A 113198-nucleotide genomic window follows, 5' to 3' on the forward strand; every position below is an offset into this window, starting at 1 on the left:
TCGGGCAGCGGTTCCAGAGCGGGGCGGCCTCCGCGGGCGGTGGCTCCGGTCTCGGCCTTCCCCCAGGGGCGGGCAGCGGTTTCAGTGACGGCCGGCATCTCCCCCGGCGGGCGGTGTCCTCGGTCGCGGCGGTCGGTCTTCCTGGGTGGGCGGGGTGTTCAGGACGGCGTACCCCCGTGGCGCTGTCCCGGCAGTCCCGGTTCGTATGCTCCTGTCATGACCGACAACAGTGCGCTTGACCCCGAGAACCGCAAGATCGTCACCCTGGCTCGTTCGGCGCGGGCTCGTAACGGGGTGCCCGAGGGGGCGGCCGTACGGGACGAGACCGGGCGGACGTATGTGGCCGGGACCGTCGAGCTGGCGTCCCTGAAGCTGAGTGCGTTGCAGACGGCGGTGGCCATGGCCGTGGCGTCCGGGGCGAAGTCCCTGGAGGCGGCGGCGGTGGTGACGGATGCCGATTCGGCCTCCGGCCAGGACCTGGCCGCCGTGCGGGATCTGGGCGGGCCGCAGACCCCGGTGCTGGTGGCAGGTGTCGACGGCACTGTGCGCAGTACCGTGACCGCCGGCTGATACTCCCGGTAACACTTGGCCGGAATTCCGGCTTGCCGTGCCTCGTCCCACGCGCATCAATGGAACCGGAGATTCCGACGGACCGTCAGATTCCAGCTCGCGGCGTCCCGCACCACGCCCCGTAGAGGCCGGCCGTCCGTCGGAACGCACCCCCCGTCCATCCCCACATGGCAGCCCCCACCACGGGAAGGGAACCGGATTCCATGAAAGGCAAGCGCATAGGCACTGGTGCGGCACTGGCGGTCGGCACGCTCGCGGCCACCGCTCTCGCGTTCGCGCCCGCCGCCCTGGCCGTCACCCCGGACACCGCGACCATCGACGCGGACTGCGGCATCTACGGCAGCGGTCAGGCCACCCTCACCGCCACCCAGGACGGCACCGCCGCCACCGTCACCGTCACCTCGGCGATCAACGCTCCGCTCGCGCTCTCCGAGGACTCGATCTCCTCGACCCTCACCTTCGTGAACGCGAACGGCGGCACCACCACCTTCACCGGCAACGAGAACCCGGCCATCGCGGCCGGCGATCCCGTCACCGTGGGTCCGCTGGACGGCACGGTGGCGCCCGGCGACAGTCTGGAGTCGTACGGCGGTTCACTCCAGATCGTCGTCTTCGGGATCACCGTGACCTGCACGGCGACCGGTCCGCAGGCCCCGGGTCCGTTCGTGTTCGACTGATCCTCCGGGCAAGTCCCTCGGTTGCCGCAGAAACTGACATCTCGTCAGGTTTCTGCGGCAACTCCATTGACTTCTCACGCGATCCACACATCAATGCCCCCTGTCGGCGCAGGACTTCAGGAGCTTCCGGAGGGGGCACATCCATGGGTTCGACGACTCGAAGACGCCGTCTGGCGTCCTTGCTCGGGGCGGCCGCGCTCGCGGTCACCGCGGGCGGCGCACTGGCCTGTCCGGCCGGTGCCGCCACCAACGTGGACTTCGCCACGCACTGCATCCCACCGGCGGTCGCGGGCATCCCGCCGATCGACGGCACCACCACGGCAAGCATCGCGGTGGACAACACCAGCCCCAAGGTGGGCGACACCGTCACCGTGACCTACACGGTGGTCAAACCGGCCGCCAGCAACCCCACGGCCATCGCACTGCCGGCCGACATCATGACGCCGACCGGCAAGGTCACCCTCGGCGGCGCCCAGAGCGGTGCCGTGACGGTCGCGGGCCCCAAGAAGAACGACCCGGTGCCGGGCAACGGCGCCTTCCCGTCGTTCTCGATGACCGGCACCTTCAAGGTCACCTCACCCGGCGCGATCACGCTCTCGCCCGGCGACTACAACATCCACACCAGCTACATCCTCGAACTGGACACGCCCTGCACGGTGATCACCCCGCCCGCCCCGGTCTCCGAGACGGTCACCGCGACGGACGCGAACCCCGTCAACGAGCGGGACATCGCGCTGGGTTCGGCCTCCGGGAAGCCCGGCGACAGCGTCACCGTCACCGGCAGCAAGTTCACCCCGGGCGCGACGGTCACCCTGGCCGGGCGGGCCGGTGCCGCCCAGACCGCGGACACCGCCACCGTCACCGTCAACTCCTCGGGCGCGTTCAGCGGCTCGCTCGTCGTCAACGACAAGACGACGACCGGTGTCGTGGCGTACGAGGGCGGCGCGTGGAGCGATGCCAAGGGGGCGGGGCCCAAGGCGTACGTCGTCATCGACGACACGCCCGTCCCGGCCGGCAGCCAGAAGCTCACCACCACCGTGAAGGCGGGCACCCTGTCCATGTCCCAGGCCGGGGACTCCGTCAGCCTCTCGGCGGTGGACTACGGCAAGGGCGGGGCCTCGACCGGCAACCTGAACCAGGTGACGGTCAAGGACTTCCGCGGTGGTCCGGCCGGCTGGTCCCTCACCGGCAAGGTCACCGACCTCACCGGGCCCGGCGCCAAGATCGACGCCGGTGCGCTGAGCTGGAGCCCTGCCTGCGCCACCAAGGCGGGCAGCCCGAGCACCTGCCAGGCCGGTTCCGCCGGCACGGTCGGATCCTCGGGAGCGACTCTCGCGTCCACGCCCAACTCCGCTCTCACCGGCGGTGAGTTCACCGTGGATGCCGGACTCTCCCTGAACGTCCCGGCGTTCACACCGGTGGGCACGTACTCCGGCGTTCTCACCCTCACGCTCAGCTGACCGTACGGGCGCCCGCACCCGCCCGTCCTTCTCGCACCCGTGGGGGTCCGCACCCATGCGCAAGCTGTACGTCCTTCTGCTGAGCCTGTTCGTGGTCACGACCGCCGCGCCCGCGTACGCCGCCGACAACGGCAGCTGGTCCGTGTATCCCGCCGCCTCTCAGGTCGCCGCGCGACCCTACTTCTATCTCTCCGCCGAGCCCGGGCAGAGCATCGACGACAAGGTGGTCGTCAGCAACAAGACCGGTGAGCCGCTGACCTTCCGCCTCTACGCCGCCGACGCCTACAACACCGCCCGCGACGGCGGTTTCGCCGTGCGCACGGTCGCGGAGAAGCAGCGCGGGGTGGGCGCCTGGGCGAAGCCCGCGAAGCCCCGGGTGACCGTCCCCGCGCACGGCAAGGTCACCGTGCCGTTCACGCTGTCGGTGCCCGAGGGTGCCGAACCGGGCGACCATCCCGGCGCGTTGGTGGCGCTGGACGAACGGGTCGACAAGGGCGACGGGACCGTGGCGCTCGGCGTGCAGCGGGCCGTCGCCGCGCGGATCTATCTGCGGGTGGGCGGACCGACCGTGCCGGCGATCGCCGTCGAGGACGTCCGCGTCAGCCATCACCAGCCGTTGGTACCGGGGTTGGGGGACAGCGGTGCGACGATCTCGTACACCCTGCGCAACACCGGCAACGTCACCCTGAACCCGAAGGTGGAGCTGCGGGCGACGGGGTTGTTCGGGCGGACGTTGCTGGCGCGGGACCTCGTGAAGATTCCCGGTGAGTTGCTGCCCGGGCAACGGGTACGGCTGAGCGAGCCGTGGCGCGGGTCGCCGCAACTCGACTGGGGGGACGTGAAGTTGACGGCGAGTGCGAAGGACACGCGCGAGTCGGCGAGCGCGAGCTTCTTTGCGCTGCCGTGGTTGGTTGCGGTGGTGCTGTTCTTGTCGGGTGCCGTGGGAGGGGGGCTGTGGGTTCGATTGCGGCTGCGGGCCGGTGGGGGCTTGTCGCGCCCGCGCGGCGGAGCCGCACATTGAACACAGCCCCGCGCCCCTGAAGGCGCGCGCCCCTCGGGCTGCCTCTTCTAAAGTGCGTCGGGACCTCGTTCGCCCGTTCTCACCCTCACCACCGTCTCGACCGGCAGCGCCCACACCTTGCCGTCGCCGATCTTGCCCGTGTGGGCGGCCTTGACGATGGCGTCGATGACCGCGTCCGAGTCGGCGTCGTCGACGACGACCTCGATGCGGACCTTGGGGACCAGGTCGACCTGGTACTCGGCGCCGCGGTACACCTCGGTGTGGCCGCGCTGACGGCCGTACCCGCTGGCCTCGGTCACGGTCAGACCGTGCACGCCGATCTCCTGGAGCGCGGTCTTGACCTCGTCGAGGCGGTACGGCTTGACGATCGCGGTGATGAGCTTCATGCCTGGGTCTTGACCTTCTGGGCGGAGGGGACGGAGGACGCGCTGACCGGGGCGCCGTGGCCCAGGACGCCGTGATCGTATGCCGTCTCGGCGTGCACCGTAAGGTCCAGGCCGGTGTGCTCGTGCTCCTCGTCGGCGCGGAAGCCCATCACCTTGTCGACCAGCTTCCCGATGCCGTACGTCACCAGGAAGGCGTACGACCCTACGGCGATCACGGCCACCAGCTGCTTGCCGAGCTGGGTCAGCCCGCCGCCGTACAGGAGGCCCTCGGTGCCCCCGGTCATCGCCTTCTCCGCGAAGACCCCGATCAGGAGCGTGCCGATGACTCCGCCGACCAGGTGGACGCCGACGACGTCCAGCGAGTCGTCGTAGTTCAGCTTGAACTTCCAGCCCACCGCGTACGAGCAGACGACACCGGCGGCGAGGCCGACGACGAGCGCGCCGAGGAGGGAGACCGAGCCGCAGGACGGGGTGATCGCCACCAGCCCCGCGACCGCGCCGGAGGCCGCGCCCAGGGTGGTCGGGTGGCCGTCGCGCTTCTGCTCGACGAAGAGCCAGCCGAGCAGGCCGGTGCAGCCGGCGGCGAGGGTGTTGAGGAAGGCGGCGGCCGCGAGGCCGTTGGCGCCGAGGGCGGAGCCCGCGTTGAAGCCGAACCAGCCGAACCAGAGCAGGCCCGCGCCCAGGACGACCATGGGGAGGTTGTGCGGGCGCATGGCGTCCTTCTTGAAGCCCAACCGCGGGCCGAGGACGAGCGCGAGGGCGAGACCGGAGGCCCCGGAGGTGATCTCGACGGGCAGACCGCCCGCGAAGTCGAGCGCGCCGAGCTTGTCCAGGACCCAGCCACCCGGGCCCCACACCCAGTGGGCGACGGGAACGTATACGAGGAGCGCCCAGACCGGGACGAACACCAGCCAGGCCCCGAACTTCGCCCGGTCCGCGATCGCGCCGCTGATCAGCGCGGCCGTGATGATCGCGAAGGTGAGCTGGAAGGTGGCGAAGAGGAGGGTGGGGACGGTGCCGTGGACGCTGTCCGGGCCGAGGCCGCTCATGCCGGCATGGTCCAGGCCGCCGATGAGCCCGGAGCCGATGTCGTCCCCGAAGGCCAGTGAGTATCCGGCGGTCAGCCAGACCACCGTGACCAGGGCGATCGACACGAAGCTCATCATCAGCATGTTGAGGACGCTCTTCGTGCGGACCATGCCGCCGTAGAACAGGGCGAGCCCCGGGGTCATCAGCAGGACGAGGGCGGTGGCGGCGAGCAGCCAGGCGGTGTCACCGGTGTCGATCTCTGCGGCTTGTGCGGCGGCGAGGGTCACGGTCGTCTCCAACGGTGTCGGGGCTCGTCAGAGGTTCACCGGCGTGCGTTTCCGGTTGAGTACGTCGGTGTTTCCGTGATGTTTCGTTGCGTGGAGGTTTCTGGAAGCTCACCGGAACGGGGGTACTCGGGCGCCTGTGCGGCGGGGCTCTGTGGATCAGGGAGAATGGGGCGCATGAGCGTTCGCAGTCAGTCATCCGAGCCGTCGGCATCGTCGGAGGCCCCCCACCGCGCCGGCTTCGCCTGCTTCGTGGGCCGCCCCAACGCGGGCAAGTCCACCCTCACGAACGCTCTGGTCGGCCAGAAGGTCGCCATCACGGCGGATCAGCCGCAGACGACGCGGCACACGGTACGGGGGATCGTGCACCGGCCCGACGCCCAGCTGATCCTGGTCGACACCCCCGGGCTGCACAAGCCGCGCACGCTGCTCGGCCAGCGGCTGAACGACGTCGTACGCACCACCTGGGCCGAGGTCGACGTGATCGGCTTCTGCCTGCCCGCGAACGAGAAGCTCGGCCCCGGTGACCGCTTCATCGCCAAGGAACTCGCGTCGATCAAGAAGACGCCGAAGATCGCGATCGTCACGAAGACCGACCTCGTGGACTCCAAGACCCTCGCCGAGCAGCTCATCGCGATCGACCAGCTGGGCAAGGAGCTGGGCTTCGAGTGGGCGGAGATCGTGCCCGTCTCGGCGGTCGGTGACAAGCAGGTGGGTCTGCTGGCCGACCTGATCGTCCCGCTCCTTCCGGAGGGGCCGGCGCTCTACCCCGAGGGCGACCTCACGGACGAGCCCGAGCAGGTCATGATCGCCGAGCTGATCCGCGAGGCCGCGCTGGAGGGCGTCCGCGACGAACTCCCGCACTCCATCGCGGTGGTCGTCGAGGAGATGCTGCCCCGCGAGGACCGCCCCGCCGACAAGCCCCTCCTCGACATCCACGCCTTCGTCTACATCGAGCGCCCCAGCCAGAAGGGCATCATCATCGGCCCCAAGGGCAAGCGCCTGAAGGAGGTCGGCATCAAGAGCCGCAAGCAGATCGAGGCGCTCCTGGGGACACCGGTCTTCCTGGACCTCCACGTGAAGGTGGCGAAGGACTGGCAGCGCGATCCCCGGCAGTTGCGGAAGCTGGGGTTCTAGCGGGGCCTGGGGGCCTGGGGGATCGCCCCCTGCGGGGACATGTCCTGCAAGCCCAGCACTCTCAGCAGTTGCAGTCGTTCGTACGCCTCCGTCCCCGGGCGGGCCGTGTGGACGACCAGGAGGTGGTGGTGCTCGTGGCTGACCATGACCTCGCAGTCGAGTTCCAGCAGGCCCACCACCGGGTGTACGAAGCGTTTCGTCGCCCTGTTGCGCTGGGACACCTCGTGCTCGTCCCACAGGCGCGCGAACTCCTCGCTGGCCGCCCGGAGTTCGGCGACCAGGGCGGTCGGTTCCGGATCGTCGGGGCGGGCCGCGGTCACCGCGCGCAGGGTGGCCACCTGGGTGCGCGCGTGGTCCGCTAGGTCCTCCTCGGGGAAGAGCGTGCGGGCGGTCGGGTCCAGGAAGAAGCGCCGGGTCAGGTTGCGTTCGCGGCGCGGGCGGGACATCGCGTCGCCGACCAGCGCCTTCGCCATCGCGTTCTGCGCCAGCACCTCGCCGTAGTCGTTGACCACCTGCGCCGGGGTGTCGTGCAGCCGGTCCAGGATCAGCAGCAGCCCCGGGCGGACATGCGCCGACGCCGTCTCGCGCCGCGGGGGCTCCTCGCCGACCAGGTGGAACAGGTGGTCCTGCTCCACGTCGGTCAGGCGCAGCGCGCGGGCCAGCGCGGTCAGCATCTGCCGGGAGGGACGGGGACCCCGGGACTGCTCCAGCCGCGTGTAGTAGTCCACCGACATCCCGGCCAACTGGGCCACCTCCTCGCGGCGCAGCCCGGGCGTACGGCGTCGGGCGCCCGGCGTCAGGCCCACGTCGGAGGGGTTCAGGCGGGCGCGGCCGCGGCGCAGGAAGTCGGCGAGTTCGGCTCGGTTCACCTCTCCAGCGTGCGGCACCCCGGCCGGCTTATCCAGGGACTGTCGATCCCCTGATCAAGAGGTCTCTCCCGGTGCGAGCGCGGCCGTCCCACGCTGGTCCGGACGAGAGGAGCAGAACATGCTGACATTGGTGACGGGTACGACGGGACAGGTCGGCCGGCGCTTCGTACCGAGGCTGCTGGCGCAGTCCCGGCCGGGGGAGAGGGTGCGGGTTCTCGTACGGGACGCCTCGCGCGGCGAACCCTTCGCGGAGCTCGGCGCCGAGGTCGTCGTAGGAGATCTGCGGGACAGCGAGGCGCTCGGCAAGGCCGTCGCCGGGGCGGACGCCGTCGTGAACGTCGCCGCGGCCTTCCGGGGAGTGCCGGACGAGGAGGCGTGGGCCGTGAACCGCGATGCGGCGGTGGAACTGGGCCGTGCCGCGGCGGCCTCCGGCGTTCGACGGTTCGTGCAGGTCAGCACCGGTCTTGTGTACGGCACCGGGCGCGGTCGGCCGCTCACCGAGGACGACGAGAGCCGGCCCGGCGGGGCGATGTGGGGTGCCTACCCCGAGTCCAAGGCGGAGGCCGAGCGGCGGCTGCTGGCCATGGAGGGGCTCGACGTGCGCGTCGGGCGGCTTCCCTTCGTCTACGGCGAGGGGGACCCGCATCTCGCGCAGTCCCTGATGTGGGCGAAGAGCTGGGCGGCGAACCAGCGGCTGCAGATGGGGCACCATGTGGATGTCGCCCAGGGGTTGCTGCGGATCCTGCACGCGCCGGGGATCGCGGGGCGGGTGTACAACATCGCCGACGACGCGCCCGTGACGGCGGTGGAGCTGCACCAGCTCAACGGGGTGGAGATTCCGGCGGAGCTGTACGAGCGGGTCGATCCTGATCCGTGGCTGGTGATCACGTCCACGGAGCGGATTCGGCGGGAGCTGGGGTACCGGCCGGTGTATCCGTCGGTTTATGCGGCTCGGGAGGCCGGAGCGCTCTGAAAAAAGGTCGGTCGTCGTCTGCGGGCCGGTGGGGGCTTGTCGCGCAGTTCGCCGCGCCCCTGGGTAGGTCTAGTCGACGTTTCTTATACGGCCGACCAGTATCGCCCCCGCCAAACCCAGCACCGCCGCCAGCCCGTACAGGACCCGGTACCCCCCTAGGTGCGTGACGATCGGGGCCGCCAACGCGGGGGCGGCCACCTGGGGCAGGGCGTTCGCGACATTGATGACGCCCAGGTCCTTGCCCCGGTCCACCGCCTTCGGCAGGACGTCCGTCATCAACGCGAAGTCGACCGACATGAAGACCCCGAGCCCGACCCCCAGCAGCGCCGCCACGACGATCGCGCTCGGCCAGGTCTGCCACACGGCGAGCAGGGCCGTGGCGATCGCCATCAGCACCCCGGACCAGCGCACGAACGGCTTGCGGCGGCCCACCCGGTCCGACCAGACGCCGCCCACCACGACCGTGGCCAGCAGCGCCACGCTGTCCACCGCGGTGAGGATCAGGACGCCCTGTTCGGGATCGTCGTGGTGCAGGCGGTCGCGCAGGTAGTAGAGGAGGTAGAGGATCACCAGCGCGTTGCTGAGGTTGATCAGGAAGCGGGTCAGCCAGGCCCAGGCGAAGTCCGGGTGGCGGCGGGGACTCAGCCAGAAGCCGCGCGCGAACGACCGCCAGGACCAGGCCGGGCGATCCGCGAGCGCCAGCCGGAGATCCCGGTGGCGGAGCACGTACGGCAGCACGCCCGCCAGCGTGAACACCGCGCACGCCGCATAGCCCGCCGCGATCCCGCCCGCCGCGGTCGCGAGGCCGGTGCCGACGACCGCGCCGAGGATCTGCGCCGCCCCGATCCAGCCCCCCACCGCGCCCCGCTGGAGCCGTGGCACCCGGTCCGGGACGGCCGCCGTGACCGCCGCGAAGGCCGCGTTCAGGGTGAGCTGGACCAGACACCAGCCGAGCGTCATGACCCACAGCCCGCTCGCCCCGGCGAGCACCAGCAGCGACAGCGCGCCGCCCGCCGCACCGGCCACGATCCACGGGCTGCGGCGGCCCCAGCGGGCCGCGGTGCGGTCCGACAGTGCGCCGAAGACCGGGTTCGTCGCCAGGGACACCACCGCGCCCACCCCGGTCACCCACGCCAGCAGCGTCTCCTTCGACATGCCGGTGCCGGGCGCGAAGTCCTCCGCCTGCCGGGCCAGCAGGATCTGCAGCGGGCCGTACCAGCCCACCCAGATCGCCACGTTGGCGAGCGACAGGGAGGCGGTCCAGCCCTTGCCGACCCGGTCGACCGGTTCCGCGAGGGCCGTGCTCACCTCTGGGCCCGGAGCAGGGCCCGGTACCAGTCGTACGACGCCTTCGGGGTCCTGGCCAGCGTCTCGAAGTCGACGTGCACCAGTCCGAACCTGCGCGCGTACCCCTCCGCCCACTCGAAGTTGTCCATCAGCGACCACACGAAGTACCCGCGCACGTCCACCCCGGCCGCGACCGCGTGGTGCAGGGCGCGGACGTGGCCGTCCAGATAGGCGATCCGGTTCTGGTCGTCGACGCCCTCGTAGGAGCAGCCGTTCTCGGTGATGACCACGGGCGGGAGCCGGTCGCCGTAGCGCTCGTGGAAGGCGGTGAGGAGTTCGGTGAGCCCCTCGGGGACCACCGGCCAGCCGAAGTCCGTCACCGGGACGTTCTCGATCTCCTGGACGGAGAAGGGGAGTTCGGCGGGGATCGTCAGTCCGCCGAACTCGATGTCCTGGCCCTGTGGGGCGCCGACGCGGGTGGGGGCGTAGTAGTTGACCCCGTAGAAGTCGAGCGGTTCGCTGATGACCTTGAGGTCGGCGGCGACGTCTCCCGGCATCAAGTCGCCCAGGCCTGAGGGGTATTCGCCCAGGAGGACCGGTTCGGCGAACAGGCGGTTCAGGAGCAGGTCGTAGAAGTCCGCCGCCTCCAGGTCCGGTTGTTCCTGGGAGGCGGGCCAGGTCGGGCCGTGCGAGTTGGCGATGCCGATGTCCGTGGCGCCGGCCGCGCGCAGTGCCTGTACGGCCAGACCGTGGCCGAGGAGCTGGTGGTGGGCGGCGGGCAGCGCGTCGAACATCAGCTGCTTGCCCGGGGCGTGGGCGCCGAGCGCGTGGCCGAACAGGGTGTGTTCGGCGGGCTCGTTGATGGTGATCCACTTCTTGACGCGGTCGCCGAGACGGTCGGCCACGAGGGACACGTACTCGGCGAACCGGGACGCGGTGTCCCGCTCCAGCCAGCCGCCCTCCTCCTGGAGGGACTCCGGCAGGTCCCAGTGGAACAGGGTCGGGACCGGACGGACGCCCGCCGCGACGAGTTCGTCCACGAGACGGTCGTAGAAGTCGAGGCCGCCCTCGGCGCGCACCCGTGGCCAGGAGATCGAGAAGCGGTACGCGTCCACGCCCAGGCCGGACAGGAGGGTGACGTCCTCGCGGTAGCGGTGGTAGTGGTCGCAGGCCACCGCAGCCGTCGAGCCGTCCTTCACCCGTCCCGGTTCGGCCGTGAAGGTGTCCCACACGGACCGCTCGCGCTCGTCCGCCGCGCCCTCGATCTGATGGGCCGAGGTCGAGACGCCCCACAGGAAGCCGGCCGGGAACTGGGGGATCGGATGCTCTTGAGTCGCCATGCGCCGGATCATCGGTACCGGCGGGTAGGGAAGTCAACGGGCAGGCGTGAACTACGAGTTACGCGCCCTCTTTGAGCACCTTCGAGATCAGCTTCCGCTGCTCCTCCGTCAGCCGGGGATCGGCCGCGTACACCGTCCTGCCGTCCACGGTGATCTCGTAGCTGAAACCGTCCGGAACCCCGATCGGCGGGGTGCTCCGGCCGGCCGTGACCGCCTTCTCGGCCAGGGCCTGCCATTCGTGGGCATCGGGCCACCCGGAGGTGTCGACCTCCTTGTGCCGCTCGATGCCCGCGAACCCGCCCGTGCGCCGCACCTGAATACGCATGGGTCCTTGTCTAGTACGGACTCACAGGATTCGCACCCCGACCTGCTCCCAGGCCTTCGACACGGCCTGGAACTCGTCGCCGCCGTCACCGAAGCGTTCGCGCGCGGCCTTGACGGTGAGCCCCGCGAAGTCGTTGAACAGGGCGCGGTCGGAGAGCTCGCCGCCGGTGAGGACGTCGTACCAGATCTGGCCCGCGCGTTCCCAGGCGTGGCCGCCGAGCGCGGTCGCGGCCAGGTAGAACGCGTGGTTGGGGATGCCGGAGTTGATGTGCACTCCGCCGTTGTCGCGGCCGGTGCGGACGTAGTCGTCCATGGTCGCGGGCTGCGGGTCCTTGCCGAGCACGTCGTCGTCGTACGCGCTGCCCGGCTCCTTCATCGAGCGCAGCGCCGTGCCGGAGACGCTGGGTGCGAGCAGGCCCGCGCCGATCAGCCAGTCGGCCTCGGCGGCGGTCTGGCCGAGCGTGTACTGCTTGATGAGCGAGCCGAAGACGTCGGACATCGACTCGTTGAGGGCGCCCGGCTGGCCGTAGTACGTGAGGTTCGCCGTGTACTGCGTGACGCCGTGGGTGAGTTCGTGGCCGATGACGTCGATCGGGATGGTGAAGTCGAGGAAGATCTCGCCGTCGCCGTCGCCGAACACCATCTGCTCGCCGTTCCAGAAGGCGTTGTTGTAGTTCTCGTCGAAGTGGACGGTGGCGTCGAGCGGGAGGCCGTCGCCGTCGATCGAGTGGCGGGTGTAGGCCTTCAGGTAGAGGTCGAAGGTGGCGCCGAGACCGGCGTAGGCGCGGTTGACGGTGGCGTCCCGGCCGGGCTCCGAGCCCTCGGCGCGGACCTTCCTGCCCGGCAGGTCGCTCTTGTGCCCGGCGTCGTAGACGGTCCGCAGCGGCTGGTCCGACGGTGCCTTGGTCTGCGGCGCCGCGGCGAGGGAGAACTCGGTGGTCACCCTTCGCCTGCCGCGCAGCTCGCTGTCGCGCATCAGCGTCTGCCGCGCGGGGCCGGAGACGGCGGGGTCCTCGTTGCGGGCGAGCTTGTCGAGGACGTGTGGTGGTACGACGGTGCAGAAGACGGGCTCGAAGCCCCCGTTTGTCGTCATGTCCGGCACCCTTGCACTGCGTTATGTGCTTGTCACTAGGTGCAACCATGATTGGTGAAATATACGGACAGGGAAGCCCACGCTCCGTGACGAAGTGGTATGGCGCACTTTTTGTCCCTTTCGCTCCCCTGATCCCGCATACTGATACGGCGCCCCGCACGGAGAGCGGCTCCGCTAGCATTCTGCGCATCATGCGTTTCGGGCTGCTTCTTCTTAGCTGCCGCGGCGAGGGCCTGTAGTCCAGGTCGACTCCCTCCCCGCGGAGCTTCGCGTTGCGTGTCGGCCGTCCTTCCCGGACATCCTGAGGAGCCCCGCAATCATGGCGAACCGCCAGCAGCCCAGCACCATGCCGATCCACAAGTACGGCCAGTACGAGCAGGTCGACATTCCGGACCGCACCTGGCCGAACAAGCGGATCACCGTCGCCCCCCGCTGGCTCTCCACCGACCTGCGTGACGGCAACCAGGCCCTGATCGACCCGATGTCGCCCGAGCGCAAGCGCCGGATGTTCGACCAGCTGGTCAAGATGGGCTACAAGGAGATCGAGGTCGGTTTCCCGGCGTCGGGCCAGACGGACTTCGATTTCGTACGGTCGATCGTCGAGGAGCCGGGGGCGATCCCGGACGACGTCACGATCTCCGTACTGACCCAGGCCCGCGAGGACCTGATCGAGCGGACCGTGGAGTCCCTGAAGGGCGCCAAGCGCGCGACCGTCCACCTGTACAACGCCACCGCGCCCGTCTTCCGCCGGGTCGTCTTCCGCGGCTCGAAGGACGACATCAAGCAGATCGCCGTCGACGGCACGCGCCTGGTGATGGAGTACGCCGAGAAGCTGCTGGGCCCGGAGACGGAGTTCGGCTACCAGTACTCGCCGGAGATCTTCACCGACACCGAGCTGGACTTCGCGCTGGAGGTCTGCGAAGCGGTGATGGACGTCTACCAGCCCGGTCCGGGCCGCGAGATCATCCTCAACCTGCCCGCCACGGTGGAGCGTTCGACCCCCTCGACGCACGCGGACCGCTTCGAGTGGATGCACCGCAACCTCTCCCGCCGCGAGCACGTGTGCATCTCGATCCACCCGCACAACGACCGCGGTACGGCCGTCGCCGCCGCCGAGCTGGCGCTGATGGCCGGCGCCGACCGCGTCGAGGGCTGTCTGTTCGGACAGGGCGAGCGCACCGGCAACGTCGACCTGGTCACCCTGGGCATGAACCTGTTCTCGCAGGGCGTCGACCCGCAGATCGACTTCTCCGACATCGACGAGATCCGTCGTACGTGGGAGTACTGCAACCAGATGGAGGTCCACCCGCGCCACCCGTACGTGGGCGACCTGGTCTACACGTCCTTCTCCGGCTCCCACCAGGACGCCATCAAGAAGGGCTTCGACGCCATGGAGGCCGACGCGGCCGCCAAGGGCGTCACCGTCGACGACATCGAGTGGGCGGTCCCGTACCTGCCGATCGACCCCAAGGACGTCGGCCGCTCCTACGAGGCCGTCATCCGGGTCAACTCGCAGTCCGGCAAGGGCGGTATCGCGTACGTCCTGAAGAACGACCACAAGCTGGACCTGCCCCGCCGGATGCAGATCGAGTTCTCCAAGCTCATCCAGGCCAAGACGGACGCCGAGGGCGGCGAGGTCACCGGCTCCGACATCTGGGCGACCTTCCAGGACGAGTACCTGCCCAACCCCGAGAACCCGTGGGGCCGTATCCAGGTCAGGAACGGCCAGTCGACGACGGACACCGACGGCGTGGACACGCTGCGGGTCGAGGCGACGGTCGACGGCGAGGACACGGTCCTCACCGGCAGCGGCAACGGACCGATCTCGGCCTTCTTCGACGCGCTGGCCAAGGTCGGCATCGACGCCCGGCTGCTGGACTACCAGGAGCACACGATGAGCGAGGGCGCCTCCGCACAGGCCGCCTCCTACATCGAATGCGCGATCGACGGCAAGGTTCTGTGGGGAATCGGGATCGACGCGAACACGACGCGTGCGTCGCTGAAGGCGGTCGTCTCGGCGGTCAACCGGGCCGCTCGATAATCCCTCTGACCGGTGGTTTCGGGGCCTTGGTCGCTGTATACGGCGATCAAGGCCCCGTCGTTTATCGGCCATCGGTGCGTGTAGGTCACGAGCAGGTCTCGTCAGGGGTGCTGACTCCGCCGCGCTGATGTGGCTAACATCACGCAAGCGCGGCGATGTTGCCGCGGCGTTACGGAGGTGCGACGTGCTCCCAGGACCGGGACGAAACGACCGTGCTGCCAGGCCTGCGCGCCTCCTGGGCACCCGTACCGCGTGGACGACCGTCGGCGACGGCGAGTTCTTCTGCCCCGGGTGCGGTGGTGACCGCAACTTCCAGCGTCTGACGGGCCGTCGCCGCTTCACGCTGCTCGGCGTCCCCGTCCTGCCGCGCGGCGACACCGGCCCGGTGGTGGAATGCGCGGCCTGCCGACGCCACTTCGGCACGGACGTCCTGGACCACCCGACCACGAACCGTTTCTCGGCGATGCTCCGCGACGCCGTCCACACGGTCGCGCTCGCGGTCCTGGCCGCGGGCGGCACCTGCTCGCGCACCGCCCTGGAGACCGCGGCCGCCACGGTTCGCGCGGCGGGCTTCGAGGACTGCACGGAGGATCAGCTGGAGGCCCTGGTCGAGGCCCTCGCCGAGGACACCGGCCGGGTCTACGACCGCCCCTGCGGAGCCGGCCTCGCCATAGAGCTCCACGAGGCCCTCGACCCGCTCGCCCCCCACCTCGCCCCGGCGGGCCGCGAGTCGATCCTCCTCCAGGCGGCCCGTATCGCCCTCGCGGACGGCCCGTACACCCCGGCGGAACAGGACGTCCTCAGCACCGTGGGCACGGCTTTGACGATCTGCGCGGACGACGTGACGCGGCTGCTCGTGGCGGCCCGGACACCGTCCTGATACTCCCCGGGGAGTAGTCCGCGTCCCGGGCCACCCCTGGCAGTAGTCCCCGACTCGCCCTCCCGCCCGACGAACCAAGGCCCCTGCGCCGGGAGTCTGGAACCGAACCAGACGTCCGACCGGAGGGAGGCCCGTCGATGGGGGCCGCAAAGATGAGCGCACGGCGACGGCGTGCCGTGCCCTGGCTGGTGCTGGGGTTGTGGATCGTCGTGCTGGCGGCTGTGTCGCCGTTCGCGGCGAAGCTCGCCGATGTGCAGCGGGACCGGGCCGTGGACTATCTGCCGGCCGGCGCCGACTCGACACAGGTCGCGAAGATGCAGGAGGAGCTGCCCGGGGGCGGGGCCACGCAGATGGTCGTCGTCTACCACCGGGAGGGTGGGCTGACCGCGGCCGACAAGGCGACCGCCGCCGAGCAGATCGGGCGGATCGCGGACACGCACACGCTCACCGCCGAGCCGCGGGGGATTCCGTCCAAGGACGGGACCACCGTGATGTATCCCGTTGCCAGCACCGAGCCGGGCACGGACGAGAAGGCCCGCGATCTGCTCGTCAACGACGTGCGGGACATCGCCAAGGGCGGGGACGGGCTCGGCGTCGAGGTCGGTGGGGAGGGGGCCCTGGCCACCGACGCCGGCGAGGTCTACGACTCGCTCGGCGGGCCGCTGCTCTACACCACCGCCGGGGTTGTCGCCCTGCTGCTGATCGTCATCTACCGCAGCCCGCTGCTGTGGCTGGTGCCGCTCGGGGTCGCCGGCATGTCGGAGTTCCTCGCACGAGCCGTCGCCTACGGGCTCAACCAGGGGTTCGGCACCTCCGTCACCGGTCAGAGCGGCGGCATCATGACGATCCTCGTGTTCGGCGCGGGCACCGACTACGCGCTGCTGCTCGTCTCCCGGTACCGGGAGGAGCTACGGCGCACCGAGCGGCCGTACGACGCCATGGCGGCCGCGCTGAAGGGCTGCGGGCCCGCCGTGCTCGCCTCCTCCGGGACCGTGGCCGCCGGGCTGCTGTGTCTGCTCGCCGCCGACCTCAACAGCAGCCGTGGAATGGGGCCGTTGGGGACGGTCGGGGTGCTCGTCGCGCTCGTCGCGATGATGACGCTGTTGCCCGCGGTCCTGGTGCTGCTGGGGCCCAGGGTCTTCTGGCCGCTCGTGCCGCGCTACGGCAGCACGCCCAAGGTCCGCCGGTCCCTGTTCGCCGCGATGGGCAGCTCCGCAGGGCGGCGGCCGCTCACCGTGCTGGCCGGCGGGGCCGTACTGCTCGGGGCGCTCGCCCTTGGCACGCTGAACCTGCCCGGCAGCATCAAGCAGGAGGACTCCTTCACCACCAGGCCCGACGCCGTCGCCGCCATGCGGACGCTCGCCGAGGCGTATCCGGAACGGGGGACACAGCCCATCAGCGTCATGACCCCGGCCGGCCGCGCCGACGCCACCCTCGCCGCGATCCGGGACACGGACGGGGTCGACAGCGCCCAGCGGGGGCGTACCGGGGGCGGCTGGACCGAGATCGCCGTCACGGCGAAGGGCGCCCCGCAGTCCGCGGGGGAGACCGCCACCATCGAGGCGCTGCGCGACAAGCTGGACGGGTCGTACGTCGGCGGGCCCAGCGCCCAACAGATCGACCTGGAGGACACCAACGCCCGGGACCGGTCCATCGTCGTGCCGATCGTCCTCGTCTCCGTGCTGCTGATCCTGATCGCGCTGCTCAGGTCGCTGGTCGCACCGCTGATCCTGGTGGTCGCCGTGGTCGCCGTGTGGGGCGCGGCCCTCGGTATCGGTGGGCTGGTCTTCGGGCCGGTGTTCGGGTTCGAGGGCACCGATCCCGGACTCGGACTGCTGTCCTTCGTGTTCCTGGTCGCCCTGGGAGTCGACTACGGCATCTTCCTGATGCACCGGATGCGCGAGGAGTCCATGGCCGGCGCCGAACCGGTCGACGCGGCCCTCACCGCGCTGCGAACCACGGGCGGGGTCATCGCCTCCGCCGGGCTCGTCCTCGCGGCGACCTTCGCGGTGCTCACCAACATGCCGCTGGTCCAACTCGTCGAGCTGGGCTTCGTGATCGCGGTCGGCGTGCTGCTCGACACCTTCCTGGTGCGGACCTACCTGGTCACCAGCGCGGCCGTCGCCCTGCGCCGGAAGGTGTGGTGGCCGGGGCCGCTGTCCCGGGCGCCCGAGCCGCCCGTACCGGCCGAGCCGCAGCGGGAACCCGTGTGACGAGGTCACTCCTGGGCGCCCTTCCCTCCCGGAAGGGCGCCCTCCGCCACGAAGATGAGACCGTGCAGCAGATCACCGGACCCCGACTCGGCGAGCGGATCATGGCGGCGGTCAACCGCGACCCGCGGACCGCCCCGCACGGCACCCGCAACGACGCGCTGCTCGCCGTCGTGCTGGCGGCGGCGGCCGTCTGCGCCGGCCTGTTCATCGACGACGGCCGCCGCCCGGACGCCCTCGGCTGGACGCTGCTGCTCGCCGCCCACGTGCCGATCGTGTGGCGCCGCCGCCGTCCGCTGCTCGTGCTGGCCGCGATGGTGGCGCTGATCGCGCCGTACCACGCCCTTGACAACAACCATGCGGCCCCCACCCTGGTCGCCTACGTCGCCCTCTACACGGTCGCCGTCACCGGCCGCCCCCTGCGGACGGTCCTGACGGGCGCCGTCGTGCTGAGTGTCTCGCTGACCGTGATGCTCACCGTCAACGCCCACCGGGCCCTCGAACTGCTGCAGACCTCCGGCTGGATCATCGCCGTCCTCTTCTGCGGCATCGACGTCCGCTACTACCGCCAGTACGTCGCCTCCATCGTCGAGCGCGCCGTCCGCGCCGAACGCACCCGCGAGGAGGAGGCCCGCCGCCGGGTCGCCGAGGAACGCCTGCGCATCGCCCGCGACCTGCACGACCTGCTCGCCCACAGCATCACCCTCATCGGCGTCCAGACCTCCGTCGCCGCACACGTCCTGGCCGCCGACCCCGAGCGCCTCGACCGGGAGGCGGTCGCCAAGTCCCTCGACGACATCGCCGACACCTGCCGCACCGCGCGCGGCGAACTCCGTACCACCCTGGAGGTACTGCGCGAACACGGCCCCTCGGACACCCGCGGCCCACTACCCGGCCTCGACGGCCTGCCCGACCTCGTCGCGGCGGCACGGCTCGCGGGTGCCCGCGTCGAGCAGGACCTGCGCGTCCGCAGGGACCCACCGCCCGCCGTCGGCGCCGCCGCCTACCGGATCGTCCAGGAGGCCCTCACCAACGCGGTCCGCCACGCGGGGCCCGAACCCGCCGTACTCCTCAGGCTGTACGACGAACCGGGCGCCCTCAGAGTGACGGTGACCGACGACGGCACCGGGCCCGTCCCCGGCGGCAGCCCCGGCTTCGGACTGGTCGGAATGCGGGAGCGGGCCCGCAGCGTCGGTGGCACACTCGACGCCGGACCACGTCCGGACGGCGGGTTCGAGGTGACGGCGGCGCTGCCGCTCACCGTGGGGGAGGGAACCGTATGACCATCCGCGTGCTGCTCGCCGACGACCAGACCCTGGTGCGGGCCGCGTTCGCCATGCTCGTCGAGTCGGCACGGGACATGGAGGTCGTGGGAGAGGCGGGCAGCGGACGGGAGGCCGTGGGAGCGGCCCGTGAAGTGCGGCCCGACCTGGTGGTGATGGACATCCGCATGCCCGACCTCGACGGCATCGAGGCGACCCGGCTCATCGCGGCCGACGAGGAACTCGCCGGGGTGCGGGTGCTGGTCCTGACCACCTACGACACCGACGAGAACATCGTCGAGGCGCTGCGCGCGGGCGCCTCCGGCTTCCTGGTGAAGGACACCCGGCCGGCCGAACTCCTCGACGCCATCCGCACGGTGGCGGCCGGCGAGGCCCTGCTGTCCCCGGGACCGACGGCACGGCTGATCGAGCGGTTCCTGCGCAGCCCCTCGGTACCGGTGGCGGGCGGCGGACCCGAGTGCCTCTCCGAGCGGGAGCGCGAGGTGCTGGCCCTGGTCGCGCGAGGCCTCAACAACACCGAGATCGCCAACGCGCTGGGCCTGAGCCCCCTCACCGCGAAGACCCACGTCAGCCGGATCATGGGGAAGCTGGGGGCCCGCGACCGGGCGCAACTGGTCATCGTGGCCTACGAGTCGGGGATGGTGACTCCGGGGAGCGTGTAGCGCTCAGAGCAGCCCCGCCCCGGACAGGAACGCGCCCACCCGCTCCACCTCCGCCGCCGACAACGGCACCTGCGGCTCCGCCGTCACCGGGCAGTCGATGACGCCCCGCAGGTGCAGGGCCGCCTTGAACGCGCCCAGGGCCGACGACGACCTGCCCATGCGGGCCGGGTCGCCCACGCTCACCATGCCGAACAGGGCGCACAGCCGCTCCTGTTCGGCGCGGGCCGCGTCCAGGTCGCCCGCGCGGCACAGCCGGTCGAGACGGACGTACCCCTCGGGGTCGACGTTGGCGAGACCGGGCACCGCCCCGTCCGCGCCGACCGCGAGGGCCGCGTCGACGATGAGTTCGGAGCCGGTCAGGGCGCTGAAGCCGGTGATGCCGGGGTGGGCGCGGGCGCCGGTGACGACCGTGCGGAAGCCGGCGAGGTCGCCGCTGGAGTCCTTGAGGCCGGCCAGGACGCCCTCGGCGGCCAGGTCCAGGACCACGTCCGCGGGAAGCTTGGTGTGGACACCGCTCGGCAGGTCGTACGCGATGACCGGGACCGGGCTGCCGGCCGCGACCAGCCGGTAGTGGCGGGCGATCTCCCGCGGATGGGTGCTCGTGTAGAAGGGCGCCGTGACGACGACCGCGTCGGCGCCCGCCGCCGTGACGGCCCGCACATGGTCCAGGACCCGGGCCGTCGTCATGTCGATCACCCCGGCCAGCACGGGCAGTCGGCCCCCGACGTGCCCGGTGACCGTCTCCACCACGAGCCTGCGCTGGGCGTCGGTCAGGAAGGCCGCCTCGGACGACGTACCGAGGACGAACAGGCCGTGCACCCCGCCCGCGACCAGATGGTCGACGAGCCTGAGCAGCGAGGGGACGTCCACCTCGCGGTCCGGTGTCAGCGGCGTGCAGACGGGCGGGACGACTCCGGTCAGCGGGGCGGGAAGGGTCATCGGGGCTCCTCGGGATCGGCCGTCCACTGATCCTCCCGCAAAGGGTGAGGGGGCGCCGACCCCTGTACGGCGCCCCCTTCCCGAGCCGGCTCGCTACTGCACCTGCTGGTACGTCTTGTCCTCGTCGGAGTCGTAGATCAGCTTGCCGCCCTTGTCGTAGCCCTTGACGTGCGGGTTCCTGGTGACCTGCTGGGTCAGGGTGCCCGCGGCGGCGAACCAGCCGTGGTCGAGGACGGCCTCGCTGGTGGAGCCGCCGTAGGAGACGGTCACCTTGGCCACCGTCGGATCGACCGTGCCGATGAAGCCCCAGCTGAACGGCAGCTTCCAGTTGCCCTTGTTCAGGAAGGACTGCTGGTAGAGCTTGTTGGCGTTGGTGTCGACCAGCACGGGCGGTGAGTCCGGCTGCCGGTCGCTGCCGCCGCTGTAGTTGAGCCCGGAGGCCACGCCGCCCTTGATGTTGCAGACCAGCCGGACCTCCGAGGGCTTCTCCTGCACGGCGACCACGAAGGTGCCGTCACCGGGTGAGTTGAGGTCCCCGGTGCTCTTCAGCGCCAGGATGATCCGGTAGTCGTCGGCCTTGCCCAGGTGCAGGTCGCGGGCGCCCATGGCGACGTTCTTCCGGTGTTCGGCGATGCAGTCGTCCAGCCCCTCCACGGCCTGCTCCCGCGTGATCCCGTCCCGGAGCTGCCCCGCCGTGGCCGGTCCCGCCGGCCCACTGGGCGTGGGGGAGGGGGAGGGGGTGGACAGGGTCGTGGGGCTGGCGGTCACCGAGGCGGGTGTGGCGGGCTCCGCCGTGCCCGCTCCCGAGCCGCTCACCGCGAACGCCCCCACCGGTACCGCGGCCAGGGTCACCAGGGCCGCCCCGGCCACCACCACCCGGCGGCGCCGCTCGACCACGCCCTGGCGGCGGATCCGCGGATACGGCGCCGGCGAGGGCCGGATCGTGTAGGCGTCCTCGGCGAGCAGCTCCCGCAGTTGCTCCTCGAAGTCCCGCTCCTCTTCCTGACTCATCTCGTGCCTCCCTGCGGGGCGCGGTCCATGACCTGCGCGAGTCCCGGATACGTACGCAACTTCGCCAGTCCCTTGGACGCCTGGCTCTTGACCGTGCCCTGTGAGCAGCCGAGCACCTCGGCGGCCTCCGCCTCCGACAGGTCCTCCCAGTAGCGCATGACGACCACGGCCCGCTGCCTGGGCGGCAGCCCGGCCAGGGCGGCCATGAGCACCCCGCGTTCGTCGACCCGGGCCACGGCCTCGTCCCGGCCCGCCCGCTCCGGCGGCGCGTCGGTCAGCGACTCCTTCACGCGCCGCTTGCGGAAGCGGTCGCTGTTGCAGGTGACCAGCATCCGCCGGACGTACGCCTCCGGGTTGTCGCTGCCCGACACGCGCCGCCAGGAGCGGTACGCCTTCGCCAGCGCCGTCTGCGTCAGGTCCTCGGCGTGATGGGCGTCGCCGGTGAGCAGATAGGCGGTCCGCACTAGGTGCGACCACCTGGCTCTGACGAATTCCTGGAACCGGTCCTCTTGTTCGGCCTGCATCTGGCACCCTCCCTCGCCCACCAGACCACGAGGGGGGCGGATTCGGTTGCCCGAGCGTCGATGACAGGTTCGAATGGGCCTCATGAAGGGGTGGGACGAACACGATCCGGGCGTGCTGCGGCTGCCGTCCGGACGCCTGGTGCGGGGCCGGGGCCTCAGGCATCCGCTGGATCCGGCCGCGCCGACACCGGCGTACGGCGTCTATCTGCTCGGGGGCGGTCCACCCGAGGTCCCCTGGGCCTCCCGGTGGGTCCGCTGGCCGGACTTCCGCCTGCCGGCGGACCACGAGGAGGCCCGCGGTGTCCTGATCGACGCCTGGGAACGGTCGGCCGCCGAACGGGTCGAGATCGCCTGCGGGGGCGGCCGCGGGCGCACCGGAACGGCCCTGGCCTGCCTGGCCGTTCTGGACGGCGTGCCCCCGCGGGAGGCGGTCGGGTACGTGCGCGAGCACTACGACCGACGCGCGGTGGAGACCCCCTGGCAGCGGCGGTACGTCCGGCGGTTCTGACCTCTCAGCCCAGGGCGCCGGCGACCACCGCGGCCGCGTCGGCGATCAGGGCGTCGTCCCGTACGGCGTCCTGCGTGGGCATGGTCGACAGCACCGACAGGACGATCGGGTCACCGTCCTCGGTCCAGACCACGCCGACGTCGTTGGCGGTGCCGTAGGAGCCGCTGCCCGTCTTGTCGGCGATCGCCCATGTCTTCGGCAGGCCCGCGTGGAAGCGGTTGACGCTGGTCGTGTTGTTCAGCAGCCAGTGCGTGAGCAGCTCCCGGTCCCGCCGGTTCAGCGCGTCGCCGAGGACCAGCCGGCCGTAGGTGCGACCGACGGCGTACGGGCTCGTCGTGTCCGTGAGCCGCCACGGCTCGGCGGTGTTGAGCTCGGGCTCCCAGCGGTCGAGGCGGGTGACCCGGTCCCCGAGGGAGCGGGCGAAGCGGGTGATCGCGGTGGGGCCGCCGAGTTCGCGCAGGAGGAGGTTGCCGGCCGTGTTGTCGCTGTAGGTGATGGCCACCTCGGCGAGCCCGGCGATCGTCATGCCCTCCGCCAGATGTGCCTTCGTCCGGTCCGAGCCCGGCATCACCAGGTCGTCCTCGGTGTAGTGGATGCGGCGGCCGAGGACCTCGCCGTGCCGGTCCAGGTCGCGCAGGACGGCGGCGGCCGCGAGGGCCTTGAACACGGAGCACATCGGGAAGCGCTCGTCGGCGCGGAAGCGGATGGACCGCCTGGTGGTGAGGTGGTGGGCGAAGACGCCGAGCCGGGCGTCGTAGCGCTCTTCGAGCGCGCGCAGCCGGGCGGTGACGTCGTCGTCGGCGGCGTGCGCGGTCGTGCTGGTCAGGAGGGTGGCGGTACCGGCGGCCAGGAGGGTGCGTCGGGACAGCTTTCCGGAGCCTAAGATCTTTCTCTCCTTCGCTCGGTGACGAGAACCGATCTCTTCAATGATCGACGCCGGGGCTCATCCCTTGGTTGCACCGCCGTAGACCATCGGCGGACGGACAGGCCCGCCGGCGGCCGACACAGTGGCGGCATGGAGAAGACAACGGGGATCAACCGGGCACAGTTCCTGGCCGGAGCCGCGGGGGCCGGGGCCGCTCTGCTGCTGCCGGCGGCCCGGGCGGAAGCGAACGCGCGGCACCACGGACTCAGGCGCCACGGCGTCGTCTACACCGTCGGCGAGGGCGAGACCCCCGCCACCGCCTGGAACGCCGCCCGGATGCGCGGCGACATCCGGGCCATCCGCGACGACCTGCACGCCGACACCGTCGACGTCACCGGCGACGGCGTCGAACGTCTCACCGCCACGGCCGCCGAGGTGGCCGAGCGCGGGCTGCACGTCTGGCTCCAGCCGACCCTCGGCGACGTCCCGCAGCGGGACATCCTCGACCACCTGGCGGAGTGCGGCCGGTTCGCGGAGCGCCTGCGCCGGCAGGGCGCGAGCGTCGAACTCAGCGTGGGCTGCGAGTTCTGGCTGTTCGTGCCGGGGATCCTGCCGGGGGACACGGTCCTGGAGCGGGTCGAGAACCGCATGAAGGGCAACTTCGACCCGGTGAGGATGCAGCGCGAACTGGACCGCTTCACCGCCAGGGCGGCCAAGGTGGGCCGCTCGGTCTTCGACGGCCGCCTCAGCTATGCCGCGGCCCAGGACGACGAGGTCGACTGGAACCTGTTCGACGTGGTCGGCATCGACTACTACTCGTACTTCCGTCAACCACACGACTACGTACGCGAGTTGAGGCAGTACCTGCGCTGGGGCAAGCCGGTCGCCGTCACCGAGTTCGGCACCTGCACGTTCGTCGGCGCCCCCGAGGCGGGCGGGATGGGCTGGGACATCGTCGACTACGACAAGGACCCGCCGGAGATCAAGGGGAACGTCGTCCGCAGCGAGCGCACCCAGGCCGTTTATCTCACCCGACTCCTCGACGTCTTCGAGTCGATGGGCCTCTACGCCGCGATGGCCTTCGAGTTCCTCACCGCGGACGCGCCTCACCGCCCCGGCGACCCGCGCCACGACCTCGACATGGCGAGCTACGGCATCGCCAAGGCGTTCAAGGACCGCCCCGACGACCCGCGTTCGGACTGGCACTGGGAACCGAAGGAGGCGTTCCACGCGCTGGCCCGCCGGTACGGAAGGTGCGCTCACTCGCAGTAGAGGTCCTCGGCGGGCCGCTTGCCGGTGGCCAGGAAGCGGGACACGGTCGCGTCGCCGCACGCGGTGCCGTTGTCGAGGTAGGCGTCATGGCCGGTGGAGTCGTTGGTGACCATGACGGCACGCCGGCCGAGCGCCTCGCGGAGCTTGAGCGCACCGCTGAGCGGGGTGGCCACGTCCCGTTCGTTCTGCACCATCAGGATGTTGGACGGGCCGCGGTCGCTGACGTGCACCGGCGCCTCCTTCGGCTGCCACGGCCAGGCGGCGCACGTCATGGCGTTCCGCGGCATGCCCCCGGTCAGCGGGAACTCGGCGCGGCTCCTGGCCACGCCCTCGCGGTACACCTCCGGGGCGCTCGGCCAGTCGGCGTCGTTGCAGATGGTGGCGGCGCCGACCGCGGTGACGTTCTGGAGGACGGCCTCGGGCGGGCCCGCCGGAGCGGGCGGCACCGTGCCCTTTTGGGCGGCGAGGATCAGCTTGGCGAGGGCCGGGTAGTCGTCCGGGTCGTAGAAGGAGTCGAGCATCGACTGGCGCAGGACGTTGCCGTTCAGCTCCTCGGGGTTGGCGCCCGGCCAGGGGATCGGCTCGCGGTCGAGGCGGGCCGCGAGACGCAGGAAGAGCGGGCGCACCTCGGCGGCCGTGTCGGCGAGGCGGTCAGGATTGCCGGGTGCGGAGGCCCACTTCGCGAACTCCGGGAAGTTGTCCTCGGCGCCGCGCTCGAACGCGGCGAGCCACGCGCGCTCCGCGTGGACGGGGTCCGCGTTGTCGTTGCTGTCCAGGACGACACGGTCGGTGCGCCGCGGGAACAACTGGAGGTAGGCGTCGGCGACATAGGTGCCGTACGACACGCCCCACGCGGACACCTTGCGCTCGCCGAGCGCGGCCCGCACGCGGTCGAGGTCGCGGGCCTCGTTGAGGGTGCTGATGTGCCGGATCAGCTCGCCGCCGTTGCGCGCGCAGGCCTCGGAGACACGCTTGCCCGCGGCCATCGTCGCGTCGACGGACCCGTCGGGGCCGGGCCAGGGCAGCAGGGTCGTGCGGGCCAGGTCCCGGTGTTCGAGCCCGCAGTCGACGGCCGTGGAGGGCGCCATCCCGCGCGGTGCGAAGCCGATCAGGTCGTAGGCGTCCCGCACCTTCTGCGGCAGCTTCTGCCCCTTCCCCGAGGGGTCGTTCATGCTGTCGCCGCCCGGCCCGCCGGGGATGAGCAGCAGGGCACCGCGCCGGGCGTCCGGATTCTCGCTGCGGATACGGGAGACGGCGATCTCGATCTTCGGGCCGTCCGGGTCGGCGTAGTCCATGGGTACGGAGACGGTCGCGCATCGCTGGCGCGGATCGAGGCCGCTGCCCGCGCACTTGGTCCACTTCAGCGCCGGGGCGCCGGAGTCGGCGGAGGCGGACAGCGGGGTCAGGACACCGACGACGGCACCGGAGGCGGCGGCGATCAGGGCGAGGCTCTTCGTCATCTGCTTCATGCCAGGAGCCTCGCGGATCGACCGGCGCGGCCCCATCCGGTCAACTGCCGGATCACCAGGGGGGTTTACCCCCTCGGACTCCTCGGGACCACCCCCTCACCCGTTCGGGGAATGGCCGAAGTGGCGGTGGGGGTGTGCGTGCCGGCCCGGTTAGTCTCGAAGGTCCCGACGACGGAGGCGAGGCCCTGGTGGCGTCCAGTGTGGTGGTGATCGGTGCCGGGGTCTCGGGCCTCACCACGGCGGTGTGTCTGGCGGAGGCCGGCCTGGACGTCCGGGTGGACACCGACCGGCTCCCCGCCGACACGACCTCGGCGGCAGCGGGCGCGATGTGGGATCCCTACCTGGTCGAGCCGCGCGACCTGGTCGACCGCTGGAGCCGCCGGACCCTGGCGGAGCTGACCGCGCTGAGCACGGCCGCGGACACCGGCGTCCGGCTGACGGAGGGCACGCACGAATCCACGATCCCCTGCGACATGCCGTCCTGGGGCACCGTGGTCGGCGCGCTCCCCTGCCCGCCCGACGACCTCCGGGACGGCTATGTCACCGGCTGGCGCTACCGGGCCCCCCTCGTCGACATGCCCCGCTACCTCGACCATCTCCTGCGACGGCTGGAGCGGGCCGGCGCAACCGTCCGCCGCCACCGCTACGACACCCTCGGCGAGGCCCTCCCGGAGGCCCCGGTGATCGTCAACTGCACGGGCGCGGAAGCCCGGTTCCTCGTCGACGACCCGGCGGTGGACGCGGTGCGCGGACAGCTCGTCGTGGTCGAGAACCCGGGGATCGAGGACTTCTTCTGCGACGACACCCCCGGCGCCGAGGACCTCACCTACATCTACCCGCACGCCGACACGGTGGTCCTGGGCGGCACGGCCGAGCCCGGGAGCTGGGACCTGCGGCCCGACGAGGACACGGCCCGGGAGATCGTACGGCGCTGTACGGCCGTGGAGCCGAAGCTCGCCGGTGCCCGGGTGATCGAGCAGCGGGTGGGCCTCAGGCCGGTCCGCACCGGCGTCCGGCTCATGGCCGAGCGGCACGGCGACACCCTGCTGGTGCACAACTACGGGCACGGCGGGGCGGGGGTGACCCTGTCCTGGGGCTGCGCCCGGGAGGTCGTGGACCGGGTCCGGGCTGCCGTGGGTCCTAGGCCCTGATCCGCCACTGCCGGCGCTCCGCGATGTCCGCCTCCGCGCCCCGGCGGAACAGATACAGCCAGGTCCGCGCCGTGAGCGCGGCCATCAGGGCGATGGTCCACGGCCAGCTCGTCGCGTCCGCCGCCACCAGCGCCGCCCCGACCGTCGGGGACGCGGCGGTGAACAGCTTGAGGCCCAGTTCGGTACGGCTGCGGCGGAACCGGTGGGCGATGGAGAACTCCGAGCGCTCGTACCAGCCGATCGCGGCGCTGAGGACGGCCGCCAGGACCATCGTGGTCCAGGGATCGCCACTGGCCTGCGCGTAGGTGACGGGCAGCGAGATCACGAACGGGAGGACACCGCCGTACTCGGAGAGGACGTTCCCCCACTTCATGATCCGGCCGAACGAGTTGGAGCGGATGCGGGCGAGCTCGCCGGACGCGCTCGCGTAGACGATCAGGGACAGCACGGTGGCGAAGGTCGCCCCGATGAGCAGCAGCCGTACGTCGTCGGGGAACCGGGTCGAGGTGAAGGCGAAGCCCAGCAGGAAGGTGATGGCGGCGAGGATCGAACCGGAGAAGGCGATACCGGCCGCGGCCTCCCCGGACTGGAGGGCGGCGGGGTCGTCCCTCTCGAACCGGGCGATCTCGAAGGCGGGTTCACCGCCGAGCGTCACCAGCGCCGTCACCGCGTGGTCGGGAGGCGAGAGCGACTCGGCGAGCTGCTCCCGCGCGGAGACCGGCACGAGATGCCGGGCCTCCGGATCGACGTACTCCACGCGGGACTTGTACTGGTAGTGGACGGGCAGACCGGGCAGGCGCATCACCCGTGTCCCTATGAACCCGCACCCCAACAGAAGTTGCGTGAGCGCCGGTTGGTCCGTCCTCGCCATCGCGGAGATCAGCGGCGGCTCGTCCGGCTCGTGGAGCAGCGCGTGCAGCGTCTCGTCGAGGAGCCGTGCGGCCACACCCTGCCGGCGCGACTCCGGGCGTACGGCGACGACGGTCAGCCGCGCATGCCCCGGGGACGGCATCTCCGCCGCCACGCATCCCACCAACTCCCCGTCGGAAACGGCCACGCGCACGAGGCCGCGGTCCACGGCCTCGGTGAGGAGTGCCGGTGCCGGGATGTCCTGCGGTTCACAGGCATCGGCCAGCAGGGAGCGCAGTGCGATCAGGTCGGCGGGACGGGCCGCCCGTACCGGCCGGTCGGGCACTACTTGAGGAGCCCGAGGAAGTGGGTCCAGATGTCGGTGGGGAAGGCGAGGACGGGGCTGTCCGTGCCGAGTTTGGAGTCCCGGACCGGCATGACACCGGGGACTCCGTCGGTGACCTCGACGCAGCTGCCGCCCTCGCCGTTGCTGTAGCTGCTCTTGCGCCAGCGGGCGTTGCTCAGGTCGTACTCACGCATCGTCTGAAGTCCTCCGCCGCCGAGGCGATCAGGGTCAGGGACGCCTCCGGCGACAGCGCGGCGACCCTGAGCAGATCGTATGTGCGCTGGGCCCGTTTCACCACGGCCGGATCATCGATGAGCGTTCCCGAAAACGCCGTCTCTGTATAGGCGAGGGGAGGCGCGTCGTCGAACTCCATGAGCTGTAGCATCCCGGCGATCGAGGCGTACGCCCCGGCCGCGAACGGCACCACCGTCAGCCACACCTTGCGGTGCCGCATCAGCCGCGCGATGCAGTCGAGTTGATCGGCCATGGCCTGCGGGCCGCCGACCGGGATGCGCAGCACGCTCTCATGCAGGACCACCCAGTACTCGGGCCTTGTAGCGTCCTTGAGGATCTGCGCCCGTTCCAGCCGGGCGGCGACCTTCTCCTCGACGTACTCGTCCGTGACGAACGGGTTCGCCGCGACCGTCACCGCCCCGGCATAAGCCGCGGTTTGCAGCAGGCCCGGCACGACCGTCGGCGCGAACTCGCAGATCCTCGTGGCCGTCCGCTCGAACTCCACGACCGGCGCGAAGTAATCCGCATACCGCTTGTCGTCGATGAGCTTCCTGCACAAGCGCTCGAAAATACCGTCGGTTTGTAGAACCGCGTCGATCCGCTGGGAGATATCCAGCTGCGGTTTTCGAAAGGCCTGCTCGAACTGCCCGATATACGCGCCGGAGACGAAGACCCGTGACCCCAGCTCAGCCTGGGTCATCCCGACCTCCTCCCGCTGTCGCCGCAGTTCCGTTCCGAAGAACTCCCACGCCGCCTGCCGTGAACCATTGGCCATGGCCAACCCCCTTGTTCAGCTTTGCACTTGTAGTGCACAGACTCCTGCCGAGTGTAGGGAAAGAACGCCACTGTGGAGAGAGGAAGAGTGAAACTCGGAAAGGTGGGGGATTTCGATGGAATCGAAGTCGGGAGGGAATCGGTGACGAAAATGCCCGTGGGTTCTTACGTCGTGGACACCCGTACCGGGAGGTCCGGCGTCGTGATGGGGCATGAGGGGCCGTACGTCCAACTCAGACCGTACGGCGGCGGCAGGGAGTGGGACGCGGTGCCGGACGCCCTGCGGGAAGCCACCCCGGCGGAGGGCGTAGTCGCGGACGCCGACGACCACGGTTCCGCGTAGGCGAGAATGGGCTCATGAGTCTGTTCCGCTACGACGGCACCGTGCCGCGCGCCCCGCGCGGGGGTGTGCGATGAGTCTCTTCCGGGACGACGGGGTCGTGCTGCGGACGCAGAAGCTGGGGGAAGCGGACCGGATCATCACGCTGCTCACACGCGGTCACGGGCGGGTACGCGCCGTGGCCCGTGGCGTGCGGCGGACGAAGTCCAAGTTCGGCGCCCGCCTCGAACCCTTCTCCCACGTCGACGTGCAGTTCTTCGCGCGGGGGAGTGAGCTCGTCGGGCGCGGGCTGCCGCTGTGCACGCAGAGCGAGACCATCGCGCCGTACGGTGGCGGGATCGTCTCCGACTACGCCCGGTACACCGCCGGGACGGCCATGCTGGAGACCGCCGAGCGGTTCACCGATCACGAGGGCGAGCCGGCGGTGCAGCAGTACCTGCTGCTGGTCGGCGCCCTGCGCACCCTCGCCCGGGGCGAGCACGCGCCCCACCTGGTCCTGGACGCCTTCCTGCTGCGCTCCCTGGCCGTCAACGGCTATGCCCCCAGCTTCAGCGACTGCGCGAGATGCGGCATGACCGGCCCGAACCGCTTCTTCTCGGTGGCCGCCGGAGGCTCGGTCTGCGTGGACTGCCGGGTGCCCGGCAGCGTCGTACCGTCGCCGGCGACCCTGGAACTTCTCGCCGCGCTGCTTACGGGAGACTGGGAGACCGCGGACGCCAGCGAGCCGCGGTACGTCAGGGAGGGCAGCGGGCTGGTCTCCGCCTACCTGCACTGGCATCTGGAACGCGGGCTCAGATCCCTGCGTTACGTAGAGAAGCAACCCTGAGAGGGAGACGAGAAGCACCATGGTCGTAAACGGGATCCTGGGGCGCCGGCGGCGCGAGTACAGGGCGCCGGAGCCGCACCCGTCCGGTGCGCGCGCGCCGAAGCTCCCCGGTGAGCTGATCCCCGAGCATGTGGCGATCGTCATGGACGGGAACGGCCGGTGGGCCAAGGAACGCGGGCTGCCCCGGACGGAAGGGCACAAGGTCGGCGCCGAGCGGGTCCTCGACGTGCTCCAGGGCGCGATCGAGGCCGGGGTGAAGAACATCTCGCTCTACGCCTTCTCCACCGAGAACTGGAAGCGTTCGCCCGACGAGGTCCGCTTCCTCATGAACTTCAACCGCGACTTCATCCGCAAGACCCGCGACCAGCTCGACGAGCTCGGTATCCGGGTGCGCTGGGTGGGCCGGATGCCCAAGCTGTGGAAGTCCGTCGCCAAGGAGCTCCAGGTCGCCCAGGAGCAGACCAAGGGCAACGACAAGCTGACCCTGTACTTCTGCATGAACTACGGCGGCCGGGCCGAGATCGCCGATGCCGCGCAGGCCCTCGCCGAGGACGTGAAGGCGGGCCGTCTCGACCCGTCCAAGGTCAACGAGAAGACCCTCGCGAAGTACCTGTACTACCCGGACATGCCCGACGTGGACCTCTTCCTGCGGCCCAGCGGCGAACAGCGCACCTCCAACTACCTGCTGTGGCAGAGCGCGTACGCCGAGATGGTCTTCCAGGACGTCCTGTGGCCCGACTTCGACCGCCGTGACCTGTGGCGGGCGTGCGTCGAGTTCGCCTCCCGGGACCGCCGCTTCGGCGGAGCCGTCCCGAACGAGGAGCTGCTCGCCATGGAGGAAGCGATGAAGGGCGAGCCGGAGGACTGACCTCCGACCCGCCCCGCGTCACTCGGAGGATCAGCTCGTCGTCACCGCGGTGTCGTCGATCACGAAGCTCGTCTGGAGCGAGGAGTCCTCGACACCGGTGAACTTCAGGGCGACCGTCTGACCGGCGAAGCCCGACAGACTGAAGGACTTCTGGACGTACCCACTGGCCGCGTTGAGGTTCGAGTACGTGGCCAGGGTCGTCGACCCGGCGGTCACCGTCAGCTTGTCGTACGCCGTGCCGGTGGTGGTTTCCGCCGTGTCGACGTGCAGGTAGAAGGTGAACTTCGTTCCCGTGCAGCCGCTCGGGATCGTCACCGACTGGGAGAGCGTGTCGGTGTGGGTGGAGCCGTAGCCGTCCAGCCAGGCCTTGTAGGAGCCGGTGCGGGCGGCCTGGTCGCTGTCGTTGGTGATCACACCGCTGCTCGCGGTCCAGGTCGTGCTGCCCGACTCGAAGCCCTGGTTGCCCAGCAGCTGCGTGGAGGTGCAGCTGCCGCCGCCCGACGCGTTCACCGTCCAGGTGAAGGACGCCGTACCGGTGGCTCCCGTGCTGTCGGTCACCGTCACCGTGGTGCTGTAGCTGCCGGCCGCGGTCGGGGTGCCGGAGATCGTGCCGGTGGAGCCGCTGATCGACAGGCCGGTGGGCAGACCGGTGGCCGCGTAGGTCAGTGAGCCGCTGTTGGTCGAACTGGCCGAGACCTGAAGGCTCACGGCCGTGCCGACCGTCGAGGTCTGGCTGCCCGGGTTGGTCACCGTCACGCCGGTCGACGGCACGGTGATGTGGCTGCCGACGTTGATGCCCGCGAAGGCGTTGCCCACCCCGGCGTACTGCGCGGAGCCCGTGCCGTAGAGGGCGGCTGCCGCGTTGAGGGCGGCGGTGCGGGCCCCGGCGTAGTTGGTGCTGGACGTCATGTACGTCGTCAGCGCCTTGTACCAGATCTGCAGGGCGGCGGCCCGGCCGATCCCGGCGACGGCGACCCCGTCGGAGGTCGTGCTGTTGTAGGTCACGCCGTTGATGGTCTTGGTGCCGCTGCCCTCGGAGAGCAGGTAGAACATGTGGTTCGCGGGCCCGGACGAGTAGTGCACGTCGAGGTTGCCGACGCCCGAGTACCAACTGTCCGCCGAGCCGCCGTCCTTGCTCGGCTTGTCCATGTAACGCAGCGGCGTGCCGTCGCCGTTGATGTCGATCTTCTCGCCGATGAGGTAGTCGCCGACGTCGGAGGAGTTGCCCGCGTAGAACTCCACGCCGGTGCCGAATATGTCGGAGGTGGCTTCGTTGAGGCCCCCCGACTCACCGGTGTAGTTCAGCCCCGCGGTGTTGGAGGTGACACCGTGGCTCATCTCGTGCCCGGCGACGTCCAGCGAGGTCAGCGCGTGGGTGCCGCCCGAGCCGTCGCCGTAGGTCATGCAGAAGCAGTCGTCGTCCCAGAAGGCGTTGACGTACGCCGAGCTGTAGTGGACGCGGCTGTAGGCGGCGACACCGTCGTTCTTGATGCCGCTGCGGCCGAAGGTGTTCTTGTAGAAGTCCCAGGTCTCCTGGGCCCCGTAGTGCGCGTCGACACCGGCGGTCTGGGTGTTGGAGCCGGAGCCGGTGCCCCAGACGTCGTCGGCGTCGGTCATCAGGGTGCCGGTGCCCGACGTGCCGTTGTTGAGGCTGTACGTCTTGTGGCCGCCGCGCGAGGTGTCGTACAGCTGGTACGTCGAACCGGACAGCGTGGTGCCCATGGTGACCGTGCCGCTGTACTGGCTGTTGCCGGTGCCGGTCTCGACGCCCTCGAAGCGGGAGAGCTCGGCGCCGGTCGTGGCGTCGGTGACGACGTGCAGCTTGCTGGGCGTGCCGTCGTCCTGGAAGCCGGAGACCACCGTCTCCCAGGCGAGCTTCGGCGTGCCCGAGCCCGCCCAGATCACCTTGCGGGCGCTCTGTGCGGCGGGGTTCTCGGCGTCGAGTGCCTTGGCGGTCCGCAGCGCCTTGGACTCGGCGGACGCCTTGCCGAACGTGGCGGTCGTGGACTTGACCGAGACGGTACGGCGGTTGTTGTTGAAGGTCGTGCTGAGCGTGCCCGTCGCCTGCGCGGCCGGGGGCGTGTGCACGACCAGGTCGCCGCCGAGGACGGGGAGGCCGTCGTAGGTGCGCTCGTAGCGGGTGTGCAGCGTGCCGTCGTTGTCCTTGACGACGTCCTTGACGACCAGTTTCTCCTTGGCGCCGAGGCCCAGGGAGTCGGCGGTCGCCGCGGCCCTGCCGGACGCGCTCTTGATCAGTGCGGTGTGCTGGGCCGGGGAGAGCTCGGCCTCCAGGCCCCCGGTGCGCAGGGGGCTGGGGTGGGGGGAGGCGGGCCCGGCGGCGGCGGGAACCGTCTGGACGCCTACGGCGAGGAGGGACGCGGCGGCCACCAGGGACGCGGCGACGGCTGATCTTCGTGGGGAGGGTCTCACTCGTACTCCTACTGCGACGACGGGGTGGAGGTGCCGTGCGGGAACTGCGTGAGAGCTGGAGGGAGCGTGGCACGGTTGTCCGGGTCATGTCATGCAGAGGAGGGGGAGACGAGGGTTATCCCTCGGCTCCCCTGTGCGTTCCTTGTGGGTCAGGCCTGGGCGGCCGCGCAGTCCGCGCAGGTCCCGAAGATCTCCACGGTGTGCGCCACGTTGACGTATCCGTGCTCGGCGGCGATCGCGTCGGCCCACTTCTCGACGGCCGGGCCCTCGACCTCCACGGCCTTGCCGCAGACCCGGCAGACCAGGTGGTGATGGTGGTCGCCGGTGGAGCAGCGGCGGTACACGGACTCGCCTTCGGAGGTGCGCAGGACGTCGACCTCGCCCGCGTCGGCGAGGTTCTGGAGCGTGCGGTAGACCGTGGTCAGACCGACGGCGTCGCCCTTGTGCTTGAGCATGTCGTGCAGTTCCTGCGCGCTGCGGAACTCGTCGACCTCGTCGAGGGCCGCCGCCACGGCGGCCCGCTGCCGGGTGGCGCGGCCCTTCACTGGCGGTCCTGCGGTCGTCACGGGTTCCTCCTTCGTTCGGCGCCTGCCGGGCCATTGTGCCAGCCCGGCCTGTGCCGGGTCAGACGCCGACCTGGCCGTCCGCCCCCCGACTGGCCGGAATCGCACACTCCGCGGGGTCCGGGGCGGGCTGCGCGGCGGCGGCCGTCCGGGCCCGTCGCCTGGCCAGCGGGGTGGCCAGACCCGTCAGCACGATGAACGCCCCGATGGTCAGCAGCACGATCGTCGCGCCGGGCGGCACATCCTGGTAGTACGAGGTGACGGTGCCGCCGATCGTCACCGTCACGCCGATCGCCACCGCGATGGCGAAGGTGGCCGCGAAGCTCCGGGTGAGCTGCTGCGCCGCCGCCACCGGTACCACCATCAGCGCGCTGACCAGCAACAGTCCGACCACGCGCATCGCGACGGTCACCGTCACCGCGGCCGTGACCGCCGTCAGCAGGTTGAGCGCGCGGACCGGCAGCCCGGTGACCCGCGCGAACTCCTCGTCCTGGCTGACCGCGAAGAGCTGCCGGCGCAGCCCGAGGGTGACGAGCACCACGAACGCGGCCAGCACGCAGATCGCCGTCACGTCCGACTCGGAGACCGTGGACAGCGAACCGAACAGGTACGACGTCAGGTTGGCGTTGGAGCCGCCGGGCGCGAGGTTGATGAACATCACGCCGCCGGCCATGCCGCCGTAGAAGAGCATCGCGAGGGCGATGTCACCGCGCGTCCTGCCGTACCAGCGGATCAGCTCCATGAGGACCGCGCCGAGGACGGAGACCAGGGTCGCCATCCACACCGGTGACCAGGAGAGCAGGAAGCCGAGGCCGACGCCGGTCATCGCGACGTGGCCGATGCCGTCGCCCATGAGGGCCTGGCGGCGCTGGACGAGGTAGATGCCGACGGCGGGGGCGGTGATGCCGACCAGGACGGCGGCGAGCAGGGCCCGCTGCATGAAGGCGTAGTCGAGGAAGTCCATCAGCTCAGCAGTCCCGTGCGGATCGGCTCGTGGTCGTGGGGGTGGACGTGGTCGTGGCCGGGCAGGGCGTGCTGGCCGACCGCGCGCGGTGGCGGCCCGTCGTGCTGCACACAGCCGTCGCGCAGGACGACCGCCCGGTCGATCAGGGGCTCCAGCGGGCCGAGTTCGTGCAGCACGAGCAGGACCGTGGCGCCCTGGGCGACCTGCTCCGCGAGGGTCCGCGCGAGCACCTCCTGGCTCGCCAGGTCCACGCCCGCCATCGGCTCGTCCATGATCAGCAGCTCGGGTTCGGCGGCGAGCGCGCGGGCGATCAGCACCCGCTGGTGCTGGCCGCCGGACAGGGCGTTCACGGAGTCCTTGGCCCGGTCCGCCATGCCGACCAGCTCCAGGGCCCGCCGTACGGCCACGTGGTCGGCCTTGCGGAGCACGCCGAAGCGGGCACGCGACAGGCGCCCGGAGGAGACGATCTCGGTGACGGTCGCGGGCACGCCGCCCGCGGCGGTGGTGCGCTGCGGGACGTACCCGACCCGCGCCCAGTCCCGGAAGCGCCCGCGCGGGGTGCCGAAGAGCTCGATCTCCCCGGCGGAGGTGGGCACTTGACCGATGATCGTGCGGATCGCGGTGGACTTCCCGGAGCCGTTGGCGCCGAGCAGCGCGACGACCTCACCGCGCTTCACGGTGAGGTCGATTCCGCGCAGGACGGGCCGCGAGCCCAGGTCGGCGCGGACCGCGCGCAGCGCGATGACGGGCTCGGTCATGCCGTCCTCCGGTGTCATTTCGCTCCCAGGGCGCTCTGCAGCGCCTTGAGGTTGGCTTCCTGGACCGCGAAGTAGTCCTTGCCGCGCGACTTCTTCGTGATGCCCTCGATCGGGTCGAGGACGTCCGTCTTCAGGCCGGCGTCGGAGGCGATGGTCTTCGCGGTCTTGTCGCTGACGAGCGTCTCGTAGAACACGGTCGTGACGCCGTCGGCCTTCGCCATCTTCTCAAGGTTTTTGACGCGGTTGGCGCTCGGCTCCGACTCCGGGTCCAGGCCGTTGATGGCCTCCTCGGTGAGGCCGTAGCGCTCGGCGAGATAGCCGAAGGCGGCGTGGGTGGTGATGAAGACCTTGGTGTCGGTGTCGGAGAGGCCCGTCCTGAACTCGGTGTTCAGGGCGTCGAGCTTCTTGACCAGGGCCGCGGTGTTGGCCTTGTAGGCGGCGGCATGGTCCGGGTCGGCCTTCTCGAAGGCCTTGCCGACGCCCTCGGCGACCTGGGCGTAGCGCACCGGGTCGAGCCAGATGTGGGGGTCGAGACCTTCGAGTTCCTCGTTCTCGTGGTCGTCGTGCTCGGCCGCGTGGCCGCCGACCTCGTTGCCGTGCTTCTCCAGCGAGGTGAGGGAGGCGGCGTCGATCTTGGTCTTCACGCCGGACTGGTCCACGGCCTTGTCGACGGCGGGCTGGAGGTTCTTGAGGTACAGCACCGCGTCGGACTTCTCGAGCCCCACGGTCTGCTGACCGCTGATCTCCAGGTCGTGCGGCTCCTGGCCGGGCTCGGTCAGGCTCGTGACGTGCACGTGGTCCCCGCCGATCTGCTCGGCGAGGAAGGCCATCGGGTAGAAGGACGCGACGACGTCGAACTTGCCGGTGTCACCCGCGGCGGCGCTGTCGGTGGAGCAGGCGGACAGGGCGGCGAGGGCGCCGGCTGCGGCGACCATGGGTATGAGGCGACGTCGTACGTTCATGACAGTCATTTTCATCAAATATGGAAACGGTTGTCAACAAAGTCCGGGTCGCGAACCGATTTGATACCGAGGGTGGCCACGCCGGTAACCTGAGGGCTTCGCTGCCGTCCATTCGTCATGAAGAGAGCACCGTGGCCGCCGACAAGATCGACACCATCGTCAGCCTGAGCAAGCGCCGGGGCTTCGTTTTCCCCTGTAGTGAGATCTACGGCGGTCAGCGCGCCGCCTGGGACTACGGACCGCTGGGTGTCGAGCTCAAGGAGAACCTGAAGCGTCAGTGGTGGCGTTACATGGTGACGTCCCGCGAGGACGTGGTCGGTCTCGACTCGTCCGTGATCCTCGCCCCCGAGGTCTGGGTCGCGTCCGGTCACGTGGCCACCTTCACGGACCCGCTGACCGAGTGCACCTCCTGCCACAAGCGGTTCCGCGCGGACCACCTGGAGGAGGCCTACGAGGCCAAGAAGGGGCACGCCCCGGAGAACGGTCTCCTCGACATCAACTGCCCCAACTGCGGCAACAAGGGCCAGTTCACCGAGCCCAAGCAGTTCTCGGGTCTGCTCTCCACCCACCTCGGCCCGACCCAGGACTCCGGCTCCGTGGCCTACCTGCGTCCGGAGACCGCGCAGGGAATCTTCACCAACTTCGCCCAGGTGCAGGTCGCTTCGCGCAAGAAGCCGCCGTTCGGCATCGCGCAGATGGGCAAGTCCTTCCGCAACGAGATCACGCCCGGCAACTTCATCTTCCGCACCCGCGAGTTCGAGCAGATGGAGATGGAGTTCTTCGTCAAGCCGGGCGAGGACGAGAAGTGGCAGGAGTACTGGATGGAGCAGCGCTGGAACTGGTACACCGGCCTCGGTCTCCGCGAGGAGAACATGCGCTGGTACGACCACCCGGCGGAGAAGCTCTCGCACTACTCCAAGCGCACCGCGGACATCGAGTACCGCTTCCAGTTCGGCGGCAACGAGTGGGGTGAGCTGGAGGGCGTGGCCAACCGCACCGACTACGACCTCAACGCCCACTCCAAGGCCTCCGGCCAGGACCTCTTCTACTACGACCAGGAGGCCGGCGAGCGCTGGACGCCGTACGTCATCGAGCCCGCGGCCGGTGTCGGCCGCGCGATGCTGGCGTTCCTGCTCGACGCCTACGTCGAGGACGAGGCCCCCAACGCCAAGGGCAAGCTGGAGAAGCGCACGGTGCTGCGCCTCGACCACCGCCTTGCCCCGGTGAAGGTCGCGGTGCTCCCGCTCTCCCGCAACCCCGAGCTGTCCCCGAAGGCCAAGGGCCTCGCCCAGACGCTGCGCCAGAACTGGAACATCGAGTTCGACGACGCCGGCGCGATCGGCCGCCGCTACCGGCGTCAGGACGAGATCGGTACGCCGTACTGCGTGACGGTCGACTTCGACACCCTCGAGGACAACGCGGTGACGGTCCGCGAGCGCGACTCCATGAAGCAGGAGCGGGTCTCCCTCGACCAGATCGAGGGCTACCTGGCGGGCCGCCTCGTCGGCTGCTAGGTCCACCACTCCGGCGGTCTTTGGCCCCCGATACAGGCTCGGCTTTGGCCCTGTATCGGGGGCCGTTCCCTGTCCAGGCTGGCCCCATGAGCCTCGCTTTCCTCCTCACCACCCTGGTCGTGGTCGCCACTCCCGGGACCGGCGTCGTCTACACGCTGGCCGCCGGGCTCTCCCGCGGTCCTCGCGCGAGCGTCGTCGCCGCGTTCGCCTGCACGCTCGGGATCGTGCCGCACGTCCTGGCCACCGTCACCGGGCTCGCCGCGCTGCTGAACGCCAGTGCCGTGGCGTTCCAGGCGGTCAAGTACGCCGGGGTCGCCTACCTCCTGTACATGGCCTGGGCGACCGTGCGGGACAAGCAGGTGATCGACGTCGACCAGGACGGCGCACCCCGGTCCGCGGGCCGCGTGATCGTCCGCGGGGTGCTGATCAACCTCCTCAACCCGAAGCTGACGATCTTCTTCCTCGCGTTCCTGCCCCAGTTCGTGAACCCGGCCGAGCCGCACGCCCTGCCGCGCATGCTGGCCCTGAGCGGGGTCTTCATGCTCGCGACCTTCGTGGTCTTCGCCGTCTACGGGGTCCTCGCCGCCTCGGTGCGCAGTCATGTGATCTCACGGCCCCGGGTGATGGCCTGGCTGCGGCGGAGTTTCGCGGGATCCTTCGTGCTGCTCGGGGCGAAGCTGGCCACGACCCAGGCGTGAGCGTGCGTGACAGATGACAGATAACAGCTGACAGATATTGAAATCTGTCAGCTGTCATGGCAGGGTGAACGCATGACGATGCGAACCCGAACCCTCGGAACCACCGGCCCCCAGGTCTCCACCCTCGGCCTCGGCTGCATGGGCATGTCCGGTATGTACGGCGAGACGGACCGCGCCGAGTCGATCGCCACCATCCACGCCGGCCTGGAGGCAGGCGTCACCCTGCTGGACACCGGCGACTTCTACGGCATGGGCCACAATGAACTGCTGATCGGCGAGGCACTGCGCACCGCTCCGGCCGCCCTGCGCGAGAACGCGCTGCTCAGCGTGAAGTTCGGCGCCCTGCGCGACCCGGACGCCAACTGGTCCGGCTTCGACGGCCGCCCCGCCGCCGTGAAGAACTTCGCCGCGTACTCCCTCCAGCGCCTCGGCGTCGACCACATCGACGTCTACCGCCCCTCCCGTCTCGACCCGCAGGTGCCGATCGAGGAAACCGTCGGCGCGATCGCCGAACTGGTCGAGAAGGGCTGGGTCCGGCACATCGGGCTCAGCGAGGTGGGCGCCGACACCATCCGTCGGGCCGCCGCCACCGCCCCGATCTGCGACCTCCAGATCGAGTACGCGCTGATATCCCGTGGTCCCGAGCGGGAGATCCTGCCCACCCTGCGCGAGCTGGGCATCTCCGTCACCGCGTACGGAGTGCTCTCGCGCGGACTGATCTCCGGTCACCTCACGGCCGACCGGCGACTCGCCGCCAACGACTTCCGCGCCCACTCGCCCCGCTTCCAGGGCGAGAACCTCCGGCACAACCTCACGTTGGTCGAGTCCCTGCGCAAGATCGCCGAACAGAAGGGCGTCACGGTCGCGCAGATCGCCATCGCCTGGGTGCTCTCCCAGGGCGACGACATCGTGCCGCTGGTCGGCGCGAAGACCCGCGAACGGCTCGACGAGGCCCTGGGCGCCCTGGACGTGACCCTGGACGCCGCCGACCTCGCCGCCATCGAGGACGCCGTACCGGCGGACGCGGTGGCCGGTGAGCGGTACGCGGCGCCGCTGATGGCCATGCTCGACAGCGAGCGATGAACACCGTGCCAGGTACGGTCTAGGCATGCCCCCGACCATCGAGACCCTGACCGCCGAGCGCATCCTCGAAGCCACCGAGGAGGTGCTGCGCCGCCACGGCCCGGCCAAGGCCACCGTGGTCGACGTGGCGCGCGCGCTCGGCGTCAGCCATGGCAGCGTCTACCGGCACTTCCGGACGAAGGCGGCGCTGCGGGAGGCGGTGACGAAGCGATGGCTGGACCGGGCGACGGGCATGCTGGCCGCGATCGCCGAGGACGACCGTGATCCGGAGGCCCGGCTGCGGGACTGGCTCGCGGGGCTCTTCGAGGCCAAGCGCCGCAAGGCGGGCGACGATCCGGAGCTGTTCGCCACGTACACGGTCCTGACGGCTGAAAGCGTCAGGGCGGTCATCGAGCACCTCACCGAGCTCACCGACCAGCTGACCCGCATCGTCCAGGACGGCATCGACGCGGGCGCCTTCACCGTCACCGACCCGGCCACCACGGCCCGGGCCGTTTTCCAGGCCACCGGCCGCTTCCACGACCCCTCCTACGCCCATGAGTGGGAACGGCCCGATGCGGAACGGGATTTCCAGGCACTCGTGGAGCTGCTGCTCAGGGGACTGCGGACGCCGCCGGCCGACGGGGCGGTACCGTCCGACTGACAGCGCCCCGAGAGAGAGCCGAGAGACCCGATGCCCCCGACCATTCGCAGGGCCGTGATTCCAGCCGCCGGGCTCGGCTCCCGACTGCTGCCGCTGACCAAGGCGACGCCGAAGGAGATGCTCCCGGTCGGCGACAAACCGGTGATCGAGCACACCGTGCGGGAGCTGGTGCACTCCGGCATCACCGACATCACCATCGTGGTCTCCGGCGGCAAGTCCCTGATCCAGGACCACTTCCGCCCCAATCCCGCCCTCGTCGGGCAACTGCGCGCCGACGGCAAGACGTCCTATGCGGACGCCGTCGAGGAGATCGCCGAGCTGGCCCGCCGGGGCCACATCACCTACCTGGACCAGTACGGCCCCTACGGCAACGGCACCCCCGTGCTGAACGCCGCCCGCTCCTTCGGCGACGAGCCCGTCCTGGTGCTGTGGCCGGACGACGTGTTCGTGGCCGAGGTACCGCGCGCCCAGCAGCTGATCCGCGCCTACGAGCAGACGGGCTGCCCCGTCCTCGCCCTGATGCCGATGGACCCCACCGAGTCGCGCCGCTACGGCGTCCCGGTCGTCAAGGAGGACCTCGGTGCCGGCACCCTGCGCATCACCGGCCTGGTCGAGAAGCCCGAACCCACCGAGGCGCCCTCGTCGTACGCCGCCATCGGCGGCTATGTCATCACCCCGGGCATCATCGACGAACTGCGCGAGCGCACCCGCCGCTGGTACGAGCACCGCACCGGCGAGATCTATCTGACCGACGCCATCAACGCCTACGCGGCCTCCCGGGCGGTGTACGGCCAGGTCATCCAGGGCCGCTGGTACGACACCGGTAATCCGGCCGACTACCTGGTGGCGCAGATGGCCCACGCCCTGGCCCACCCGGAGTACGGACCGCTCCTGCGGGGTCTGGTCGGCGACCTGGACACCCACGAGGGCTCCTGAAGGTCAGCCCTGCGTGGGGTCCACCGTCGCCTGATGCGCCTGAGCCAGGTGCTCCTCCGCCTTCAGCCAGGGCAGGAACTGAGCCGCCTTGCGCCAGCCGCAGGTGTCGCAGCTGATCGTGCGCTGCGCGCCCTTGCGCTGCACCTGGACCACGTGTTCACGGCCGTGCTGGTCCCAGCGGCTCACCCTGCTCGTGCCGATCTGCACCATGTGCCTCGCCTCCGGCTAGGAGTGTGCAGCAAGAACAACATCAACAGCAGTATCTTCACGGGGCGTTCGCCAGGACTTGAGCCGGGTCACAGACCGGTCGGCGGCCGGTCAGTCGATCGTGCGCGGCAGCCGCAGGCTCAGTACGCCGGTCAGGGCCACCCCGGCCAGCTGGACCAGGAGCGTCGTCACCAGGGCGTCCCGCATGCCCATGCCCGGCACCAGGGCGAGGAAGAGGCTGCCCAGCGTGGCCACGCCCAGGGCCAGGGAGGCCTGCTGGGTGGTGACCATCACGCCACTGCCCACACCGGCCCGCGCGGGCGGCACCTCGGACAGCACGATCCGGAAAACGACGGGCAGTTGGAGGGCCTGGCCGACCCCGGCGATCGCGCCGCCGGGCAGGAGGGGGAGCAGCCCGAGGTCCGGCCAGGAGGAGCGGGCCGCGAGGATCATCAGGCCCAGGCCGACCCCTTGGATCAGCGCGCCCGCGGTCACGACCCGGGTGCCGAAGCGGGAGATCAGCCGCGGCCCGGCGATCGACGTGCACAGGAACGTCACCGCGAGCGGCACCAGCGCGAGGCCCGCCTGGACAGGGCTGCGCCCCGCTCCCTCCTGGAGGGCCACCGCGATCACGAACATGAACCCGGCGAAGCCCATCGAGAACGGCAGGATCAGCAGCAGGCCACGGCGCAGGGACACCAGCCGGAACAGGCTCGGGGGGACGAGAGGCGTACGGCCCCCACGGTCCGCCCTGCGCTCCACCGCGAGGAACGCCCCGGCAAGGAACGGGGACGCCGCCAGCGACAGCCACGTCCACAGCGGCCAGCCCGCCGCCCTGCCCTCGGTCAGCGGGGCCAGCAGCGCCAGCAGGGTCGCCGCCAGCAGGACCGTGCCCGGTCCGTCCACCGGCTCGGGCCGGGGCGAGCGGGTCTCCGGGACCGTACGGGCCGCGAGGACCAGGCCGACCAGGACCACGGGGACGTTCACCAGGAACGCCGCCCGCCAGCTCGTGCCCGCGATGTCGGCCGCCACCAGGACACCGCCGAGGATCTGGCCCGCCACCATGGCGAGGCCGGCCGTGGCGCCGTACAGGCCCATCGCCCGCGCCCGGCGGGGCCCGGCCGTCGTCGACTGGATGGTGGCCAGGACCTGCGGCAGCATCGCGGCCGACGCGGCACCCTGCGCGACCCGCGCCGCCACCAGCGTCCACGCGGTCGGCGCGAGCCCGCACGCCAGCGAGGTCAGCCCGAACGCCAGCATGCCGCCCAGGAACATCCGGCGGCGCCCGAACAGGTCACCGAGCCGGCCGCCGAGGACGAGGAGGACGGCGTACGCCAGCCCGTAACCCGCCACGACGAGTTCGAGGACCGACTCGCTCGCGGAGAGGTCCGCGCCGATGCTGGGCAGGGCGACGTTGACGATGAAGAAGTCGATGAGGGGCAGTGCCGCGGCGAGCAGCACCGTGAACAGTCCGAGGCCGCCCAACTCGGGTGGCGCGGCGGCACGGACAACGCGTGGAGTCGTGGTTTCGGTGGTCACGTCGACGAGCCTGCGCCCTCTCCCAGACGGGTACCAGAGTCTTCTTATCCTGGTAGAAGAACCACCTGGAAACAGGGTCCCGGTACGGGCAGGCTGGAGGCATGACAACGATGGCCCAGGAGACAGCCGTACCGGCAATCGCTTCCGCGTCCCTCTCGGCGATCCGGCGCCACGAGCTCGCCGCCTTCCTGCGCCACCGCCGCGAGCACATCACCCCCGAGCAGGTCGGCCTGCCCCGCGGCCGCAGGCGCCGCACCCCGGGCCTGCGCCGGGAGGAGGTCGCCCAGCTCTCCGCGGTCGGCGTCACCTGGTACACCTGGTTGGAGCAGGCCCGGGACATCCAGGTCTCCGTGCAGGTCCTGGACGCCCTCGCCCGCGCGCTGCTGCTGGACCCGAGCGAGCGCTCGCACCTCTTCCAGCTCGCCGGCGCGATCGACCCGACCCCGGCCACCGTCTGCCCGTCGGTCACCCCCGCCATCCGCCAGGTACTCGAACAGCTGGAACCGGTCCCGGCCTGCGTGCAGAACAGCCGTTACGACATCCTCGCCTACAACCGCACCTACGGCCTGCTGCTGTGCGACCTGGACACGGTGCCGCCCGAGGACCGCAACTGCATGATCCTCTCCTACTCCAACGACGACTGGCGCTCCTCGATCATCCACCTGCCCGAGGCGCAGCGCCTGATGGCCGCCCGCTTCCGCGCCACCATGGCCGGCCACCTCGCCGAGCCCGGCTGGAAGATGCTCCTGAAGCGGCTGCGCGCCTTGTCGCCGGAGTTCCGCGAGGTCTGGGACCGGCACGAGGTCGTCGAACACCGGGGCCGCCGCAAGGAGTTCATGAACCACTACGTCGGCCAGGTCTCCGTCGACCACACCGACCTCTGGCTCGGCCCCGAGGCGGGCCCCCGCATGGTCATCTACGCCCCCGCCGACGACGAGACCCGACGGCGGCTGGAGAAGCTGCACGCGATCGCCCGGGAGCGGGGGAGCGCCTGATCGGTCGCCGCCGGTGGGGGTGACCGCTCGCAGTTCGGGAACCCGGGCGGTCAGGAGAGAAGACCCCCCACAGGCGAGGCGCGTCATGGCCGAGCAGAAGTCGTCGCAGCAGGTAGCAGAGTCCCGCTCACCGTCACCGTCGCAGGGGCTTCCGCAGCCGTTGCGGGCTGCTGTGTCGGTGCTGGGAAAGGTGCCCGGGGCCGGGACCGTGGGCCGGGTGGCCGAGGGCGCGCTGGACCGGGTCGGAGCGGTGTCCCCGCGCGGCCGTCGGCTCGCGGTGTACGCCGGGGCCGGGGTGCTCGGTGTCGCGGGCCTCGTGGAGTGGCCCATCGCGGTCACCGGGGCGGCGGTGGCGTGGCTGACACAGCCGAGGCCGGGGGAGCGGGAGGAGTCCGGCGACGAGAGCCGGCCCACCCCCCGGGTCCTGGCGTCGTCCCACGGCACACCGGGCAGGTCGTCCGCGTCGGCACCGGGTACGCCGTCCCGGTCGGCGTCCGGCGCACCCTCGGCCCGTACGCCCTCCGACAAACTCCCGCCGCACGAGACGGCGTCCCGACCCGGCGACTGAGGACGAGCGATGAACCGAGGACTCACGAGGGCCGCCGCGGGACTCGTCCTGGCCGGCCCGCGCCTGCTCGCCAGGGGCGCCCCCGCCGCGGTCGGCGCGGCCGCGGGAGCGGTGGCCGGAACGGCCCGGGCGGGCGTACGCACCGCGGACTTCGCGGCCCGCACCACGAGGGTCGCCCGCGCGGCCCTCCCGGGAGCGCCCCCGCACTGGCGAGCGGGCCAACGCGTCCATCTGCCCCTGCGCGCGGAAGCGGAGCCGGTGCGCGGAGAGCACGGAGAGCATGGGGAACACGGAGAGTACGGAGAGCACGGAGAGCACACCCCTACCGGACACCGCGCCCGCCGTCTCGCCGTCGCCCTCGCCGAGCACCCCGACGTCGCTCTGGCCTACTGGGACGAGGGTCTCGGGCGACTCGTCGTGACCGCGGTGGAGGCAGCGGCCACCGATCGGGTCGTGGAGCGGGCCTCGGTGCTCGCCGAGCGGTACGGCCTGGTGCCGGACGACCAGGACGCCGAGGAGCTCGACCACCCCGGTGACCCCGGCTCCGTGCGCACCGCCGCCCTGGCGCTCGCCGCCGACGCCGTCGGGACCGCCGCCGCGTTCACCGGGTCCGCGCTGCGGCTGCCCGCCTCACCGCGGCCGGTGACGGCGGTGGTGATGTTGCTGCGGGAGAACTCTCGCTTCCGGGGCCGGCTGCAACGGCGGCTCGGGAACGCGCGGACGGACGTGGTCCTGGCCGCCGTGAACGCCGCCGTGCACGGCGCCGGCCACAGCCCCACCTCCCTGCTGCTCGACGGAACCCTGCGCACCTGCCAGCTGGCCGAGGCCCTGGTACGGACGGCCGCCTTCGAGACGGTTCACGACGAGCTGTGCGTCCCCGACCGGGACAGCGTGCCCGCCGACCTGGCCCTGCGCCCGCCTCCGCGCCCCTCGCCCGCCCAGGAGTACGCCGGCCACGCCTCGGCCGGCAGCATCGCGGGTGCCGTCGCCGCGCTGCTCGTCAAGCACGACGTGACCGAGGCCGCGGAGGCCGTCCTCGCGGGCTCCCCCAAGGCCGCGCGCTACGGTCCCGCCGCCTTCCACGCCGTACTGAGCGCGGCCCTGTCGCGTTCCGGCGTCCTGGTGCGCGACCCGGACCGGCTGCGGCAGCTGGAGACCGTCGGAACCGTCCTCCTGCACCCGAGCGCCCTGCGCACCCCGGGCGCGGGCGCCGACGCCTGGGCCGAGCCCGTGCTGGACGCGGCCCGGCGCGCGGGACTGCGAGTGGTCGTGGTGGACGACCCCGCACTGGCCGACTTCACCGGCCTCGCCGACCAAGTCGTCAGCGCCGAGCGGCCGTTGCGCGACATCGTCGACCAACTCCGCGACGACGACGGCGGCGAGGGCGAGGACGGGCGCGGCGGTGGCGTGCTCACCATCGCCCGCCCCCAGGACGCCGACACCGTCGCCGGGCTCCTCCGCGGTGACGTGGCCGTCTCCCTCACCGACGGCGGCTGCGCGGTCGCCTGGGGCGCCGACGTGCTCGCCCCGCACGGACTGCCGGACGTCTGGCGGCTGTTGACCGCCGTACCGGCGGCCCGCGCGGTCGGCCGTCGCTCCCAGACCCTGGCCCGCTCGGGCGCCGCCCTGTCCGGACTCCTCGTCGCCGTCGGCGAGTCGGGCCGCGGCGGACGCGGTACGGCACTCCCCGGCCTGCGGCACGCACCCGTCGACGCGGCCGCGGCCGCCGCCCTTCTCACCGGCACCCGCGCCGCCCTCGGGGTGGCCGCCACGAGCCTCCCGCACCCGCGTCCCCGGGTCGCCTGGCACGCCCTGGACCCGGACGACGTACGCGACCGGCTGGAGCAGCAGGCGCCCCCGGAGCCGACGCTCGTCGAGCAGACGACCGCACGGGTCCGCACCGCGGCCGACACCGTCGTACGACTGCCCGTGCTGGCCCCCGCCCGGTGGTCCGCGCAGCTCGCCCGGGCCGTGCGCGGGGAGCTGGACGACCCGCTCACCCCGGTCCTCGCGGTCGGTTCGGCCGCGTCCGCGATCCTCGGGTCCGCGATGGACGCCCTGCTGGTGGTCGGCGCCCTCGACCTGAACGCGCTCGTCGGCGGCCTCCAGCGGCTGCGCGCCGAGCGGGCCCTGTCCGGGCTGCTCGCCCAGCAGAAGCAGAAGGCCCGGGTCGCGGACGAGGACGACGCGGAACCGCATGTCGTCGACGCCGCCGGGCTGAGCCCCGGTGACGTCATCGAGCTCACGCTGGACGACGTCGTGCCCGCCGACGCCCGGCTGCTGTGGGAGGACGGCCTGGAGGTCGACGAGTCCGCGCTGACCGGGGAGTCCCTCCCGGTCGGCAAGCGCACCGACCCGAGCCCGCGTGCCCCCGTCGCCGAACGGCACTGCATGGTCTTCGAGGGGACGACGGTGGTGGCCGGGAACGCCCGCGCGGTTGTCGTGGACACGGGCGACCGCACCGAGGCCGCCCGCGCCGTCGCGCTCGCCGCCCGTAACCCGGCCGCCGCCGGAGTCCAGGCCCGGCTCCAGGAACTCACCCGCAAGGCACTGCCGTTGACGATGGCGGGCGGCGCCGCGGTCACCGGGCTCGCCCTGGTACGCGGCACCCCCCTGCGGCAGGCGGTCAGCGGCGGGGTAGCGGTCGCGGTGGCCGCCGTACCGGAAGGGCTGCCGCTGGTGGCCACGGTCGCGCAGCTGGCGGCCGCCCGCCGACTCAGCGCGCACGGCGTCCTGGTCCGCGCCCCGCGCACCCTGGAGGCCCTGGGCCGCATGGACACCATCTGCTTCGACAAGACCGGCACCCTCACCGAGAACCGGCTGCGCCTGGTCCGGGTCACCGACGCGCACGGCACCGTCCACACCCCTGACGAGCCCGACGCGGACGGCCCGCTGCGGATCGCGGCCCGCGCCTGCCCCCAGCTCGACGGCGACTCCGGGCAGCGCCCGGCCCACGCCACCGACGAGGCCGTCCTGGACGCGGCCGCCCCCGACGAGGAGTGGACCCAGCTGGAGGGCCTGCCCTTCGAGGCCGGCCGCGGTTACGCCGCCGCCGTCGGACACCCGGGCGACGAATCCCCGGTCCTGGTGCTCAAGGGCGCCCCGGAGACCGTCCTGCCCGCCTGCGCGGACCTCCCCGCCGACGCCTCCGAACGCGCCCACTCCCTGGCGGCCGACGGCCTGCGCGTCCTCGCGGTGGCCCGGCGTCCGCTCGACGGCGACGAGAAGACCGCACTCGAAGAGCCTTTGCGGGACCTGGAGTTCGTGGGCCTGCTGGCCCTCGCCGACGTGGCCCGGGAGACCTCCCCGGACCTGGTGCGCGGACTGCGTGAGGCGGGCGTACGGCCGGTCGTGCTCACCGGCGACCACCCGCAGACCGCTCACGCCATCGCCACCGACCTCGGCTGGCCCGAGGACGCCACGGTCGTCACCGGCGACGAACTGGCCGCCGCCGACCGCTCGGCCCGTTCCCGGATGCTGCGCGACGCCGATGTCGTGGCCCGGGTCGCGCCCGAGCAGAAGCTCCAGGTCGTGGAGGCCCTCAGGGACGCGGGCCGGGTCGTCGGCATGGTCGGCGACGGCGCCAACGACGCGGCCGCCATCCGCGCCGCCGACATCGGCGTCGGCATCAGCGCCCGCGGCTCGGCCGCCGCCCGCAACGCCGCCGACCTCGTCCTCACCGGCGACGACCTCACCGTCCTCATCGAGGCCGTCCGCGAGGGCCACGCCCTGTGGCACAGCGTGGCCGACGCCATCGCCATCCTGATCGGCGGCAACGCGGGCGAGGTGGGCTTCGGCATCCTCGGCACCCTCCTGTCCGGCGCGGCCCCCCTGTCCACCCGCCAGATGCTCCTGGTGAACCTCTTCACCGACCTGTTCCCGGCGATGGCGGTGGCGGTGACGCCGACGGAGAAACCCACGGAGGACGAACCCTCGGTCGACACGGTCCTCGGCACCGCCCTGACCCACCAGATCCGCGACCGCGCCCTCACCACCTGCCTCGGCGCCACGGTGGCCTGGCTCATCGGCCGCTTCACCCCGGGCACGGCCCGCCGCTCGACGACGATGGCGTTGTGCGCGGTGGTCGGCACACAGCTGGCCCAGACCTGGGCGGACCGCCGGGAGAGCCCCCTGGTCCGCTTCACGTCCCTGGGTTCGGCGGCCGTGCTGTTCGCGCTGGTGGAGACACCGGGCGTGAGCCGGGTGTTCGGCTGCACCCCGCTGGGGCCGGTGGCGTGGGCGGGGGTGGCGGCGGCGATCATGCTGGCGGTGACGGGTCAGAAGTTTCTACCCGCGCTGGAGCGAACGGTACTGAGTCGACTGGGCTGAGGTGTCCGACTCTCAGGGGCGCGGGGCTGTATCGATATGCGGCTACCGCCGCGTGGGCGCGACCAGCCCCCACCGGCCGGCCCCCGCCGAACTACGCGCTGACCCCCGCCGCCTCGCGAACCTCCACCGACTCCAGCCGCTCAGCCGTACGCTCAGCAGTCCGTCGAGCCCAGGCCCCACTCGTCACGGCCCCCAGCACCAGCACCGCGACCCCGCACCCGGCCAGAATCCACCACCCCGGCACGGCAGCGGACACGAAACCCTCCCTGTACGACGACGATCCGACGCCCGAGGCCAGTACCGCCCCGATCACCGCGACCCCGAGCGTCTGCCCGAGCTGCCGGCTCGTGGACGCGACAGCCGCCGCGACCCCCGCCTGGGCGCGCGGCATCCCCGACACCGCCGTGTTCGTGATCGGCGCGTTGACCAGCCCGAACCCGATCCCGAACAGCACGTACCCGAGGAACAACGTCACGTTCGACGTCTCCGCGTCGAAGGCTGCGAACAGCACCCCGCTCGCCGTCATCATGACCCCCGCGATCACGAGCGGCAGCCGCGGCCCGCGACTTCCCACCAGCCGCCCGGCGAGGGGCGCGAACAGGAACATCGGCACGGCCATCGGCAGCATCCACAGGCCCGCGTGCAGCGCGTCCAGCCCGCGCACGTTCTGCAGGTACAGCGTCGACAGGAACAGGAACCCGCCCAGACCCGCGAACGCGCTGATCGCGATCACCGTCGCCCCGCTGAACGGCGCGGACCGGAAGAAGCGCAGGTCGATGAGGGGCTCGTCACGCCGGGGCTCGTACCAGAGGAGGCCCGCCAGCGCGAGAACGGCCACCACGGCGAAGGGCAGGACGTACGAGAAGCCCGAGGCCGGCGCCTCGATGATCGCGTACGTCAGCGAGCCGAACAGCGCGATCACCAGGAGCTGTCCGACCGGGTCGGGGCGGCGGGCCCTGGGCGCCCGGGACTCGGGGACGTACCGCAGGGTGAACAGCAGGGCCGCGAGCCCCACCGGCAGGTTGACCCAGAAGATCGAGCGCCAGCCGACCGAGTCCACGAGCACCCCGCCCACCAGCGGTCCCGCGGCCATGGAGATGCCGACGACCGCGCCCCACACCCCGATCGCCCGCGCCCGCTCGCGCGGGTCCGTGAAGGTGTTGGTGATGATCGACATCGCGACCGGGTTGAGCATCGAACCGCCGACCGCCTGCACCATCCGGAACGCGATCAGCGCCTCCAGGCCGGGCGCGGCGGAGCACAGCGCGGAGCCGATCGTGAAGACGACGAGGCCCGCCATGAAGACGCGCTTGCGACCGATCCGGTCGGCCGTCGAGCCGGCCAGCATCAGCAGGGAGGCGAGGACGAGGGTGTACGCGTCGATCGTCCACTGGAGGCCCGCCGTGCTCGCGTCCAGGCCCCGCTGCATCGAGGGCAGGGCGACGTTGAGGGCGGTGGTGTCGAGGCTCACGATCAGAAGGCTCATACAGCAGATCGCGAGCACCAGCATGCGTCGGCGATGACTGAGCTCGGGCATGCGGGTCATCGTACGCCGATTTCGATAGTGCGTCTAACTAATGGTCGCTACATGATCGATGTACGGGTACCCCGCGCCGTACGTGACAATGGGGGAATGTCCACGACCGCGCTCACCGAGAACACGCCCCTGCGGATCGGCCCGCACACCGTTCAGCCGCCTGTCGTCCTGGCTCCCATGGCCGGGATCACCAACGCGCCCTTCCGCACCCTGTGCCGGGAGTTCAGCGGGGGCAAGGGGCTGTTCGTCAGCGAGATGATCACGACCCGGGCGCTGGTCGAGCGCAACGAGAAGACCATGCAGCTGATCCGCTTCGACGAGAGCGAGAAGCCTCGTTCGATCCAGCTGTACGGCGTCGACCCCGCCACCGTCGGCAAGGCCGTCCGCATGATCGCGGAGGAGGATCTCGCCGACCACATCGACCTGAACTTCGGGTGCCCGGTGCCGAAGGTGACGCGGAAGGGCGGCGGTTCGGCGCTGCCCTTCAAGCGTCCGCTGCTCCGGGCGATCCTGCGCGAGGCCGTGAGCGGCGCCGGGGACCTGCCGGTCACGATGAAGATGCGCAAGGGGATCGACGACGATCACATCACGTATCTGGACGCGGGGCGGATCGCGGTCGAGGAGGGCGTCACCTCCATCGCGCTGCACGGTCGTACCGCGGCCCAGCACTACGGCGGCACGGCGGACTGGGACGCGATCGCGCGGCTCAAGGAGCATGTACCGGAGATCCCCGTGCTCGGCAACGGCGACATCTGGTCGGCGGAGGACGCGCTGCGGATGGTGCGGGAGACCGGGTGCGACGGGGTGGTCGTGGGGCGGGGATGCCTGGGGCGGCCGTGGCTGTTCGCGGACCTGGTGGCGGCGTTCGAGGGACGCACGGACGACATCGCGCGGCCTTCGTTGCGTGAGGTGGCCGACGTCATGGTCCGGCACGCCACGCTGCTCGGTGAGTGGATCGGGGACGAGTCCCGCGGGGTCATCGACTTCCGCAAGCACGTGGCCTGGTACCTGAAGGGCTTCGCCGTCGGCAGCGAGATGCGCAAGCGGCTCGCGATCACGTCGTCGCTGTCGGAACTCCGGTCGGGCCTGGACGAGTTGGACCTCGACCAGCCCTGGCCGGTCGGTGCGGACGGGCCGCGCGGCCGTACCTCCGGCAACAACCGGGTGGTCCTGCCGGACGGCTGGCTGAAGGACCCGTACGACTGCGCGGGGGTCGGGGAGGACGCGGAGCTGGACACGTCCGGCGGCTGAGGTGGGCTGATGCCGTGCGGTTCGGTGGGCGCGAGTGTTGTCGCGCAGTTCCCCGCGCCCCTGAACGCCTGCGGCGGCCTGTGCGGCCGGAGTGGACGGACGGGTTTCGGCGCCGCCGTGGCTACCCCGCGAGAACACCCTGCTTCTCCAGCGCCTTGCGCAGTGCCCGCACGGCGTAGAAGGCGCGGCTCTTCACGGTGCCGGGCGGGACGCCGAGGTGCTCGGCAGCCTGGGCCACGCTGCATTCCAGGTAGTACATGAGGCGGATGACGGTTCGCTGCTGCTCGTTCAGTTCCCGCAGGGCCTTCAGCACCGCATGGGTGGTGATCGTGGACTCCGTGCTGTCCCAGGACGCGTCGAGGTCCTCGACCGGCATGAGCTCCAGCGGCCGGTTCCGCCGGGCCCGATGGTGGTCGATGACGAGGTTCCTCGCCACCGTGAACAGCCATGGCCGAACGTGGTCGTCGCGGGTGCCCAGGAACTGGCCGTGCTTCCAGGCACGGGCCGCGGTCTCCTGGAAAATGTCCTCCGCCTTGTGCCAGTCGCCGTCGAGCAGCCGCATGGCGTACCGGACGAGCAGAGGCCCGTACCGGTCGTAGACGTCTCGTACGAAGGCGTCGCAGTCGGCGTCCGGTGTGACGTGCGGGGTGTGCGCCCGAGGCGGAGCGAGGGTGGTGGTCCCCGCTTCCATGATCCCGTTCATGGGTGGTGCCCGTTCCTGTTCAAGTGTTGTGTGGCCTGCTCTCCCGCCTGCGCGGTCGAGTGGCTCAACACTCGTGGGGGGCCCTTGGCCGAACCTTGTCGTCTTCTTGTCGTGCCTCTCGGTGTCTAGCTGTAGTGACCCGCAGGGCCATCGCTGTGCGGGACCGGGAGGCGATGGCTTCCCGCCGCCCTCTCCGGCACCGTGGGCGTGGGGTCCGCGTCCATGTCCAGGGCGGTGAGCCGGTCGCGGACCTGCTGGGCGCTGTGACGCATGGCTCGCTCGTCGGCGTTCTCGAGAGCCTTGACCCAGTCCGCCCGTGCGCCTTCCCGGTCGCCCTGGGCCAGCCGGGTGTCCCCGAGCCGCATCAGAGTGCCGATGGCGTTCCTGTGATCGCCCAGTTCCTCGAACGCCCGCGTGGCCCGCTGATAGGTGGCCACCGATTCCTCGTAACGGCCGAGGGCGCGGAGGGTGTGGCCCACGATGTCCCACCCCTGGGCCAGCTGCCACGGCGCGTCCAGGCGCTGGAACAGGGCGATGCCCTCCTCGCTGTACTGAAGGCTCTTCTCCAACCGCCCCAGGTTGGCGTAAAACCAGGCGAGTTCGAGAAGGCACTCGGCCAGCCACAACTCCTCACCGGTCTCCCGGGACAGCTCCAGTCCCCGCTCGGAGAACGCCACGGCGTCCTGGACCCGGCCGAACAGGAACAGCGCGCACGCCATGACGTAGTGGGCCCGCGCCTGTTCGCCGGTCGCGTCGAGCTGCTCGAAGATCGTCGTGGCGCGTCGCAGGTGCCGCAGGGCTTCTTCCTGGTGGCCGAGATAGCCGTGGATGCTGCCGAGATGGCGCAGGCAACGGCCCTCTTCGAGCCGGTCGCCCCGGCGCCGGGCCACTTCGAGGGCGGGGGTCAGCGCGGTGATGGCCTCGGGCCAGAACTCCTGGCGTTGGAGGTGTTCCTTGAGCGACCAGGCCAGCCCGGTGGTGTGGTGGTCGAGCCGCTGGCTCACGGCGGACTGGAGCAGGCCGGTCAGCACCCGGTGCTCGGCGGTGAACCACCTGGTCGCCTGCTTGGCGCCGGTGAACTTCTCCGGGGTGACGCCCGGGCCGGGCGCCCCGAGGTCGAGTTCGGCCGTGGTGTCCTGCTTGAGGAGCTGGTTGGCCTCGTAGGCGGTGAACATGTAGTGGTCCAGGACCCGCAGGGTGGCCTGGTGGCGTTCCTGGGCGGTGTCGTGGATCCGGGTGAGTTCGCCGGCGTAGCTGCGAAGGAGGTCGTGCAGGCCGTAGCGGCCGGGCAGTGGTTGTTCCACGAGGCAGGAACCGGTCAGGGCGGCGAGTGCGCGGCGGGTCCGGGTGAGGGGGAGGCCGACGAGGCCGGCGGCGGCGGGGGCCGTGATGTCGGGGCCGGGGTGCAGGGCCAGGAAGCGGAAGAGCCGGGCGGCGTGCTCGTCCAGGGACCGGTAGGACCAGGAGAAGACGGCGCGCACGTCGGTCCCGCTGTCGAAGCCGGTGAACGCGTCGAGGTCGCCGTGGGTGTCCCGCAGGTCGTCGACCAGGGCGTGCAGGGGGAAGGACGGGTCGAGTTCGGCGCGGGCGGCGACCACGGCCATGGCCAGGGGGAGTCGTCCGCACAGGCGGATGATCTCGGTGGTGGCGGTGGGCTCGGCGGCCAGTCTCTCGCTTCCCAGGCGTCGTTCGAGGGCTTGGTGGGCCTCGGTCTGTGAGGGCAGCGCGAGCGTGAGGGGTTTGGCGCCGTCGGTGGTGATCAGGCCGGGAAGCTGGTTGCGGCTCGTGATCAGGGTGAGGCAGCCCGCTCCCGCCGGGAGCAGGGGGCGTACCTGCTGCTCGTCACGGGCGTTGTCCAGGACCAGGAGGATCCGCCGGTCGGCGAGGAGGCTGCGGAAGAGCGAGCCGCGGGCCGGGGTGTCCTCCGGGATGCGCTGCGCGGGAACGCCGAGGGCGGTGAGAAAGCCGTGCAGAACGGTGCCGGGGTCCACGGCGGGTGCGTGCGGGTGGAATCCGCACAGGTTGACGAAAAGCTGTCCGTCGGGGAAGGACGAGGCGATGCGGTGGGCGTGGTGGACGGCGAAGGTGGTCTTGCCGACACCGGGAGTACCGCTGATGACGACGACGGAGGCAGCCGTCGGTCCGGGCCGGTCCGGCGCACCGCTCACGGCCGACAGCCACGCACCCTCGGCGTCCCGTCCCGCGAACACCGGGAGGCTGCCGGGCAGTTGAGCCGGACGCGCCAGGGGCGACGGCGTGGTTTCCTCCTCCCGGGCAGGGGCGCGCCGTGCGTCGGACCGGCCGGCCGTGTCGGACCGGTCGGCCGTGTCGCCGGCGGCCGGGCCGGCGGGCCCAGCTGACTCGCCCTGGTCCGGCCCCCCGGACCTGCCCGGCCCGATCGGATCGCAGTCCTGCTCGGTGCCCCCGCCGGGGACGGACGCCGCGCCGCATCCGTTCGGCTCACCGGCTGGGTGAAGGGGTGGCAGGTCGTGGTGGAGGATGCCCTGGTGCAGGGCGCGCAGGGGCGGGCCGGGTTCGAGGCCGAGCTCGTCTGCGAGGTGCCGGCGCAGTTCGGTGTAGCGCTGAAGCGCTTCGGGGTGCCGGCCGGCGAGGTACAGGGCGCGCAGCAGCAGGGCCCAGCCGGTTTCCCGCAGGGGATGTGCCGTGGTCAACTCCTGCGCCGCGTCCAGGGCTTCGGTGATCCGTCCTCGCATGAGCAGTGCGGTGGTGCGGATCTCGCGTGCGGTCTGCCGCAGTTCTTCCAGGCGGGCTGTCTCCTGGGCGGCGAACAGGTGGTGCGCCGCGTCGGCGAACGCGGTGCCACGCCACAACTCCAGGGCGCTTTGCGCCTCTTCGGCGACGCGTTCGGGCCGGCCCTGGTCCATGAACAGGCGCGCCCGGGCGAGGGACCGCTCGAAGCGTACGGTGTCCCGGCTCTCGGGCGGCACCCGCAGGGCGTAGCCCAGAGGCTCGGTGACCAGCAGTTCCAAGGTGCCGTGCCGACGCAGATGCCGGGGTTCCAGGACCGCGCGCAGCTTGCTGACGTGGGCGTGCAGGGAGTTCACCGCTCCGCCCGGGTTCCGCCCCGGCTGCTGCGGCCACAGTTCCTCGCACAGCGTCTGGGGCGCGACCGCCCGGCCGTCGGCGAGCAGCAGGCGGATCAGCAGCAGTCGCTGCCTGCGCCGACCCGGATCGAGGACCACGCCCGCCCGCCGTACCACCAGCGGACCCAGCAGCCCGAAGTCGAGCCCCTGCCCCACAGCTGTCATCGCATCCACCCGGAATCCCGCTCGACGGCGCCACCACGGAAACCGGGCGCCGGCCCGTGCGGACATCCGCGCGACCTTCGTCGCGGTGCGCTGTCCGCCGAGATGGGGGTGGGCCGGTGCGGGTGTCCGGAGCGGCGAGGACCCCGTCGTCCGCTGCCCGCATACCGGACAGGACATTAGCAGGAGCCCCTCCGCGCGACGACGTCGCAGGCGGCGCCCCATGGCTCTGTGCGGCTCCACACGGCGCCGGACGTCGACCGATCCATCCGCGACTGGTGTGAACCGGCGTGAGGTCCCTGCCGTTGTGTGACCGAACGGTCGTCGTCACGAGTGGGGAAAAGTCATGGTCACCGTCGAAGGAACGAGCACCGCACGGTTCGAACCGGTCCGAGCGGCGCTGGCAGCGCACCTGGAGTCCGGCGAGGAACTGGGGGCGTCGATCGCCGTCGACGTCGACGGCGTCATGGAAGTCGATCTGTGGGGCGGGCACACCGACGCGGCGCGGACCGCTCAGTGGCGCGAGGACACGTTGGTCAGCCTGTGGTCGACCACCAAGACCCTCAGCAGTCTGGCGGCCCTCGTCCTCGTCGACCGGGGCGCACTCGATCCGCACCGCCCGGTCGCGCACTACTGGCCCGAATTCGCCGCCCAGGGCAAGCAGGACATCGAGGTGCGGCATGTCCTGGCCCACACCTCGGGGCTCTCGGGCTGGCAGCAGCCCTTCACCGTGGACGACCTGTACGACTGGCCGACCGCGAGCGCCCGGCTGGCCGCGCAGGCGCCCTGGTGGGAGCCGGGCAGTGCCTCGGGCTACCACGTGCAGACGCAGGGGCAGCTGATAGGAGAGCTGGTCCGGCGGGTCAGCGGCCGGACCCTGACCGAGTTCGTCGACACCGAGATCGCCGAGCCGTCCCAGGCCGACGTCCAGATCGGTGCGCGGCAGACCGACTGGCCGCGTATCGCCGAACTGGTGGCCCCGTCGCAGCTCTCCGGGATACCCGCCGGCCTGGATCCCGAGGGGATCTTCACCAGGACGCTGCTCGGCAGCCCCGCCCGGGACGAGCACGTCGACACCCCGCAGTGGCGCCGTGCCGAACTCGGAGCCGTCAACGGCCACGGCAACGCACGCGGTATGGCCCGCGCCCTCTCCGTGATCTCGCGACGCGGCCAGGTGAACGGCCGCCGGCTCCTCTCCGCGGACACGGTGGACCAGGTCCTCGACGTGCAGGCCGACGGGGTCGACCTGTTCCTGGGTGTTCCCGTGCGCTGGGGCATGGGCTTCGCGCTCGCCGACGCGCGGACGATGCCGCACCTGCCCACCGGGAGGGTCTGCTTCTGGGTCGGCCGGGGCGGATCGATCGTCCTGATGGACCTCGACCGGCGCGTCACGTTCTCGTACACGATGAACCGGCTGGGCGACGGCATCCTCGGCTCGGAGCGCACCCACAGCTACCTGAGGCACGTCTACGAAGTCCTGGACTCCACGACCTGAGCACGGACTGAGCGAACAGCGCCGTTCTCGGGGTGAACCGAGCCGGTCCCGCCGTCGTAGGACAGGACGCAGGACACGCCACCCCGGCAGCCGGGGTGGCGGGTGCTCCAGGCCCAGGTGGGGCCGTAGCCGGACAGTCGCCCTTCTCGCCGCTGCGACACGCCGCCCACCCCTCTCCGAACGCGGTGCTTCGTCCCTCGAACGCACCGCCCCCTCTCGCCGGGCCCGGTCAGGGCCACGGCCAAGGAAAAAGGACGTTTCCCATGCGCATCACCCTTCTCAGCCGCAGATCCACCCTGCTCGGTGTCACAGCGGCCGCAGGGCTGTCCGTGGCCGCCGTCACCCTGCCCGGGGCGACCAGTGCGGCGCCCCTGCGCCCGGAACGACCGACGATCGTGCTGGAGCACGGGGCGTTCGCCGACGCCGCGAGCTGGGACGGCGTCGTCACGCGGCTGCAGCGGGCGGGCTACCCCGTGGTGTCCGCGGCCAACCCGCTGCGCGGTCCGGCGACCGATGCCGCCTACCTGCGCAGCGTCGTCGACCACATCGACGGGCCCGTGGTCCTGGTGGGCCATTCCTACGGCGGCACCGTCATCAGCCAGGCCGCGGTGGGCCTGGAGGGCAAGGTGAAGGCACTCGTCTACATCGCCGCGTTCCTGCCCGACACCGGCGAGAGCTCGCTCGGGCTGACGAACAAGTTCCCCGGCAGCACCCTCGGCCAGGCGATCGAGTCCGTCAACTACACACTGCCCGACGGCAGTCAGGGCGCGGACGTGTACATCAAGGCGGAGAAGTTCCGCGGCCAGTTCGCCGCGGACGTGCCGGCGGACAAGGCCCGGCTCATGGCCGCAGGACAGCGCCCGATCGCCGCCGCCGCGCTGGAGGAGAAGTCGACGAAGGCCGCCTGGAAGACGATCCCCTCCTGGTCCCTGGTGACCACGGAGGACCTCAACATCCCTGAGGCCGCCCAGCGTTACATGTCGGCCCGGGCCGGGGCCCGCACCACGGTCATCCACGCGTCGCACGCGGTGCCGGTGTCCCGCCCCGACTCCGTCGCCCGCATCGTGGACCGCGCCGCCCGCACGGTCCGCTGACCGACACGAGCCGTGCCCGGCCGGGCACTTCACCACCCACCGCGTTTCTTACGTCGTCATCGACGGCGCGCCCCACGGCCTGCTGTGGCCCCACGCCCCGTCGCCGGTTCCACGGCGGCGGGGCGCACGGGCGCGCGTGCGTTCGCGCCGGCCACCCGCAACCCGACCCGGCACCCCGCGAAGCGTCACCCCTTCGACGGGTGCGGAGTCGAGCCGTACGCCGTCAGGAAGCGGTCCCGGAAGGAGCTCATCTTCCAGACCGGGGCGTTGTGGGCCGGCTTCAGGCCGTCCGTCCAGTTCCAGGACGCGATCTTGTCGAGGACCTTCGGGTCCTTGGCGATGATCGAGATCGGTACGTCACGGCTGGCGTTCTCGCCGCTGACCCGGGCGATCGGCTGGTGGTCGCCGAGGAAGACGAGGACCGTGTCGTCGCTGCCGTAGCGCTCCAGCCACTGGGTCAGTGACGTCACCGAGTACGAGATGGACTTGCCGTACTCCTGCTTGGAGCGGGTGGAGTCGGCGATGATCTCCGACGGCTTGGTGCCCGCCTTCTGGATGGCCTTGAAGACCGAGCCGTCGCCCAGGTCGTCCCAGTCGACCATCTTCGGGATGGGCGCCCAGGGCTGGTGGCTGGAGGTGAGGATGATCTCGGACATCAGCGGCTTGTCGCGCTTCTTGCCGTGGACCTGGCGCTGGTACGCCTCCAGCGCGTACTGGTCGGGCATCGTCGACCAGCTGAACTTCGGCCCCTGGTAACCGAGTTGGAAGGCGTTGTAGACCTTGTCGAGGCCGTAGTACTTCTGTTCGGGCCAGCCCTTCTGGACGCCCGGCATCACCCCGACCGTGTCCCAGTCGCCGGTCTTCTTGAAGGCCTTGGTGAGGCTGAGGTGGTCACTGGCCATGACCGTGCGGTAGCGCTGCTGGTTGTCGATCCACAGGCCGGACAGGGTCGTCGAGTGGCCGAGCCAGCTGCTGCCGCCGTACGTCGCCGAGGTCAGCCAGCCGCTCTTCGCGTGGAAGCCCGCCTTCGTGAGGGCCGCGGTGCTCGTGGCGAGGGTCTTGTCGACCCCGGGCGCGATGGCCGGGTCCTCGACGGCGCTGCGGCCGTAGCTCTCGATGAAGGTGAAGATCATGTCCTTGCCGCGCAGGTCGGGCACCAGCTGGGCGCCCGGCGTGTTCCCGAACGCGTCGACCTTGGCCACCTTCTCGAAGGTCGCCTCGTCTCGCACGGTCTGCACCACCTGCTTGGCCTGGAGCGCGGTGAGCGAGGCGGTGTGCTCGGAGGCCAGCGGGGTGCCGAAGACCTGGAGACCGAGCGCGTAGCAGGTGACCCAGACGGTGGCGGCGAGAAGGGTTCCCCGGGTGGCGACCCGGCGGTCCAGAACCAGCAGCCCGCTCAGCCGGACCATCGCCAGCGTCATGACGGCCACCAGCAGGAGCACGAGGACGACCGCGCCGACCGCCGCGCCGACCGCCACGGCCCCGCCCATCGAGTCCGCGACGTAGGACTGCGCGTCGTCGAGCAGCTCCCAGTCCAGGACGGGGTTGAAGGGCCGCCCGAGGTAGTCGTTGAACCCCATGTCGAGCAGGTTCAGGATCGTCATCACCCCGAGCCCCGCGCCGGACACCACGGCCAGCGCCAGCCGCGGCCGACGTGGCAGCGCCAGTGCCAGGGCCGCCCCGAGGATCGCCTCCGCCGGAAGCCGCACGAACTCCCGCAGGTGCAGATGGGTGACCTTGTTCGGCAGGAGCAGGGCCCCGAGGACGAGAAGGGCGGCGAGGATGTTGAGGGCCCACCGCGTGTTGCGTACGGCGGCGGGGTGCGCGTCCCGCCAGGACCGCTTCCCGGCCGGCGGGCTGTCCGCACCCGCCGCCTCGGCCTCGGGCGACGTGCTCTCTGCAAGGGTCTCGGACACCCGAGGGTCCTTCCATACGGTCCTGGTGGAAGGCGGACCCGATAGGGGGTCCCGGAATCCGCCACAGTCCCGTACGGAGCGCTCAGCCCGTCAGTTCACGCCCCAGGGCAAACACCGGCCCAACGCTTGGTCAACGGTCAGATTCCGGCCCCCGCGCTCACGCACCACCCACCGCCGTCAACAACGCGAGCGGCGCCGCGGCGGACCGTGCTTCCCGCACACACGCGTGCGGATACGGCACCGGCTCGCCGTGGGACTCCCGCCCGTACCCCGCCAGAACCTCCGGCAGCCGGTGCCCGGTGGCCGTCGCCGCGTCCACCAGCCCGTGCGCCACCGCCCGCGCCTCGTCGTGCAACCCGTACCGGGCAAGACCCAGCGTGATCAACGCGTTGTCGTGCGGCCACACCGATCCCCGGTGATACGACAGCGGGTGATACGCCCCCTGTCCGGCCGCCAGGGTCCGAACCCCCCACCCGGAGAAGAAGTCCGGCTCCAGTAACCGCCGCCCCACCGACTCCCCGTACTCCTTGTCGAGCAGCCCGGACCACAGCAGATGCCCGGCGTCCGAGGCCAGCGCGTCGACCTGCCGGCCCTCGCCGTCCAGTGCGAGCGCGGGGAAGGCACGGTCCGGCATCCAGAAGTCCCGCTGGAACCGGTCCCGCAGATCCGCCGCGGCCTGTTCGAGGAGTGCCGCGTAGGTCTCGTCCTCCCACACCGTGCGCGCGACCCAGGCGGTCCTGCGCAGCGCGTCGTACGCGTAGCCCTGGGCGCCCGCCGCAGTCACCGGCCCGCTCGCCCGCGTCCCGTCGGCGCCGCAGATCGCGCCGGGGGAGTCCTTCCAGTTCTGGTTGGCGAGGCCGCCCTGGTCGGCGCGGTAGACGAGATAGCCGCGCGAGGTGAGGCCGCCGTGGTCGAGCATCCAGCCGATCGCGGCGCGGGCGTGGGACTCCAGACGCCGGGCGAGCGTGACGTCCCCGGTGTGTTCCACGTACGCGCCGAGCAGGACGAGGAACAGCGGGGTCGCGTCGACCGAGCCGTAGTAGCGGCCGTACGGCACCTGCTCGAAGTGCGCGAGCTCCCCCTGCCGTACCTCGTGCACGATCTTGCCGGGCTGGGCCACGGAGGCCGTGCCGGTCTCGGTGGCCTGGGTCGCGGCGAGCGCGGGGAGGGTGGCGGCGGCCAGCTGGGGGCGGTAGGGGAGGGCGAAGAGCGAGGTGAGGAGGGCGTCCCGGCCGAGCAGGGTCAGGAACCAGGGGGCTCCGGCGGCCGGGACGCGCAGTTCCTCGCCGTCCGGGCCGGTCGCCGGGACCTGGAGCGAGGCGAGGTCGGCGAGGCCGCGGGCGCAGGCGGCCGCCAGCTCCGGCCAGCCGGTCGGGAAGGCGACGCCCTCCACGAACTCGCCCTCCATGGCCAGGAGTCGGCGGTTCAGGGCGGCGGGGGAGCTCGGTACCCGGCGGGCCCGCTTGTCGCCGTGCGGGCGGGCCAACACCCGCAGGATCAGCTCGGCCGTGCCGTGCGGTTCCAGGTCGAGCGTCCAGACCAGGCGCCTGGCCCCGGTGCCCGTCTCCTCCACGCCGTCCGGGGCGGGGTCGGCCGTCACCGTCGTACAGGACCGCCATTCGCGGCGCTGGTAGCCGAACTCCACGCCGTCCTCGCGGACTTCGCGGGAGCGGGTGGCGCCGGTCTTGGTGTAGGTGCGGTGGTCGGAGCGGAGTTCGAACTGGTCGGCGAAGTCGGCGTCCGCGGTGATCGCGAGCCGGACCGTCGTCGGCACCGGGCGGTTGCTGGTGACCCGCAGGGACTCGACGAACGAGCCGTCCCCCACCGCCTGTTCACGGAAGAGGGTGTGCGCGGGGGGTTCCTGGCGGCCGCCGCGCGGGACCAGGACACAGCGCGCGGTGTCGCCGTCGGCGACCGGTGACAGGGCTTCGGGCATGGCGCCGTCGACCGTGAGCTGCCAGCGGCTCAGATGCCGGGCGTCGCGTACGAACAGTCCGTCCGGGGAGCTGCCGCCGCCCCGGACGCCGCTGATGTCCCCGCCGTCACCCACGGCGGCGAACGTCTCGCCGTGTACGAGCAGATGATGCCGGTCCGTCATCGCCGGTCCCCTCCCTTGAGCCCCATGTCCGCCATGCCTGTCGTGTCGTTCGAGACCGTGATGTCGTTCGTGACCTGGGTGTCGCTGTGCAGCAGGTCGAGCGCGAGCGCGGCGGTCCAGCTGAAGCCGGTCGCCCCGCAGGCCTCGCCGGTGTGCGGGTCGACGTACTCCGCGAAGTCGGTGGCCTCGGCGAGTTCGAGCACCGACGCGCGCAGCGCGTCGGCCCGCCGGTGCTCGCCGTGGGTGCGCAGCCCGCGCTCCAGCAGCCAGGCGGTGTTGAACCAGGCCGGGCCGCGCCAGTAGCGGTGCGGGTCGAAGGCCTCGCCGAGGAGGTCGTGGCTCGGAGGGAGGCGGGTGGTGGTGCCGAGTCCGAAGTGGGGGCCGGACACGGTATGCAGGAGCGCCCGGACGGTGTCCCGCGGGAGGCCGGGGAGCAGCAGCGGGACCAGGCCGGACACGCCACGCTCGGGGATCAGGGTGCCGCGCCCGTCCGGGGCGGGCGCCCGCAGGTCCCGGCACAGGAACATGCCGCTCGCCGGATCCCACAGCCGCTCGACCAGGGCCGCCGTGAGCCGCTCCGCGCGTGCGTGCCGGGCGGTGCCGGGCGCGCCCAGCTCGGCGGCGATCCGGGCGAGGGCGTGCTCGGAGGCGATGAGCAGGGCGTTGAAGGCGGGGTCCTCGACGGCGAACTCTCCGCCGCCGCCACCACGCCCCCCGCCCGACCCGGCACCACGCCCCCCGCCCGACCCGTCCCTGTAACCGGCGTCCCGGTAGTCGGTCGCCAGCCGTACGTACCGTCCGTAGTCCAGGTCCGTCGGCCGGTCCTCGGCGGCTCCGTGGTCGAGGTCGGCGCGGCGGAAGGAGCGGGCCGGGGCCGGTGTGACGCGGGAGAGCGGGAGGTCCCAGGCGGGGCTGTTGTCCATACCCTGTTCCCAGGGGTGCACGACGGAGGCGAGACCGCCGCCGCCCAGGTCCCTGCTGTGCAGGAGATAGCGGTGCCAGGCGGCCAGACGCGGGTACACCCGGGCGAGGAAGCCGCGTGCCCGGGACAGGCCGGGGTCGGCGCGGTGGACCAGCCACGCCGCCAGGGCGTGGACCGGTGGCTGCACGATGCCGGACGTCTGTACGGTGCGCGGGGCGCCCGCCGAGCGCCCCGCGGTCGAGGAGCGCCAGAAGTCGGGGCTCGGGAAGTACGCGTCGAGCGGTACGGAGGGGTTGAAGACGATGTGCGGGACGCGCCCGTCGCCCCACTGGGCCGTCAACAGGGTCTCCAGCTCCGTCTGCGCCCGCAGTGGTGAGAGATGGCGCAGGCCGATCGCGATGAACGCGGAGTCCCAGGACCACTGGTGCGGGTACAGACCGCGTGAGGGAACCGTGGAGGTGCCGGTCCAGTTGCCCTCCAGCACCCTCGCCGCCCCGACGTGGAGGGGATGTGACGACCCCGGCGGATCGTATGCGATCGAGCGCTCCGCGGAAGGGGTGATGAGCTGGGCAGTGCGATCCACTCGGGGCTCCCCGAAAGACGTGTGGCTGACCGGTTCGGTCAGGGCTACCGTAGGGTTACGTCTATTTAACACGCAAAACCCAATATGTAATGCAGAGTTGAGAAACACAAGGGGGTGCGCATGGCTGGACGGAGTCAGACCGGCGCCGGAGATCTGCTCGAACTGGTCCGCAGCGGGCGAGCCGTCACGCGCGGCGCGCTCCAGCAGGCCACCGGACTGTCCCGGGCGACCGTCGGCCAGCGCCTCGACCGCCTCTTCCGCGCGGGCTGGCTGCGCGAGGGCGCCGGGGGCCCCGTGGACTCCCCGCTGGGCGGCCGCCCCTCGATCACCCTGGAGTTCGACGACGCCCACGCCGTCGTCCTCGCCGCCGACCTGGAGACCCGGCACGCCCGTGCGGCCGTGCTCTCCCTGACCGGCGAGATCCTCGCCGAGCACAGCGGAGCCCTGGCGATCGAGGACGGCCCGGACGCCGTGCTCGGCGAGCTGGGCCGCTGGTTCTCCGAACTCCTGGAGAAGGCGGGCCACCGGGCGGCGGAGGTCTGCGGGATCGGGCTCGCCGTGCCGGGCCCGGTCGACCTGGAGAGCGGCCGGGTGGTGCAGCCGCCGATCATGCCCGGCTGGGACGACTACGACATACGAGGCCGCCTCGCCCGCTCCTTCACCGAGCACACCGGCGCCGGTCCGATCCCCGTGCTCGTCGACAACGACGCCAACCTCATGGCGTACGGCGAACAGCGCACGGCCTACCCCGACTGCTCGGCGTTCGTGCTGGTCAAGGTCTCGACGGGCATCGGCGCCGGAGTCGTGGTCGACGGCTCGGTCTACCGGGGCATCGACGGCGGCGCGGGCGACCTGGGCCACATCCGGGTGCCGGCGGGTGCGGAGGCGCTGTGCCGGTGCGGGTCCTACGGCTGTCTCGCCGCTGTCGCGAGCGGCGGTGCCGTGGCCCGTCGGCTGGCGGCGGCCGGGGTGCCCGCGGCCTCGGGCTCGGATGTGCGCGATCTGCTGGCGTCCGGGCATCCCGAGGCGGCGGCGCTCGCACGTGAGGCGGGGCGGCACGTCGGGGACGTCCTGGCGACGGTCGTGACCCTGCTGAACCCCGGGGTCCTGATGATCGCCGGGGATCTGGCCGGAACTCCCTTCCTCACAGGCGTCCGGGAGCTGCTGTACCAGCGGGCCCTGCCGCGCTCCACCGCCCGGCTGGAGGTGGTGACCTCACGGCTGGGGGACCGGGCCGGGCTGGTGGGCGCGGGCGCGCTGGTCGTGGAGCACCTGTACGCGCCCGAGCGGGTGGAGGAGCGGTTGCTTGCCATGGGCGTATGACGTCCGTGTTGCGGTCCCGACACCCGTCCGCATGGTGAATTCCGGCGCGCTGTGGCAGCGTGATTCTCGCCACGCTTGATAGGGGTCGCGCTCGAATGAGCGGATCTTGAGCGACTGCACTTCTCCAAGGGGTGGCACTCAGTGCCACCCCTTGATCGTTCATCGATCGAAATCAGGCGTGCTTCAAGCCGCTCAGATGAGCGATTCTGGCGGCCTGTGGGGAGTGTTGCGTTCAAGAACTGAAAACATCGGGCCCGTATCGCTTGCCAAGCTTTGACTTTCGATCCGTTGGCGGACGACTGGTTACGGGCGTATGACGCCCGAGTAGACGTACCCAGACGCCTTCGATCTGGGTATGTTCCTCGACGTCAGGGCAGCCACCGCGTCCTCGAGGGAGTCGAGACCCGTGTCGGAAAACAAAGAACCCCACGTAGCGAAGTTCGTCTACGACTTCACCGAGGGAAACAAGGACCTCAAGGACCTCCTGGGTGGCAAGGGCGCGAACCTCGCCGAGATGACCAACCTGGGACTCCCCGTTCCCCCCGGCTTCACCATCACGACCGAAGCCTGCAAGGTCTACCTGGACAGCGGTGAGGAGCCGGCGGCACTGCGTGACGAGGTGAGTGCGCACCTCGACGCGCTGGAGCAGCGCATGGGCAAGAAGCTCGGCCAGGCCGACGACCCGCTGCTCGTCTCGGTCCGCTCCGGCGCGAAGTTCTCCATGCCGGGAATGATGGACACGGTCCTGAACATCGGCCTCTCCGACAAGTCGGTCCAGGGTCTCGCCCAGCAGGCCGGCGACGACCGCTTCGCCTGGGACTCCTACCGGCGCCTCATCCAGATGTTCGGCAAGACCGTCCTCGGCATCGACGGCGACCTCTTCGAGGAGGCCCTCGACAAGGCCAAGCAGGCCAAGAAGGTCGCGGTCGACACCGACCTGGAGGCCGCCGACCTCAAGAAGCTCGTCACCGCCTTCAAGAAGATCGTCAAGAAGGAGGCGGGCCGGGACTTCCCGCAGGATGCGCGCGAGCAGATGGACCTCGCCATCCACGCGGTCTTCGACTCCTGGAACACCGACCGCGCCAAGCTCTACCGCCGCCAGGAGCGCATCCCGCACGACCTGGGCACGGCCGTCAACGTCTGTTCCATGGTCTTCGGCAACCTCGGCCCCGACTCCGGCACGGGTGTCGCCTTCACCCGCGATCCCGCCTCCGGCCACCAGGGCGTCTACGGCGACTACCTCCAGAACGCCCAGGGCGAGGACGTCGTCGCGGGCATCCGCAACACCGTCCCGCTCGCGGAGCTGGAGCAGATCGACAAGAAGTCGTACGACCAGTTGATGCAGATCATGGAGACGCTGGAGAACCACTACAAGGACCTCTGCGACATCGAGTTCACCATCGAGCGCGGTCAGCTGTGGATGCTCCAGACCCGCGTCGGCAAGCGCACCGCGGGAGCGGCCTTCCGGATCGCCACCCAGCTCGTCGACCAGGGCCTGATCGACGAGGCCGAGGCGCTCCAGCGCGTCACCGGCGCCCAGCTGGCCCAGCTGATGTTCCCGCGCTTCGACGAGAACACCAAGGTCGCGCAGGTCGGCCGGGGCATCGCGGCCTCGCCGGGCGCGGCCGTCGGCAAGGCGGTCTTCGACTCGTACACCGCCGTCAAGTGGTCCCGTTCGGGCGAGAAGGTCATCCTGGTCCGCCGGGAGACCAACCCCGACGACCTCGACGGCATGATCGCGGCCGAGGGCATCCTGACCTCCCGCGGCGGCAAGACCTCCCACGCGGCCGTCGTGGCGCGCGGCATGGGCAAGACCTGTGTCTGCGGCGCGGAGGAGCTGGAGGTCGACACCAAGCGGCGCCGGATGACGGTGCCGGGCGGGCATGTGGTGGAGGAGGGCGACCTGATCTCCATCGACGGTTCGAGCGGCAAGGTGTACCTCGGTGAGGTCCCGGTCGTGCCGTCCCCCGTCGTGGAGTACTTCGAGGGCCGGATGCACGCGGGCGCCAACGACGCCGACGAGCTGGTCGAGGCCGTGCACCGGATCATGGCGTTCGCGGACCGCAAGAGGCGTCTGCGGGTGCGGGCCAACGCGGACAACGCCGAGGACGCGCTGCGCGCCCGTCGCTTCGGCGCCCAGGGCATCGGACTGTGCCGTACCGAGCACATGTTCCTCGGCGACCGCCGAGAGCTGGTCGAGCGGCTCATCCTGGCCGACACGGAGGCCGAGCGCGAGGAGTCGCTGAAGGCGCTGCTCCCGCTGCAGAAGCAGGACTTCGTGGAGCTGTTCTCGGCGATGGACGGCCTGCCGGTGACGGTCCGGCTGCTGGACCCGCCGCTGCACGAGTTCCTTCCCGACATCACCGAGCTGTCGGTCCGTGTGGCGCTGGCGGAGTCCCGCCAGGAGCCGCACGAGAACGAACTGCGTCTCCTCCAGGCCGTGCACCGGCTGCACGAGCAGAACCCGATGCTGGGTCTGCGCGGTGTACGCCTCGGCCTGGTGATCCCGGGTCTGTTCACCATGCAGGTCCGCGCGATCGCCGAGGCCGCGGCCGAGCGCAAGAACGCCAAGGGCGACCCGCGCGCGGAGATCATGATCCCGCTGGTGGGCACCGTCCAGGAGCTGGAGATCGTCCGCGAGGAGGCCGACCAGGTCGTCGCGGAGGTCGAGGCGGCCACGGGTGTGGAACTGAAGCTGTCGATCGGCACGATGATCGAGCTGCCGAGGGCCGCGCTGACCGCCGGTCAGATCGCGGAGGCGGCGGAGTTCTTCTCCTTCGGCACCAACGACCTCACTCAGACGGTGTGGGGCTTCAGCCGGGACGACGTGGAGGCCTCCTTCTTCACGGCGTACCTGGAGAAGGGCATCTTCGGCGTCTCCCCGTTCGAGACGATCGACAAGGACGGCGTCGGCTCCCTCGTGAAGCTGGCCTCGGAGGCGGGCCGCAGGACCCGTCCCGACCTCAAGCTCGGCGTCTGCGGTGAGCACGGCGGTGACCCGGAGTCGGTCCACTTCTTCCACGAGGTCGGCCTGGACTACGTCTCCTGCTCCCCGTTCCGCATCCCGGTGGCTCGCCTGGAGGCGGGACGCGCGGCGATCACGGCGAACGGGAGCGACCACCGGTAGGCCCCTGACGGCCACTGGGACTCCGGAACCGCCGCCCGTCCCCGACCCTCATCCGATGGGCGGCGGTTCCGGATCACGGAGAGAGGGGCGGCACCCTTGTGCGGGGGTGCCGCCCCTCTTGTCCCAGCCGGCGGAGCCGAGGCGGGCGAGCGTCTTCCTGCGGAGCCGGTCGGCTTCCTTTTCAACGACGTTCCCGAGGACGCTCGCGAGGAACTCGTCCGTCGCGGCGACTTCTTCTCTCAGATGTCCGAGCCGTCCCCGGCCGGTCGCAGTGCGGCCAGTTCGGCGTCGGACGGGCGATGGACCGCCTCGGCCGCCTCGCGCAGGACCGCGCGGTCGACCTTCTCCTTGTCGGCGATGAGCCGTACCACCACACCGTCGCGGGGCACCGCGTACTCGTGGATCCCGCCCGCCGTGCGGTACCAGGCCTTGCCGTCCTGCTCGCAGGCGACCGGCTTGAGCGCGTCGGCGCCCAGCGGCTGCTCGGCGCAGTTCTCGGCCGTCAGCGTGCTGTGGTCCGCGAAGAGTCCGATCCGCGTGGAACCCTTGTCGGACCGGTACGCGGCGGCGAACTCACCGTCCCCGTACGCGCCGATCGACGCCTGGAACACGGTGTAGCCGGAGACCTCGGTGACATAGACGAGGTCGGGCTCGACACCCCAGCCCTCGGCGGCGGTCGCGAGCTCGGCACTGTCGGCGGCCGCCCCGCCGGTCCCGCTCTCCTTGTTCGCGCCGCATCCCGTCAGAAGAACCGGCAGCAGTGACAGTGCGAGGAGAGCGCGCGTGTTTCGTGTCATGTGCACATCCTGGCGCTGGTCCGCCGCAGGTGGTACCGGTTTCCGGAGTCCCCTTCGCCTGGCCGGGTGGCGCGGTTCCCCGGCCCCTCCTGGCGGGCCCCCTGGAGTCGGGACGACCGGGCGTCCCGGCGGCTCTGGGACGCTTCGGAGGAACTCACCGGGGTGGCGTACGACGCCCTGAAGATCTGACCCCGCAGCCCCGGCAGCCCTCGCAGCGCCCTCTCAGTCCTTTCGGCCGGTCACCGCCACCGTCACACCCAGCCCGATCATGGTCAGGCCGCCGACCCCGCCCACCGCGGAGAGGCGGCGCGGCGAGCGCGCGAACCAGCCCCGCGCGGTCGCCGCGACCAGCCCCCACACGGCGTCGGAGACCAGCGCGATCACGTTGAACACCAGCCCGAGCAGCAGCATCTGCGCGGCCACCCGACCGTGGTCGCGGTCCACGAACTGCGGCAGTACGGCGGCGAAGAACACGATGGTCTTGGGGTTGGTCACACCGACCGCGAACCCCTCCCAGAACGTGCGCAGACCGCCGTGCCCCGCCGCGGCCGCCGTCATGTCCTCGGCGAACGCCGCGCGCAGCGACCCGCGCCCGCGCCACGCCTTGACGCCCAGGTACACGAGGTAGGCGGCACCGGCGAGCTTGAGCGTGGTGAAGACCAGGACCGAGCGCTCCACGACCGAGCCGACCCCGAAGGCCACGGCGAGGACAAGGACGTACGCGCCGACCGTGTTCCCGGCCACCGTGGTCAGGGCGGCGCGTCGGCCCTGGGCGAGCGCCCGGCCGATCACGAACAGCACGCTGGGACCGGGGACCACGATCAGCAGGAACGACATGGCCGCGAAGGCGAGGAGACGGTCGGTGGGAACCATGTCCTCATGCAAGCACGGGGGACTTTCACCGCTCCAGCGGATTTTCAGGCCGTCGCCCCGCTGTCCACCACCAGGTCGGTGCCCACCACCGAGGAGGCGTCGTCCGAGGCCAGGTACAGGACGGCGGCGGCGATCTCGGAGGTGGTCGAGACCCGGCCCAGGGGGAGAGACGCCCTCGCGCGCTCGGCGCGGTCCGCCTCCGTCTCGCCGGGGCGCAGGGACATCGGAGTGTCCACCGCGCCGGGGCTGACCGCGTTGATGCGGACGCCGTCGTGGATGTGGTCCAGGGCCGCGCCCCGGGTGAGGGCGGAGACGGCCGCCTTGGTGGCGGCGTACGCGGCGGCGCCGGGGGCGCGGGTGTGGGCGCCGAAGGTGGACGCGATGTTCACGATCGCACCGCCGGAGGGCTGCGAGCGCATCTGGCGGATCTCGGCCCGCAGCGCGAGGAACACCCCGGTGAGGTTGATGTCGAGTTGCTCCCGCCAGTCAGCCGAGGACAGCTCGGCCAAGGGCTGCCCGCCCCGGAACACTCCGGCGTTGTTGACGGCCACGTCGAGCGAGCCGAACCGGTCCGCGGCGGCCTCCACGACGGCCTGGATCTCGGCGCCCCGCGTGACGTCCCCGGTCACCAGGAGCGCCTTGCCGCCCGCCTCCTCGATCAGCCGGACCGTTTCCGTCAGCGGCTCCGGCCTGCGTCCGGCGACCACCACCTGCGCCCCCTCCGCGGCGAACGCCAGGGCGATGGCCCGGCCGATTCCCGAGCCCGCGCCGGTGATGAGAGCGGTCCTGCCGATGAAGCGCGTCATGATCTCCCCTGATTATTGACCGATCGGTTCAATATGGCGACAGAAAAAAGGGCGCCGCCCGCCCTGAGAAGCTCAGTCGAGCAGCGCCAGCGCCTGTTCCGCCGCGTCCCGCACCCGCGCCGGGTCCGGTGACGCCTTGCCGACGACCTTCAGGCCCTGGAGCAGTACCAGCAGCATCCGGGCGAGGGTCAACGGGTCGCGTTCCGCCGGTAGTTCACCCTGTTCCCGGGCGCGGGTCAGAGCGGAGTGCAGGACCGTCTCCAGCTGGTCCCAGTTCCGCTCGACCTGACGGGCGGCGGCCGGGTCGTGCGGGGCCAGTTCGGCCGCCGTGTTGGTGAGGAAGCAGCCGCTCAGGCGCAGGTCCTCGGCGCTCGCCTCGTCCGCGTAGCGCCGCACCAGAGAGCGGACGGCGGGCAGCACCGGGCCCGGTCGGGACAACTCCCGCAGCAGGTCGGGAAGTTGTTCCTGATAGCGCCCCAGCGCCTTCAGGTACAGCTCGTGCTTGCTGCCGAAGGTGGCGTAGATGCTGGCCCGTCCGACGCCGAGGTGCTCCACGAGATCGGACATCGACGTCGCCTCGTAGCCGCGCCGCCAGAACAGCTCCAGAGCTGCCTGCAGCGCGGCCTCGGGGTCGAACTCCTTGGTCCTGGCCACGTTCAGGAGACTAGGACCATTGAGAACGATCGGTCAAGAAACCCGGTTACGCCGCCCGCACCTCGTACGTCGTGATCCGTACCGACTCGTCGTCCAGGCACTGCCCGGTCTCCAGGTCGAACCGCTGCTTCAGCAGCGGCGAGGCCACGAACGGGCGGCCCTGGAGGCTGCCGGTCAGGCCGCGGGAGAGGACTGCCGCGCCGCTGAAGGGGTCGCGGTTGTCGACGGCGTACAGGTTGCCGGCGCGGTCGCGGAACAGGGCCGCCTGGTGGCCGTCGGGCAGCAGGGCCGCCACCCCCCGGCCGGGGAGCAGGCGGGCCAGCTCGCAGACCGCGAACCAGTCGCCGTTCAGCTGGAGTTGGACCTTCAGGTCGGTGGTCTCGGGTGCCAGGGTCATCGCTGGGCGCTTCCTTCCAGGGGACGGTGGCCGATGGTCAGCAGCGGCAGGTCGGGCTTGATCTGCTCACGCTCGGGGACGAAGCCGACGACCGGGTCGGGGGTGTCGGGGGCGTTCACGAAGGACACGAAACGGGCGAGCTTCTCGGGGTCGTTGATGGTGGTCGCCCACTCGTCGGCGTAGTGCGCCACGTGGGCCGTCATCAGGGACTCCAGCTCCTCGCAGATGCCGAGGGAGTCCTCCACGACCACGTCACGGACGTGGTCCAGGCCGCCGGGGATGCGCTCCAGCCAGGTCGAGGTGCGCTCCAGGCGGTCCGCGGTGCGGATGTAGAACATCAGGAACCGGTCGATGAGCTTGATGAGTTCGGCGTCGGTGAGGTCCTGCGCGAGCAGGTCCGCGTGGCGCGGGGTCGCGCCGCCGTTGCCGCCGACGTAGAGGTTCCAGCCGTTGGAGGTGGCGATCACGCCGAAGTCCTTCGACTGGGCCTCGGCGCACTCGCGGGCGCAGCCCGACACCGCCGACTTGAGCTTGTGCGGGGAGCGCAGGCCCCGGTAGCGCAGCTCCAGGTCGATCGCCATGCGGACCGAGTCCTGGACGCCGTAGCGGCACCAGGTCTGGCCGACGCAGGACTTCACCGTGCGCAGGGACTTGCCGTAGGCGTGCCCGGACTCGAAGCCGGCGTCCACCAACCGGGTCCAGATCAGGGGGAGTTGCTCGACGCGGGCGCCGAACATGTCGATCCGCTGGCCACCGGTGATCTTCGTGTAGAGGCCGAAGTCGCGGGCGATCTCGCCGATCACGATGAGGCCCTCGGGGGTGATCTCACCGCCGGGGATGCGCGGCACGACCGAGTAGGAGCCGTTCTTCTGGATGTTGGCGAGGAAGTGGTCGTTGGAGTCCTGCAGGGACGCCTGCTCGCCGTCCAGGACATAGCCGCTCGCGCCGATCGTCGGGGCGAGGGAGGCGATGATCGAGCCGACCGCCGGCTTGCAGATCTCGCAGCCGTCGCCGCCCTTGGCGCCGTCACGGCCGTAGCGGTCCAGCAGGTCCTGGTAGGTGTTGATGCGCAGGGCGAGGACGATCTCGTAGAGCTCCTCGCGGGTCTGCGAGAAGCAGCCGCACAGGCCCTTGTCGACCTCGACGCCGGACGCCTCCAGTTCGGCGGTGACCAGCTGGCCGAGGACCTTGACGCAACTGCCGCAGGTCGTACCGGCCTTGGTGCACTTCTTCACCTCGGGCACGGTGGTGCAGTTGTGCTCGGTGACCGCTCCGCGGATCGTGCCCTTGCGGACGTTGTTGCAGGAGCAGATGATCGCGTCGTCCGGCAGCGCGGTCGGGCCGAGCTGGACGGACTCGCCGGCACCGGCGGGCAGCACCAGCGACTCGGGCTTGACCGGCGGCACCGAACCGGTGAACGCCTTCAGCGTGCCGTACGCCTCCGCGTCGCCGACCAGGATGCCGCCGAGCAGCGTGCCGTCCCGGCCGATGACCAGCTTCTTGTACAGGCCCGCGCGGGAGTCGGAGTAGACGACGTCGAGGCAGTCCTCGGTCGCGCCGTGCGCGTCACCGAAGGAGGCGACGTCCACACCGAGCAGCTTCAGCTTGGTGGACAGGTCGGCGCCGAGGAAGGCTGCCTCGTCGGAGGCGATGGTCGCCGCCGCCGTCTCGGCCTGCTCGTAACCGGGCGCCACCAGGCCGTACACCCGGCCGTCGGCGGCCAGCGCGCACTCGCCGATCGCGAACACGTGCGGGTCGGCGACCGTACGGCACTGCTCGTCGACCGCGATGCCGCCGCGCTCGCCGACCGTCAGTCCGCAGTCACGGGCCAGCTGGTCGCGGGGGCGGACACCGGCGCTGAACACCACCAGGTCGGTGGCGAGCTCGGAGCCGTCGGAGAGCTTCATGCCGGTGACGGCACCGGTTTCGTCGACCACGATCTCCTGCGTGCCCACCCCGGTGTGGACGCTCAGGCCCATCTCCTCGATGGTGCGCAGGAGGGCCGCGCCGCCGCCCTCGTCGACCTGCACCGGCATCAGCCGCGGCGCGAACTCCACGATGTGGGAGGTCAGTCCGAGCCCCTTCAGCGCACCGGCCGCCTCGAGCCCGAGCAGACCGCCGCCGACCACGGCACCGGTGGTGCGGGTCTTCGCGTACTCCTCGATGGCGAGGAGGTCCTCGATCGTGCGGTAGACGAAGCAGCCCTGGGCGTCCTTGTTGGGGACCGGCGGCACGAAGGGGAAGGAGCCGGTGGCCAGGACGAGGGTCTCGTAGTCGAAGACCTGTCCGGACTTCGCGGTGACCTTCTTCGCGTCGCGGTCCACGGAGACGGCCGGGTCACCGATGTACAGCTCGATGCCGTGCGTGTCGATGAGCTCCATGTCCGTCACGGAGAGTTCCTCGGGCGTCTTCCCCGAGAAGTACGAGGTGAGCGCGACGCGGTCGTACGCGGGACGCGGCTCCTCGCAGAGCACGACCACGCGGTGCGTGGCGGTCAGGCCGCGCTCGGCGAGCGCCTCCAGGAAGCGCTGGCCGACCATGCCGTGGCCGACAAGGACGATCGTGGGGGTGGCCTCCGTGGCCTCCGTGGCGGTCATCAGGAGCCTCCATCGTTGGTGAGCAGGTGGAGCAGCGGGCCGCCGTCGGAGGGGAGCGGCTCTGCTCCCTCCCAGGCGCGGGCGAGCGCGCCGACGGTGCCGAGTTCGCCGACGAGGACCCCGCCGACCAGGCGGTCGTCGCGGACGACGACCTTGCGGTAGGTGCCGCGGGTGGCGTCCGTGAGCTGGACGACGTCGTCGCCGGGGAGCACCTCGGTCTCGCCGAACGCGGCGAGGTCGAAGGCGGTCTGTCCGGGCAGTGTGAGCCGGGTCAGCGAACGGGTGCCGGTGTAGCGGGCGTTCGCCCGCCCGGCCAGCAACTCGGCGAGTGCATCGGCCTGTTCGAGGGCCGGGGTGGCGAGTCCGTAGACGTTGCCGTCGTGCTGGGCGCAGTCGCCGATGGCGTGGATGTGCGGGTCGGACGTGCGCAGTTCGTCGTCCACGACGATTCCCTTGCGCACCTCCAGGCCCGCGGTCTGCGCGAGGCCGACACGGGGGTGGACCCCGCAGGCCAGGACCACGATCTGGGCGTCGAGGGCGTATCCGTCGGCCATCTCGACCGAGCGGACCGCGCCGCCTACACAGCGCACGTCACGCACGCGCAGATCGGTGTGGACCTCGACGCCGAGGTCCACGAGGTGGCGCCGGACGAGCTTGGACGCGCTCGGGTCGAGCTGGCGTTCCATCAGCCGCTCGGACTGCTGGGCCAGCATGACCTGGGCGCCGCGCTGGGCGAGCGCACGGGCCGCGGAGACCCCGAGGAGTCCGCCGCCGATCACGACCGCCTTCACTCCCGGCCGGACCGCCTCGGACAGTCCCAGGCAGTCGTCCATGGTGCGGAAGGCGTGGACGCCCTCCGGCAGGACGTGGTCGGGGGTGAACAGGCCGCGCAGCGGCGGGAGTACGGGGTTGGAGCCGGTGGCCAGGACCAGCGTGTCGTATGCGATCTTCGAGCCGTCGGCGCACTCGACGGTCCGTGCCCCGCGGTCGATGCCGCTGACCCGGGCACGGGTCAGCGCGGCCGGCGCCGGGAGCGCGATCACATCGGGGGTGTACCGCCCGGCCAGCACCTCGGCGAGGAGCACCCGGTTGTACGGGCGGTGCTCCTCCTCGCCGATCAGCGTCACGGGCGTGCCGAGCTCTCCGAGCCGCCGGGCGAGTCGGACGCCCGCGAGCCCGGCGCCGATCACCACCACACGCGTATTCGAGGTCATGTCCAGGAGCGTGCGTTGCGGGTGTTACCCGACCGCATCACCTCTGTTTCCCGCGAGGAACGCTGCCCTCAGCTGGGGCCGGGGGCGGGTGTGAGGGTTCGGCAGGGGCGCCGGGGGCGCGCTGTGAGGACGTCGCCCCCCGGCGCCCCCAGGTGGGTGGGACCTGCATGTACCCGTCCCTCAGGGTCGCGATCACGCCCGACATATCGCTGACCGTGCTCGTCGTCCTGTGCGTGACCGCCCTCGCGGCCGGCTGGATCGACGCGGTGGTCGGCGGCGGAGGGCTCCTCCGGCTGCCGGTCCTCCTGCTCGGTCTGCCGTCCGGCACCCCGGCCGCGTACGCGCCCGGCACCAACAAGGCGGTCGCCATCGTCGGCACCTCGGGCGCCGCGGTGACGTACGCCCGCAAGGCGCCCGTCGACGTACGGCTCGCGGTCCGCATCGGCATCGCGGCCGTCGCCGGGTCCTCGGCCGGTGCCTTCCTGGCGGCGGGAATGAGCACGGACGTGCTCAAGCCGCTGATCATGGTCGTACTGCTGGGGGTCGCCGCCTTCGTCATCCTGCGCCCCGCTTTCGGCGCCGCCCCGGCGACCGGCCCGGCCGGCCGCCGCCGGATCCTCGCCGCGATCGGCCTCGCGGGCCTCGGTATCGGCTTCTACGACGGTCTGGTCGGCCCCGGCACGGGCACGTTCCTCGTCCTCGCCCTGACCGCCGTCCTCCGTCTCGACCTCGTGACCGCCTCCGCCACCGCCACCGCCAAGATCGTGAATTGCTGTACCAACGCGGGCGCGCTGGCGATGTTCGCCTGGCAGGGCACCGTCCTGTGGCAGCTCGCTGCCGTGATGGCCGTCTTCAACCTCGCGGGCGGCCTGCCGGGCGCGCGCACCGTGCTGAAGAAGGGCAGCGGGTTCGTGCGGGTCGTGCTGCTGGCCGTGGTCCTCGCGCTGGTCGCGAATATTGCGTACGAACAGTGGCTCGCCTGACGCTAACGTGACGCCGTGACGACTCAGGTGATCGTGCTCAACGGCGGCTCCAGCTCCGGCAAGTCCGGGATCGTCCGGTGTCTCCAGGCGGTCCTGCCCGACCCGTGGCTCGCCTTCGGGATCGACGGGTTCGTCGAGTCGCTGCCCGCCTCGCTCCAGGCCTCCGACGCGGGCATCGAGTTCGCGGCCGACGGCGCGGTGAGCGTCGGGGAGGAGTTCGCGCGCCTGGAGGCGGCCTGGCGGGCGGGGGTCGCCGCGACGGCCCGGGCGGGCGCCCCGGTGATCGTCGACGACGTCTTCCTGGGCGGCGCGCACTCGCAGGAACGCTGGCGCAGGTCGCTGCTCGGACTGGACGTGCTGTGGGTCGGCGTGCGCTGCGAGGCCGCCGTCGCCGCGGGCCGCGAGATCGTCCGGGGTGACCGGGCCCGGGGGATGGCCGAGAAGCAGGCGGAGATCGTCCACCAGGGCGTGGTCTACGACCTCGAGGTCGACACCACCCGCAACGAGTCCCTGGACTGCGCGCGCACCATCGCCGAGGCGGTCGTCAGCGGCTCCCCGTGAGGTGCGCGAACACCACCACGTTCCCCCGGTAACCGGTCGAGCGCGAGTAACCCCCGCCGCAGGTGATCACCCGCAGCTCGGGCCTCCTCGCGGCCCCGTACACCTTCTCGTCGGGGAAGCTCTTCGCGTCGTACACCTCGACCGCGTCCACCGTGAACACCGCGACGCTTCCGTCGCGCCGGTCCACCTCGATCGCGCTGCCCTTGCGGAGGGCACCGAGGTCGTAGAAGACGGCGGGGCCTTCGGCGTTGTCGACGTGCCCGGCGACGATCGCGGTGCCCGTCTCCCCGGGGGTGGTGCCGGCCTCGTACCAGCCGGCGAGGTTCTTCTTCACAGCAGGCGGCACATCGAGGCTGCCGCTCGCCGTGATGGCCAGCCCCATCAGCGGCGCGTCCACACGGATCGCGGGGATACGGACGCGGTCGGGCGGGGACGGCGGCAGGGCGGGCGCGGCGGCCCGCCCGCTGTCTCCTCCCGCGTGCGCCTGGGCGGCGGACGGCTGCGGCGGGGGGTGCGTCTCGGCGCCGCTGCGCAGCAGCCACGCACCGGTGCACAGGGCCACCACGGTGACGCCCGCTATGGCGGTGTTGCCGAAGCTGCGGTTGCGCACAGAGCCTCCTCTACGGCTGGCCTGCCCGTCCCCCTCCGGGCCGCGAGGGGCGTCGGACCCGGAGGGGGAGGGGACATGCGGTACCGGCGGACGGACAGCGGAGGGTGTCCGTCAGATCCCGTCGCCTCTCGCCCGGCGATGCAGGAGCCAGGTACCGCCCGCGGCGGCGACGGCGAGAGCCGCCACGCCGGCCGCGGTCTGTACGGGATCGGGGCCCAGAGCGCCACCGACCCCCGTCTTCACACTTCCTCTGGGGTGCACCGACTGACGCTGGGACGTCAGCGTGACCACCAGGTCACCGGTCACCCGCCGGCCGCCCTCCGCACAGGTCGCGACGATCTCGTACGTCCCCGGCTGCGCGCTCGGCGGAACCTGGAACTGCCCGATCGCGTCACCCTCGTGCGTGCTGGGCGCCAGCGTGAAGGTGCCCGCGCCCACGGCGCTGGCGTCCCCCGCCGCCGTACCGCCGTCCCCGCACGCCGCGGTGTTCACGGTGACCTGCCCGCCCGGCACCACGGAGGACGGGAAGACCTCGAGCCCGTCCGTGTCGCCGGCGTACGCGGGTGCACAGACGAGACCCGCGGCGGCGACGGCGAGCGCGCTGCCGGTCAGCAGGCGGGAGGTGGGGCGCATGGTGCTCCTTCGAGCTCTCGGGTGGGTCCCTGTGCCTTCGAGGTAAGTGGCAGTGGGCCGGGTCCGCTTCCTGAGGGGGCGTCAGAAATGCGGTGAATGGGTGTCAGATCACTGCGCCCCGGGCCGGTTCGGGCGGAGTTTCAGCAGGTCATCGCCGTACTGCGGGTCGATCGCGGGAGAGAACCCGAAGGGCGCAGGGCGCGCGTGTGAACGGGTGACCCGGCGGCGTCGCCCCTGTGCTTGACCTCAACTTTGGTCGAGGTACCACGCTGTCCCTCATGCAGACAGACATCGCACCTCTCCGAGTCGCCCTGGTCATCGGCAGCAACCGCCACGGCCGCTTCGGCCCCGTCGTCGCCGACTGGCTCCTCGACCGCCTCGGCGACCGCGACGACCTGGTCGTGGACGTCGTGGACGTGGCCGAGGCCGACCTGCCCATGTCCATGGCCCCGACCCCCGAGACGACCGCCGCCCTCGCCGCGGTGACCCCCAAGCTCGCCTCCGCGGACGCCTTCGTCGTCCTCACCCCCGAGTACAACCACTCCTACCCTGCGGGCCTGAAGAACCTGGTCGACTGGCACTTCACGGAGTGGCAGGCCAAACCGGTGGCGCTCGTCTCCTACGGCGGCATCTCGGGCGGCCTGCGGGCCGTGGAGCACCTGCGCCAGGTCTTCGCCGAACTCCACGCGGTGACGGTCAGGGACACGGTGAGCTTCCACAACGCGGGAGGCTCCTTCGCCGACGGCCGCCTGAAGGATCCGTCGGGCCCGGACGCGGCGGCGAAGACGATGCTGGACCAGCTGGTGTGGTGGGGCAGGGTGCTGAGGGAGGGCAGGGCCGCCAGGCCGTACGGCGCGTGAACGGCCTCCCGCCAGGAGAGCTGGCAGGCGCTACCGTGAGGCGATGGCCATGGAACCGCGCGTCACCCTGATCACGCTGGGCGTCCTCGACCTCGCCCGCTCCAAGGCGTTCTACGAGGCCCTGGGCTGGCGCGGCCAGGAGGTCGCGGAGACGGTCTTCTTCCAGGCGGGCGGCCTGGGCCTGGTCCTGTGGAGCCGGGAGAAGCTCGCGAAGGACTGCGGACTGGAGCCGGGGCCGGCGCACGGGTTCGGCGGCATCGTCCTCGCCCACAACGTCCGCTCGCAGGCGGAGGTCGACGCCCTCCTCGCGACCGTGGCGGAGGCGGGCGGCACCATCACCAAACCGGCCGCGGTGAACGAGATCGGCTTCTACTCCAGCGCCTTCACGGACCCGGACGGCCACGCCTGGGAGGTGGCGTACAACCCGGGCTTCCCGCTGGCGGAGGACGGCACGATCACGCTGCCCGACTTCGGCTAGGGCCCCTGGGGGGCGCCCGATGACGTCGCCGCCAACCGCCCCGGGAGCGCGGGCCGGGGACCTGCCCGCCCCACATCGGCCCAGGCCGCCGGAGGGCCAGGACCGCGACGAGCACCCTCCTCGACGGCCCGCCGCCCCACCGCCGCGAGCACGGGGTTCCTGTCGCCCCGGCAGTGCACCACGCCCGCCCGGCCCGGTGCCGTCGCGTTGCGTCAGCCCTGTGCGCCGGAGAACTTCTCAGCGAGCGCGCGATGTCGCTCGGCGGCCCGCCTGGCCTCGGCCGGGGTGACGGACGAGCCCGGCAGGGCGCCGAGCCGCTCGATCTCGTCGGCGAAGCGCAGATGCTCCGACCGGGCGTGCTCACGGCAGGGCAGGCAGGTCACGCGGTCCGGTCGGGGCGAGGTCATGGCGTACGGCACCCGCAGCCCGCACCCGGTGGCCACGACGCTCGGCAGGTCCCCGGCCGGCCCGAACGTGGCTGCGAGCATGGTGCGCACGGCCGCCTGGCCCCGGACCACCTTCACCTCGACATAGATGTGCGGATCTTCCTCGCCCACGCACCCTCCTCGTCCCACGGGAACGGCCGCCCCGGAACCCCGGGGCGGCCGCGTGGACCGGTGCGTGGGCGTCAGTTCACGTTCACCGCGCTCCAGGCCGCTGCCACCGCGTTGTACTCCGTGCTGCCCGCGCCGTACAGGTCCTTCGCCGCGTTCAGGGTGGCCGTCCGCGCTCCCGCGTAGTTCGTCGAGGACGTCATGTAGACCGTCAGCGCCCGGTACCAGATGGCGCCCAGCTTGTCGCGGCCGATGCCGGTGACCGTGGAGCCGTTGGAGGTGGGGGAGTTGTAGCTGACGCCGTTGATGGTCTTCGGCCCGCTGCCCTCCGCCAGCAGATACGCGAAGTGGTTCGCGACGCCGGAGGAGTAGTGGACGTCGAGGTTGCCGACCGAGCTGCTCCAGGAGTCGGCGGAGGCGCCGTCCTTGGAGGGCTTGTCCATGTAGCGCAGGGCGTCCCGCCCGAAGCCGGAGCGGACGATCTTCTCGCCGATCAGATAGTCGCCGGTGTCTGAAGAGTTGCCCGCGTAGAACTCCACCAGCGTGCCGAAGATGTCGGAGGTCGCCTCGTTGAGCCCGCCCGACTCGCCCGAGTACGTCAGCGCCGCCGTCTTCGAGGTCACGCCGTGCGACATCTCGTGGCCCGCCACGTCCAGTGAGACCAGCGGACCGAGCTGCGTCCCGTCACCGTCGCCGTACGTCATGCAGAAGCAACTGTCGTCCCAGAAGGCGTTGTTGTAGTTGTTGCCGTAGTGGACGCGGTTGTAGGACCCCTTGCCGTCCCCGCCGATGCCGTTGCGGCCGTGGACCTTCTTGTAGTAGTCCCAGGTGACGTCGGTGCCGTACTGCGCGTCCACCGCCGCCGTGGCCCGGTCCGAAGTGGCCCCCGTGCCCCAGTGGTTGTCGGCATCGGTGTACAGGGTCGCGGGTGCCCGGCTGAAGCAGATGTTCAGGAAGCACAGGTCGGTCTTGTTGGCCGCGTCGCCGGTGTAGGTGTTCCCGCGCGTCGCGTCCTTGAGCTGGTACGTCGATCCCGACTGGGTCGTCTCCAGCGAAACCGTGCCGCTGTACAGCGACTTGCCGTCCCCGGCCGCCTGCTCGATGCTGTCCCACGCGTCGATCTGCGCACCCGTGCGGGCGTCCGTGAGGACCGTCCGCGCGACCGGGTTGCCGAGGGAGTCCTGCGCGGCGGCGTCGGTCTGCCAGGCCAGCTTCGGGGCCCCGTGCAGCGCGTCGACGACCAGGCGCGGCTTGGCGGTCAGCTTCTTCAGCGTCTCGCCGAGGTTGGCCGCCTTGAGGGCGTTCGCCGCGAGGTCGGCGGCCTTCGGGGCGGACAGGGTGGGGGTGACGCTGGCGAGGGATATCGCGCTCCTCGTGGCGCGCGAGGAGCTCTTGTACGCCCCGTCCGGCGCGAGGTGGACGACGAAGTCACCGCCCAGCACCGGAAGTTGGCGGTAGGTGCGGTCGTAGCGGACGTGCTGGGTGCCGTCGGCGTCGACGATCACGTCACGGACCTTCGTGCCCTGGGCTGAGGTGAGCCCCAGCGCCGGGGCCCGGTCGGCCAGGACGGACGCGGCGTTCTCCAGCGCGGTGGCCCTGGTCGGTCTGTCCGCCGCACCGGCGGCGGGGGAGAGGGCGGTGGCGAGCAGGGTGGCGGCTGTGGCGGCCACTCCGGCGGTGGCGAGACGACGGGAACGGGCACCTCGGACGTACGGCCGTATCCGACTCATCGGTCTCCTCTGAAAGGCGCCAACGGGGCGCGTGGGGGGTGGCGCGGACGTTGACGAAGATTTAAGAGGTCATGACAAGCCATGTCCATAGCGCGTCACGTGCAGGTATGTGAGGGGAGAGAATCGTTTCTGTGACCCCTGCGAGACTCCCGTTCTTCGTCTACGGCACCCTCCGCCCCGGCGAGGTCAACCACGACCTCTTCCTGCGCGGCCGTATCCGCTCCGAGGAACCGGGCCGACTCGCCGGCGCGCTGCTGTACGACGGCCCCGGCTATCCGTACGCCGTCGAGGAGGCCGGGGGAGCGGTCGCGGGGGAACTCCTCACCCCGCGGGCCGATGCCTACGCCGAACTGCTCGCCGTTCTCGACGAGTTGGAGGAGTACAGCCCGGGAGACCCGCGCAACCTGTACGAACGGGTCGCCCGCGAGGTGATCCGCACGGCCGACGGCACGTCCGTGCCCGCCTGGGTCTATGTGGCCGCACCCGCCGTCGCCGCCCGCCTGCGCGCCCGCGGCAAGCCCATCGAGAGCGGCGACTGGCTGTACAGGTGAGTCAGGACTGCCGCTCCACCGCCTCCACCCGCACCGCGCACGCCTTGAACTCCGGCATCCGTGACGTCGGGTCGAGGGCCGGGTTGGTGAGGGTGTTGGCGCGGCCCTCGCCGTACCAGTGGAAGGGCATGAAGACGGTGTCGGGGCGGATGCCGAGCGTGATGCGGGCCGGTGCCACGGCCCGCCCGCGCCGCGAGACCACGGCCACCGGGTCGCCCTCGGCCGCCCCGAGACGCTCCGCGAGCCGCGGGTGCAGCTCCACGAACGGCCCGGGCGCGGCGGCGTTCAGCTCGTCCACCCGGCGGGTCTGCGCGCCGGACTGGTACTGGGCCACGACCCGGCCGGTCGTCAGCAGCACCGGGTACTCCTCGTCGGGCTCCTCCGCGATCGCCCGGTGCGAGACGGCGACGAAGCGGGCCCGGCCGTCCGGGTGGGCGAAGCGGTCCAGGAAGAGCCGCGGGCTGCCGGGGTGCACCGCTGTGTCCTCGGTCGGACACGGCCAGAACACCCCGTTCTCCTCGGCCAGCCGCCGGTAGGTGATCCCGGAGTAGTCGGCCGGGCCGCCCGCGCTGGCCCGGCGCAGCTCCTCGAAGACCTCCTCGGGGTCGGTCGGGAAGCCCTTCTCCACCCCGAGCCGGTCGGCGAGTTCGTGCATGACCTCCAGGTCGCTGCGGATCCCGTCCGGCGGGGTGATCGCCTGCCGGCGCAGCAGCACCCGCCCCTCCAGGTTGGTCGTCGTGCCCGTCTCCTCGGCCCACTGCGTGACCGGCAGGACCACGTCGGCGAGGGCGGCCGTCTCCGACAGCACGACGTCACAGACGGCAAGGAAATCAAGGGACTTGATGCGCTCCTCGATGTGCGCGGCGCGCGGCGCCGACACCACCGGGTTGGAGCCCATCAGCAGCAGGGACTTGATGTCGGTGCCGAGCGCGTCCAGCAACTCGTAGGCGCTGCGCCCCGGTCCGGGCAGCGAGTCGGGGTCCACGCCCCACACCTCGGCGACATGGGCCCGCGCCGCCGGGTCGTCCAGCTTGCGGTAGCCGGGCAACTGGTCGGCCTTCTGGCCGTGTTCGCGGCCGCCCTGCCCGTTGCCCTGCCCGGTCAGACAGCCGTATCCGCTGAACGGCCGTCCCGCGCGCCCGGTCGCCAGGCACAGGTTGATCCACGCGCTCACGGTGTCGGTGCCCTTGGACTGCTGCTCGGGCCCGCGCGCGGTCAGCACCATCGCGGACTCCGGCTCGCAGAACATCCGTACCGTCTCCCGGAGTTGGGGCACCGGCACACCGGTGATCCGCTCCACGTACTCCGGCCAGTGGGCCATCGCGGCGGCCCGCGCGTCCTCCCAGCCGGCCGTGCGCTCACGCACGTACTCCTCGTCGACGAGCCCGTCGGCGACGACCAGGTGCAGCAGCCCGAGCGCGAGGGCGAGGTCCGTGCCCGGCCGGGGCATCAGATGCAGGTCGGCCTGTTCGGCGGTCTTGGTGCGGCGCGGGTCGATGACGATCAGGGTGCCGCCGTTCTCCTTCAGCTCGGTGAAGAACCGCAGGGACGGCGGCATGGTCTCGGCGAGGTTCGAGCCGACGAGGATCACACAGCCGGACTTCGGGATGTCCTCCAGCGGGAAGGGCAGTCCGCGGTCCAGGCCGAAGGCCTTCATCCCGCCGGCCGCCGCGGACGACATGCAGAAGCGCCCGTTGTAGTCGATCTGCGAGGTGCCGAGGACGACCCGCGCGAACTTGCCGAGCGTGTACGCCTTCTCGTTGGTGAGGCCGCCCCCGCCGAAGACCCCGCACGCGTCCGGACCATGCTCCGTGCGCGTGCGGGACAGCCCCTCGGCGACCCGGTCCAGCGCCTCGTCCCAGGTCGCGGGCACCAGTGTGCCCCCGGAGCGCACCAACGGGGAGGTCAGGCGCACCCGGGACGAGAGCACCGCGGGCGCCGTACGGCCCTTGCCGCACAGCGCCCCCCGGTTCACCGGGAAGTCCACGCGCTCGCTCACCTCGACGGTCCCGTCCGGAGCGGGGGTGAGGTTCATGCCGCACTGCAGGGCGCAGTACGGGCAGTGCGTGGGCGTCGCGGAGTTCTGCATGCCTTTCAGCGTGCTTCGGCCGTGTTACACCGGGGACGGCTCCGTGTTACGCGCCCAAGACGGCGACCTCCCCCGTGACGCCCCGCAGCGGTGAGAAACGCGCCGCGCCCCCGCACTCACCTCAGCACTGGGGCAGGAAGTTCTGCACGTGGCCGGTGTCGAGGTAGTAGTCGCTGACGTACCGGGGGCCGCCGCCGCTGTAGAGCCGGGTCCAGATCGTGTAGCCGCGGACCGCGGAGCCGTAGGTCCAGCACTCCACCTCGACGATCGTCCCGTTGGGCAGGCTGCCGACGTTGGAGTAGCCGCTGCCGGGGCCGGAGCGGACGGTCAGGGTGCTGCCGGCGTCGATCTTGATGACATGGGCGCACAGCGACTGGCTGTCGCTGCCGTAACCCGCCGGACACCGGAACACGTCGGCGCTCGCGGACGGCGCGAACGTCAGCCCGGCACCCGCGGCGAGCAGCGCGGTGGCGACGACAGTGGCGGCCCTGCGACGCCTGGTCAGGGCGTGCTTGACGGACGAGAGCATGCTTCCCCCTCGGTAGCGGTCGGACTCTCGTGCCTCATCATGCGCGGCCGTCACCCGGCTGCGGGAGGGTGTCATGCACCGTTCACCACATCACCCCGTGCGGACGCCGAGCACCCGCTTGCTCAGCGGGCCGAGGCCAGCGCGGCCGTCACGCCGGTCTCCTTCGGCCCCAGGAACCGCGGGTCGGGCCGGAGCACCACGTCCAGGGCCGCCTTCGCCGCCGCGAAGATCTCCCGGGTGCCGCCGTAGTACCAGGTGGCGTCGTGCCTGGCGTCGACGCCGACGCCGTACGACGTGACTCCCGCCGCCTGACAGAGGGCGACCGCGCGCCGGATGTGGAAGCCCTGGCTGATCAGCACCGCCCTGTCCACGCCGAAGATCTTCCTGGCGCGCACGCAGGAGTCCCAGGTGTCGAAGCCGGCGTAGTCGCTCACGATCCGCGTGCCGGGGACGCCGTGCCGGGTCAGGTACGCGCGCATGGCGTCCGGCTCGTCGTAGTCCTTGCGGCTGTTGTCGCCGGTGACGAGGACGACCTCGATCCGGTTCTCCCGGTACAGCTTCGCCGCCGCGTCGAGCCGGTGGGCGAGATACGGCGACGGCTCGCCGTCCCACAGCCCGGCCCCGAAGACGACGGCGACCTGGGTGCGCGGCACGTCGGCCGTCGTCCGCAGCCGGTCGCCCGTCACCACGTACATCCAGGTCGACGGCAGCAGCGCCAGCACACACCCCGCCATCACCGCCTGCACGAACCTGCGCCGCCCGGCACGCGTGCGTGGCAGGCGCGGTCTGCGTACCCTCGGCAGTCGCATCGGACGGTCCCTCCCCGGTCGTTCGACAGACAGAGACGTGCCGTCAGGCCGATCGGTTCGTCCGCCGACGCGTGACCAGACTCACGTCCCCGCGCGAAGACGCAGGTCACGCCTCCTCACACCCCAGGGCCCGGCACGGTGAACCGCCGGAAAGCACACGTCATTGCGGTGAAACGGGGAGGCAACTTCAGGCCGCCACCATCGGTGCTATGAACCGGATCAGCAGCCACCCCGGCCTCGTACCGCTCGACGGCAGGCGGCACCCCGAACCGCCCGCGCTCGTCGTCGTGGCCCACGGCAGCCGCGACCCGCGCACCCTGAACACGGTCCACAGGCTCCTGGACCAGGTCCGCGAACAGCGCCCCGACCTGCCGGTCCGCCTGGGCCACATCGAGCTCAACGAGCCCCTGCTGCCGGACACGCTGGCGTCCCTGGGCACGGCGGAGGCGGTCCTGGTCCCGCTCCTCCTCTCCCGCGGCTACCACGTGAAGCGCGACATCCCCGAGATGGCGGCGGCCTCCCCGGCACGCACCCGCGTGGCGGCCCCGCTCGGGCCGCACCCCCTTCTCGTGGAGACCCTGTACGCCCGGCTGGTGGAGGCGGGCTGGCGCACGGAGACGGACGAGGAGACCCGCCGTACGAGCGCCGTGGTCCTCGCCGCGGCAGGCTCCCGCGACCCGGAGTCCGCCCTGGACACCCGCCGCACGGCGAAGCTCCTCGCGGCCCGCCTGGGCGTCCCGGTGGTCCCGGCGTACGCCTCCGCCGCGACCCCGACGGTGGACACGGCGATCCGCGCGTTGGCGGCGCGTGGTCGCGACAGGGTGGCGGTGGCGTCCTACTTCACCGCCCCGGGCCTGTTCGCGACCCAGTGCGCGCAGAAGGCCCCATGGATCGCCTCGGCCCCCCTGGGCACGCACCCCGCGATGGCGGACCTGATCCTGCACCGCTACGACCAGGTCGCCGACCGGAGCGGCGCGGCCGGGCACCAACTGGCCGCGCTCGCCGGATGACAGCACCCTGATGACAGCACCCGTATGACAGCACTCGGCGGACACTCAGGCGAATTGTCAGCCCCTGCCCGTACTGTCGAGACATGCCGTACGACCTGCAGTCAACCGAACGCTGGGCCCCGGAACCGGACAAGCGCCCCGGCCGCACCGCCTTCCAACGCGACCGCGCCCGCATCCTCCACTCCGCCGCGCTCAGAAGGCTCGCCGGCAAAACGCAGGTCGTCACACCGGGAACGCTCCCCCACTCCCGTTCGAGCGGGGGGCCGATCCAGATGTGGGACGCGAGCCCCCGCACCCGGCTCACCCACTCCCTGGAATGCGCCCAGGTGGGCCGGGAACTCGGCGCGGCCCTCGGCTGCGACCCCGACCTCGTGGAAGCCGCCTGTCTGGCCCACGACCTGGGGCACCCCCCGTTCGGCCACAACGGCGAACAGGCCCTGAACGAATTCGCGGAGGACTGCGGCGGCTTCGAGGGCAACGCCCAGTCCCTGAGGCTCCTCACCCGCATCGAACCCAAGCGGTTCACCGACGAGGGCTCGGTCGGCCTCAACCTCACCAGGGCCACCCTGGACGCCGCCACCAAGTACCCCTGGCCCCGCGGAGCGCACCCCACCGACCCCGGTTCCCAGAAGTTCGGCGTCTACGAGGACGACCGCCCCGTCTTCGACTGGATCCGCAAGGACGCCCCCGGCACCCGCACCACCTTCGAGGCCCAGGTCATGGACTGGGCCGACGACGTGGCCTACTCCGTCCACGACGTCGAGGACGGCCTGCACGCGGGCCACATCGACCCCAACTGCCTGCACGCCGAACCGGAACGCCGGGCCGTCTTCGAGGTGGCTCTCGGGAGGTACGTCCCCGAGGACACCGACCCGGCGGAACTCGCCGCGGCCCTCGACCGCCTCCAGGACCAGGAGTGGTGGCCGCACGGCTACGACGGCTCGGCCGTGGCGCAGGCCCGCCTCAAGGACGCCACCAGCCAGCTCATCGGCCGCTTCTGCCTGTCCGCCGAGGCCGCCACACGCGAGCGATGGGGGCACCGCCCAGAACGTTCAGGCACTGGGGGAGGCACCGGGGGACTCACGAGATACGGCGCCGAACTCGTCGTACCGCACGAGACCCGCCTGGAGTGCGCGGTCCTCAAGGCCGTCGCCGACCTGTACGTCATGCAGCGCGCCGAGCAGGAGCGGCTGCGGGCCGACCAGCGGATCGTGGTCGCCGAACTCGCCGAGGCGCTCACCGTCCGCGCCCCGGACGGCCTCGACCCCCAGTTCCGCGCGCTGTTCGACCGGGCGGCCGACGACCGCGCGCGCAAGCGGGTGATCGTCGACCAGATCGGCTCCCTGACGGACGCGTCCGCCCGTTCGCTTCACGCCCGTCTCACCGGCCACCTGTGATGCTTGCGGGGCAGAAGTGATGCGGAGAGGACCGGAGTGACATGAAGCGTGCCCGAATGTGACCCTCCGTGGCCTGATCGGGCCACTCCCTCTTCCCCCATCACGCTCCGTGCGGGACGCTCCCATGTGGCGGCACCCTTACGAGGAGGAACCAAGTGGTCGACGCGGATCAGACTTTTGTCATCGTGGGCGGAGGTCTCGCCGGCGCGAAGGCGGCCGAGACGCTCCGTACGGAGGGCTTCACCGGCCGCGTGATACTGATCTGCGACGAACGCGACCACCCCTACGAGCGCCCGCCGCTCTCCAAGGGCTACCTCCTCGGCAAGGAGGAGCGCGACAGCGTCTTCGTGCACGAGCCCGCCTGGTACGCGCGCAACGACATCGAGCTGCACCTCGGCGAGACCGTGGACGCCATCGACCGTACGGCGAAGACGGTCCGCTTCGGCGAGGACGGCACCGCCGTCCGCTACGACAAGCTGCTGCTGGCGACGGGCGCGGAGCCGCGCCGGCTGGACATCCCGGGGACCGACCTGGCGGGCGTCCACCACTTGCGCCGCCTCGCCCACGCCGAGCGCCTCAAGGGCGTCCTGGCCACCCTGGGCAGGGACAACGGCCACCTCGTGATCGCCGGCGCCGGCTGGATCGGCCTGGAGGTCGCGGCGGCGGCCCGGGAGTACGGCGCCGAGGTCACCGTCGTCGAGCACAATCCGACCCCGCTGCACGGCGCCCTCGGCCCGGAACTCGGCAACCTCTTCGCCGAGCTGCACCGCGAGCGCGGTGTGCGCTTCCACTTCGGGGCCAGACTGACGGAGATCGTCGGGCAGGACGGCATGGTCCTCGCGGCCCGTACCGACGACGGCGAGGAGCATCCCGCGCACGACGTCCTCGCCGCGGTCGGCGCGGCCCCCCGCGTCGCCCTCGCGGAGGCGGCCGGGCTCGAACTGGCGGACCGGGCGCACGGCGGCGGTGTCGCCGTGGACGAACAACTGCGCACCTCCGACCCGGACATCTACGCGGCGGGCGACGTGGCCTCCTTCCACCACGCCCTCTTCGGCAACCGGCTGCGGGTCGAGCACTGGGCCAACGCGCTCAACGGCGGCCCCGCTGCGGCGCGAGCGATGCTGGGCCGCCAGGTGACGTACGACCGGGTGCCCTACTTCTTCTCCGACCAGTACGACCTGGGGATGGAGTACAGCGGCTGGGCGCCCCCCGGCTCGTACGACGAAGTGGTGATCCGGGGAGACGCCGGGAAGCGGGAGTTCATCGCCTTCTGGGTGAAGCAGGGCCGTGTGCTGGCCGGGATGAACGTCAACGTGTGGGACGTCACAGAGCCGATCCAGGCACTGATCCGATCCAGGGCTCAGGTGGACACCGAGGCGCTGGCGGACCCGCACGTTCCCCTCGTAAACCTCGTCCCGTAGGTGTCAGTACCTCCCCGTAGACTTCACGCGTGGCAGGACGGATCAACGACGAGGACGTGAAGGCGGTACGGGACGCGGTCCCGATCGACGCCGTGGTGTCCGAGTACCTCCAGCTGCGCAACGCGGGCGGTGGCAACCTCAAGGGCCTGTGTCCCTTCCACGACGAGAAGTCGCCGTCCTTCCAGGTCAGTCCGAGCAAGGGCCTCTTCCACTGCTTCGGCTGCCAGGAGGGCGGCGACACCATCACGTTCGTGATGAAGGTCGACCACCTCACCTTCTCGGAGTCGGTCGAGCGCCTCGCCGCCCAGGCCGGCATCACCCTGCGTTACGAGGAGGGCGGCTACAACCCCTCCCACCAGCGCGGCGAGCGCATCCGCCTGGTCGAGGCCCACAAGATCGCCGCCGACTGGTACATGGAGCAGCTGGCCACCGGCCCGGAGGCCGACGCCGGCCGCCAGTTCCTCGCCGAGCGCGGCTTCGACCAGGCCGCCGCCGCGCACTTCTCCGTCGGCTACAGCCCCCAGGGCTGGGACCACCTCACCCGCTTCCTGCGCGGCAAGGGCTTCAGCGACAAGGAGATCCTGCTCTCCGGCCTCGCCCAGGAGGGCCGCCGCGGCCCCATCGACCGCTTCCGCGGCCGCCTGATGTGGCCCATCCGCGACATCGGCGGAGACGTCGTCGGCTTCGGCGCGCGCAAGCTCTACGAGGCGGACAACGGCCCCAAGTACCTCAACACGCCCGACACGGCGATCTACCGCAAGTCCCAGGTCCTCTACGGCATCGACCTCGCCAAGAAGGACATCGCCAAGGCGTCCCGCGCGGTCGTCGTCGAGGGCTACACCGACGTCATGGCCTGCCACCTCGCCGGCGTCACGACGGCCATCGCGACCTGCGGCACGGCCTTCGGCAGCGACCACATCAAGATCCTCCGCCGCCTCCTCATGGACAACGGCTCGGCTCGCGTGATCTTCACCTTCGACGGCGACGCGGCCGGCCAGAAGGCGGCCCTGCGCGCCTTCGAGGACGACCAGAAGTTCGCCGCCGAGACCTACATCGCCATCGCCCCCGACGGCATGGACCCCTGCGACCTGCGCCTCGCCAAGGGCGACGACGCGGTAGCCGACCTGGTCGAACCCCGCACCCCGCTCTTCGAGTTCGCGCTGCGCCAGATCGTCGTCCGCTACGACCTCGACACCCCCGCCGGCCGCGCCGCAGCCCTCGACGAGGCCGCCCCGATCGTCGCCCGCATCAAGAACAGCGGCGCCCAGCACGAGGTCGCCGTCCAGCTCGCCGGCATGCTCGGCATCCTCGACACCCAGTTCGTGGTCAAGCGGGTGGCCCAGCTGGCCCGTTGGGCCCGCGACCGGGGCGGCAAGGGCCCGGCCCCCTCCGGACGGGGCCCGCAGCAGCCGTCGTACGACGGAGCCCACCGCCCCGCCGTCTCCGGCCCCGCACTCACCCTGCGCAACCCCGTCTACGCCACCGAGCGCGAGCTGCTCAAGCTCGCCCTCCAGCGCCCCGAGCTGGTCTCCCCGGCCTTCGACGCGTACGGCCTCGACGAGTTCACCGCCCCGCCGTACGCCGCCGTCCGCCAGGCCATCATGGACGCGGGCGGCGTCGAGTACGGCGTCCAGGACTCCCAGGACTACCTCGTCCGCGTCCGCGAGGCCGCCCCCGACGACGCGGTCCGCGCGATGGTCACGGAGCTGGCCGTCGAGGCGATCATGCGCAAGACGGTCGACGAGAACTACGCGGGCGATCAGCTCGTCACCGTCCGCCGCCGTGCCGTCGACCGCCGCATCCAGGAGGTCCAGGGCACCCTGATCCGCCTCGGCTCCGGCAGCGACCCGGCCCATCTGGCCGCCGTGCAGAACGAGTTGTGGGTCCTTCAGCAGTACGGCCAGGCACTGCGGGAGCAGGGCGCCGCCGCGCTCTGAGCGGCCCGATCGCCGTAGGGCGGGGGACCCCGTGAACCGCCCGGTAACCGCCCGGTCACGGACCGGACTCAAAAAGTCACCGCACGCCCCTCGTGGCGGCGATGTGTCGTACTCCACACTGGGTTCCGGTGCCTGAGTCCTCGGAGCGCGGCCGATCCGTCCCCAGCGGGTCCCAGACCCCCGCGGTTCCGCTCATCGCGTACGGGACGGACAGCGGCGAGGCCGCCGACTCCGCCCCCGAAGTACCGCTGCCGCCCTCCTCGGCAGCGATCATCCTGGAGGTCGCCCCCGTGCAGACCCAGACCCTCGCACAGACCGAGAACAGTACGGACGACACGACAGAGCAGGACGCCGAGCCCGACGTTCTCGTCGCGGTGCCCCCGCAGGGCCGTGTCGCGCATCACCCCGAGGCGGAGCAGGACGCCCCGCCCGCGGGAGCCCTCGAGAACGTGGAGACCGAGCCGGTCGAACCGCCCGAGCCGCCCCGCGGCCGCGTCGACACCGGCGGCCCGTCCTCGGACCTGTTCCGCCAGTACCTGCGGGAGATCGGCCGCATCCCGCTGCTCACCGCGGCCGAGGAGGTCGAACTCGCCCGCCGGGTCGAGGCCGGCCTGTTCGCCGAGGAGAAGCTGAGCAGCACCCCTGATCTGGACAGCCAGTTGGCGCTCGACCTGGACCGTCTGGTCGTCCTGGGCCGGATGGCCAAGCGCCGCCTCATCGAGGCGAACCTGCGGCTCGTGGTGTCCGTCGCGAAACGGTACGTCGGCCGCGGCCTGACCATGCTCGACCTGGTGCAGGAAGGCAACCTGGGCCTGATCCGGGCGGTCGAGAAGTTCGACTACGCCCGCGGCTACAAGTTCTCCACCTACGCCACCTGGTGGATCCGCCAGGCCATGTCTCGGGCCCTCGCCGACCAGGCCCGGACGATCCGCGTCCCGGTCCACGTCGTCGAGCTGATCAACCGGGTCGTCCGCGTCCAGCGCCGCATGCTCCAGGAACGCGGCTACGAACCGACCCCGGAAGAGGTCGCGGCCCACCTCGACCTCGCCCCGGAACGCGTCAGCGAGGTCCTGCGCCTGGCCCAGGAACCGGTGTCCCTGCACGCCCCCGTGGGCGAGGAGGACGATGTGGCCCTCGGCGACCTCATCGAGGACGGCGACGCGGCGAGTCCTGTGGAGTCGGCGGCGTTCCTGCTGCTCAGGGAGCACCTGGAGGCGGTGCTGTCGACGTTGGGCGAGCGGGAGCGCAAGGTCGTGCAGCTGCGGTACGGGCTGGCCGACGGCCGGCCCCGCACGCTGGAGGAGATCGGCCGCATCTTCGGCGTGACGCGGGAGCGGATTCGCCAGATCGAGTCCAAGACGCTCAACAAGCTGCGGGATCACGCCTTCGCGGATCAGCTTCGGGGCTATCTGGACTGAGGGAAGGGGCCGTCTCCCGACGGCCCCTTCCTGCTAGTCGACCTCGGCCACCGCCTGCGCGAACTGTGCCTTGTACAGGCGCGCGTACGCCCCGTCGGCCTGCAACAGGTCCGTGTGCGTGCCCTGTTCGACGATCGAGCCGTCCTCCATGACGAGGATCGTGTCCGCGTCCCGGATCGTCGAGAGGCGGTGCGCGATGACGAACGACGTGCGGCCGTGCGCCAGTTTGGCCATCGCCTTCTGGATCAGGACCTCGGTGCGGGTGTCCACCGAGGACGTCGCCTCGTCCAGGACCAGGATCACCGGGTCCGACAGGAACGCCCGGGCGATCGTGATGAGCTGCTTCTCGCCCGCGCTCACCCCGCTGCCCTCGTCGTCGATCACGGTGTCGTAGCCCTCGGGCAGGGTCCGGATGAACCGGTCCGCGTGAGCCGCCCGCGCCGCCTCCTCGATCTCGCCCCGGGTGACGTCCCGCGCGGCGCCGTACGCGATGTTCTCCGCGATCGTGCCGCCGAACAGCCAGGTGTCCTGGAGCACCATGCCGATCCCGGCGCGCAGGTCGTCCCGGGACATCGTGGCGATGTCCACGCCGTCGAGGGTGATCCGGCCGCCCGAGACGTCGTAGAACCGCATGAGCAGGTTGACCAGGGTGGTCTTTCCGGCTCCCGTGGGCCCGACGATCGCGACCGTGTGTCCGGGTTCGACCTTCAGCGAGAGGTCGTCGATGAGCGGCTTCTCGGGGTCGTAGCGGAAGGAGACGTGCTCCAGGGAGACCCGCCCGCGCAGTTCCTCCGGCTTCACGCTCGGTACCGGGTCCGCCTCCTGCTCCTCCGCGTCCAGGAGTTCGAAGATCCGCTCGGCCGAGGCGACACCCGACTGCACGAGGTTCGCCATCGACGCGACCTGCGTCAGCGGCATCGAGAACTGCCGGGAGTACTGGATGAAGGCCTGCACGTCACCGATGGAGAGGGAACCGGAGGCGACCCGCAGGCCGCCGACGACCGCCACCAGCACGTAGTTGATGTTCGAGACGAACATCATCAGCGGCTGCATGACCCCGCTGTTGAACTGCGCCTTGAACCCGGCCTCGTACAGCGCCTCGTTCTGCTCGGCGAACTGCGCGGCCGACTCGTCCTGGCGGCCGAACACCTTCACCAGGTTGTGCCCGGTGTACATCTCCTCGATGTGGGCGTTGAGCTTGCCGGTGGTGCGCCACTGCTGCACGAAGTGCGGCTGCGAGCGCTTGCCCACGCGCGTGGCGACGACGAACGACAGCGGCACGGTGACCAGCGCGACCAGGGCCAGCAGCCAGGACACCCAGAACATCATCGCGAGCACCCCGATGATGGTGAGCAGCGAGTTGATCAGCTGGCCCATCGACTGCTGGAGGGTCTGGCCGATGTTGTCGATGTCGTTCGTCGCGCGGGACAGGACCTCGCCGCGCTGGCGCTTGTCGAAGTACGACAGCGGCAGCCGCGACATCTTCGTCTGCACGTTCTCGCGCATGCGGAACATCGTGCGGTTGACGGTCCGGTTGACCAGCCGCGTCGCCACCGCCATCAGCAGCCCCGCGACGAGGAACACCCCCACCGCGTACAGCAGGACATGTCCCACGGCGGTGAAGTCGATGCCCTCGCCGGGTGTGAAGTCGGTGCTGCGGAGCATGTCGGCGACCTGACCCTCGCCGCGCTCCCGCATCCCCGCGAGGACCTCCTCCTTGCTGGCACCGGCGGGCATCTGCCGTCCGATGATGCCCGCGAAGACCAGGTCGGTGGCCTCGCCGAGAATCTTCGGCCCGACCACGTTGAGGCCGACGCTCAGTACGACGCAGCACAGCATCGCGTAGAGGGTGAACCGTTCCGGCTTGAACTGGGCGAGCAGCCGCCTGCCGGACACCTTGAAGTCGATCGACCGGTTCTCGGGACCGCCGCCCGCCATCATGCGCCCCATGGGCCCGGCCATCAGGCAGCCTCCGCTTCCGTGAGCTGGGAGAGCACGATCTCCCGGTAGGTCTCGTTGTCCGCCATCAGTTCGCGGTGGGTGCCGGTGCCGACGACGCGGCCCTCGTCGAGGACGACGATCCGGTCGGCGTCGCGGATGGTGGCCACCCGCTGGGCGACGATCACGACGGTCGCCTCCGAGGTCTCCTCGGCGAGCGCCGCGCGAAGGGCCGCGTCGGTCGCGTAGTCGAGGGCGGAGAAGGAGTCGTCGAAGAGGTAGATCTCCGGCCGCTGCACGAGCGTGCGCGCGATGGCGAGCCGCTGCCGCTGACCGCCGGAGACGTTGGTGCCGCCCTGCGCGATGGGGGAGTCCAGCCCGTTCTCCAGGTGGGAGACGAAGTCCTTGGCCTGCGCCACCTCCAGCGCGTGCCACAGCTCCTCGTCCGTGGCGTCCGGATTGCCGTAGCGAAGGTTCGTGGCGACCGTGCCCGCGAAGAGATACGGCTTCTGCGGCACGAGCCCGACGGTCTTGGCCAGCAGCTTCGGATCGATCGTCGACACCTCGGTGCCGTCGACGAGCACCTCGCCGTCGGTCGCGTCGAACAGCCGGGGGACGAGCCCGAGCAGCGTGGACTTGCCGCTGCCGGTCGAGCCGATCACGGCGGTCACCTCGCCGGGCCGGGCCACCAGGTCGATCGCCTTGAGCACCGGCTCCTCGGCGCCCGGATAGCGGAAGCCGGCGCCCCGGATCTCCAGATGCCCGTGCCGCCGCAGCTCGCGGACGGGGGCCGCGGGAGGCACCACGCTGGAGGAGGTGTCGAGGACTTCCTGGATGCGCTCGGCGCACACCTCCGCGCGCGGCACCATCATGAACATGAAGGTGGCCATCATCACGGACATGACGATCTGCATCAGATAGGCGAGGAACGCGGTCAGATCACCGATCTGCATCCCGCCGCTGTCGATGCGATGGGCGCCGAACCACACCACGGCGATCGACGACAGGTTCACCGTCGTCATCACGACCGGGAACATCAGCGCGAGCAGGTTGCCGGTCTTGAGGGACATCTCCGTCAGGTCGGTGTTCGCCTTCCGGAAGCGGTCCTCCTCGTACTGGTCCCGCACGAACGCCCGGATGACCCGGTTGCCGGTGATCTGCTCGCGCAGCACCCGGTTCACCGTGTCGAGACGGACCTGCATGGACCGGAACAGCGGCCGCAGCCGCCGTACGATCAACGTCACGCAGATGCCCAGCGTCGGCACCACGGCCACCAGCACCGCGGACAGCGGCACGTCCAAACCGAGCGCCAGCACGATGCCGCCCACGCACATGATGGGCGCCGACACCAGCAGGGTGAACGTCATCAGGGCCAGCATCTGGACCTGCTGCACGTCATTGGTCGTACGGGTGATCAACGTGGGCGCGCCGAACTGGCCCACCTCGCGCGCCGAGAACGACTGCACCCGGTCGAAGACCGACGCGCGCAGGTCCCGGCCGAGCGCGGCGGCGGTGCGGGCACCGTAGAACACGGCCCCGATGTTGCACACCACCTGCGCCAGCGAGATGCCGATCATCAGGGCGCCGTAGCTGAGGATGTAGCCGGTGTCGCCGTTCACGACGCCTTCGTCGATGATGTCCGCGTTCAGCGTGGGCAGGTAGAGGGTGGCGCAGGTCTGCAGGAACTGCAGCAGCACCAGGATGGTGATGGGTTTCTTGTAGGGCCTGAGATAGGTCCGCAGAAGTCGTATGAGCACGCTACGTCTCTCGGAGTCGGCGACGGGGCGAGTGGTTGCCCCTGGCCCCTATCGTCGGACACTCCACCCGTGTTACCTCAACCGATTAAGCCGACAGCAGTGCCTTGTACGGCCTTACGGGTCCTCGTGGGCGCCGACTCCTACCGGACTCTTACCTTCCGGGGTCTAGCGGAACGCCCCCGGATACGTCTGCTCCCGCACCGACACGTACTGCTGCCGCACCGCCTGCCCCACCGCCAGCTCCTCGCCCGGCTCCAGGACCTGCCCGGCCGGACCCTGCCACATCGGCGGGGTGCGCGGATCCAGCGTGCCCTGCGACACCCCTAGCGCCCAGGCCGCCTGCCGGGCGGCACCGATCGCCGCGTAGTCCGCCGGCTGCGGCACGACGACCTGCGCACCGAACAGCGCGGGCGCCGCGGCCTGTACGGCGGACAGCTCGGCGGCGGCCCCCAGCAGGAAGACCCGCCGCACCTCGACCCCCCGGCCGCGCAGCACGTCGAGCGCGTCGGCGAGCCCGCACAGCATGCCCTCGAACGCGGCCCGCGCCAGGTGCTCCGGCTTCATCGACTCCCGCCTGAGCCCGCTCAGCGTCCCCGCGGTGTGCGGCAGGTTCGGCGTCCGCTCACCTTCCAGATAGGGCAGCAGTACGAGCCCGTGGGCGCCCGGAGTCGACTTCATCGCCAGGTCGGACAGGCTCTCCAGATCACCGAGGCCGAGCATCTCGGCAGCCCCGCGCAGGGTCCGTACGGCGTTCAGGGTGGTGACGACGGGCAGGTGCATGCCGGTCGCGTCGGCCAGGGAGGTGATCATCCCGGTGTTGTCGACGAGCGCCTCGGGGTGCACGGCCATCACGGACCCCGACGCGCCCAGCGAGACGACGGCGTCCCCGAGCCCGATGCCGAGACCGAAGGCGGCGGCCATGGTCTCCCCGGTCCCGGCGGAGATCAGCAACCCCTCCGGGGTCGTACCGGCCGCGTCCGAGGGTCCGATCACCTCGGGGAGCATCGCCTGGTGGCCGAGGGCCAGCTCCACGAGGTCGGAGCGGTAGGCGCCGGTGGCGGCGGACCAGTAGCCGGTGCTGGAGGCGCCACCGCGGTCGGTGGTCCGTCTCACCGGCCGGCCGAGCAGCTGCCACACCAGCCAGTCGTGCGCCTGGAGGAGAACGGCGGTGCGCAGGGCGGCGTCGGGTTCGGTCTTGTTCAGCCAGCGCAGCTTGGTGACGGGCTGCGCGGCCTGCGGCACACACCCCACCGCCTGGGCCCACACCTCGCGTCCGCCGAGCGCGTCGACGAGGTCTGCCGCCGCGACCTGCGCGCGCTTGTCGCCGCCGACCATGGCGGGGCGCACGGTGTTGCCCTGGGCGTCGAGGGGCACGACGGCGTTCTGCTGCGACGACACGCCGATGGCCTGGACACCCTCCAGAAGACCGCCACCGGCGGCTTCACCGAGGGAGAGAAGCCAGGCCTGGGGGTCGACGTCGGACGGGCGGCCTTCGACCGGGTGCGGCGCGTACCCCTGTTTGAGCACGGCACCCGTGTCCGCGTCGCAGACGACGATGCGAGTGAATTCGGGTGAGCTGTCCAACCCGGCGACTATCCCCATGGCGCAAATTCTATGGGCGTAGCGTCGCAGCGTGCGCGCGCGTTCGCGGGCGCGGGACCGGCAGCACCGGTCCCGCGCCCGCGAGTGGGTTGCGTCACCGTCGATTCACGTGGTGCTCGTGCCCCAGTCGTCCTGCGCGGTGCCGTTCGTGTTGCGGTCCTTCAGCGAGCGCACCCGCTGGGTCACGGACTCGGGCACCCGGTCGCCCACCTTGTCGCTGACCACGTGGTACGCCTTGCCGGCGAACTGGCGGCCCTGCTGGGCCGCGGTCTCAGCGGTATTGCGGACGGCGGGGTTCTGGGCGACCTGGCGGGCGGATTTCTTCAACTGCTCGTAGCGCTCGCGCCCGGCACGGGTGCCCAGCACGTAACCCAGAGTCAGTCCGACCACGAACGTGAGCTTGTAGCGCATGGCGGCCACCCTTCCTTGCGTAGGTATCCGGTGCGACGTCGGTGTCGGTATCGGTGTCGGCAGCGGTGTCGGTATCGGTGCCCGGATCGGTGTCCGGGGAACCGATTGGCGGAGCACCCCCCTGCTTGCGCTAATGTATGTGTCGCAGCGAGCGTCCGCCCCCTGGCGAATACCCAGGGAGCTAGGTTCGATGCAACGAGGCGATCCTCCGTAGCTCAATTGGCAGAGCAGCCGGCTGTTAACCGGCAGGTTACTGGTTCGAGTCCAGTCGGGGGAGCTTCGATCTTCCGTAGCTCAATTGGCAGAGCAGCCGGCTGTTAACCGGCAGGTTACTGGTTCGAGTCCAGTCGGGAGAGCAGGAAGAAGAGGGACCCCGATGGGGTCCTTTTTCATGTCCGCCGCAACCGTGCAGGTCACAGCGGAGTCCTCAAGGGCATGCGAAGTCGCCCCTGCGAAGCAGGAGATCGTATGAGCGGCTATGCTGCGGCAGACGGCGCGCACGCATGTACGCGACACGCCGCTATGGGGCGGTAGCTCAGCCGGTTAGAGCAGCGGACTCATAATCCGTCGGCCGTGGGTTCGAGTCCCACCCGCCCCACTTGTGCAGGCTCCTGACCGGCGGAAACGTTCCTTTTTGGGTGCCGGGCCGGCAACTTTGCCTGAACGGACCGAATCCGCTGCCCGTGGGTTTGGGTTCCGGCAGCGTTCCGGGGAGATCCAACCTCTCTGACCTGCGGTGGTATAGGTGTTTGAGGTTGCCGCTCTCGGTCCGGGCGACTGGTCTGAGGGTCGTCCCCAAGACCCAGGGGCCGTACAGGGGCCCGGAGGGCGCGGCCGGGGTCAGGCCGAGAGGGTTTCCGGGCCGATTTCGTTGTCCCGTTTGCTGGTTCGGCGGCATGGGCTGCCGTCCACCGCGCGGACGGTCGAGTGCCGGGCCTGCGCTGGAGGCGGCGCGGATGCCGGTGCGTCTGGCCGACAGGCCCGAAGCCAGGGGAACGGCCCGAAGAGGAAACGGTCCCATGGACTGGCGCACCGCGTTCATCGAGGCTGAGCCATGCGCGGTCAGCGCACCATCTGGCGCCGGTGAGGAAGATCGCGGCAGAGCTGGAGCGCAGCCCCTCGACGCCGTCGCCGCCGAACTCAACGGCCGACCACGCAAGACGGTCGGCTGGGAAGCCTCACAGAGCGCCTGCATACACTCCTCACGACCGCCTCACACTGACCACGTGTTGCAACAACCTCTGGAATCCCTCTGGGCGGGGGCGTGGCACGGCCGGACCACATCACGGTCCGCGATGCGACCGTGTACCGGCGCTGGAAGTCCCGGGCGGAGCTCGCCGCGGAGGCGCTGGACCACGGCGGTCTCACCGACGACCTTGGGCAGGTCATCATCGGTCCGGGCCGACTCCGCGAGGAACTCGTTGCGACGATTGCCCGCGGCCTTTGGAGCCAGAACCGTTCCCGCGTCGACCTGCACACTGCCCTGCATGACACGGCTCGCCAGGAGCCGGAACTGTGCGGTCTCATCAGGCAGCGATATGTCGACTCCCTGCACCAGGCCATCGAGGGCGTGCTGGCGTACGCGGTGGAGCGCGGCGATCTGCCCCCGCGCCAGGCCGATCCATCAGGAGGTCACTCGATGGCGGTCTCCGCCGCCGTCGCTCTGCTGCTCCACTGGGGGCTTGCCCGCGACCGGCGGGTCAGCGGCGACGACATCGCGGCGATCGTCGACGGCGTCCTCATCCCCTTACTCTGACGGCCATTCGTGCATCGTCACCGGCAGGCGGAGGGTGCGGCGCGCGCTTCGCAGTGTTCGTGTGTACGCCGGTCAATGCGCCGTCCTGGTGTGCCGTTCGTGCTCGATGCCCAGGAGGGCGAGGGCGTTGTGGATGCCCTGGTCGAGGACTTGGTCGGCGAGCTGCGGGTCGGCGAGGGCCCGGGAGAGCTGGAGTGTGCCGGCCATCATGGCGTAGGAGCTGAGTGCCATGGGGCGGACCGAGAGCGGGTCGTCGGGCGCCAGGCGGGAGGCGATGCCGTCGGCGACCGCCAGTACGCCCTCGGTGTAGGCCCGCTTGGTCGGGTGGGTGCAGCGCCCTATCTCGTCGAGCAGGGCGGCGGAGGGGCAGCCGACGTCACGGCTGTCGCGGTGCCAGGGGGACAGGTACCAGCGCACGATCTGTTCGAGGCCGGCGCGGCCCGGTTCCGCGTGCGCGACGATGATCGCGTTCTGGGCCTGCAGCTGGTCGGCGATCGTGGTGGCTACCAGGTCGTCCTTGGACGTGAAGTGGGTGTAGAAGGCGCCGTTGGTCAGCCCGGCGTCCTTCATGAGCGCCGTGATGCCCGAACCGTCGATGCCGTCCTCCTTGAAGCGGCGGCCCGCAGTCTCGATGATCCTCTGCCTGGTCGCCTGCTTGTGCTCTTTCCTGTATCGCACCACACACTCCTCTACGCGCCGGGCGGGCCACTCGCCGTCCAGCGGCTCCTCCAATGTATTGTATTGCGAACGTAATTCAATGACTTCGGGTTCCGGCACCCTCACAGCCGGTGCAGGAGTACCGCCCCTCCGCCCCGCCGTGTTGGACTGCCTGCGTAGCTGGCCCGCATGCGGTTCCGTGGCCGATCACGGGCTCCGCTTGGCGCAGGAAACCCTTGTGCGCCCGGGTCGCCCAGCAGGTCATGTGGGTCGTCAGCGAGCGGGTCGAGGGCGGCGATCGTGCATGTCCTCACCAAAGAGGCTGGCACGTTGCCGCTGTGGGCTGCCCCTTCGTCCGGCGGCAGCACTCCGGTGTTGCCCGGGAGTAGGAGTGAGCGCGATGAGGGCGGGTCGACGGCCACAGGGGCCTGATCGTGGAAACGGATGCCCGGCGTGAACGCGAGGCCAGGCTGCACCCCGGATTCCAGGGGCGAGAACTGAGCCGGAGTCCGCATGGTCGACTACGACAACACCCGCCTCGACTCCGCCCCCGCGCCACCGGTACGGCGCAACTCCCACCCGTGCCTGCAGCGAACCCGGCGCAGCCCTGGCGGCACCCTCCTCGTCGACTTCGAACGGGACATCGTGGGCCGGCACGAGCTCCGCGCGCGTAGTGGCCGGGACTGCGGCGGTCGCGGGCGGAGCTCGCCGAGCTCGCCGGCCAGCCGGTGACGCGGTGAACGCCGCCGTTATCAACGTCCGACGTAGGTGAACCGCCCCTGCCCTGGTGGTGCGCTGTGCTACACGCCCCGGGCGCTCGCCGGAACTCGTGATTCAGCCGCCGTGCATCTCATGCCACTCATCACTTGCGCCACGATGAAAGTATGGTCATACTTCAATGGTCGACGGGTTGCTCAGGGGCCCGATTCAGGGAGTTCTCCCACGCCCTCCTCTGGCCGTCGAATCCGGACTGCAGTCGCGGCCGGGAGACACATGGGAACCGCTCGACGCCCACCTGCGAGGAGGCAGGAGTCGGAGCGTACTGGCGGTAACCCTCACATTGAAGGGCACGACCGTGAACGCACACGAAACACGAGGTGACGTGGTGACGTCGTACAAGAACGCGCAGACCCGCACCGTCACCGCCGACGGAGTGACCTACGCCTACCGCGACCTCGGCCCCCGGACCGGCATGCCAGTCATCTTCATCACCCACCTCGCCGCGGTCCTGGACAACTGGGACCCGAGGGTCGTCGACGGCATCGCCGCCAAGCACCGGGTGATCACCTTCGACAACAGGGGCGTGGGCGCCTCCACCGGCAAGACGCCCAAGACCATCGAGGAGATGGCCAGGGACGCCGTCACCTTCATCCGAGCCCTGGGCTTCGAGCAGGTCGACGTCCTCAGTTTCTCGATGGGCGGCATGATCGCCCAGGTGATCGCCCAGACCGATCCGCAGCTCATCCGCAGGCTGATCCTCGCCGGCACCGGTCCGGCCGGAGGTGAGGGCATCAAGAACGTCACCCGTCTGTCCGACTACGACACCCTCCGGGCGCTGCTCACCCTGCAGGACCCCAAGCAGTTCCTCTTCTTCACCCGTACCCCGAACGGGATCCGGGCCGGCAAGGAGTTCCTGGCCCGCCTGAAGGAGCGCACCAAGGACCGAGACAAGGCCATCTCCCTCATCGCGTACCGCTCCCAGCTCAAGGCCATCCACCGCTGGGGACTGGCACAGCCCCAGGACCTGTCCGTCATCAAGATCCCCGTGCTCGTCGCCAACGGCGACAACGACAGGATGGTTCCGACGCCCAACTCGTACGACATGGACAGGCGGCTGCCGAACTCCGAGCTGGTGATCTACCCCGACGGCGGCCACGGCGGCATCTTCCAGTACCACGAGCAGTTCGTACCGACGGCTCTCGAGTTCTTCGGTCGGCCGTAGGGCCGCGGTGTGATCGGCGCTCGGGCCGAGGAGGTTGACTTAAGAGCCGTGACGCCCGCCGGGCGTCACGGCTCTCGTCGCTTGTTCCACGTCACTGACCTGTTCGCTTCTCGGTCATGCGGCGCCGCGGCGGTTGTCGTGCGGGATGGCGATGCGGAGACTGGTGTGGTCGACGTGCCGTCCGGGCGGCAGGCCCGGGACCTGCGCTGCCGCCACGGCGTGCCGAATGCGCGCAGCGCCGTCGGCGGTACGAGCGGAGGGCCGCCGCGTCGGTGTCGCTTCCGAGATGGCAATTGCCCCGGGGTCACCCGCTCTCGCCGGCGGCGGAAGCGCGGGTGTACGGCACCGGCGTCGTGGCCCTTGTCAGGTGGTCACCCAGCCGGTGTTGACGGGCACCGCGCCAAGGCGAGGGCGTTCTCGATTCCATGCTCGAGGACCTCGTCGGAGAGCTTCCGGTCGGAGAGCGCGCGGGACAGCTGCAGCGTTCCCACCATCATCGTGAAGAGCCCGATCGCCTGGCCGCGGGCGGACTGCGGATCCTCGGGTGCCAGGCGGGCGGCGAACTCGTCCAGGATGGCCCTGGCGCCGTCGGTGTAGGCAGCCTTGGCTCCGTCACCGCAGCGGCCGATCTCGTCGAGCAGGGCTGCGTTCGGGCAGCCGTCGCCGGGGTTGTCCCGGTGTCCGGGCGACAGATACTCGCGGATGAGATCCTCGAGTCCCGCGCGGCCGGGCCGCAGCCCGCCGAACTGCTTCACCAGCGTGCGCAGTTGCTCTGCGATGACGTGGGTGACGAGGTCGTCCTTGGACTCGAAGTGGGCATAGAACGCTCCGTTGGTGAGCCCGGCGTCGGACATCAGCGTGGAGATGCCGGACCCGTCGATGCCGTCCTGCTTGAACCGGTGGCCGGCCCGCTCGATGATCCGCTGCCGCGTGACCTGCTTGTGCTCCTTGGTGTAGCGCGCCACAAGGTCCCTCCCCCACTTTGCCCGGCCATTGCCCTGTATCCCATCGTAATCTATGGTCTGCCGTATGTAATATTACGGTCGACAGGTAATGCTGGTGTTCGACCGCTTTGCTGCCCCTCGGACGGCAAGTCACGGGTCGTTGTGGCGACATGACGGACACCGCTTCTCGATGTCCCGAGCGCACCGCGATCGTCTTGGGTGACGACCACATCACGTACGCCGGCCTCGACGCCTCCGTCGGCTGTGTCTCGAACCTGCTCGTCCTTGCCCGTGGTGCGGTCGCATCCCGAGGGCGTGGTGCCTTGGCGGCCGCGGTGAGAAGGCAGACCGCTTCGACATGGGTACGCATGGCGCCGGCTTCGACCGACGACGGCCCTCCTGCCGGCGTGGTCGGCTTCGGTCAGGATGCATTCGCCGGGGATGCCCTGGTCATGGGAAGTGGGCCGAACTGGATCGGAGCCGCGCGGCGCGACCTCGAGGTCATCGCCGGAACACCGGTGCCGACTGTGTCGTACGTACGCTGAAGCGCCCGAGGAAGGCGACTTCCTCGCGCAAGGCGTTCCGGTCAGGCGGTAGGTCGGGTAGTCGGTGTAGCCGGCCACGCCGCCGCCGTAGAAGGTGGCGGGGTCGGGGGTGCTCAGGGGTGCGCCGGCGCGGATGCGCTCGACCAGGTCGGGGTCGGCGAGGGCCATCGAGTCCACGGTGGCGACGTCGGCGATGCCGTTGTCGATGTCCTTGGCCTGGAAGGCGATGTCGGCGCCGGCCCGGGGTGAGGATCAGCGTGTCAGGACACAGCTCGACTCACGGGTGCGTTTGCTGTCATACCCGCGACCGATACCTGTCCGATGGTATGGCGTACATACTTTTTACGATCCAGGGCGACATACTTGACCGTCCCGCCGGGCATCCGCCGCGGCGGCACGGCTTGTTGCCAGTGGGCCTCGGAAGGTACGCCGGTAGGCCAGTGGTGTGACGCCGATAGCGGCGTGCAGGTGTTCGCGCAGCGAGGTGCCGCTGGCGAAGCCGACCTGGCCGGCGATGTCGTCGACCGGCAGGTCGGTGGATTCCAGCAACTGCCGGGCCCGGTCGACGCGTTGCTGGATGAGCCAGCGTACGGGGCTCAAGCCGACTTCTTCCTTGAAGCGGCGGGCGAAGGTGCGCTGGCTCATGTTCGACTGCTCGGCAAGGTCGCTCAGGGTCAGCGGCTTGTGCAGGTTCTGCAGCGCCCACTGCCGGGCGGCGGACGTGTCGTTCGCCGTTGCGTCGGGGACCGGGTGTTCGATGAACTGCGCCTGGCCTCCGTCGCGCCACGGGGGGACGACGCAGGTGCGGGCCACACGGTTGGCGATCTCGCTGCCGTGGTCCTTGCGGACAAGGTGCAGGCAGACATCGATGCCGGCAGCGGCACCGGCCGAGGTCAGCACGTCGCCTTCGTCGACGAACAGGACGTTCGGGTCGAGTTCCACCTGCGGGTACCACTCCCGGAAGAGGCCCGTGGCGTGCCAGTGCGTGGTGGCCCGGTGCCCGTCGAGCAGCCCCGCCGCGGCCAGCACGAAGGCGCCGGTGCAGGTCGACACGATCCGGGTGCCGGGGGCCACGTACGCGAGGACTTGCGCCAGGTCGACCGACGTCTGACGGCGGGGGTTGCCGGTGTGGAACGGCGCGATGATGACGGTGTCGGCGGTGCGCAACGCCTCCGGGCCATGATCGACGGTGATGGAGAAGTCCGCGTTGGTGCGCACCGGGTGACCGTCGATGGTGCAGGTCACGACCTCGTAGCGGCCGTCCGCGGCGCCGAAGACGCGGTGGGGAATGCCCAGGTCGAACGGGTACACCCCGTGTGAGGCGAGGACAACGACGCGGTGCACCTTGATCACGGCAGGATCCCGTCGAAAATTGGCGATCACGCCATTGTAGGGGCCTGTGACGGCGGCCAGGCTGGGCCCATGACGGACACCGAGACCATGCGAGCCATCAGCCAGGACACCTACGGTACCCCCGACGTGCTGCAGGAGACCCTGCTGCCCAAACCGGCGCCAGGGGTGAGCGAGATCCTGGTCGCCGTCCACGCGGCCGGGGTCAACCCGACCGACTGGGGGAACCGTGCCCGGTCCGCGACCATCGCCCGGCTGCCGCTGGTGCTCGGCTGGGACGTCTCCGGTGTCGTCGAGGCCGTCGGCGTGGGCGTCACCCTGTTCAAGCCCGGCGACGAGGTCTTCGGCATGCTGCCCTACCCGGGTGGAGTCGGCTCGCACGCCGAGTACGTGACCGGGCCGGCCCGCGTCTTCACGCACAAGCCCGCCGGCATCGACCACGTCCAAGCCGGTGCGCTGCCGCTGGCCGCGCTGACCGCCTACCAGGCACTGGTCGACACCGCCGGCGTCCGGGCCGGGCAGCGAGTCCTGATCCACGCGGCGGCCGGCGGCGTCGGTCACCTCGCCGTGCAGATCGCCAAGGCCCGCGGCGCGTACGTGATCGGCACCGCCAGCGCCGCCAAACACGACTTCCTGCGATCCCTCGGTGCCGACGAGGTCATCGACTACCGCGTCGTCGACTTCACCGAGGTGCTCAGGGACATCGACGTGGTCCTCGACCCGATCTCCGGTGACTCCGCCGCCCGCGCCCGATCCGTGGCCGTGCTGCGCCCGGGCGGCACCCTCGTCTCGATCCTTCCGGTACCCGTCGACGCCGGCGAACTGGCGGCGATCGCCGAGCGGGGGATCCGCTACGAGTCGCTGCTGGTCGAGGCCGACCACGCCGGCATGCAGGCCATCGCCGCCCTCGTCGAGACCGGCGCACTGCGCGCCCACATCGACGCCACCTTCCCGCTCGCCGAGGCCGCGAAGGCGCACGCGCTCGGCGAGACCGGCCGCACCACCGGCAAGATCGTGCTGACCGTTCGAGACAGCAAGGCACAGATTGCCAGCCAACTGCTGCATGACGTGTTCGTCCTCGGCGACACGGCCATCGTCGATCGGGTCGTGCGGCCCGATTCCTACATCCAGCACAACCCCCTGGCGCCCGACGGAGCCGACGCCCTCAAATACTTCAGCGGCGCCATGCGACAGCAGTTCCCGCAGGCCGCCTTCGAGCCCCGCCGGATCATCACCGAAGGGGATCTGGTGCTGCTGCACTCCCGCTACGTCATGGTGCCGGGCACCGAGGGTCTGGCCGTGTTCGACCTGTTCCGCTTCGAGGACGGCAAGATCGCCGAGCACTGGGACATCATTCAGGAAGTGCCCGCCACCACGGCCAGCGGCAACGACATGTTCGCCACGCTCAGCGAGCCGCGGACCGAGGCGGTCGGGCAGCGCTGGTTCACCGCCTACAACAAGCGACTCGTCACCGAATTCTTCGACCAGTTGCTGGTCCGCAAGGATCTGACCGCCATCGACACCTACCTGGGCGCCGAGTATCACCAGCACAACCCGCTCCTCTCCGACGGCGCGGACGGCGCGAAAGCCGGCTTGGGCGGGTACTTCGAGCGGTCGCCGCAGCTGAGCGTGACACGGAAACGGGTCATCGCCGAGGGAGATCTGGTCGCCGTGCACAGTCACCAGATCGACGCACCGGGCGAGCGTGGCCGGTCGGTCCTCGACCTCTTCCGGGTCAGGGACGGAAAGATCGTCGAGCACTGGGACTCCGCGCAGGACGTGCCCGAGACCGCCGCCAACGACAACACGATGTTCTGACAGCCGCCGGGGGCGGCGCGAATCGTGTCCAGCCCCATAAGAGCGAGCCGCATTTGGCGTCCAAGATCCGGACAAGTGGGTACTCCGACGTAGCAAGCAGGCACGGAATCGATCATCAGTGTTGTCTACGCTCAGTGATCGATGGAGTCCCGTGCCTGCCCTGCCATCAGCGTTGCTCGAACCGGTCTTCGTCCAGTTCGCCGCGCTGTGTCCTGAGCGACCCGGCTTCGACCCGGGACATCCGCTGGGCTGTCACCGCAGAGCGGTCCCCGGACCGGGTTGTGTTCGAGCTGGTCATCCTCGCGCTGGTCCACGGATCCGGCTGTGAACGGGTGGCCACCGGCCAATGCTCGGACCGTACGATCCGCCGGCGCCCGCACCGGTGGGCGCAAGCCGGCCCGGCCGAACAACTCCACGAACCAGGACGCGATGATCCGCCGCCGCGTCTCCTGCTTGCGCTCTCGCCCGTATCGCACCCCGCGCCCTCCTTCACTCGTCCAGCCGGCCGCTGGCCGCCGCCCCCGGGCCCGCACACCAGCACCTTGTCGCATCACCGAACCGGCTGGGCACGACGAGCGTGCCCAGCGCAGACAGGAGTCTCATCATGGGAATCAGTCCGCAGGCGCAGCAGTTCGCGCAGTTCCTGGAAGGCGTGCGCGCCAAGTGGATGACGCCGGGCCTGGACCTGGGTGTCGTCCGCGACATCGCCGAGACGCACCACCTGGCGTCCACCGAACCGGAAGACGTCACCTACGCCGAGGTCGACGCCGACGGCGTCCCCGCCCTCTGGGCCATCCCCGCCGGCGCCGCCCCCGACCGGGCGCTGCTGCACTTCCACTTCGGCGGATCCGTCACCGCCTCCATGCATTCGGACCGCAAGGCCGCCGGGCACATCGCGAAGGCCGCCGGGATCCGCTCGCTCGTCGTGGACTTCCGCCATGCCCCCGAACACCCCTACCCGGCACAGCTCGACGACGTCGAGACCGCCTACCGGTGGCTGCTCGCACAGGGCTACCAGCCGCAGAACATCGGCAGCACCGGCCACTCCATCGGCGGCACTCTCGCCGTCATGCTGCCCCTGCGGCTGCTCGCCAAGGGCGAGCCCACCCCCGGTGCGATCGTCAGCATCTCGCCATGGGCCGACGTCACCCTCACCAACCCCAAGGTGGATGAGAACGAGGAACACGACAAGATGCTCAGCCGCAACATCCTCGAGCAGATGCGGGCAGCGTATGTGCAGGACCCGGACCTGGACTTCGCCGACCCGCGGCTCAGCCTCGTCAACGCCGACCTGACCGGCCTCCCGCCCACCGTCGTGCACTACGGCGCGTACGAGACCCTCGCCGGCGACGGCGCCGCACTCGCACAACGGCTCACCGAATTCAAGGTCACCTCCGAGGTCCACCCGCTGCCCGAGGGACAACACTCCTTCATCCTCGGCGCCGGCCGCGTACCCGAGGTCGACCAGGCGATCGAGCAGATGGGCCAGTGGCTGCGCCGGCATCTCGGCGCCTGAGTACCACTTAGCTCGTCACCGTCCGGCGATCTTCCGGATTCCACGCCCAGCCGGCCGTATCCGACGTCACGATCCCACCAACCGCAGGTGGATCGTGGCGCCGGATACCGCCCCACAACCCTCACGGAGAAGGTCTCGTGACTCGGCTCGGCGGCCAGATCGCCCTGGTCACCGGCGCGAACCGGGCCTCGGCCGCGAATTCGTCCGGCAACTGCTCGACCGCGGTACCGCGAAGGTCTACGCCGCCGCCCGCGACCCTCGCACGATCGTCGCCGACGCCCCCCGGCTGATCCCGCTCCACCTCGACGTGACGGGCCCCGCCTAGGTAACCCGCGCCGCCGGGATCGCGCAGCACGTGAGCGTCGTGGTGACAACACCGGGATCGCCCGCGTCGGTTCCGTGCTCGACACCGACACCTCCGGTGTCCGTCTCCAACTGGAGGTCAACCTGTTCGGCCCGCTCGCCGTGACCTCAGGCCACTGACCGGTGGATCTGGCTCACCCTTGCGACGGCCCTGGTCGCCGCCGCACGGGGCCTTGGTGATCGCGCCGTCGGCGCTGACGTCGGCCAGATCGGGGCCGATCGTCCGGTGAGACCGCTGGGCGTCGATTCAAGAGCGACGGGATCGACGGTTCGGGGATCGTTGCGCTGATGGCCGCTGCGGGGTTGACCAAGGGTGCGTTCTACGCCCATTTCGACTCCAGGACGATCTGGTCGCGACGGCGGTCGCCGACCAGCTGCGCGCGCAGCGCGAGGCTGTGGGTGCGGCGGTGCCCGGCCAGGCCGGGATGGAGCAGATCCTGCGGGCCTGTCTCTCGGTGCAGCACCGTGACAGTTCTGAGCACGGCTGCCCGTCGGCCGCCCTGCTCGACGAGATCGCTCGCTGCGCGGACGCGACCCGACGTGCGTACACCGACGGGGTGCTCACCGTGATCGACGACGTTGCCGCTCGGGTCGCACCCCAGGACCCGCGCTCGTCACGCGCGCGGACGTTCAGCATCTATGCCCTGGCGTGCGTACGCCGAAGCGCCCGAGGAAGGCGACTCCCTCCGGCGCTGGGGGCTGTGGTCAGGCGGCGTGGGTGGGGTAGTCGGTGTAGCCGGCCGCGCCGCCGCCGTAGAAGGTGGCGGGGTCGGGGTCGTTCAGGGGAGCGCCGACGCGTACGCGCTCCACGAGGTCGGGGTTGGCGAGTGCCATCGAGCCCACGGTGATGACGTCGGCGATGCCGTTGTCGATGTCCTTGGCGCGGGTGGCGATGTCGGTGCCGGCGCGGTTGAGGATCAGTGTGTTCGGCCACAGCTCGCGCAGTGTGCCCAGGAGTTCTTCGTCGCCGCCGTGGGCGAGGTGCAGGTAGGCGAGGTCGAGGGGGGCGAGGGCGCGTACGAGTGCCGGGTAGAGCTCGTGGGTGTCGTCCTCGGTGAGGTCGCCGAGCTGGAAGGGGTTGCCGGGGGAGAAGCGGATGCCGGTGCGGTCGGCTCCGATCTCGTCGGCCACGGCGGTGGCGACCTCGACCGCGAAGCGGATGCGGTTGTCGAGGGAGCCGCCGTACTGGTCGGTGCGCTGGTTGGTGGTGGGGAAGAGGAACTGGTGGATGAGGTAGCCGTTGGCGCCGTGGATCTCGACGCCGTCGGCGCCTGCGGCGATGGCTGCCGCGGCGGCGCGGCGGAAGTCGTCGACCGTCGCGGCGACCTCTTCGGTGGTCAGCTCGCGCGGCTCCGGCATCTTCTGCATCCCGGAGGCGGTGAACATCTGGTCTGCCGGCTTGATGGCGGAGGGGGCCACGGGCTGGCGGTGGTGGGGGGTGTTGTCGGGGTGGGAGATGCGCCCGACGTGCATGAGCTGGATGACGATGCGTCCGTCGGCCTTGTGTACGGCGTCGGTGACCTTGCGCCAGCCGGTGATGTGCGCCTCGGTGTAGATGCCCGGGGTCGTCATATAGCCCTGGCCGTCGTCGGAGGGCTGGGTGCCCTCGGTGATGATGAGGGCGTGCGAGGCGCGCTGGGCGTAGTACTCGGCGTTGAGATCGGTGGGCACGCCGTCTGGGGTGGCCCTGTTGCGGGTCAGGGGGGACATCGCCAGACGGTGCGGTAGGGAAATCTTTCCGGCGACGGTGGGGGTCCACAGGCTGTTGAGCATGCGTGATTCCTCGGGGTGTCGGCATCCGCCATGAGTTCGGCAGATTACATTACGAACATAATGTTTTGTTGGGTGGTGGGCAGCGCAGGAAGGGTTTGGGGGCGTGCGGGGGGGGGGGGGGGCTCCGGAGTTCCTGAGCAGTCGTACGCGGCGATGCTGGAGGTCGGCTGCGCGCAGAAGTCCGACTTCGTGGCCCGCTACCCGCGGCGGTACCGGACACCCGCCTCGACCACACCCAGGTGACCGTTGCGGGGCCCAGGCCGCGGCCTCGGCCTCGATGCCGGCGCTCCCGTGGATCAGTCGCCCAGTTGCTCGGCGAGCTGCGCCTCGATGGCCGGGTACAGCAGGGCCTGGTCGTCGTGCAGCGTGGACTTCACGTTGCGGCTCATCTCGTCGACGATGGCCTCGGGTCGGCCTGCCTCCAGCGCGTCCAGGGCGCTGCGGGCCACGTCGGCCGGCGGGGTCTTGGGGACGTCGAAGCCGGCCTGCATGTCCGTGTCGACCGGCCCGACGTGGACGGCGACGACTTCGGTCCCCTGTGTCTTGAGCTGCTGCCTTGCGGCGTTGGTGTAGCTCCACGCGGCTGCCTTCGACGCCCCGTACGTGGCGGCTACGGGGTATGCCGCCCATGAGGCGACCGAGAGCATGTTGACGAAGGCGCCGCCGCCGTTGGCCGCCACGACTGGGGCGAACGCCTGCGTCATGGAGATGAGCCCGAAGTAGTTCACCTCCAGCTCGCTGCGCGCCACGTCGAGCGAGGCGGAGAGGGGGAAGTTGGCGCTGGCGACACCGGCGTTGTTCACGACGATCGAGACGTCGGCGAACTGGGCAGCGGCCGCGGCGACGGCTGCCGGGTCCGTGACGTCCAAGGCGACGGGCGTGAGCCGCGGGTCCGTGATGGTGGTGACGTCG

97 protein-coding genes, 3 tRNA genes and 4 pseudogenes (1 of these 104 running past the window's edge) are annotated in these 113198 nt (G+C 71.0%); 52 read left to right on the forward strand and 52 right to left on the reverse strand.

Annotated features, from left to right (window positions below; genetic code table 11):
- The first annotated feature begins 216 nt into the window (after positions 1–216).
- From ABZT02_RS14605 to ABZT02_RS14620, 4 genes are all read left to right on the forward strand, one after another.
- The gene (locus tag ABZT02_RS14605; RefSeq protein ID WP_356017753.1) at positions 217–570 is read left to right on the forward strand and encodes a cytidine deaminase; all 354 of its coding nucleotides are present in this window, start codon (positions 217–219) and stop codon (positions 568–570) included.
- A 203-nt stretch (positions 571–773) separates the two neighbouring features.
- A complete protein-coding gene (locus ABZT02_RS14610) occupies positions 774–1247 on the forward strand; it encodes a hypothetical protein (protein WP_356017755.1) in 474 nt (157 codons plus the stop codon).
- Between the two features lie 143 nt (positions 1248–1390).
- On the forward strand, positions 1391–2707 hold the full coding sequence (locus ABZT02_RS14615) for a beta-xylosidase (protein WP_356017757.1): 1317 nt from the start codon (positions 1391–1393) through the stop codon (positions 2705–2707).
- A 55-nt stretch (positions 2708–2762) separates the two neighbouring features.
- Positions 2763–3728 (forward strand): DUF916 domain-containing protein, encoded by a 966-nt coding sequence (locus ABZT02_RS14620; RefSeq protein WP_356017759.1) that lies wholly within the window; start codon positions 2763–2765, stop codon positions 3726–3728.
- Between the two features lie 47 nt (positions 3729–3775).
- Here ABZT02_RS14620 and ABZT02_RS14625 read toward each other — a convergent pair whose 3' ends face one another.
- Positions 3776–4114: a P-II family nitrogen regulator gene (locus ABZT02_RS14625; RefSeq protein WP_356017762.1), complete on the reverse strand. Its 339-nt coding sequence runs from the start codon at positions 4112–4114 to the stop codon at positions 3776–3778.
- Positions 4111–5430 carry an ammonium transporter gene (locus ABZT02_RS14630; protein WP_356017764.1) on the reverse strand — a complete coding sequence of 440 codons (1320 nt, stop codon included), beginning with the start codon at positions 5428–5430 and terminating at the stop codon, positions 4111–4113. The genes ABZT02_RS14625 and ABZT02_RS14630 overlap by 4 nt, the downstream gene beginning before the upstream one ends.
- 174 nt (positions 5431–5604) lie before the next feature.
- Here ABZT02_RS14630 and era point away from each other — a divergent pair, with 174 nt between their 5' ends.
- Positions 5605–6564 (forward strand): GTPase Era, encoded by a 960-nt coding sequence (gene era, locus ABZT02_RS14635; protein WP_356017766.1) that lies wholly within the window; start codon positions 5605–5607, stop codon positions 6562–6564.
- Here era and ABZT02_RS14640 read toward each other — a convergent pair.
- Positions 6561–7433 (reverse strand): helix-turn-helix transcriptional regulator, encoded by an 873-nt coding sequence (locus tag ABZT02_RS14640; protein ID WP_356017768.1) that lies wholly within the window; start codon positions 7431–7433, stop codon positions 6561–6563. The two genes, era and ABZT02_RS14640, sit on opposite strands and share 4 nt — an antisense overlap.
- A 118-nt stretch (positions 7434–7551) precedes the next feature.
- Between ABZT02_RS14640 and ABZT02_RS14645 the strand changes: the two genes are divergently transcribed.
- Complete coding sequence (locus ABZT02_RS14645) at positions 7552–8406, forward strand: NAD(P)-dependent oxidoreductase (protein WP_356017769.1); 855 nt, start codon at positions 7552–7554, stop codon at positions 8404–8406.
- Between the two features lie 69 nt (positions 8407–8475).
- On the opposite strand, the gene ABZT02_RS14650 is transcribed toward ABZT02_RS14645, so the two are convergent.
- Genes ABZT02_RS14650 through ABZT02_RS14665 form a run of 4 tightly spaced genes read right to left on the reverse strand, consistent with a single transcriptional unit; the run spans position 8476 to position 12450 of the window.
- The gene (locus tag ABZT02_RS14650; protein WP_356017772.1) at positions 8476–9714 is read right to left on the reverse strand and encodes an MFS transporter; all 1239 of its coding nucleotides are present in this window, start codon (positions 9712–9714) and stop codon (positions 8476–8478) included.
- Positions 9711–11033: a GH1 family beta-glucosidase gene (locus tag ABZT02_RS14655; RefSeq protein WP_356017774.1), complete on the reverse strand. Its 1323-nt coding sequence runs from the start codon at positions 11031–11033 to the stop codon at positions 9711–9713. Before ABZT02_RS14655 ends, ABZT02_RS14650 begins: the two co-directional genes overlap by 4 nt.
- A gap of 58 nt (positions 11034–11091) precedes the next feature.
- Positions 11092–11358, reverse strand: a complete 267-nt coding sequence (locus tag ABZT02_RS14660) for a protealysin inhibitor emfourin (RefSeq protein ID WP_356017776.1) — start codon at positions 11356–11358, stop codon at positions 11092–11094.
- Between the two features lie 21 nt (positions 11359–11379).
- On the reverse strand, positions 11380–12450 hold the full coding sequence (locus ABZT02_RS14665; RefSeq protein WP_356017778.1) for a M4 family metallopeptidase: 1071 nt from the start codon (positions 12448–12450) through the stop codon (positions 11380–11382).
- 319 nt (positions 12451–12769) lie between these two features.
- Between ABZT02_RS14665 and leuA the strand changes: the two genes are divergently transcribed.
- From leuA to ABZT02_RS14690, 5 genes are all read left to right on the forward strand, one after another.
- A complete protein-coding gene (gene leuA / locus ABZT02_RS14670) occupies positions 12770–14491 on the forward strand; it encodes a 2-isopropylmalate synthase (protein ID WP_356017781.1) in 1722 nt (573 codons plus the stop codon).
- Between the two features lie 184 nt (positions 14492–14675).
- Positions 14676–15371 (forward strand): TerB family tellurite resistance protein, encoded by a 696-nt coding sequence (locus ABZT02_RS14675; protein WP_356017783.1) that lies wholly within the window; start codon positions 14676–14678, stop codon positions 15369–15371.
- A gap of 137 nt (positions 15372–15508) precedes the next feature.
- Positions 15509–17584 carry an MMPL family transporter gene (locus ABZT02_RS14680; protein ID WP_356017785.1) on the forward strand — a complete coding sequence of 692 codons (2076 nt, stop codon included), beginning with the start codon at positions 15509–15511 and terminating at the stop codon, positions 17582–17584.
- A 101-nt stretch (positions 17585–17685) separates the two neighbouring features.
- On the forward strand, positions 17686–18864 hold the full coding sequence (locus tag ABZT02_RS14685) for a histidine kinase (protein WP_356018005.1): 1179 nt from the start codon (positions 17686–17688) through the stop codon (positions 18862–18864).
- The gene (locus ABZT02_RS14690) at positions 18861–19526 is read left to right on the forward strand and encodes a response regulator transcription factor (RefSeq protein WP_356017788.1); all 666 of its coding nucleotides are present in this window, start codon (positions 18861–18863) and stop codon (positions 19524–19526) included. Before ABZT02_RS14685 ends, ABZT02_RS14690 begins: the two co-directional genes overlap by 4 nt.
- A 3-nt stretch (positions 19527–19529) precedes the next feature.
- On the opposite strand, the gene ABZT02_RS14695 is transcribed toward ABZT02_RS14690, so the two are convergent.
- The 3 genes from ABZT02_RS14695 to ABZT02_RS14705 form a co-directional block, all read right to left on the reverse strand.
- Complete coding sequence (locus tag ABZT02_RS14695) at positions 19530–20465, reverse strand: dihydrodipicolinate synthase family protein (RefSeq protein WP_356017790.1); 936 nt, start codon at positions 20463–20465, stop codon at positions 19530–19532.
- A 93-nt stretch (positions 20466–20558) separates the two neighbouring features.
- Complete coding sequence (locus ABZT02_RS14700; RefSeq protein WP_356017792.1) at positions 20559–21476, reverse strand: hypothetical protein; 918 nt, start codon at positions 21474–21476, stop codon at positions 20559–20561.
- Positions 21473–22000 carry a SigE family RNA polymerase sigma factor gene (locus tag ABZT02_RS14705; protein WP_356017794.1) on the reverse strand — a complete coding sequence of 176 codons (528 nt, stop codon included), beginning with the start codon at positions 21998–22000 and terminating at the stop codon, positions 21473–21475. Before ABZT02_RS14705 ends, ABZT02_RS14700 begins: the two co-directional genes overlap by 4 nt.
- A 73-nt stretch (positions 22001–22073) precedes the next feature.
- Between ABZT02_RS14705 and ABZT02_RS14710 the strand changes: the two genes are divergently transcribed.
- Entirely contained in the window at positions 22074–22508 is a 435-nt protein-coding gene (locus ABZT02_RS14710; RefSeq protein WP_356017796.1) for a protein phosphatase, read from the forward strand.
- 4 nt (positions 22509–22512) lie between these two features.
- On the opposite strand, the gene bla is transcribed toward ABZT02_RS14710, so the two are convergent.
- Entirely contained in the window at positions 22513–23427 is a 915-nt protein-coding gene (gene bla / locus ABZT02_RS14715) for a class A beta-lactamase (RefSeq protein WP_356018007.1), read from the reverse strand.
- 96 nt (positions 23428–23523) lie between these two features.
- Between bla and ABZT02_RS14720 the strand changes: the two genes are divergently transcribed.
- Complete coding sequence (locus ABZT02_RS14720) at positions 23524–24645, forward strand: abortive phage infection protein (protein WP_356017799.1); 1122 nt, start codon at positions 23524–23526, stop codon at positions 24643–24645.
- On the opposite strand, the gene ABZT02_RS14725 is transcribed toward ABZT02_RS14720, so the two are convergent.
- Positions 24633–26114: an alpha/beta hydrolase gene (locus tag ABZT02_RS14725; RefSeq protein ID WP_356017801.1), complete on the reverse strand. Its 1482-nt coding sequence runs from the start codon at positions 26112–26114 to the stop codon at positions 24633–24635. The two genes, ABZT02_RS14720 and ABZT02_RS14725, sit on opposite strands and share 13 nt — an antisense overlap.
- Before the next feature lie 188 nt (positions 26115–26302).
- Here ABZT02_RS14725 and ABZT02_RS14730 point away from each other — a divergent pair, with 188 nt between their 5' ends.
- On the forward strand, positions 26303–27265 hold the full coding sequence (locus ABZT02_RS14730) for an FAD-dependent oxidoreductase (protein WP_356017803.1): 963 nt from the start codon (positions 26303–26305) through the stop codon (positions 27263–27265).
- Here ABZT02_RS14730 and ABZT02_RS14735 read toward each other — a convergent pair.
- Genes ABZT02_RS14735 through ABZT02_RS14745 form a run of 3 tightly spaced genes read right to left on the reverse strand, consistent with a single transcriptional unit; the run spans position 27255 to position 29469 of the window.
- On the reverse strand, positions 27255–28460 hold the full coding sequence (locus ABZT02_RS14735; protein WP_356017806.1) for a GNAT family N-acetyltransferase: 1206 nt from the start codon (positions 28458–28460) through the stop codon (positions 27255–27257). The two genes, ABZT02_RS14730 and ABZT02_RS14735, sit on opposite strands and share 11 nt — an antisense overlap.
- Entirely contained in the window at positions 28460–28654 is a 195-nt protein-coding gene (locus ABZT02_RS14740; RefSeq protein ID WP_356017808.1) for a DUF397 domain-containing protein, read from the reverse strand. Before ABZT02_RS14740 ends, ABZT02_RS14735 begins: the two co-directional genes overlap by 1 nt.
- Positions 28636–29469: a helix-turn-helix transcriptional regulator gene (locus ABZT02_RS14745; RefSeq protein WP_356017810.1), complete on the reverse strand. Its 834-nt coding sequence runs from the start codon at positions 29467–29469 to the stop codon at positions 28636–28638. The genes ABZT02_RS14740 and ABZT02_RS14745 overlap by 19 nt, the downstream gene beginning before the upstream one ends.
- Before the next feature lie 150 nt (positions 29470–29619).
- Between ABZT02_RS14745 and ABZT02_RS14750 the strand changes: the two genes are divergently transcribed.
- The 3 genes from ABZT02_RS14750 to ABZT02_RS14760 all read left to right on the forward strand — a co-directional run bounded on the left by ABZT02_RS14750 (position 29620) and on the right by ABZT02_RS14760 (position 31502).
- On the forward strand, positions 29620–29811 hold the full coding sequence (locus ABZT02_RS14750) for a hypothetical protein (RefSeq protein WP_356018010.1): 192 nt from the start codon (positions 29620–29622) through the stop codon (positions 29809–29811).
- A gap of 70 nt (positions 29812–29881) precedes the next feature.
- Positions 29882–30634, forward strand: a complete 753-nt coding sequence (gene recO, locus ABZT02_RS14755; RefSeq protein WP_356017812.1) for a DNA repair protein RecO — start codon at positions 29882–29884, stop codon at positions 30632–30634.
- Between the two features lie 19 nt (positions 30635–30653).
- Complete coding sequence (locus tag ABZT02_RS14760) at positions 30654–31502, forward strand: isoprenyl transferase (protein ID WP_356017814.1); 849 nt, start codon at positions 30654–30656, stop codon at positions 31500–31502.
- Positions 31503–31532: 30 nt separating this feature from the next.
- Here ABZT02_RS14760 and ABZT02_RS14765 read toward each other — a convergent pair whose 3' ends face one another.
- The 5 genes from ABZT02_RS14765 to ABZT02_RS14785 all read right to left on the reverse strand — a co-directional run bounded on the left by ABZT02_RS14765 (position 31533) and on the right by ABZT02_RS14785 (position 37179).
- Complete coding sequence (locus tag ABZT02_RS14765) at positions 31533–33932, reverse strand: M4 family metallopeptidase (protein ID WP_356017817.1); 2400 nt, start codon at positions 33930–33932, stop codon at positions 31533–31535.
- A gap of 149 nt (positions 33933–34081) precedes the next feature.
- Complete coding sequence (locus ABZT02_RS14770) at positions 34082–34498, reverse strand: transcriptional repressor (RefSeq protein WP_031043010.1); 417 nt, start codon at positions 34496–34498, stop codon at positions 34082–34084.
- Positions 34499–34556: 58 nt separating this feature from the next.
- A complete protein-coding gene (locus ABZT02_RS14775; RefSeq protein ID WP_356017821.1) occupies positions 34557–35459 on the reverse strand; it encodes a metal ABC transporter permease in 903 nt (300 codons plus the stop codon).
- Complete coding sequence (locus ABZT02_RS14780) at positions 35459–36235, reverse strand: metal ABC transporter ATP-binding protein (RefSeq protein ID WP_356017823.1); 777 nt, start codon at positions 36233–36235, stop codon at positions 35459–35461. The genes ABZT02_RS14775 and ABZT02_RS14780 overlap by 1 nt, the downstream gene beginning before the upstream one ends.
- Positions 36232–37179, reverse strand: coding sequence for a metal ABC transporter substrate-binding protein (locus tag ABZT02_RS14785; RefSeq protein ID WP_356017826.1), 948 nt, complete (start codon positions 37177–37179; stop codon positions 36232–36234). The genes ABZT02_RS14780 and ABZT02_RS14785 overlap by 4 nt, the downstream gene beginning before the upstream one ends.
- 131 nt (positions 37180–37310) lie before the next feature.
- On the opposite strand from ABZT02_RS14785, the gene ABZT02_RS14790 reads away from it, so the two are divergent.
- The 5 genes from ABZT02_RS14790 to ABZT02_RS14810 all read left to right on the forward strand — a co-directional run bounded on the left by ABZT02_RS14790 (position 37311) and on the right by ABZT02_RS14810 (position 42053).
- Positions 37311–38693 (forward strand): glycine--tRNA ligase, encoded by a 1383-nt coding sequence (locus tag ABZT02_RS14790; protein ID WP_356017828.1) that lies wholly within the window; start codon positions 37311–37313, stop codon positions 38691–38693.
- Positions 38694–38779: 86 nt separating this feature from the next.
- On the forward strand, positions 38780–39391 hold the full coding sequence (locus ABZT02_RS14795; RefSeq protein ID WP_356017830.1) for a LysE family translocator: 612 nt from the start codon (positions 38780–38782) through the stop codon (positions 39389–39391).
- 72 nt (positions 39392–39463) lie between these two features.
- On the forward strand, positions 39464–40474 hold the full coding sequence (locus ABZT02_RS14800; protein WP_356017833.1) for an aldo/keto reductase: 1011 nt from the start codon (positions 39464–39466) through the stop codon (positions 40472–40474).
- Between the two features lie 25 nt (positions 40475–40499).
- Entirely contained in the window at positions 40500–41117 is a 618-nt protein-coding gene (locus ABZT02_RS14805; RefSeq protein ID WP_356017835.1) for a TetR family transcriptional regulator, read from the forward strand.
- 30 nt (positions 41118–41147) lie between these two features.
- On the forward strand, positions 41148–42053 hold the full coding sequence (locus ABZT02_RS14810; protein WP_356017837.1) for a UTP--glucose-1-phosphate uridylyltransferase: 906 nt from the start codon (positions 41148–41150) through the stop codon (positions 42051–42053).
- Positions 42054–42056: 3 nt separating this feature from the next.
- On the opposite strand, the gene ABZT02_RS14815 is transcribed toward ABZT02_RS14810, so the two are convergent.
- Together ABZT02_RS14815 and ABZT02_RS14820 are read right to left on the reverse strand one after the other, a co-directional pair.
- Positions 42057–42263: a hypothetical protein gene (locus tag ABZT02_RS14815; RefSeq protein WP_356017840.1), complete on the reverse strand. Its 207-nt coding sequence runs from the start codon at positions 42261–42263 to the stop codon at positions 42057–42059.
- Positions 42264–42371: 108 nt separating this feature from the next.
- Complete coding sequence (locus ABZT02_RS14820) at positions 42372–43799, reverse strand: MFS transporter (RefSeq protein ID WP_356017842.1); 1428 nt, start codon at positions 43797–43799, stop codon at positions 42372–42374.
- A 101-nt stretch (positions 43800–43900) separates the two neighbouring features.
- On the opposite strand from ABZT02_RS14820, the gene ABZT02_RS14825 reads away from it, so the two are divergent.
- From ABZT02_RS14825 to ABZT02_RS14835, 3 genes are all read left to right on the forward strand, one after another.
- Positions 43901–44794: a helix-turn-helix domain-containing protein gene (locus ABZT02_RS14825; RefSeq protein WP_356017844.1), complete on the forward strand. Its 894-nt coding sequence runs from the start codon at positions 43901–43903 to the stop codon at positions 44792–44794.
- Between the two features lie 85 nt (positions 44795–44879).
- On the forward strand, positions 44880–45362 hold the full coding sequence (locus ABZT02_RS14830) for a hypothetical protein (RefSeq protein WP_356017846.1): 483 nt from the start codon (positions 44880–44882) through the stop codon (positions 45360–45362).
- A 9-nt stretch (positions 45363–45371) separates the two neighbouring features.
- On the forward strand, positions 45372–49691 hold the full coding sequence (locus ABZT02_RS14835) for a cation-translocating P-type ATPase (RefSeq protein WP_356017848.1): 4320 nt from the start codon (positions 45372–45374) through the stop codon (positions 49689–49691).
- 91 nt (positions 49692–49782) lie between these two features.
- On the opposite strand, the gene ABZT02_RS14840 is transcribed toward ABZT02_RS14835, so the two are convergent.
- Positions 49783–51228 carry an MFS transporter gene (locus tag ABZT02_RS14840; RefSeq protein ID WP_356017850.1) on the reverse strand — a complete coding sequence of 482 codons (1446 nt, stop codon included), beginning with the start codon at positions 51226–51228 and terminating at the stop codon, positions 49783–49785.
- A 96-nt stretch (positions 51229–51324) separates the two neighbouring features.
- On the opposite strand from ABZT02_RS14840, the gene dusB reads away from it, so the two are divergent.
- The gene (gene dusB / locus ABZT02_RS14845) at positions 51325–52479 is read left to right on the forward strand and encodes a tRNA dihydrouridine synthase DusB (RefSeq protein WP_356017852.1); all 1155 of its coding nucleotides are present in this window, start codon (positions 51325–51327) and stop codon (positions 52477–52479) included.
- Positions 52480–52600: 121 nt separating this feature from the next.
- Here the strand turns inward: dusB and ABZT02_RS14850 are convergent, their stop codons facing one another.
- Together ABZT02_RS14850 and ABZT02_RS14855 are read right to left on the reverse strand one after the other, a co-directional pair.
- On the reverse strand, positions 52601–53182 hold the full coding sequence (locus ABZT02_RS14850) for a sigma-70 family RNA polymerase sigma factor (RefSeq protein ID WP_356017854.1): 582 nt from the start codon (positions 53180–53182) through the stop codon (positions 52601–52603).
- Between the two features lie 125 nt (positions 53183–53307).
- Positions 53308–56451: a BTAD domain-containing putative transcriptional regulator gene (locus tag ABZT02_RS14855; RefSeq protein WP_356017856.1), complete on the reverse strand. Its 3144-nt coding sequence runs from the start codon at positions 56449–56451 to the stop codon at positions 53308–53310.
- A gap of 343 nt (positions 56452–56794) precedes the next feature.
- On the opposite strand from ABZT02_RS14855, the gene ABZT02_RS14860 reads away from it, so the two are divergent.
- Positions 56795–57943 (forward strand): serine hydrolase domain-containing protein, encoded by a 1149-nt coding sequence (locus ABZT02_RS14860; protein ID WP_356017858.1) that lies wholly within the window; start codon positions 56795–56797, stop codon positions 57941–57943.
- 263 nt (positions 57944–58206) lie between these two features.
- The gene (locus tag ABZT02_RS14865; protein WP_356017861.1) at positions 58207–59037 is read left to right on the forward strand and encodes an alpha/beta hydrolase; all 831 of its coding nucleotides are present in this window, start codon (positions 58207–58209) and stop codon (positions 59035–59037) included.
- Positions 59038–59222: 185 nt separating this feature from the next.
- Here the strand turns inward: ABZT02_RS14865 and ABZT02_RS14870 are convergent, their stop codons facing one another.
- The 3 genes from ABZT02_RS14870 to ABZT02_RS14880 all read right to left on the reverse strand — a co-directional run bounded on the left by ABZT02_RS14870 (position 59223) and on the right by ABZT02_RS14880 (position 64556).
- Positions 59223–60953 carry a CDP-alcohol phosphatidyltransferase gene (locus ABZT02_RS14870; protein WP_356017863.1) on the reverse strand — a complete coding sequence of 577 codons (1731 nt, stop codon included), beginning with the start codon at positions 60951–60953 and terminating at the stop codon, positions 59223–59225.
- A gap of 157 nt (positions 60954–61110) precedes the next feature.
- The gene (locus ABZT02_RS14875; protein WP_356017866.1) at positions 61111–63051 is read right to left on the reverse strand and encodes a glycogen debranching N-terminal domain-containing protein; all 1941 of its coding nucleotides are present in this window, start codon (positions 63049–63051) and stop codon (positions 61111–61113) included.
- On the reverse strand, positions 63048–64556 hold the full coding sequence (locus tag ABZT02_RS14880; protein ID WP_356017868.1) for a hypothetical protein: 1509 nt from the start codon (positions 64554–64556) through the stop codon (positions 63048–63050). Before ABZT02_RS14880 ends, ABZT02_RS14875 begins: the two co-directional genes overlap by 4 nt.
- A 120-nt stretch (positions 64557–64676) precedes the next feature.
- Here ABZT02_RS14880 and ABZT02_RS14885 point away from each other — a divergent pair, with 120 nt between their 5' ends.
- On the forward strand, positions 64677–65879 hold the full coding sequence (locus ABZT02_RS14885; protein WP_356017870.1) for an ROK family protein: 1203 nt from the start codon (positions 64677–64679) through the stop codon (positions 65877–65879).
- Between the two features lie 406 nt (positions 65880–66285).
- Positions 66286–69006, forward strand: coding sequence for a pyruvate, phosphate dikinase (gene ppdK / locus ABZT02_RS14890; RefSeq protein WP_356017872.1), 2721 nt, complete (start codon positions 66286–66288; stop codon positions 69004–69006).
- A gap of 239 nt (positions 69007–69245) precedes the next feature.
- On the opposite strand, the gene ABZT02_RS14895 is transcribed toward ppdK, so the two are convergent.
- Complete coding sequence (locus tag ABZT02_RS14895; protein ID WP_356017874.1) at positions 69246–69803, reverse strand: hypothetical protein; 558 nt, start codon at positions 69801–69803, stop codon at positions 69246–69248.
- A gap of 64 nt (positions 69804–69867) precedes the next feature.
- Here ABZT02_RS14895 and ABZT02_RS14900 point away from each other — a divergent pair.
- A pseudogene (locus tag ABZT02_RS14900) lies at positions 69868–69992 on the forward strand (short-chain dehydrogenase); the annotation flags it as partial.
- A gap of 33 nt (positions 69993–70025) precedes the next feature.
- Here ABZT02_RS14900 and ABZT02_RS14905 read toward each other — a convergent pair.
- The 6 genes from ABZT02_RS14905 to ABZT02_RS14930 form a co-directional block, all read right to left on the reverse strand.
- A complete protein-coding gene (locus tag ABZT02_RS14905) occupies positions 70026–70676 on the reverse strand; it encodes a LysE family translocator (protein ID WP_356017876.1) in 651 nt (216 codons plus the stop codon).
- Positions 70677–70720: 44 nt separating this feature from the next.
- Complete coding sequence (locus tag ABZT02_RS14910) at positions 70721–71482, reverse strand: glucose 1-dehydrogenase (RefSeq protein ID WP_356017878.1); 762 nt, start codon at positions 71480–71482, stop codon at positions 70721–70723.
- 72 nt (positions 71483–71554) lie between these two features.
- Positions 71555–72136 carry a TetR/AcrR family transcriptional regulator gene (locus ABZT02_RS14915; RefSeq protein ID WP_356017881.1) on the reverse strand — a complete coding sequence of 194 codons (582 nt, stop codon included), beginning with the start codon at positions 72134–72136 and terminating at the stop codon, positions 71555–71557.
- Between the two features lie 46 nt (positions 72137–72182).
- Positions 72183–72533, reverse strand: coding sequence for a nitrite reductase small subunit NirD (gene nirD / locus ABZT02_RS14920; protein ID WP_356017883.1), 351 nt, complete (start codon positions 72531–72533; stop codon positions 72183–72185).
- The gene (gene nirB, locus ABZT02_RS14925) at positions 72530–75130 is read right to left on the reverse strand and encodes a nitrite reductase large subunit NirB (RefSeq protein WP_356017885.1); all 2601 of its coding nucleotides are present in this window, start codon (positions 75128–75130) and stop codon (positions 72530–72532) included. Before nirB ends, nirD begins: the two co-directional genes overlap by 4 nt.
- Positions 75130–76344 carry an FAD-dependent oxidoreductase gene (locus ABZT02_RS14930; RefSeq protein ID WP_356017888.1) on the reverse strand — a complete coding sequence of 405 codons (1215 nt, stop codon included), beginning with the start codon at positions 76342–76344 and terminating at the stop codon, positions 75130–75132. Before ABZT02_RS14930 ends, nirB begins: the two co-directional genes overlap by 1 nt.
- Positions 76345–76511: 167 nt before the next feature.
- Here ABZT02_RS14930 and ABZT02_RS14935 point away from each other — a divergent pair, with 167 nt between their 5' ends.
- Positions 76512–77327, forward strand: a complete 816-nt coding sequence (locus ABZT02_RS14935; RefSeq protein WP_356017890.1) for a TSUP family transporter — start codon at positions 76512–76514, stop codon at positions 77325–77327.
- A gap of 15 nt (positions 77328–77342) precedes the next feature.
- Complete coding sequence (gene cpt / locus ABZT02_RS14940; protein ID WP_356017892.1) at positions 77343–77888, forward strand: chloramphenicol phosphotransferase CPT; 546 nt, start codon at positions 77343–77345, stop codon at positions 77886–77888.
- Here cpt and ABZT02_RS14945 read toward each other — a convergent pair.
- On the reverse strand, positions 77872–78498 hold the full coding sequence (locus tag ABZT02_RS14945; protein WP_356017894.1) for a class F sortase: 627 nt from the start codon (positions 78496–78498) through the stop codon (positions 77872–77874). The genes cpt and ABZT02_RS14945 overlap by 17 nt on opposite strands.
- A 111-nt stretch (positions 78499–78609) precedes the next feature.
- Positions 78610–79131: a hypothetical protein gene (locus ABZT02_RS14950; protein WP_356017897.1), complete on the reverse strand. Its 522-nt coding sequence runs from the start codon at positions 79129–79131 to the stop codon at positions 78610–78612.
- Positions 79132–79409: 278 nt separating this feature from the next.
- Here ABZT02_RS14950 and ABZT02_RS14955 point away from each other — a divergent pair, with 278 nt between their 5' ends.
- Entirely contained in the window at positions 79410–79991 is a 582-nt protein-coding gene (locus ABZT02_RS14955) for an NAD(P)H-dependent oxidoreductase (RefSeq protein ID WP_356017899.1), read from the forward strand.
- A 49-nt stretch (positions 79992–80040) separates the two neighbouring features.
- Entirely contained in the window at positions 80041–80469 is a 429-nt protein-coding gene (locus ABZT02_RS14960; RefSeq protein WP_356018012.1) for a VOC family protein, read from the forward strand.
- A 212-nt stretch (positions 80470–80681) separates the two neighbouring features.
- Here ABZT02_RS14960 and ABZT02_RS14965 read toward each other — a convergent pair whose 3' ends face one another.
- Together ABZT02_RS14965 and ABZT02_RS14970 are read right to left on the reverse strand one after the other, a co-directional pair.
- Positions 80682–81026 carry a hypothetical protein gene (locus tag ABZT02_RS14965; protein WP_356017901.1) on the reverse strand — a complete coding sequence of 115 codons (345 nt, stop codon included), beginning with the start codon at positions 81024–81026 and terminating at the stop codon, positions 80682–80684.
- Positions 81027–81097: 71 nt separating this feature from the next.
- Positions 81098–82753, reverse strand: a complete 1656-nt coding sequence (locus ABZT02_RS14970) for a M4 family metallopeptidase (protein WP_356017904.1) — start codon at positions 82751–82753, stop codon at positions 81098–81100.
- 131 nt (positions 82754–82884) lie between these two features.
- On the opposite strand from ABZT02_RS14970, the gene ABZT02_RS14975 reads away from it, so the two are divergent.
- The gene (locus ABZT02_RS14975; protein ID WP_356017906.1) at positions 82885–83304 is read left to right on the forward strand and encodes a gamma-glutamylcyclotransferase family protein; all 420 of its coding nucleotides are present in this window, start codon (positions 82885–82887) and stop codon (positions 83302–83304) included.
- 1 nt (position 83305) lies between these two features.
- Here ABZT02_RS14975 and ABZT02_RS14980 read toward each other — a convergent pair whose 3' ends face one another.
- The 3 genes from ABZT02_RS14980 to ABZT02_RS14990 form a co-directional block, all read right to left on the reverse strand.
- On the reverse strand, positions 83306–85393 hold the full coding sequence (locus ABZT02_RS14980; protein ID WP_356017908.1) for a molybdopterin oxidoreductase family protein: 2088 nt from the start codon (positions 85391–85393) through the stop codon (positions 83306–83308).
- Between the two features lie 121 nt (positions 85394–85514).
- Positions 85515–85922 (reverse strand): SH3 domain-containing protein, encoded by a 408-nt coding sequence (locus ABZT02_RS14985; protein ID WP_356017910.1) that lies wholly within the window; start codon positions 85920–85922, stop codon positions 85515–85517.
- Positions 85923–86044: 122 nt separating this feature from the next.
- Positions 86045–86731, reverse strand: a complete 687-nt coding sequence (locus ABZT02_RS14990) for an ElyC/SanA/YdcF family protein (protein ID WP_356017912.1) — start codon at positions 86729–86731, stop codon at positions 86045–86047.
- Between the two features lie 209 nt (positions 86732–86940).
- Between ABZT02_RS14990 and ABZT02_RS14995 the strand changes: the two genes are divergently transcribed.
- From ABZT02_RS14995 to ABZT02_RS15015, 5 genes are all read left to right on the forward strand, one after another.
- Complete coding sequence (locus ABZT02_RS14995; protein ID WP_356017915.1) at positions 86941–87741, forward strand: sirohydrochlorin chelatase; 801 nt, start codon at positions 86941–86943, stop codon at positions 87739–87741.
- An 83-nt stretch (positions 87742–87824) separates the two neighbouring features.
- Positions 87825–89138 (forward strand): deoxyguanosinetriphosphate triphosphohydrolase, encoded by a 1314-nt coding sequence (locus tag ABZT02_RS15000; protein ID WP_356017917.1) that lies wholly within the window; start codon positions 87825–87827, stop codon positions 89136–89138.
- 155 nt (positions 89139–89293) lie between these two features.
- Positions 89294–90559: an FAD-dependent oxidoreductase gene (locus tag ABZT02_RS15005; protein ID WP_356017920.1), complete on the forward strand. Its 1266-nt coding sequence runs from the start codon at positions 89294–89296 to the stop codon at positions 90557–90559.
- A 29-nt stretch (positions 90560–90588) separates the two neighbouring features.
- On the forward strand, positions 90589–92496 hold the full coding sequence (dnaG, locus tag ABZT02_RS15010; RefSeq protein WP_356017922.1) for a DNA primase: 1908 nt from the start codon (positions 90589–90591) through the stop codon (positions 92494–92496).
- Between the two features lie 128 nt (positions 92497–92624).
- A complete protein-coding gene (locus tag ABZT02_RS15015) occupies positions 92625–93914 on the forward strand; it encodes an RNA polymerase sigma factor (protein WP_356017924.1) in 1290 nt (429 codons plus the stop codon).
- A 33-nt stretch (positions 93915–93947) separates the two neighbouring features.
- Here ABZT02_RS15015 and ABZT02_RS15020 read toward each other — a convergent pair whose 3' ends face one another.
- The 4 genes from ABZT02_RS15020 to ABZT02_RS15035 form a co-directional block, all read right to left on the reverse strand.
- Positions 93948–95876 (reverse strand): ABC transporter ATP-binding protein, encoded by a 1929-nt coding sequence (locus ABZT02_RS15020; RefSeq protein ID WP_356017926.1) that lies wholly within the window; start codon positions 95874–95876, stop codon positions 93948–93950.
- A complete protein-coding gene (locus tag ABZT02_RS15025; RefSeq protein WP_356017928.1) occupies positions 95876–97609 on the reverse strand; it encodes an ABC transporter ATP-binding protein in 1734 nt (577 codons plus the stop codon). Before ABZT02_RS15025 ends, ABZT02_RS15020 begins: the two co-directional genes overlap by 1 nt.
- Positions 97610–97774: 165 nt before the next feature.
- Entirely contained in the window at positions 97775–99211 is a 1437-nt protein-coding gene (locus ABZT02_RS15030) for an FGGY family carbohydrate kinase (RefSeq protein WP_356017930.1), read from the reverse strand.
- 105 nt (positions 99212–99316) lie between these two features.
- Positions 99317–99622 carry a YtxH domain-containing protein gene (locus tag ABZT02_RS15035; protein WP_356017933.1) on the reverse strand — a complete coding sequence of 102 codons (306 nt, stop codon included), beginning with the start codon at positions 99620–99622 and terminating at the stop codon, positions 99317–99319.
- A gap of 204 nt (positions 99623–99826) precedes the next feature.
- Between ABZT02_RS15035 and ABZT02_RS15040 the strand changes: the two genes are divergently transcribed.
- The 4 genes from ABZT02_RS15040 to ABZT02_RS15055 all read left to right on the forward strand — a co-directional run bounded on the left by ABZT02_RS15040 (position 99827) and on the right by ABZT02_RS15055 (position 101378).
- Positions 99827–99899: transfer RNA gene (locus ABZT02_RS15040), tRNA-Asn, on the forward strand.
- Positions 99900–99905: 6 nt separating this feature from the next.
- Positions 99906–99978: transfer RNA gene (locus tag ABZT02_RS15045), tRNA-Asn, on the forward strand.
- A gap of 168 nt (positions 99979–100146) precedes the next feature.
- Positions 100147–100220 (forward strand) — tRNA-Ile (locus ABZT02_RS15050).
- Positions 100221–100886: 666 nt separating this feature from the next.
- Positions 100887–101378, forward strand: coding sequence for a TetR/AcrR family transcriptional regulator C-terminal ligand-binding domain-containing protein (locus ABZT02_RS15055; protein ID WP_356017935.1), 492 nt, complete (start codon positions 100887–100889; stop codon positions 101376–101378).
- A 72-nt stretch (positions 101379–101450) separates the two neighbouring features.
- On the opposite strand, the gene ABZT02_RS15060 is transcribed toward ABZT02_RS15055, so the two are convergent.
- Positions 101451–102059: a TetR/AcrR family transcriptional regulator gene (locus tag ABZT02_RS15060; protein ID WP_356017937.1), complete on the reverse strand. Its 609-nt coding sequence runs from the start codon at positions 102057–102059 to the stop codon at positions 101451–101453.
- 489 nt (positions 102060–102548) lie between these two features.
- Here ABZT02_RS15060 and ABZT02_RS15065 point away from each other — a divergent pair, with 489 nt between their 5' ends.
- Positions 102549–102767, forward strand: a complete 219-nt coding sequence (locus tag ABZT02_RS15065) for a hypothetical protein (RefSeq protein WP_356017939.1) — start codon at positions 102549–102551, stop codon at positions 102765–102767.
- 343 nt (positions 102768–103110) lie between these two features.
- Positions 103111–103977 (forward strand): alpha/beta hydrolase, encoded by an 867-nt coding sequence (locus ABZT02_RS15070; RefSeq protein ID WP_356017941.1) that lies wholly within the window; start codon positions 103111–103113, stop codon positions 103975–103977.
- A gap of 371 nt (positions 103978–104348) precedes the next feature.
- On the opposite strand, the gene ABZT02_RS15075 is transcribed toward ABZT02_RS15070, so the two are convergent.
- Complete coding sequence (locus tag ABZT02_RS15075; protein WP_256915190.1) at positions 104349–104942, reverse strand: TetR family transcriptional regulator; 594 nt, start codon at positions 104940–104942, stop codon at positions 104349–104351.
- A 149-nt stretch (positions 104943–105091) separates the two neighbouring features.
- Between ABZT02_RS15075 and ABZT02_RS15080 the strand changes: the two genes are divergently transcribed.
- On the forward strand, positions 105092–105466 hold the full coding sequence (locus ABZT02_RS15080; RefSeq protein WP_356017946.1) for a hypothetical protein: 375 nt from the start codon (positions 105092–105094) through the stop codon (positions 105464–105466).
- Positions 105467–105808: 342 nt separating this feature from the next.
- Here ABZT02_RS15080 and ABZT02_RS15085 read toward each other — a convergent pair whose 3' ends face one another.
- Positions 105809–106849: a helix-turn-helix domain-containing protein gene (locus ABZT02_RS15085; RefSeq protein ID WP_356017948.1), complete on the reverse strand. Its 1041-nt coding sequence runs from the start codon at positions 106847–106849 to the stop codon at positions 105809–105811.
- Positions 106850–106906: 57 nt separating this feature from the next.
- On the opposite strand from ABZT02_RS15085, the pseudogene ABZT02_RS15090 reads away from it, so the two are divergent.
- The 4 genes and pseudogenes from ABZT02_RS15090 to ABZT02_RS15105 all read left to right on the forward strand — a co-directional run.
- Positions 106907–107842 (forward strand): annotated as a pseudogene (locus ABZT02_RS15090) (NADP-dependent oxidoreductase); the annotation flags it as partial.
- 33 nt (positions 107843–107875) lie between these two features.
- Positions 107876–108634 (forward strand): annotated as a pseudogene (locus ABZT02_RS15095) (nuclear transport factor 2 family protein); the annotation flags it as partial.
- Positions 108635–108785: 151 nt separating this feature from the next.
- Positions 108786–109050, forward strand: a pseudogene (locus ABZT02_RS15100) (IS5/IS1182 family transposase); the annotation flags it as partial.
- A gap of 188 nt (positions 109051–109238) precedes the next feature.
- Positions 109239–110150 (forward strand): alpha/beta hydrolase, encoded by a 912-nt coding sequence (locus tag ABZT02_RS15105; protein ID WP_356017950.1) that lies wholly within the window; start codon positions 109239–109241, stop codon positions 110148–110150.
- Between the two features lie 683 nt (positions 110151–110833).
- On the opposite strand, the gene ABZT02_RS15110 is transcribed toward ABZT02_RS15105, so the two are convergent.
- The 3 genes from ABZT02_RS15110 to ABZT02_RS15120 form a co-directional block, all read right to left on the reverse strand.
- Positions 110834–110977, reverse strand: a complete 144-nt coding sequence (locus ABZT02_RS15110; protein WP_256915187.1) for a hypothetical protein — start codon at positions 110975–110977, stop codon at positions 110834–110836.
- A gap of 241 nt (positions 110978–111218) precedes the next feature.
- Positions 111219–112286: an alkene reductase gene (locus tag ABZT02_RS15115; protein WP_356017954.1), complete on the reverse strand. Its 1068-nt coding sequence runs from the start codon at positions 112284–112286 to the stop codon at positions 111219–111221.
- A gap of 296 nt (positions 112287–112582) precedes the next feature.
- Positions 112583–113198, reverse strand: the 3' portion of a protein-coding gene (locus tag ABZT02_RS15120) for an SDR family oxidoreductase (protein ID WP_256915185.1). 113 nt of this gene lie beyond the right edge of the window; only the last 616 of its 729 coding nucleotides appear in the window; the start codon falls outside the window, past its right edge; the stop codon is at positions 112583–112585.

The organism is Streptomyces sp. NPDC005402, assembly GCF_040606575.1.
Lineage (GTDB): Bacteria > Actinomycetota > Actinomycetes > Streptomycetales > Streptomycetaceae > Streptomyces.

What these genes read in the sequence shown, in the direction of transcription:
- ABZT02_RS14605 (WP_356017753.1), top strand. Translation starts at nt 217, where the DNA reads ATGACCGACAACAGTGCGCTTGACCCCGAGAACCGCAAGATCGTCACC.
- ABZT02_RS14610 (WP_356017755.1), top strand. Translation starts at nt 774, where the DNA reads ATGAAAGGCAAGCGCATAGGCACTGGTGCGGCACTGGCGGTCGGCACG.
- ABZT02_RS14615 (WP_356017757.1), top strand. Translation starts at nt 1,391, where the DNA reads ATGGGTTCGACGACTCGAAGACGCCGTCTGGCGTCCTTGCTCGGGGCG.
- ABZT02_RS14620 (WP_356017759.1), top strand. Translation starts at nt 2,763, where the DNA reads ATGCGCAAGCTGTACGTCCTTCTGCTGAGCCTGTTCGTGGTCACGACC.
- ABZT02_RS14625 (WP_356017762.1), bottom strand. Translation starts at nt 4,114, where the DNA reads ATGAAGCTCATCACCGCGATCGTCAAGCCGTACCGCCTCGACGAGGTC.
- era (WP_356017766.1), top strand. Translation starts at nt 5,605, where the DNA reads ATGAGCGTTCGCAGTCAGTCATCCGAGCCGTCGGCATCGTCGGAGGCC.
- ABZT02_RS14645 (WP_356017769.1), top strand. Translation starts at nt 7,552, where the DNA reads ATGCTGACATTGGTGACGGGTACGACGGGACAGGTCGGCCGGCGCTTC.
- ABZT02_RS14655 (WP_356017774.1), bottom strand. Translation starts at nt 11,033, where the DNA reads ATGGCGACTCAAGAGCATCCGATCCCCCAGTTCCCGGCCGGCTTCCTG.
- ABZT02_RS14660 (WP_356017776.1), bottom strand. Translation starts at nt 11,358, where the DNA reads ATGCGTATTCAGGTGCGGCGCACGGGCGGGTTCGCGGGCATCGAGCGG.
- ABZT02_RS14665 (WP_356017778.1), bottom strand. Translation starts at nt 12,450, where the DNA reads ATGACGACAAACGGGGGCTTCGAGCCCGTCTTCTGCACCGTCGTACCA.
- leuA (WP_356017781.1), top strand. Translation starts at nt 12,770, where the DNA reads ATGGCGAACCGCCAGCAGCCCAGCACCATGCCGATCCACAAGTACGGC.
- ABZT02_RS14680 (WP_356017785.1), top strand. Translation starts at nt 15,509, where the DNA reads ATGGGGGCCGCAAAGATGAGCGCACGGCGACGGCGTGCCGTGCCCTGG.
- ABZT02_RS14685 (WP_356018005.1), top strand. Translation starts at nt 17,686, where the DNA reads ATGGCGGCGGTCAACCGCGACCCGCGGACCGCCCCGCACGGCACCCGC.
- ABZT02_RS14690 (WP_356017788.1), top strand. Translation starts at nt 18,861, where the DNA reads ATGACCATCCGCGTGCTGCTCGCCGACGACCAGACCCTGGTGCGGGCC.
- ABZT02_RS14695 (WP_356017790.1), bottom strand. Translation starts at nt 20,465, where the DNA reads ATGACCCTTCCCGCCCCGCTGACCGGAGTCGTCCCGCCCGTCTGCACG.
- ABZT02_RS14700 (WP_356017792.1), bottom strand. Translation starts at nt 21,476, where the DNA reads ATGAGTCAGGAAGAGGAGCGGGACTTCGAGGAGCAACTGCGGGAGCTG.
- ABZT02_RS14705 (WP_356017794.1), bottom strand. Translation starts at nt 22,000, where the DNA reads ATGCAGGCCGAACAAGAGGACCGGTTCCAGGAATTCGTCAGAGCCAGG.
- ABZT02_RS14710 (WP_356017796.1), top strand. Translation starts at nt 22,074, where the DNA reads ATGGGCCTCATGAAGGGGTGGGACGAACACGATCCGGGCGTGCTGCGG.
- ABZT02_RS14720 (WP_356017799.1), top strand. Translation starts at nt 23,524, where the DNA reads ATGGAGAAGACAACGGGGATCAACCGGGCACAGTTCCTGGCCGGAGCC.
- ABZT02_RS14725 (WP_356017801.1), bottom strand. Translation starts at nt 26,114, where the DNA reads ATGAAGCAGATGACGAAGAGCCTCGCCCTGATCGCCGCCGCCTCCGGT.
- ABZT02_RS14740 (WP_356017808.1), bottom strand. Translation starts at nt 28,654, where the DNA reads ATGCGTGAGTACGACCTGAGCAACGCCCGCTGGCGCAAGAGCAGCTAC.
- ABZT02_RS14745 (WP_356017810.1), bottom strand. Translation starts at nt 29,469, where the DNA reads ATGGCCAATGGTTCACGGCAGGCGGCGTGGGAGTTCTTCGGAACGGAA.
- ABZT02_RS14750 (WP_356018010.1), top strand. Translation starts at nt 29,620, where the DNA reads ATGCCCGTGGGTTCTTACGTCGTGGACACCCGTACCGGGAGGTCCGGC.
- recO (WP_356017812.1), top strand. Translation starts at nt 29,882, where the DNA reads ATGAGTCTCTTCCGGGACGACGGGGTCGTGCTGCGGACGCAGAAGCTG.
- ABZT02_RS14760 (WP_356017814.1), top strand. Translation starts at nt 30,654, where the DNA reads ATGGTCGTAAACGGGATCCTGGGGCGCCGGCGGCGCGAGTACAGGGCG.
- ABZT02_RS14775 (WP_356017821.1), bottom strand. Translation starts at nt 35,459, where the DNA reads ATGGACTTCCTCGACTACGCCTTCATGCAGCGGGCCCTGCTCGCCGCC.
- ABZT02_RS14780 (WP_356017823.1), bottom strand. Translation starts at nt 36,235, where the DNA reads ATGACACCGGAGGACGGCATGACCGAGCCCGTCATCGCGCTGCGCGCG.
- ABZT02_RS14785 (WP_356017826.1), bottom strand. Translation starts at nt 37,179, where the DNA reads ATGAACGTACGACGTCGCCTCATACCCATGGTCGCCGCAGCCGGCGCC.
- ABZT02_RS14795 (WP_356017830.1), top strand. Translation starts at nt 38,780, where the DNA reads ATGAGCCTCGCTTTCCTCCTCACCACCCTGGTCGTGGTCGCCACTCCC.
- ABZT02_RS14800 (WP_356017833.1), top strand. Translation starts at nt 39,464, where the DNA reads ATGACGATGCGAACCCGAACCCTCGGAACCACCGGCCCCCAGGTCTCC.
- ABZT02_RS14805 (WP_356017835.1), top strand. Translation starts at nt 40,500, where the DNA reads ATGCCCCCGACCATCGAGACCCTGACCGCCGAGCGCATCCTCGAAGCC.
- ABZT02_RS14810 (WP_356017837.1), top strand. Translation starts at nt 41,148, where the DNA reads ATGCCCCCGACCATTCGCAGGGCCGTGATTCCAGCCGCCGGGCTCGGC.
- ABZT02_RS14815 (WP_356017840.1), bottom strand. Translation starts at nt 42,263, where the DNA reads ATGGTGCAGATCGGCACGAGCAGGGTGAGCCGCTGGGACCAGCACGGC.
- ABZT02_RS14825 (WP_356017844.1), top strand. Translation starts at nt 43,901, where the DNA reads ATGACAACGATGGCCCAGGAGACAGCCGTACCGGCAATCGCTTCCGCG.
- ABZT02_RS14830 (WP_356017846.1), top strand. Translation starts at nt 44,880, where the DNA reads ATGGCCGAGCAGAAGTCGTCGCAGCAGGTAGCAGAGTCCCGCTCACCG.
- ABZT02_RS14835 (WP_356017848.1), top strand. Translation starts at nt 45,372, where the DNA reads ATGAACCGAGGACTCACGAGGGCCGCCGCGGGACTCGTCCTGGCCGGC.
- ABZT02_RS14840 (WP_356017850.1), bottom strand. Translation starts at nt 51,228, where the DNA reads ATGCCCGAGCTCAGTCATCGCCGACGCATGCTGGTGCTCGCGATCTGC.
- dusB (WP_356017852.1), top strand. Translation starts at nt 51,325, where the DNA reads ATGTCCACGACCGCGCTCACCGAGAACACGCCCCTGCGGATCGGCCCG.
- ABZT02_RS14850 (WP_356017854.1), bottom strand. Translation starts at nt 53,182, where the DNA reads ATGAACGGGATCATGGAAGCGGGGACCACCACCCTCGCTCCGCCTCGG.
- ABZT02_RS14855 (WP_356017856.1), bottom strand. Translation starts at nt 56,451, where the DNA reads ATGACAGCTGTGGGGCAGGGGCTCGACTTCGGGCTGCTGGGTCCGCTG.
- ABZT02_RS14860 (WP_356017858.1), top strand. Translation starts at nt 56,795, where the DNA reads ATGGTCACCGTCGAAGGAACGAGCACCGCACGGTTCGAACCGGTCCGA.
- ABZT02_RS14865 (WP_356017861.1), top strand. Translation starts at nt 58,207, where the DNA reads ATGCGCATCACCCTTCTCAGCCGCAGATCCACCCTGCTCGGTGTCACA.
- ABZT02_RS14875 (WP_356017866.1), bottom strand. Translation starts at nt 63,051, where the DNA reads ATGACGGACCGGCATCATCTGCTCGTACACGGCGAGACGTTCGCCGCC.
- ABZT02_RS14885 (WP_356017870.1), top strand. Translation starts at nt 64,677, where the DNA reads ATGGCTGGACGGAGTCAGACCGGCGCCGGAGATCTGCTCGAACTGGTC.
- ABZT02_RS14895 (WP_356017874.1), bottom strand. Translation starts at nt 69,803, where the DNA reads ATGACACGAAACACGCGCGCTCTCCTCGCACTGTCACTGCTGCCGGTT.
- ABZT02_RS14905 (WP_356017876.1), bottom strand. Translation starts at nt 70,676, where the DNA reads ATGGTTCCCACCGACCGTCTCCTCGCCTTCGCGGCCATGTCGTTCCTG.
- ABZT02_RS14910 (WP_356017878.1), bottom strand. Translation starts at nt 71,482, where the DNA reads ATGACGCGCTTCATCGGCAGGACCGCTCTCATCACCGGCGCGGGCTCG.
- nirD (WP_356017883.1), bottom strand. Translation starts at nt 72,533, where the DNA reads ATGACCCTGGCACCCGAGACCACCGACCTGAAGGTCCAACTCCAGCTG.
- nirB (WP_356017885.1), bottom strand. Translation starts at nt 75,130, where the DNA reads ATGACCGCCACGGAGGCCACGGAGGCCACCCCCACGATCGTCCTTGTC.
- ABZT02_RS14930 (WP_356017888.1), bottom strand. Translation starts at nt 76,344, where the DNA reads ATGACCTCGAATACGCGTGTGGTGGTGATCGGCGCCGGGCTCGCGGGC.
- ABZT02_RS14935 (WP_356017890.1), top strand. Translation starts at nt 76,512, where the DNA reads ATGTACCCGTCCCTCAGGGTCGCGATCACGCCCGACATATCGCTGACC.
- ABZT02_RS14950 (WP_356017897.1), bottom strand. Translation starts at nt 79,131, where the DNA reads ATGCGCCCCACCTCCCGCCTGCTGACCGGCAGCGCGCTCGCCGTCGCC.
- ABZT02_RS14955 (WP_356017899.1), top strand. Translation starts at nt 79,410, where the DNA reads ATGCAGACAGACATCGCACCTCTCCGAGTCGCCCTGGTCATCGGCAGC.
- ABZT02_RS14960 (WP_356018012.1), top strand. Translation starts at nt 80,041, where the DNA reads ATGGAACCGCGCGTCACCCTGATCACGCTGGGCGTCCTCGACCTCGCC.
- ABZT02_RS14970 (WP_356017904.1), bottom strand. Translation starts at nt 82,753, where the DNA reads ATGAGTCGGATACGGCCGTACGTCCGAGGTGCCCGTTCCCGTCGTCTC.
- ABZT02_RS14980 (WP_356017908.1), bottom strand. Translation starts at nt 85,393, where the DNA reads ATGCAGAACTCCGCGACGCCCACGCACTGCCCGTACTGCGCCCTGCAG.
- ABZT02_RS14985 (WP_356017910.1), bottom strand. Translation starts at nt 85,922, where the DNA reads ATGCTCTCGTCCGTCAAGCACGCCCTGACCAGGCGTCGCAGGGCCGCC.
- ABZT02_RS14990 (WP_356017912.1), bottom strand. Translation starts at nt 86,731, where the DNA reads ATGCGACTGCCGAGGGTACGCAGACCGCGCCTGCCACGCACGCGTGCC.
- ABZT02_RS14995 (WP_356017915.1), top strand. Translation starts at nt 86,941, where the DNA reads ATGAACCGGATCAGCAGCCACCCCGGCCTCGTACCGCTCGACGGCAGG.
- ABZT02_RS15000 (WP_356017917.1), top strand. Translation starts at nt 87,825, where the DNA reads ATGCCGTACGACCTGCAGTCAACCGAACGCTGGGCCCCGGAACCGGAC.
- ABZT02_RS15020 (WP_356017926.1), bottom strand. Translation starts at nt 95,876, where the DNA reads ATGGCCGGGCCCATGGGGCGCATGATGGCGGGCGGCGGTCCCGAGAAC.
- ABZT02_RS15030 (WP_356017930.1), bottom strand. Translation starts at nt 99,211, where the DNA reads ATGGGGATAGTCGCCGGGTTGGACAGCTCACCCGAATTCACTCGCATC.
- ABZT02_RS15035 (WP_356017933.1), bottom strand. Translation starts at nt 99,622, where the DNA reads ATGCGCTACAAGCTCACGTTCGTGGTCGGACTGACTCTGGGTTACGTG.
- ABZT02_RS15065 (WP_356017939.1), top strand. Translation starts at nt 102,549, where the DNA reads ATGGTCGACTACGACAACACCCGCCTCGACTCCGCCCCCGCGCCACCG.
- ABZT02_RS15080 (WP_356017946.1), top strand. Translation starts at nt 105,092, where the DNA reads ATGACGGACACCGCTTCTCGATGTCCCGAGCGCACCGCGATCGTCTTG.
- ABZT02_RS15105 (WP_356017950.1), top strand. Translation starts at nt 109,239, where the DNA reads ATGGGAATCAGTCCGCAGGCGCAGCAGTTCGCGCAGTTCCTGGAAGGC.
- ABZT02_RS15115 (WP_356017954.1), bottom strand. Translation starts at nt 112,286, where the DNA reads ATGCTCAACAGCCTGTGGACCCCCACCGTCGCCGGAAAGATTTCCCTA.